A 115,343-nucleotide genomic window follows, 5' to 3' on the forward strand; every position below is an offset into this window, starting at 1 on the left:
CATACTTTGAAAGGATCTCTGCATATCTCGCTTTAAAAGCTTCTTCATTGAATCCTTCACGGTAATCTTCAACTACTTCATAGCAAATATTCTGTATGCAAACCAATTTGTATTCTCCTTCCTTTTACTCCCATAAATATGTAACTAATATTTTGGCATACTAATTTTACAATGATTATTAAAAGGTGGTATTTAATATGCGTAAATATTTAGTTTGTTTATTAACCTTATTTTTGCTAACAGGATGTTCATTCGGTCCAAGTCATTCGCGACAGTACAATTATAAGGACGTAACATATAAAAATGAACATCAAACAAATCCAACACCTAAACAATTAAATACAAAGCCGATGGATTTAGGCGATGTAAATGCTAAAATGTCAAATAACTCTTACAAAGATTATGGCTTTTCTAGACTACAAAAGCAAGATGTTTTAGGTAAAGATGGTGATTATACATTAACTATTGATAAACAAGAAGTGTCAAAATTCATTTCTTATTTAGTTGTAAAGCTTCCTGATATAGATGATGCTGCTACACTAGTTACAGATCAAGAGGTATTGATTGCTTATAAGACAGATGGTGATAAATCATTAGCTAGAAAACAGGTTGAAAAAACTGCTCAATCTGCACTTCCTACTTATTATCATATCTTTACTTCAAATTCCTTACAAAATATAAATAATATTGAAGAGCTAAATAAATATGGCCAGCTTAATGATGGACAATTAGAGCAAAAAATAAAAGATTTATCTCAAGGTTTTGATGTAGATAAACAAAGCATGCATTTTGATATGATTTCAAAATAATCATCAAAATAAAAGCACTAGCATAGGCTAGTGCTTTTTATTACGCTTGTTTAGCAGCTTCTACTTGTTCGTCAGCATGATATGATGAACGAACTAGAGGACCAGCCTCACAGTGCGAGAAACCTTTCCCTAAAGCAATTTCTTTTAGGGCTGCAAACTCGTCAGGAGTATAGTATTTTTTAACAGATAAATGAGTTTTCGTTGGTTGTAAATATTGACCTAATGTAATGATATTTACACCTGCAGAACGCAAATCATCCATTGCTTCGTAAATTTGTTCATTTGTTTCACCTAATCCAAGCATGATGCTTGATTTTGTAGGGATGCTAGGGTTTATTTCTTTTGCTCTACGTAAAAATTCAAGTGATCTTTCATACGTAGCTCTTGCACGAACACGTGGAGTTAACTCTCTAACTGTTTCAATATTATGGTTCATAATATCTGGTTTTGCATCCATTAACATTTTTAGGTTCTCAAATTTTCCACCCATATCAGATGGTAAAACTTCAATTGTAGTAAATGGATTTGCTTTTCTTACTTCTCTAACAGTTTCTGCAAATACAGCTGCTCCACCGTCTCTTAAATCATCACGAGCAACCGCTGTAATTACTACGTGTTTTAAGTTCATTTGTGTTACAGATTCAGCAACTCGCACTGGTTCTTGTAGATCAAGTTCAGTTGGTAAACCTGTTTTAACTGCACAAAAACGACATGCACGAGTACAAACCGCGCCTAGGATCATAAATGTAGCTGTTTTTCTAACTGCCCAACATTCATGGATATTTGGACAACGAGCTTCTTCACAAACAGTATGAAGATTTTTTGATCGCATCATTTTCTTTAATTCTGTGTAAGATTCATTTGTGTTTAATTTTATTTTTAGCCACTCGGGCTTTCTTAAATATTCTTCTTTTTTTGATGCCATTTGAAATTCCTCCAACGTTATTCGTTTACGACTTATTTCATTTTCTCTTCCAATAGTATATATATTACTACATTTTTCGCGGATATGAAAAACTTTCGTTTGATTATCCCTATTATCCCTATAATTTCCATCTATGAAAGTCGCTCCTTTAACCAAACTATAGATGTAAATCAATTTAAAGGATGATGGATTTGAAAAAAATAATTGTACTTTTTTGTATGGTGGTTATCTTCATAATGCCATCATTTACAAATGCAGAAGAAATTGATCAAGCACAGCTTAACGAAGAACGAATGGCCTTATATAAAAAAGGGGAAACGCTAACATTTATCCCTTGGTATTACTTTGCAGCTATAGATACTTATGAACGAAATGTACGGAGTGTAAGAAACGATATTCCAAAACGCGAAAATGGCGTCCTCTCGATCTATATTAAACCAGAGGATTGGAGTGGCCTATCAAATCCGGTTAAGAAAGACACATACGCTCCTACTATCCATTTATTTAGCGGCATTGGTTTAGATGGAAATAATGATGGTAAGGCTTCATTAGAAGATGATGAGGATATTCTGTACACTTTCATTCATCGATTACATTTCTATGGCCCATCCAGGCAATATATACGAATGATGCTATGGGATTACTACCAAAGAGCAATAACTGTTGATATTATCGATGAATATGCAAGTATGTATCAATATTACGGAAAATTAAATATAGAAGGTAATGCCTTCCCATTACCAATTCGCAGTACACATAGTTATCGTAGTACATGGGGTGCACCTCGAAGCTTTGGTGGACGAAGAGTTCATGAAGGGACTGATATTTTTGCGAATTATGGGACTCCTGTAAGGTCTACATGCTATGGAGTTATTGAGACAAAGGGCTGGAATCGAATTGGAGGATGGAGAATCGGAATTCGAGACTTGTATAATAATTATCATTACTACGCTCATCTAGGTGGCTTTAACAAAGACCTTCAAAGAGGGCAAGTAGTAGAGCCAGGAACACTGATTGGCTATGTTGGAAGTACTGGATATGGACCTCCAGGGACATCTGGAAAATTCCCTCCACATTTGCACTATGGTATTTACAAAGACAATGGTTATTCTGAGTGGTCTTTTGATCCTTATCCAAAATTACGTCTTTGGGAGCGTCAGGATAGCAGCAAACAAAGAAGGTGAATTGAAACGATTAATGAGAAAAAGGCAGACTAACTGATCCTAATGTACTAAGTTAGTCTGCTCTATTTTAAATTTATTTTTTTCCTTTTGTTGCTGATGGAATTTGTTGAGTATTTGGAGTAAATGGAATATAACTTGGAACTTCCCCATCGATAATTTCAGTAGCAATTGGGACTTCTACTTTCACCTTTGTTGATTTTGTACTAAACGGGATAATTACATTCATATTTACTTCTACATTCATAATAATTTCTACTACAGAATTATCAAATCCAAATGGCTTAACTTCTTGAGTAACATTAGCCACTGCATCACCGACTACAGAAAAGCGAACTGGTATAGTAGGTCCAAGTTTTCCTAAAAGTACTGTATTTGTAACGACCCCAATCGGAACTTTTAAATAAAGCCCCTCTTTATCCGCCTCCATTTTCTTCATTTCTGCTTTTGATAAAGATAAAAATGATAAATCCCCATTTTCAACTCTACGGATATTTTCTTCAACATGCTGGGTAGTAGAACCAATTATTTTATTGATTAAATATGTATTCGTACTTATTATCGCCTTACCATTCTCATCAACATCCCGAATGATTATATCCTGCCCTTGCAGTTCCTTAGATGCCGATTCATACGCTTCATTAATAACTAAAGAAGCTATTCGTCTTGTTTGTTTCTCAGAATATTTTAAGATCGTTGGAGTGAAAATTTTATCAATTTCCCAAAAAGCATATAAGGAAAAAAATAATAGAACAATACAAATCACTACATATTTTTTTGGAAAGATATTACGAATTTTTTGTGTTATTTGAGTTGAATTAGTTTTAAATCCACCAAAAGATTTTCTTTTTGAAACAAAAAATTTATTTTTTGGAACACGTCTGTACTTAAATCTCTTCATCGTATCCATGCCCCCTTACTAATGGGTATGCATGTCAATGCCTGTTCATTCTTAAAGGACTTGAACAATTAAATAATCGCTTTTTTTAAAATTTGATCACACTCGATAATCTCTAATTTCAACTCATTATATAAATTCACTTCATAAGGATTGCTTAATTTTATTTCATTTTCTTCAATTATCAGTACAACTGGACGATCTGTAGAAGCATCATTTTGACTTATAACGATTCCTTGTCTACCATCGCTCAATTTTACGTGTAATCCCGTTGGATAAACTGTTAGTAGATCGCTAAATATACTGATTAATTTAGCATCATATAATTTATCAATTCCATTCATTAATAATGTTAATCCTTCATTTGGGAGCATTGCTTGTCGATAGACTCGATTTGAAGTAACAGCATCAAAAAAATCGGCAATCCCAATTATCTTTGAGAAAAGATGCATTTCTTCACCAAATAAACCTTTTGGATAGCCGCTCCCATTGATCTTTTCATGATGCTGCAATGCACAGTCCGCAACAATTGGATGAATAGAAGGTACTTGTCGTATTATTTCGTATCCAGCAATTGTATGTTGTTTCATAAACTCATATTCATCTTCAGTTAAACGGTCCCGTTTGTTTAAAATCTTTTTTGGTATGAACATCTTCCCAACATCATGTAAAAGTGCACCTAATCCAAGTAAATTAAGCTGGTTTTTACTTAAATCTAATGCTGTCCCAATTCCTAAAGAATACATAGCTACATGTAGAGAATGAGTAAAGAGATCCTCATCATATTGTAATACGTCAATCAATAAAGATAAAACATCCTTCTGTTGCCACAATTCTTTTTGCAGTGATTTTATAATTTCTTTAAGTCTAGATGAGTTTTTTTCTAAAGATAGCCCTCTTAAATAAACATCTTCGCTAATTAGTTTAACAAAAGCATCTTCTATTGTTTTTGTGATCTCAGTGCGAAGTTCGTTTGAAATAATTGTCTTTTCCATTAATTGTTCTGATGATTGAACATGTACTAAAACAAAATGAATAGCTAATTTATGTATTCGATTAATCATCTCTTCTGTTAAAGGAATATTTGCACTAACGATCATTTTTCCATGTTCATTATAAAGCGGTTTTCTTAAGATCGTACCTGGGACAAGTGTTGATGCTTCAACAACTCTCATTGTTTTCTCCTTGAACAATTTTTTTTATTAAATATATGGCTCATCAGAGCAGTTAATACGTTGTAATAATCAAATTTTTTGTACCTTGTTTACACAAGAAGCCACTAAAAAAATTTTAGTGGCTTCTTTTATATCATCTTTAATAATGCGTCTCTTCCAATCATTCCTTTTTGAATACCTAACTTTTCTGCTTCAACAGTAATGGATTCTAAAGGCGCATTTAATAATTCTTCTATTGTTTTTACACCAACTGCTCGACCTGCGATAATTTGACGATCGCGCAATCTTTCATTTAATAAAGCTACATCTAATGCTCCGCACATAATATAACCGTTATCATTCATAACGACCAATAATGTAGTTTTTGGAAGTAAAACTGTTACAGCATTAAATGTATGATTATCTATTTTAATTGGGCTTAAATTGATCAAGTTCAACGCTCCTTTCTCATTCTAAAATATGAGAAAAAAACAAAAGTGTAACCTGTCTAATCCTGATAAATTTTATACATCTTTTAAAGCCGTAAATAACACATCACGAATAAATTCAGGCATAAAAAATCTTTTATGACTAGCATCTCGAATTGTAGGAATTAAATGACCAAACGTAAATAAATCCAAAGTTCCAATCGCATACATTTGATTTAAATCTAACATTTCACCATTAATAAATAGATCCTCTTTTTTCAAATGCTTTTTCTTATCTTTATTAGCAAAAGTAATTCCGTCGTAAACCATTTTTCCAATTACTTTCCCTCTAAATCCAAAACCTTTCATCTTTAAATGAGTCAGTTCTTTATCTTCACAACGATTTAAAACATTTAATAATTCCTTACCAGACAAATTAACGACACAAGGATTAATAGGATGTGGGCAAATCCGATGAATATCACCCTTAGTAACAAGGCCCTTACTTAAACCATCAAGTAAAATACCGGAATTTAGTATACTGATATCTGATTTAGTCCATTGGCGAAGTGCATTTGCTAATATTTTCAGCAATGGACTATCTTTAAACCAATTTACACCCAGGTTACTCGGTAATTGTGTCACTGGTTCATTTAACATTTCTTTACTTAATCTCATTAAATTAGCCAACATCATTTTCGTCATTTCATCTTGGTAATATGTTGGGACTGTATGTACTTCAGTAACTGAAGCTTCAGTATTTATAATACTTTTCGTCTCTTTATTTACAGTAATTAAAACCTCGCCTAAATAGTTACCGTGTTTGCCTGTTCCACAAAGTAAAGTTTCACCAGCATACTCTCCATTTGGAAATAAATGATGAGTATGTGCGCCTAAGATTATATCGACTCCTGAAAATTGTTCAGCGATTCTCTGATCGTCTCTCATACCTAAATGAGAAAGTATAATGACAATGTCTGATTGCGCTTTGACAATTGGCAATATGTTATTTAACGTTTCAAACGGATCTTTTATACTCCATCCTAATGTTTCATAAAACACTGGATAAGCGACTGTTAAACCAATTACTCCTAACTTTACTCCATTTTTTTCATATATTTCATAAGGCTTGCTGAAACTCTCGGTACCTTCATCTGAAATGTTTAAATTACTAACTAATACATCAAACTTTGCATCTTCATAAAGGTTTAACAATTCACCTTTTGATAAGGTGATTCCTTCATTATTTCCTATTGTAATTGCATCAAACTTTGCATCATTTAAAAGTTCCACATTGCCTTTTCCTAAAGTGGCCTCTGAAATTGGATGAAATCGATCAACGAAATCCCCAATATCAATAGTAAGTGTGGCCTCACCTTTTCCTTTAGCTAACTCTCTTTTAGACTTCAGCAAACCGACGATTGTTGGCCAAGTTTCAAAGTGGCTATGAATGTCATTTGTATGGAACAACCGAATATTTATAGTTTGATTTGTTCCCATTGTTCCACCATCCCTTTTTAGATATTTTCTATAATTAATTTTATGCCATAAAATAACACAACTAACCTTAAAATTAATGCGATTGTTTCAGTTTTTAATTTTTGATTAATATATGCTCCAATTTTCCCACCAAACCATGCACCAGGAATAAGTAGAAGAATGTAATAGAAATTTACTTCTCCTAATGTTATGTATGAAATCGAGCTTCCAAGAGTCGTAAACATAACGACAAACATTGAAGTCGCAACAGCTAACTGTGGTGGAAAACCAAATAAAAACGCCATCATTGGTACTAACAATATTCCTCCACCAATTCCAAATAATCCAGAGATGATTCCGACACAAATAGACAAAGAAATCGCTAATGGAAGACTATAGCTATATGTATATGCCTCGCCTTCCTCATTTGTATATGTTCGTATAATCCCGTTATGTACTTCCTTTGGTTTTTTATTTAATTTTGAAGAAACAAATAGAAAGACTGAAATACAGATTAAAAATATACCAAAAAATAAAGTAAACCGCTCTGTATTTAAAAGCGAATTGATGTATGTACCTAGTAAGCTACCAGGAACACTACCTATCAAAAATAAAATACCACTCTTATAATCGATTCGTTTTTGCTTATGGTACGAAAGTGTGGATGAGAGCGATGAAAACACAATTGTAATTAGTGAAGTTCCAACTGCAACATGAATTGGTACAGTCGAAAAAGCGGATAAAAAGTGATCAATATTAAGTAGCATTGGAACAATAATAATTCCTCCGCCTAAGCCAATCAATGATCCGACTGTTCCTGCAGCAAGTCCTATACTGATGAGTATAAGAATTTGTAGAATGATATCCAACCTAAATTTCTCTCCTTTTTTAAATACACTAGAAATCTATTTTCTCTATTTGAATTTAAATAATAGTTTAACATAAAAAAACTCGGAATTCCCCGAGTATGAATAATCCTTTATCTTATTTCACTTTAGTGCTAATAAAATATTGCTTACTCTATAATGCCCGCTTTCTGTGGGTTAAACGCCTAGCTATTACTTTAATATACTTAAATTTGCAATCCAAGGTCCTACGTCAGTTTTGTATCTTTTTGCCATCACTCTTGTAATTTGAGTTATATGGGTTAGATCATGTGCAACAAAAGTGGATAATAATTCTCTTAATTTAACGGAACCAAAATCGGGATGAATCCCTTCTAGTTCCAGATGGAGATTTGGGTCTACTAATAATTGTAATTTCTTAAGATTTTCAGTTCTTAAATTCTTGAATTCAAGCAGTCGTTCTTCTATTGATTTCTCATATTTTTCATTTAAATGCGAAAAACGATCGAATGGCGGGAAATGGTTGTTTCCATCATTGTTAAGTATGCAGTTCAACCTTGGAATCCAATTTGTTTTTTCACACTCAATTAGATGGTCGATTACTTCAGAAGCATTCCAAGTTCCTTCACCTTCATTACAATTTAACCAAGATTCAGATAATCCCGATAAAAGAGACTCTAATGATTTGGGTGTTCTTTCTAAAACTTCAATTGCTTCTTTAAGGTTAAAATTCATAAAAAATCCTCCCCACACCTTGATAAAAAACACTATGACAAGTTTTCATAAAACTTCAAGTTAAATTTTACCATAAATATGATTACTAAATTAATTAAACAGCTTTTTTTATCTCAACAAAAAAATAAAATTTAGCCATCTATCAAATTGTTAAACTGTAGGAACCTGACATCATTTTAATAAGTTTTACATTTTTCCCTTTGGAAGCGGTAAAAGAAAGCGTTTACGTACTACAAATAAAAAATTATATTGGGAATGTAACATTAAGTAATGATCTAAATTTTTCGATTAGGAGGAAGTTATTATGAAAAAGAAATTAGCAGCTATTACTCATAATACAGCAAATTATACAATATCTACCCAAGATGGTGGAACTGCAACGGGTTATTCTCCTAAGAAGACTTCGAACGGAAAAGCTGACGGGCTATTTGCCCTAGTGATCAGGTAGAAGAAGTGACTATTAATGAAAAGTCAAAAAAATTTTCACTTCTATTTCTTATTTTTATATTAGTAAGCTGTGATAATAGTAATTCAGACAAAAATAAAAAAATAATAATAAACAAAGAACAAAGAAATGGCGATTTAACAGATGATACTATTTATAATTATTTAAGACAGAACCTATTTACCAATAAAAATTATAATAAGATTATAGATTCATTTTATCTTTATGGTATGAATTCTAAAAATATCTATGTTTTTTTATCATTATGTTTTACTTGGTAAGCAAAATAAAGTAATTGAAGAAAAATATTTTCCAGTCGTCATAAAAGTAACTTGTAATAAAAAAATTACTGAACAAATAACACCTAAAAAATGGTGAAGATACTAAATATTTTTTAAGAAAGAATTTCCCTGAAAGTTTATGGGACGATGCAGAAAATATAAAAGATGAACTTATTTTTACTCACTCACAAATTCACGAATAGAGTGAATAAAAAATTCTCTGTAAGATTAGTAGCGAATCAAGATCACCCGATTACAAGGATTAAATAAAAAAATAAACCCTGTCGCCTAATAAAATGTACCCTATAGAATAGACACTTAAAAAAGTCTACTCTATAGGGTACTTTTGTTTATAATTAGAAAAAACGGGATTGGGGAAATTTTAGATCAGTAATAAAATATTTACTGATAAAGAAATTAATCTACTTTACAAAAATCAATATGTAAAGTCAGTTAGTTCAAAAGGAATCACATACACTGATGAGTTTAAGCGTATTTTTATTTCGGAAAACGTAAAAGGAAAATTAGCGAGAGAAATATTTGAAGAAATTAGATAAGCAGTTAAATTTATTAGAACATTTTAAATTTAAGCTACTACAGTTACGTATTTAGATATTACAGAAAAACTTGAAGAAGACGAACTTCAAAAGTTCGCCTCCACTAAAAACTCTATTAACCAATTGAACCTTCCATCTCGAATTTAATCAGACGGTTCATTTCAACTGCGTATTCCATTGGTAATTCTTTTGTAAATGGCTCAATGAAGCCCATTACGATCATTTCTGTAGCTTCTTGTTCAGAAATACCACGGCTCATTAAGTAGAATAATTGCTCTTCAGACACTTTTGAAACTTTCGCTTCGTGCTCAAGAGAAATATTGTCGTTTAAGATTTCGTTGTATGGAATTGTATCAGAAGTTGATGCATTATCCATAATTAACGTATCACACTCGATATTTGAACGTGATCCAGCTGCTTTACGACCAAAGTGTACGATACCACGGTACGTTACTTTACCACCATGTTTAGAAATAGATTTCGAAACAATTGTAGAAGAAGTATTTGGAGCTAAGTGAATCATTTTAGCACCAGCATCTTGGTGTTGTCCTTTACCAGCAATTGCAATTGAAAGTGTAAGACCACGAGCACCTTCACCTTTAAGGATAACTGCTGGGTATTTCATTGTTAATTTTGAACCAATGTTTCCATCGATCCATTCCATTGTTGCGTTCGCTTCACAAACAGCACGTTTCGTAACTAGGTTGAATACGTTATTCGCCCAGTTCTGAATTGTTGTATATCGGCAGTATGCATCCTTCTTAATGATGATTTCTACTACTGCAGAGTGAAGTGAGTTTGTTGTATAAACAGGAGCAGTACATCCTTCAACGTAATGTACATGCGCACCTTCGTCAGCAATGATTAATGTACGTTCAAATTGACCCATATTTTCAGAGTTAATACGGAAATACGCTTGAAGTGGCGTATCAACTTTAACACCTTTTGGTACGTAGATGAATGATCCACCAGACCAAACAGCTGAGTTTAATGCAGCAAATTTGTTATCTGTAGGTGGAATTACTTTTCCAAAGTGCTCTTTGAAAATTTCTTCATGCTCACGTAAAGCTGTGTCTGTATCAGTAAATAAGATACCAAGATCAGTTAAGTCTTGTTTCATGCTGTGGTAAACTACCTCAGACTCATACTGTGCAGATACACCAGCTAAATACTTTTGTTCTGCTTCAGGGATACCTAATTTATCGAAAGTGTTTTTGATTTCTTCAGGTACTTCATCCCAAGACTTTTCAGTTTTCTCTGATGGTTTTACATAGTAAGTAATTTCATCAAAGCGTAAATCTGCTAAGTCTCCACCCCATTGAGGCATTGGCATATCATAGAAATGTTGTAAAGATTTTAAACGGAAATCTAACATCCATTGTGGTTCATTTTTCATACGTGAAATTTCTTCAACGATATCCTTTGTTAAACCACGCTCTGAACGGAAGATTGATACGTCACGGTCATGAAAACCATATTTATAATCACTAATATCTGGCAAATTAGTAGACATTATTCATACTCCCTTCTTATAGAAGAGGAGGATTAAAGCTCAGAGGATTATTCCTCTGATTTTAAGCCCTTCTCCATTGCTTTCCATGCAAGTGTTGCACATTTAATTCGTGCTGGAAACTTCGAAACACCTTGAAGTGCTTCAATATCATCTAAATCAATTGATTCATCGTATTCTTTTCCAAGCATCATATCTGAAAATATTTGAGCAAGCTGTAGAGCTTCCTCGATTTTTTTACCTTTAATTGCGTGAGTCATCATTGAAGCTGAAGCCATTGAAATTGAGCATCCTTCACCGTCAAAACGAGCATCTGTTACAATTCCATCATCAACCTTTAAGCGAAGTTCAATGCGATCACCACAAGTAGGGTTATTCATGTTTATTGTTACATCGTTTTCTGATATTGCCCCTACCCCTTTATTGCGAGGGTTTTTATAATGGTCCATTATCACGCGACGATATAATGCATCTAGATCAATGTTTCGATTAATAGACATCGCTGAAATACTCCTTCGTTTTAACTAATCCTCTTACAAAAGCATCTACATCTTCTTTTGTATTATACAGATAAAAACTTGCACGAGCAGTAGCAGATACCTTTAACCATCTCATTAATGGCTGAGCACAATGATGGCCAGCTCGAACAGCAATTCCTTCTACATCTAATACAGTTGCAACATCATGTGGATGCACATCTTCCACATTAAACGTTACTAAACCTGCACGATGCTTCGGACCATAGATTGTTATTCCTTTTACAGTAGATAACTGTTCAAGTGCATAATCCGCAATCTCATGTTCATGCTTTTCGATCTTATCCATACCAATTTCAGTTAAGAAATCAATAGCAGCGCCTAAACCAACTGCACCAGCAATGATTGGAGTTCCACCTTCAAATTTCCATGGTAGTTCTTTCCAAGTAGAATCTTGTAAGTCAACGAAATCAATCATTTCCCCACCAAATTCAATAGGTTCCATGTTTTCAAGAAGATGTTTTTTACCATAAAGTACACCAATACCCGTAGGAGCACACATTTTATGACCAGAAAATGCGTAGAAGTCGCAATCTAAGTCTTGAACGTCAACCTTCATATGTGGAGTACTTTGTGCACCATCAACAAGCATGATTGCTCCATTTTGATGAGCAATTGCTGCAATCTCTTTAACAGGGTTAATTGAACCAAGTACATTTGAAACGTACATAATCGCAACTATTTTTGTATTTGAGTTAATTGTAGCTTTTGCTTGCTCAACGCTGATTGAACCATCTTCTTCTAATGGTATATATTTTAATGTTGCGCCAGTAGCTTTAGCAACCTGTTGCCAAGGAATGATGTTACTGTGATGTTCCATATAAGAAATCACAATTTCATCTCCAGCTTTTAAGTTCGTTCTTCCGTAGCTAGCAGCAACTGTATTAATTGCAGTAGTTGTACCTCTAGTAAAAATAATCTCTTCAATTGATGATGCATTAATAAATTTACGTACTTTATCACGAGCTCCCTCGTATGCATCAGTAGCTTTTGTTCCTAGAGTGTGTACACCTCTATGAACGTTAGAATTATATTCTTTATAGTAGTTAGCAACAGCTTCTATTACTTGAACAGGTTTTTGTGAAGTTGCAGCACTATCCAGATATACTAAAGGATGCCCATTTACTTCTTGATTTAATATCGGAAAGGCTTCACGGATTGCTTTAACATCCATTACTTAACCTTCCTCTCAATTACATCTACAAGCATTTTTTTAACTTCATCAATTGGTAGTTCCGAAACTACAGGTGCTAAGAATCCGTGAATAACTAAGCGCTCTGCTTCTTTCTTCGGAATACCACGACTCATTAAGTAGTACAGTTGAGTTGGATCTACTTTACCAACAGAAGCAGCATGACCTGCCATAACATCATTTTCATCAATTAATAGAATCGGGTTCGCATCTCCACGAGCTTTTTCACTAAGCATTAATACACGTGAAGTTTGTTGTGCATTAGACTTAGAAGCGCCGTGTTCTATTTTACCAATACCATTAAAGATTGAAGTAGCAGAATCTATTGATACACCATGTTTTAAGATCCAACCTTCAGATCCTTTACCAAAGTGAATAATGCTTGTTGTAAAGTTTTGAGTTTGCTCACCTCGGCCTACAGTAACCATTTTCATGTCACCGAAAGATCCGTCTCCAACTAGGTTTGTAACATTTTCGAAAACTGAGTTTCCGTCGTTCATAAGTCCAAGTGCCCACTCAATTTTGCTATCACGACCAGCGTGACCACGACGAACAACATAAGCAGTAACACCTTTTGCTAAAGTATCAACAGCACCATAACGCACTTTTGCATTATCTAATGTAATTACTTCTGTAACCACATTTACAACAGCCGCATCTAAATCAGCTGATGTAGAAACATAGTTTTCAACATAAGTAACTTCACTGTTTACATCTGCAACAACTAAAACGTGGTTATATGCAGGTACGTTTTCCCCATCTACAACAAAAATAGATTGGATTGGTTTTTCTAATACAACATTTTTAGGAATGTATAAGAAAGCTCCACCATTTACTAATGCTGCATGTAAAGCGATTAATTTATTTTCATCGACTTTTACAGCCTCTGTCATAAAATATTTTTTCACAAGATCTTCGTGATCTTTAATCGCTGTGTGTAAATCTACGAATACTACACCTTTTTCTTTTGCTTCAGAAGAAAGAGAGTGATATACAGCAGAACCATTATATTGTACATAAACTGATTGATCAGCGTCTTCATTCATTAAAGATGTTACTGACTCTGGTAATTGATCTTTTGTAGGAACATTTCCAGCTGTAACATTAAATTCTTTTCCAAAGAAATCCCATTTAGAGATATTTGTTTTATCTGGCTTTGGAAGAGAAAGTGATTCAGCTTTTGCTAGTGCATTTAAACGGAACTCTGTAAAATATGCAGGTTCATTTAGCAGTGCAGAAAGCTGCTTAACTGTTTCTTGACTAAATGGAATTGTAGTACCAGTTGTCATGAGAATCCCTCCTATCCGATTAAGCTTCTTGCCCAACAGTCTCGTCTTCGATACCTAACTCTTGTTTAATCCAGTCATATCCTTCAGCTTCTAAACGTGCAGCTAATTCAGGACCACCTGATTTTACAATACGACCTTGCATCATAACGTGAACGAAGTCAGGAGTAATGTAGTTTAATAAACGTTGGTAGTGAGTGATGATTAAGCAACCAAACTCTTCTCCACGCATTTCGTTTACACCTTTAGAAACTACTTTTAATGCATCGATATCTAAACCTGAGTCAATTTCGTCAAGAATAGCAATTTTAGGTTGGATCATCATCATTTGAAGAATCTCATTACGTTTTTTCTCTCCACCTGAGAAACCTTCATTTAAGTAACGTTGAGCCATTTCAGGATCCATTTCTAAGAATTCCATGTTTTTATCTAATGTACGGATAAATTTCATTAATGAAATTTCATCGCCTTCTTCACGACGTGCATTCATTGCAGAACGTAAGAAATCCGCGTTTGTTACACCGCTAATTTCACTTGGGTATTGCATAGCAAGGAAAAGACCAGCTTGAGCGCGCTCATCAACTTCCATTTCTAAAACATCGTTGCCATCAAGCTCGATGCTACCACCGATTACTTCATATTTAGGATGACCCATAATAGCAGAAGATAAAGTTGATTTACCTGTACCATTCGGTCCCATGATTGCGTGAATTTCTCCACCTTTTACTTCAAGGTTTACACCTTTTAAAATTTGCTTTCCTTCAATTGCAACTTGAAGGTCTTTTATTTTTAATGTAGAAGCTCCCATTTTACACCCTCCATAATATTACATAAAAATTCTATAAAATAGAAAATGGCTATTTTAAGTTCATTCTCATTTTATTCTCATTCTAATCTTAAAGCAATTAAAAAGTATTTTCAAGCTGTGCACTATTTTACCAAAAAAGTTTTATTACGTGTAACTTCTTTTTACAAAAAAAGAATAAATAGAGATACTATATGTATATAGGAAATAAAAAATTCTAATATCATAATTAAAAAAGAGGGGAATTTAATGTCTAAAACAACTAAGCTTTCATCAGATCAACTAAAATTTGCGATTAATCAACTACAAACGTATTTCTTACAAGAAAGAGACGAAGAATTAAGTGAATTAAGTTTAATGTTGCTAGTAGACTTTATATCACAAAAACTTGGACCTATGTTTTATAATAAGGGAGTTGAAGACTCACAAAGATTTATGTCCGAACGAGTTGAAGATCTTTATGCTTTATTATTAAAAGAACGGATTGAAGATTAAGTTGTTTTAGTTAACTTCTTTGCTTTTAGTTTTTAATGACCTTAGCACACACTTTATTAATCGTACATACTCAATTTTAGACTATTCAATATTTATATAGTTGTTCAACTTATTCTTATAATATTAAAACAAATAAATGTTTTCATGCAGACTCTACCATTATTTACGAAAAGGTATAATTTCATTAATCAAATTTATTAAATAAATAAGAAAAGAACCTTTTATATAATGAAGGTTCTTTTCATGCTGTTGAAAAACATCCTCGTCAATTAACTTACCAAATTTCTTAAAGGGAAGTAGAGTAATGTTAAAACATTTTATCATTTAAAATCGTTAGCAAATATAAATAATGAATTTTAACATCAATAATAGTCCACTATATAGTTTTAAATCGTTTTATATTTCAACACTCTGTAGAAAAAAGGCTTTGATCAATTAAATAAATTTACTTCCTTAACTAGTTCAAAAGCAATTAATTCATCTTGCGTTCGTATCTATTTTCAAATACGAAATTAAAACATAAGAAAAACGAATTTATTATTGATAAACCTGTACAGGTATAAAGACTTCAGGCATGCCTGCTGCGTATGCGGCTACTTCATATTCTTTAAAGATTAATTTAATTCCTGCGTGGTCAAATGCCCATAATCGATTTTTGTCACTTAAGTCAATTTCGTTAGGGGATTTTATTAATACATATCCTTTATATTTCTTTTGTAATTGCTGATAAGCATATTCTTGTGTGGATTTTGTATGTTCGTTTAATAACTTAGATAGTGGTACTACATCACCTGTTTTTACGTCAAAGTTAAATGTAGTACCCATTGTCATCCCGTGTGCCCCACCGGTATATGAATACTCATTATAAATAACACTCAATTTATCAAGATTATTGTATAGTACTTTATAAGTAAAAACATATTCATAAGGTCTCCAAGTCCCTTGGCTAGCATCCCATTTTGCCTTAGCTTCTTTCTCGTCTTCTAGTAGTTTTAAACGATTACTATTCGCTAAATCAGCACCTTGTTTTAAGATACTATTGACCTTTTGTTGTGCAGTTGAATTAGATGCTCCACTTATTTGTGGATACTTAATCGGGGCATCATTTAGTTTTTGTTCAATAATTTTAATATGTCTCGTTAATGAGTTTTCATTAAACCCGGCTTTCGTTTCCGCATTAACAAATTTAATAGTGCTCAAATTAATACTGCAAGTCATTATAATTAATATGAAATAATATAGAAACTTTTTCACTAGACTCCTCCTATTTTCTTTATCAAAAATAGTATGAGTATCTTTTAAACTATTTATGAACTATTTTATAAGAGTCTAGATTCTTATAATCAAACATCAAACAGCTAACTGTTCTCAACTCATTTTGTTAACTAGTTTAAATAAGTTCATTGCGATCTTAAAAATGTTTGGTTTCATCTTTTGACTATTCGAAAACACAATTACATATGTTTTCGAAACTGGATCGAATACATTCATACAATTAATTCCTGGAACTACCCCATGATTGTATAAATACTTTCCTTTATGATAAATTCCAAATGCATAATGATTTTGATACGGCTTAATAAATTGAGTAAAACTTTTACCCAAAATAAGTTTATTCGAAATAAGTGCTTCGTCCATTTTTTGTATTCCTGAAACCGTTGAATAAATATCTCCACAGCCTAATAAATAGTTAAAATTGGGGATTCGTAATTGCTTCGGATCATTTTTAGATTGAATTACTAAATAACCTAGTGCATGATTCCCTTTTTTATAAAAATCTTTACCTTGTCCAATTCCAGTTATTTTCGCTTTATCAAAAATATGTGTTTTTATATATTCTCCATAAGGAATTCCAGTTACTTTTTCAATAACGTAAGCAAGTAAAATATAATTTGTGTCATTGTAATCCCATTTGTTCAGCGGTTTAAAGTGAGCATTTGATTTAACTATTTCCTTTATTAAATTAGTAGATGAAATTGGATTAAATAACTCTTTTTGCTTCTTAATCCCTGAAGTATGTGAAATTAAATGAAATAATGATAATTTTGACCCATTTGGAAAATCCGGTATATATTTTGAAATCGGATCATTAAAAGAGATTTTGCCTTCTTCTTTTAATTGCATTAACATCGTTGATACAAAAAATTTAGAAATTGAGCCAACTGGATAATACGTATTTGGTGTGTTCTGTAACTGATTTTCGATATCCCGATAACCGTATCCCTTATTTAGGATATTTTCTCCATTCTTCCTAACAAGAACAACTCCGTTAAAATGAATTTGCTGTAAGTAGCGATCAATCTCTCCAGTATTTTTATTTTGACCCTTAGTAAAAGCAACTTTTTTCATAGTAGGGTAATGCGAAACTGTCACTTTTGAAGAGTTTTTATTCCAAATAAAACTACAAAATGGAGACATCATTAAAACAGTTAAGAAACTAGGAATCAAGAACAAATAAAATTTTTTCATCATTTACCGTCTCCCATTGAGCAGGGCTGAGAGGATTTTCCTATCTTCCCTGTTCCCCATTATTTTTGCAGTACCCCTATTTTTACTGTTCATTAGATAAAATCCAATCACCTTCTATTATAAGAATTAGCAAAAAAGTTCATTTCATTTACTTTATCCTAATTGTATTAACAATCTTGTCCATTAATCTTTAGATTTTGATTAGAAAAAATTTACTTAACCCTTAATAATTTATTATCTGCATTTAATTTTAAAAGGTGTTTGGTTAATTTTTCATCTTTTTTTCGGTGTTATAATACGTCTAGCTAAAAATTAAGAAAGGTGAAAACAAATGGGTAAAATCCATATTTTCCGTTCAAAGACTTTAAGATTTATATTTTATACTGCGTTTTATTTATCAATTTTACTTGCACTACTCTACTTATATGGATTTAAAGATTCATTTACAGGGACCTTTATATATAACGATTTTTAGGACGTGAACTGATGAAATCAATTATTGAACAAATAGATTATTGGGCAATTAACACCCCAGACACTATCGCTTTTCAAAATAGTGATTATTCGTTAACATATAAAACTTTAAAGCAACAATCAGATGCGATTGCTAGCTGGATGATTAAAAATAATTTTACAAATAAGCCTATTATTGTGTATGGACATATGCAGGCAGGAATGATTTCCATTTTCTTAGGAAGTGTAAAAGCAGGTTGTGCTTATATTCCGGTTGATGAGTCTATTCCTTTTGAAAGACTCAAAAAAATGATTACGAATTCTGGTGCATCTTTATTAATTACACCAAAAGATATTACTTTAGAGTTTGAATCCATTAATACCATAAATTATGGTGAACTACAGAAGATTATTGATTCTACAAACCTAGTCAAATCTTTAACTGATTTCAATGTTAAAGACGATGAAACATTTTATATTATCTATACTTCTGGCAGTACTGGAGATCCAAAAGGCGTACAAATTACTGAAAGAAACTTACGTAGTTTTACCAGTTGGATATTGAAGGATTTTAATATACACAATGGACAACGCTTTTTGAACCAAGCTCCTTTCTCTTTTGATTTATCAGTAATGGATTTATATCCATCATTATTATCCGGTGGCACACTCATTGCTGTTGAAAAATCTTTGGTTGAGCGACCAAAATCACTATTCGATTATTTAATGGCAAGTGATATTGAGGTTTGGACTTCTACACCTTCATTTATAGAGATGTGTATGATGAATCCAAATTTCAGCGAATTGTTACTACCTAACTTAAAGACTTTTCTTTTCTGTGGTGAAGTACTATCGAATAATACTGCTAAACAGCTTTTATCTAGATTTCCTAAAGCAGAAATTTATAATACTTACGGTCCAACAGAAGCGACAGTTGCTGTAACATTCGTACAGATTACTGAGGAAGTCATAAATCAATACGCCCCATTACCGATTGGTAGGCCGAAAGACGATACAATCATTTACATTATGGATGAATTGGGGAACCCACTTCCAGATGGTGAAACAGGGGAAATTATTATAGCTGGTCCAAGCGTTAGTAAAGGGTATCTTAATAATCAGTTAAAAACTGATGCAGCCTACTATCAAATAAGTGGCATGCAGGCCTATAAAACAGGTGATTCTGGTTACTTTGATCACGGACTATTGTTCTATAAAGGTAGGATCGATTTCCAAGTAAAGCTACATGGATATCGAATTGAAATTGAGGACATTGAAAATAACATTAGAAGATTACCATTAGTTCATTCTGCAGTTATTTTACCAGAGATGAAGGATGGTAAGTGTATAGATCTACATTGCTTAGTAGTCGTTAAAGAACATGATTTCGAAAAGGAATATCATTTAACACGATTTTTAAAACAAGAATTAAATAAATATATGCCGACTTATATGATTCCAAGAAAATTTAGTTATTTACAAACTTTACCAATGACAACGAACGGTAAAGTGGATCGAAAAAAATTATTGGAGCAAACTTACCAATGATTCCATACAGTAGTTTTACGTTTTTCGGTATTTTATTTGTTCTGCTAATCCCAGCAGTCATATTAGGGTTTTTAGGAAGAAGATCAACTACCTACACAACATTTCTTTCGTTTGTGTTTTTATTAGTAGTCTTTTCCTCTTCTAAAATACAAACCTTTTATTTAGTTGCTTATATAATTTGGGTAGTTAGTTTAATAAAAGGTTATAGTGTTTATCGGAAGAATGCAAACCATTCAACTGTTTATTATGTAAGTGTTTTTCTATCAATTTTACCTTTATTGATTGTAAAGGTTTCACCGATTTATGAAAGTACTACACTTGTAGGCTTTTTAGGAATTTCCTATTTAACATTTAAAACAACACAAGTCATTATTGAACTTCGCGACAACAGTATAAAGGAAATAAAGATCGGTGATTTCTTGAAATTTTTATTATTCTTTCCGACGATCTCTTCTGGACCAATTGACCGTTTTAGGAGATTTCAACAAGATTGTCAAAAAAAGCTAACAGTTATTGAATACAGGGAGTATTTTCAAATTGGTTTTCATAAAATTTTTATTGGTTTTCTCTATAAATATATAATTGGTTATTTAATTAACGTTCATATTCTTGAAACACAGTTTGCATTAGGGCATACATTTGTCTCAAATCTAACGTATATGTATGCATATAGTCTGTACTTATTTTTTGATTTTGCTGGTTATAGTGCATTTGCAATCGGCGTTAGTTATTTAGTAGGGATTAAAACACCTGAAAACTTTAATATGCCATTCATTAGTCGGAATATAAAAGACTTTTGGAATCGCTGGCATATGAGCTTATCATTTTGGTTCCGTGACTATGTATATATGAGAATGGTATTCTTACTGACTAAGAAAAAAATGATTAAAAATAGAAGAAATATTTCTTATATCAGTTACACTACTTTATTTTTACTAATGGGTGCATGGCATGGGATTCAAATTAATTACCTACTTTACGGTATATACCAAGCCATTTTGATGTGTAGTTTTGATTGGTTTGAACAATTCAATAAGAAAAAAAAGATTTGGAAAAATACTAAACTAACACATGTATTAGCGGTTATTATTACATTCCATTTTATTTGTTTCGGATTTTTAATATTTTCAGGACATCTAGTTAACTAAAGGAGAATTAGTATAATGGAAAATTTAAGAGCAGCAGTTTTAAAAATTTTAGCAGATTTATGTAATACAGATGAAGTGGTTGAAAACCCAGATATTCTGATTTTTGAAGAAGGATTATTAGATTCATTCGGCACAGTTAGCTTATTAGTTGAAATCGAAGAACAAATCGGTATCAACGTGACGATTTCTGACTTTGATCGCGAGGAGTGGTCAACACCAAATAAAATCATTTCGATTTTAGAGGCTAGAAAATGAAAAGGGTTCAATTTATTGGGATGATAACAGCTATTTTCATTTTTTTACTAGCTTTGTATCTTCCAAATTCTTTTTACGAACTATTTATTACAAAAGAACGATTAAATAATACAGCAGCATCTTTAAACCCTAAAACATTTCAAGGGACCCTGCTTCAAGAGAAAATGTTAAAAGACCCAAAATTCCTACCTATTTTTGGGTCTTCAGAACTTGCTAGAAGAGACCCCTTCCATCCTTCTAGATTTTTTATGGGAGAAAAAGATGAATTTACTCCTTATTTAATTGGTCGAGGGGGATCACAAAGTCTCGTTCATTTTCTTGACTTAGCATCTTTAGGTGATGGAATAAAAAATAGAAAAATTGTATTTGTTTTATCTCCACAGTGGTTTATTCCACATGGCATTGACGATACTCATTTTTCACCTAATTATTCTGCACTTCAAACTTATTCATTCGTTTTTAATAATACAATTGATAATTCTGTAAAAAGACAAATTGCAAAGAGACTTTTAACGCTATCAATTATCAAAAAAGACTCTTTATTAGTAACCCAACTAAATGCTTTTATTTCAAATAGCAAAAAAGTTCAGTTCAAGGCTATGGCTGAAAAACCGTTAGCTTACACATATTTAAAAATACTTGAAAAGAAAGATCTTTTTGAGACCGTTATAATGGATCCAGATAAAAACTTCCGATTAAAAAAATCAAAATATGAAGATTTATCCTGGGATCGAGTAGCTCAAGTGGCCGATAAAATTGGAAAACGTGAGTCAACTTCTAACCATTTCGGTATAATTAATAAATACTATATAAAGCACATTCAAAAACGTCTTCCAGCTTTAAAAAATTATAAACGAAATAGCAACTATGGTGTATCGCCAGAATATGATGACCTTCAAATGGTTTTAGCATTATTAAAAAAAGAGCATACAAAAGCGTTGTTTATTTCCGTTCCAGTTAATGGACCATGGTATGATTACGCTGGATTCCCTAAAGAAGGTAGAGAAGTTTATTACAAAAAAGTAAGAAAACAAATTGAAGATGCTGGATTCCAAGTAGCTGATTTTTCTTCACATGAATACGATGAGTTTTTCCTAAAAGATACAATTCACTTAGGCTGGAAGGGCTGGGTATATGTAGATCAATCTTTAGATAAGTTTTATTTAGTAAACCGTACTCCCCCTACCGCAAGTTTAAATCATAGATATCAATGAAAAAGCAGACTGGTGTCTGCTTTTTTATGTTGCTACAGAAATTAAAAGTAAATATAATCTTAAAACTACCAAATACTAAAATAAACAAAAAATTAAAACTTCATTTATAATAAAAACGTAAAACAATCAATTATTTAACTGTTGAAAGAAGGTTTCTAATTTGGCACATATCTTGGTAGCTGGAAAAATCCCAGAAAAGGCTGAGCAATTATTGAAAGATCATCATGTTATTGTTTATGAAAATGAGCAATTAATTACAGAAGATGAAATGTGTGAACTTGTTGATGGGGTAGATGCAATTTTAAGTTTACTATCCACACCAATCACAAAAAGAGTAATTGATGCAGCTAAAAATGTAAAAATTATTGCTAATTACGGAGCAGGATTTAATAATATCGATGTAGATTATGCAACTAGTAAGGGGATCCATGTAACAAATACTCCACTTGTTTCTACAGACGCAACTGCTGAGCTAACATTAGGAATTCTCTTAGCTGTTTCGAGAAGAATAGTCGAAGGAGACGAACTTTGCCGTACAAAAGGTTTTGAAGGATGGGCTCCATTATTCTTTAGAGGAACAGAAGTATCAGGAAAAACTTTAGGTATTTTTGGTTTTGGAAATATCGGACAAGCAGTAGCTAAACGAGCTAAGGCGTTTAATATGAATATTATTTATCATCAGCCAAGAAGATTAAGTAATGAACTTGAACAAGAATTAAATGCCACATACGTATCAATGGATGAATTATTACAGACTTCTGACTATATTACCCTTCATTGCCCTTACAAACATGAGCTACACCATTTATTTGGAAAAGAAGAGTTTTACAAGATGAAAGATACTGCGTTTTTTATCAATGCAGCTAGAGGTCCTTTAGCGAACGAACAGGAATTAGTAGACGCATTAAAGGATGGTGCTATTGCGGGTGCAGCTCTAGATGTATTTGAATTCGAACCAAAAATAACAGAAGAACTAAAATCACTTACAAATGTTGTATTAACACCTCATATCGGTAATGCAACATATGAAACTCGTGATGCTATGTCTGAAATAGCAGCTAAAAATATTATTGAGGTTATGGCTAAACGGCTACCAATCTCACCTGTAAATCAAATCCTTGTGAAGAATTAAAAATAAAAAGGGCTGTTTCATAAGTTAGCTTGACCGGCTTATGTGCAACCCTTTTTTTATTATTGATTTACGCGTACTTTGGTACGGGAGATATTTTCGTTCAATTGTTGATTTGTAATCGATCTTTTAATTTATAATTAGCAGATTCGATTTAGAAAGAACTGAACTTATTTGGTAAACTTCCACTTAAAAGTCTCTATAATTTGTACAATTTTAAGGTCGTAATACCTTTACTATTTATAGGTAATTTTCTATTTTACATTGGATTAAATTGCAAATTCCCAAACTTTATTTACGATTAATTTGCAATTACTAGTTTTTCAAATAAAAAAGAGGGTTCCCATCAAAAGTTACAGTTGGGATACCCTCTCTTTTCTTATTATTGACTTACAGGTACTACAGCACCTTTATATTTTTTAATGATGAAATCTTGAATTTCTTTAGAGTGTAATACTTTTACAAGCTCTTTGATTTCTTTTTTATCTTTGTCACCTTTACGAACAGCGATAATGTTTACATATGGAGATTCTTTACCTTCTAATGCAATAGCATCCTTCATTGGGTTTAATCCAGCATCAATCGCGTAGTTTGTGTTAATTAACACTGCATCGCCTTCATTGTTTTGATAAACTTTTGGAAGCATTCCAGCGTCTACATCAGCTTGGAATTTTAAGTGTTTTGGATTCTCAGCAATGTCTTTAATTTGAGCTGTAGTTGGATCAATTCCAGCTTTAAGTTTAATTAAACCTTCTTGTTGTAACAAGCTTAACATACGACCATGATCAGCTACTGAGCTACTCATGATAATTTTAGCTCCATCTGGTAGATCATCTAAGCTCTTATATTTTTTAGAGTAGACTCCGATTGGCTCGATGTGGATCCCACCAGCGTTTTCAAATTTATAACCATTTTCTTTCATTTGAGATTCTAAATATGGAATGTGTTGGAAATAGTTTGCATCTAATTCTTTCGAAGCTAGTGCTTTATTTGGTAATACATAATCTTGGAATTTAACAATTTTTAAGTTAATTCCTTCTTTTTTAAGGATAGGTTTAGCTTGTTCTAAAATAACTGCGTGAGGTACATTTGATGCACCAACCACTAATTCTTTATTTTTATCTTCTCCACCTTTATTACATGCTGCTAAAGATAATGCTAAAACACCTGCTCCTAAAATTCCTACGATTTTTTTGAAATTCATTGTCAGTTCCTCCCTTATATGATTAAGCTCTTTTATCTATTTTTGTTGTTACTAAATCACCAATAAATTGAAGAATGAATACGATTAATAAAATAATTACTGTCGCAACAAGCGTTACTTGGTTATTAGAGCGTTGGTATCCTTCCATAAATGCTAAGTTACCAAGTCCACCACCACCTACTACACCAGCCATTGCTGTATAACCAACAATTGCAATTGTAGTAACAGTTAAACCTGAAATAATTGCTGGTAATGCTTCTGGAATTAATACTTTTACGATGATTGTAAATGTGCTAGCTCCCATTGCTCTTGCAGCTTCGATAACACCTTTATCAATTTCACGTAATCCGATTTCGACCATCCTTGCATAGAATGGTGCAGCACCAATAATTAATGCAGGTAATGCTGCTTTTGCTCCAAGCATAGAGCCAAGTATAAAGATCGTAAATGGAATTAATAAAATAATTAAAATGATAAACGGTATTGAACGAAAAATATTTACAAACGCTGCTAGGATTGTATTAAAAAATTTATTTTCAAGAAGCTGATCTTTACTAGTTAAAAATAAGAATAAACCTATTATTAGTCCAAAAATGAACGTTGCAAGAGCAGCGATTACTGTCATGAATAATGTTTCATGAGTAGCTAAAAGCATTGCATCCCAATCAACATTCGGAAAAAGTTGTGTCATCTTATGCTACCTCCACTTCAACTTGTTTTGATTCTAAGTAAGCAATTGCCTCTTTGATGTTATTTATGTCTCCAACAAGTTGAATCTTCATTGTCCCATAAGAGCCTTCAGCAGTTTGAACAATTTTTCCTTGCAAAATGTTAATTTCTATATCAAAGTGCTTAACAACCTCAGAAATATGAGGTTGATCTGCTTGACCATTTTTAAAGGTTAGCTTATAAGTATTATCCTTCCCATCACCTTCAGAAATTACTTCACTGTCTAATTCTTCATCATTGCCTTTGATTTGCGTCACAAATTTCTTTGTAATTGCTTGTTTAGGACGAGTAAATACATCAACAACATGGCCCTCTTCTACTACATTTCCGTTTTCCATTACAGCTACTCGTTGGCATATCTTTTGAATTACATGCATTTCATGAGTAATTAGGATAATTGTAATACCAAGCTGCTTATTAATATTTGTCAGTAAAGCTAATATTGAATCTGTTGTTTCAGGATCTAATGCAGAAGTTGCTTCATCGCATAAAAGAACATCTGGGTTATTAGCAAGTGCTCTTGCAATTCCGACACGTTGCTTTTGACCTCCACTAAGTTCAGAAGGATAAGCATTTTCTCTTCCTTCAAGACCTACAAGTTTAATTAATTCTTTTGCACGATTAATGCTTTCCTTTCTTGAAACTTTAGCAATTTCAAGTGGGAAAAGTATATTTTCTAATACTGTTCTCGACCACAATAAATTAAAATGTTGAAAAATCATCCCTATTTTCTGTCTTGCTTTTCTTAACTGACTTGATGAGCATTTAGAAATCGATTGACCATTAATAATCACTTCACCCGATGTAGGTGACTCAAGTCCATTTAGCATTCGTAATAGCGTACTTTTCCCTGCGCCGCTATATCCGATCATGCCAAAAATTTCACCCGCTTCGATCGTTAACGAAACATTTTGTACTGCGGTAACTGTGCCCTTTTTACCTTTGTATGTTTTACTTACATTATTTATTTGAATCATACACTTGATCTCCTTTCAAAACATTCTAACAACTTATCTTTCAATTTTTTGTAAGTAAGTACTTTTTTAGTCGCATAAAACAAAAAAACCTTTCAACTCACATGAGCAGAAAGGTTTAACATACAAAAAGTATTCCTTTCTCTCATCTCTCAAAGCATATGCTTTGCAGGAATTAGCACCATTTCAATGACAATCATTGACGGTTGCTGGGTTTCACAGGGCACAGTCCCTCCACCTCTCTCGATAAGAGTTAACTTACGATCTATTAAGTTGTTTAACGCAATTTCTTTAACGTAAGTCCAATTCTACAAAGTTAGACACTAGTTGTCAACAATTTTCTAAAAGTTTTTTTTCGTTATTAACACTCGTATATTGAAAAATTGTTTCCATTAGTAGTAATAATCGATAGTTCCCTTCAAAAGAAGCATCACTTAGTTTTATTAAGAGTCCTAACCTTTGCGAACCTGAATTTAGATATTCCCATCCATCTTTTGAAAAATTAACTCTAAGTTGCGGAATCGAACGATCAATTATCTCGATAAAAGGAGCCTTTTTACTTAACTTTATATACACTTTTTCATTTAGACAGTTAAATTCTACAATCCTTTCTTCGATTGGCAAAATAATTTGCAAATATTCTTTTTTTATAAATAAGTTTCTAGCTTGTCCAATCCACTCCTTGATTTCCATAATAAACACCTCTTCCGGATTCTTTAATCTTATTTTCTCATAGATAAGAGGTGTATTCTTTATAATTCGCTCGACATTTACCTTGATAATAATCTATATTTTAATTTTATTTCTACAGCATTCAACTCATTTCCCGAGAAATATGTCTAATATCTGGAAATATTTTAAGCCAAATAAAAAGAGTGCAAATAGTATGCACTCATCGTTTAATATATAAATTATATTTTTTTAACAATTCATGTAAATATGGTACAGACTGGAAAGCGTAAATTTTTTGTTTCATTTCCCCATTTTCAAAAATAAGTAAACAAGGTACACTTTCAACCTTCCAGCTTTGAGCTTCTTCCACTATTTCATTAATATTCACCTTACTTAGAGGTAAATTTGGCAGAATCTCATTTACAATTTCTAGCATTTTAGAAGCGACTTGGCATGTACCACACATTGCGGTATAAATATAAATAACTGTCGTCTCTTTTGATTGAATTCTTTGCATTATTTCATTCTTTGTCCATTGCTGCATAATCTTTATTCCTCTTTAATTTGTACGTAAATAATCTGTAAATACTAAAATATCTGCCCCTAATAATACACTAGCTAAATGTTGACTCGGAGCTGTTGCCACTTCACGATAACTTCTATCAATGTACAGATGCTCTGCCTGTGGAAATTCTCTTTTCAAGAGTCTTCTAAGCTTTTCACCAGCCTCATCTGCATCTACTAACACATAGATTTCTCTTAGATCTAACATTTCAGCAAGCTCATCTAGCTTTGAAGTACCAACTGTACCATTCGTACAGATAATATCTACAGGCTCCTTTATAATCGTCTGTATTTTTCTTTTATCAGTAGTACCTTCGACAATGATAACTTTTCTTTGATCTTCAATATTCACTGGGCATCACCTAATGTATAGGACTCAAAAACTTTTGACTAAAAATCTTTTGTATATAGTATATTCGATTTTCCTTTTGTTGTTTCCTTTTTTTCCCTAAATGAAAATGTCCCTTTAAATTATGTTTTATGTAAATAAGTTAAGCTTTATTACTTTTATTATACACATAAAATAAAAAAGCGCCCAAAAAGGACGCTTTTTTAGATAATTAATCTTGATTGATCATTTCTTCGTATTGACCAGCAGTCATTAACTCCTCAAGTTCAGAAGCATTTGTAGCTTCAACAACTACCATCCATGCTTTTTCGTAAGGAGATTCGTTTACGAATTCAGGATTTTCATCTAGATCAGAGTTTACTTCAATTACTTTACCACTGATTGGAGCATATAGTTCAGATACTGTTTTTACAGACTCAACGCTACCAAATGGCTCATTTATAGTTAGTTCATCGCCTACTTCTGGTAGCTCAACAAATACGATATCTCCAAGCTCTGATTGAGCGAAATGAGTAATACCGATATAGTATTTATTACCTTCAACTTTTACCCACTCATGTTCTTCTGAATAACGTAGTTCATTTGGAATTGACATTGTGAAAATCCTCCTCTGATTAATTACCTTAAATTATATAGTTATTTTATAACCAAACTTTTTCAAAAACTTCTTCATTAAAACCAACTGTCGCTTGATCTCCATTAAAAAGTAGAGGTCTTTTAATTAATTTACCATCCGAACTTAGTAGTTCTAGTAGCTCGTCCTCTGATTTCGTTGGAATAACATCCTTCAATCCAAGCTCGCGATATTTAACACCACTTGTATTAAACAATTTATTTATTGAAATTCCGCTTGCTTTATAAATATCAGCAAGTAACTCCTTTGAAGGTGGATTTAATGTAATATCAATTGCTTCAACTGGAATATTATGTTCTTTTAGCCACGAAGCAGCTTTTCGACAAGTTCCACATTTTGGATATGTATAAAAAATGATACTCATTTTAGCAACTCCTCCCAAAGTCTATTTTATCACAGGGGATATACGAGTTAAAATAGTTCCGTTCGAAAATTCTGTAATAAATTGTCGCACAACAACATTATAGCAATATTAATTACACTAAACTAGTAGAATGTTCGTGTTTTTCTGTATTTCCCACTAAAATATTTGGTTAATTTAAATATTCTAAAGTAATTCCCTAAAACTTTTCGACTAATCACTCAAATATAATTCAACTTATACTAGTATGGCACAAGTCATGGGAAAATTATCCTTTTAAAACTTATGAAATTAAGATAAAAACTGCCAATCATAAAATTGGCAGTTTTTTGTAAGATTAAACAGTATAACGATCTTCAGCTAAAACATTAGCTGCAATTTCACGCTTCTTCGCAATTACATTAATTGGCGTATGACGTGTAAATTTACGAAGAGCTGAAGTCATCATTCTTAAAGTGTCACCTGACTCAACAGCAACAAGTGTTTCTTTCGCATGAGCTTCAATCTCATTGAATGCTTCCTGGCAGAATACTTGAGTATAAAGTAATTTTTGGTTTGATTTGTCTAAACCTACTTTATTGATCGCTTTTTCAGTACGTAAAACTGTTGATTCCATTGCATAAATATTACTTACGATATCTGCAATATTTACTAGAATTTCTTGTTCAGTACTTAATCCTTTACCAAATTTTTGAACTGCTAATCCAGCAATCATGATTGCGATTTTTTTCGCATTACGAACTAAATATTTTTCTTGCTCTAATGGAGCGTCTCCCACTTCTTCAGGCATTAACATCATTAGCTCTTCTTGAATTTGTTGCGCTTGTTGAAGTAATGGAAGTTCTCCGCTCATTGCTTTTCGAAGGTAAGTGCTTGGTACAATTAAACGATTAATTTCGTTTGTTCCTTCAAAAATTCGGTTAATACGAGAATCACGGTAAATACGCTCAATTTCATATTCAGCCATGAAGCCATATCCACCGTGGATTTGTACTCCTTCGTCAGCTACATAGTCTAATACTTCTGAACAGAAGAATTTATTTAATGAACATTCAATCGCATACTCTGCTACAGCAGCTGCTACTGCTTTTGGATCTTTTGCTTGCTCTTCAGTTAATTGACTAAAGCGATCTTCAAAAAGTCCTACAGTACGATATGCTGAACTTTCACTTGCATAAATTTTTGTAGCCATACTTGCCAATTTTTCTTGAATTAAACTAAATTTAGCAATTGGTGTTTTAAATTGTTGCCGTTGGTTAGCATACGTTGCAGATAATTCTAAAGCACGTTTTGATCCACCAACTGTACCTACTGCTAATTTATAACGACCAATATTTAAAATGTTAAACGCAATAACGTGACCTTTTCCAATATCCCCTAAAAGGTTTTCTACAGGAACTTTTACATCCTCTAAAATCAATGTACGAGTTGAAGATGATTTTATCCCCATTTTCTTCTCTTCTGGACCAGTCGAAACACCTTCATAATCTCTCTCAACGATAAATGCTGTGAAATGCTCTCCATCAATTTTTGCATATACAACAAATACATCAGCAAACGCAGAGTTTGTAATCCATTGTTTTTCACCATTTAAAATGTAGTGAGTTCCTTCAGCATTTAATTTAGCAACAGTTTTTGCTCCTAAAGCATCTGATCCAGAACCTGGCTCAGTTAATGCATAAGCCGCAAATTTTTCACCTGATGCTAAACCAGGTAAATAACGTTGCTTTTGATCATGATTTCCAAATAAAACAATTGGAAGTGTACCGATCCCTACGTGTGCTCCTTGAGAAAGTGAGAATCCACCACCACGTGAAATTTTTTCAGTAATTAATGCTGAGCTAATTTTATCTAGTGCGATTCCACCATATTCTTCTGGCACATCTGCAGCTAATAATCCAAGCTCTCCAGCTTGTTTTAATAATCTAACAGTGCGGTCAAATTCGTGTTGCTCTAAATATTCTAATTCTGGTAAAACTTCATTAACTACAAAATCTTCAGTTGTTTTTGCAATTAATTTATGTTCATCTGTAAAATCCTCTGGTGTAAAAACTTTATCAAAAGTCACTTCTGTTGTTAAAAAGCTTCCGCCTTTAAGTAAGTTACCGATTGTTTTTTCCATCGAAAATTCCTCCTATTTTCTATTTACTAGTTTGAACATTTTCTATAACAAAGACATAATTCTAACAATCTATCTTTCGAACATCTATTAAACTAATTCAAATACTCCAGCTGCGCCCATTCCACCGCCTACGCACATTGTTACAATACCGAACTGTTCTCCACGACGCTTCATCTCATGTAATAGAGATAAAGTTAGTTTAGTACCAGTACAACCAAGTGGATGCCCTAATGCAATCGCCCCACCGTTTACATTTACACGGTCTTCATCAAGGCCTAAGTGACGAATAATTTGAATTGATTGAGAAGCAAATGCTTCATTTAATTCAAATATCCCTATATCAGATAAGCTTAATCCTGCTAGTTTAAGAGCTTTTGGAATTGCTTCAACAGGACCAATTCCCATAACTTCAGGAGCTACACCAGCTACTGCAAAAGAACGGAATTTTAATAATGGACTTAGTCCTTCAGCTTCTGCTTTTTCACGATCCATTACTAATACTGCTGCGGCCCCGTCACTTGTTTGCGAAGAGTTCCCAGCCGTTACTGAACCTCTCACATTAAATGCAGGTCTTAATTTAGCTAATACATCAGAAGACGTACCTTCACGAACACCTTCATCTTGAGAGAAGGTAAAATTCTTTTCTTCTAATTTATTGTTTGCGTTAACTGAACGTAGCGTTACATCAACTGGAACGATTTCGTCTACAAAACGTCCTTCTTTAATAGCAGCTGCTGCGCGCTGATGACTACGTACCGCAAATGCATCTTGATCTTCTCTTGAAATACCATAACGATTGGCAACTTGTTCAGCAGTATGCCCCATGCCCATATAATACTCTGGTGCATTTTCTACTAATCTACTATTTAAACGAGCAACATGCCCTCCCATTGGAAGTAAACTCATCGATTCTGCTCCACCAGCAATAATAGCTTCAGAATGACCTAACATAATTCGTTCACTTGCATAAGCAATACTTTGTAGACCTGAAGAACAATAACGGTTCACTGTAATTCCTGGAACTGAATGCGGTAATCCAGCTAGTGCTCCAATATTACGCGCCATGTTGAATCCTTGCTCAGCTTCCGGCGATGAGCAGCCAAAAATAATATCATCGATTGGACCATCGTAATTTCCCGCACGCTTTAATGTTTCTTTTACAACTAATGCCCCTAAATCATCTGGACGAACTGTTGCTAGTGAACCTTTTTTCGCTTTACCTACAGGTGTTCTCGCACCCGCTACAATAACAGCTTCTCTCATGTTCTTCCCTCCATCTTTAGATTAATTACGTAACGGTTTTCCTTTTACAAGCATGTGTTGCATGCGTGCTTGAGATTTCATTTCAGAAATTAAACTTAAAAATGCTTCACGTTCAATGTTTAATAAATACTCTTCGTCTACTAACGTTCCGAATGGTACTTTTCCACCAGCGATGACATATGCTAATTTCTTAGCAATTGTTAAATCATGTTCGCTAATATAGCCAGAATAGTACATTGAGTTTGCACCAGCTAATAAAGTTGCATAACCTGACTCACCAACTACTGGTACTTTTTCACGAATTGGAGCACTATAACCTGCTTCATACAACTCAAGTACTCGTTGTTTTGCTTCATAAATTAAGTGGTCTGCATTAAATACTTTGCGATCATCATGATTTAAGAATCCATTTTCAAATGCTTCTTGAGCAGAAGTCGAAACTTTTGCCATTGCAACTGTCTCAAATACACGATTTGCAAGACCTTGGAGGTCAAACTCAACACCTTCCGGGAACTGCTTTAATTGCTTAATATAAAGCTCTTTACTACCGCCCCCGCCTGGGATTAAGCCTACTCCAACTTCAACTAAGCCCATATAAGTTTCAGAAGAAGCAACTACGCTAGCAGCTGGTAAACAAATTTCAGTACCGCCACCTAGTGTCATACCGTAAGGAGCTACAACCACCGGCTTATCTGAGTACTTAATTTTCATCATTGCTTGTTGGAACCCTTTAACAACCATTTCAATTTCAAAATAGTTGTCATCTTGCGCTTCCATTAAAATCATTGCTAAATTAGCACCAACGCAGAAGTTTTTAGCTTGGTTACCAATAACTAAGCCTTTATAATTTTTTGAAACCTCATCAACTGCGAAGTTAATCATTTGTGTAATATCCATACCAATTGCATTGCTCTTTGTATGGAATTCTAAACATGCAACTCCATCTCCAAGATCAATTAAACTTGCACCTGAATTTTGTTTAATAATTCGACCTTGTTCTTTTAAAACACTTAATTTAACTTCTTTATCATTTCTTACTAGCTCTTCATATTCGCCATTATGATAGAAGCTAGTAACTCCATTGTCTTGCTTATAAAATGTTTCATTACCACTATCGATCATATTCTTAACCCAATTCGGTACAGTTAATCCTTCGCTTTCCATTCGTACGACTGATTTAGATACACCAATTGCATCCCAAATTTCAAATGGTCCTAAATCCCAGCCAAATCCCCACTTCATTGCTTGGTCAATTCCGACGATGTTATCAGAAATTTCACCAGACAATTCAGCTGAATAGACTAATACCGGGCTAATAATGCTCCATAAGAAATTACCTGCCCGATCATCAGCATATACAAGCGCTTTCAACTTATTCGCTAAACCTTTAACTTGTTTGATGCCTTCAGTTGAAGCTGTTTTTAAGCTTTTTCTTTCTCCATATTCAAATGTGCTTGGATCTAATTCTAAGATTTCTTTACCTTGCTTTAAGAAAAATCCTTGCCCAGACTTACTTCCAAGCCAATTACGATTAGCCATTTCCTTCATAAATTCTGGAACTTTAAATACTTCTTTCTCTTCGCCTTCTACTAGCTCATACACATTGTTTGCAACATGGATAAATGTATCTAATCCAACTACGTCCAATGTACGGAATGTAGCACTAGAAGGGCGCCCAATCATTGGACCAGTAATTGAATCGACTTCTCCAACACTGTATCCGCCTTTTAGCATTTCTTGTACAGTTACAAGTAATCCGTATGTTCCGATACGGTTTCCAATAAAGTTTGGAGTATCTTTTGCTAATACAACGCCTTTACCTAAAACGTCTTCACCAAAACTTTTCATAAATGTAAGTACTTCTTCAGATGTATGTTTAGTAGGAATAACTTCTAATAATTTTAAGTAACGTGGTGGGTTAAAAAAGTGAGTGCCTAAGAAATGTTTCTTGAAGTCATCTGAACAGTCTTCAGACATTGCTTCAATTGAAATACCAGATGTATTTGAGCTCACGATTGAGCCTGGTTTGCGGTATGCATCAACACTAGCTAATACTTGTTTTTTAATTGCTAAATTTTCAACAACTACTTCAATAATCCAGTCAACTTCGTTTAAACGACTCATGTCATCTTCAAAGTTACCTGCTTGAATTAACGTTAAGTTTTTCTTAGATGCAAGAGGAGCTGGCTTTTGTTTCAATAATTTCTGAATAGCCGTTTGACTGAATCGATTACGAAATTCTTTGGAGTCAGTAGAAAGACCTTTTGCAGCATCTTCCTCAGTTAGTTCTCTTGGGACAATATCAAGTAGTAATGTTGGAATACCTATGTTTGCCAAGTGTGCAGCGATTCCAGATCCCATCACACCAGAGCCGAGTACAGCGGCTTTTTTAATTTTTTGGATCATATGCATTTCTCCTCCTCATATCTTGAATGAATACTCATTCACTTTCTGGATAAACCAATCCATTATCAATGAGCCCTCTTCTTCCACTATATGATAAATTCTCATTTTTCGCAATAAACAAAAAGTTCAAATTAATAAAATTTTATTTATGATCTAATTTCCTTCCTCTGCTTTTTTTATTACACTCCATTTTTTACTAATAAGTTTATTTAAATAGGTTAGTCTAAGAAATGGAGGTGATAAGATATGAAACGTGAAAGAAATCCATCAAAGGGTGGAGTTAGTGCAGCAAGTGTTCAAGGTAATGCAAGTCATGGAGATCAAAGAGAAGAAAAAGGTAGACAAAGTAACAATCAGCAGTACGGCAAAAAAAACATGGGTCAGTAAGCCTTTTTCACTCGTATTTGATAGCAAAACTAGGACCTTGCTGACTATAGCAATGATATGAATAATGTTGTTTTACTACTAACTACTTATCACAAAAAAAATCCTGTATAAAGAGAAAAAGGCTGACTAAAAAGGATCCTCACTCAATCCTTTTTAGTTAGCCTTTAATTTTAAAATTATTTACTGAACATACCTTTTAATACGAAAGCAACGTTTGCAGGACGTTCTGCAAGACGACGCATGAAGTATCCGTACCAGTCAGTACCATAAGGAACATAAACTCGCATATTATAGCCTTCTTTAACAAGCTCTAATTGACGCTCTGTACGAATTCCGTATAACATTTGGAACTCAAATTGATCATTTGGAATATTATGTTCTTTTACTAATTGTTTTGTATACTCAATCATTGCCTCATCATGTGAAGCGATTGCTGTAAAGTTACCGTTTAATAAGTGCATTTTAATGATTTTTTTGAAGTTTTCATCCACATCTTTTTTCTCTGGGAATGCTACTTCAGCAGGCTCTTTATAAGCACCTTTTACTAAACGTAAATTTGGTTTTAAGCTGTTTAAATCTGTAATATCGTTTTCAGTTCTGTATAAATAAGCTTGGATAACTGTTCCGATATTATCGTACTCAGATTTTAACTGCTTAAAGATACGAATTGTTTTTTCACAACGAGTGAAATCTTCCATATCAATTGTAACGAAAACACCATTCTTTTTAGCTGCCTCTAAAATACGACGCATGTTTGATAAAACTAACTCGTCAGAAATATCAAGACCCATCGAAGTCATTTTTAGAGAACATTGTGAATTTAATTTTTCTTTGCCAATCGCTTCAATTGCTTCGATACAGTGATCAGCCATTTCATTTGCCTCTTCAACGGTGTCAACGAATTCTCCAAGATAATCAATTGTTACTTTTAAATTCTTTTTATTTAAGTCCTTAATAACTTTTGTAGCTAAATCGATTGTTTCGCCTGCAACAAAACGTCCTGCACCAAATCTTAGGCCATATTTTTTAGCCATTTTAGTCAAAAACTTATTTTTAGACATAAATAAAAAAGCATTCTTCATAACTTGTTCCATTACTCTACCCCCAAAATTAAACTTTACTTTTCTCTATATATATTACTAATGTATCATCTATTGAAATTTGTTAAAACAATTATTTAATAATTTGTCGAATTTTGTTTTTTTAAAAATGTATGCCCTTACTTAATATTATATTATCATAATTTATATGTATCGTCATCTTTGAAAATTATGGATAAATATTATTGCTTATTTTTGTTAGCCATAGCTTCTCTATGCTGGTCATTTAACGTTTTAATCTCTTTAATTAAATTAACAACTTCATCTTTAGCTTGAGGATATGTATCATTCCAATGTTTTACTAATGCGGGCATTGATTTTGATATGTATGTATACATAACCCACTTTTCCACTTTTGCTTGTTTTTCCTCTGACCAATCTCCTAATAACAATTCCGTATATTTTTTTAGTAACGCATCAAATTTTGCTTCAAATTCATTTTCCAAACGAAATCACCTCTCCATATTATTAATTAGTTTTCAAAATCAAATTTGAATCTTTCCTTTTTTTATCTAAACCTGTTTACTATGAAATTATATTATATCTTCAACCAGTTTTAAGGTGATTATTTAAAAATGTAAAGTAAAAATAATAAATAGTATCTAACCTGTTCAATTTCATAATTTGTTCACAATTTCACAAACTTATCGTCATTTTTTATTTGTATACTATGTATGTGATTAATACCGAATAAGGAGTGAAACCATTTGGAACGAGATAGTATCCAATATTGTATTGATTTAGCTCTTAAAAAAAAGAAAATATTAGACCAAAGCTTAATTAAATATTTAACTCGTGCTGCCTTGGCTTCTATTTATATAAGCTTTATTCTCATTGTCTGTTTAAAATTAGCTGAATTATTTAGATTGCAAAATTCACCATTTTCATCTGTAGCTTATCCACTTGTTTTCTCTACAGCATTAATTATGATTATTTATGGTGGTGGAGAATTATTTACTAGTAATACGATGTATTTTACGTTTTCAACTTTAGCTAAAAAAACTACAAAATTAGATTTAGTAAAAAACTGGATTGCATGTTACTCAGGTAATATTATTGGCGCATTTATTTTTGCGTTTATTTATTTTTTAACAGGTTTGGCAAAAGATTTTCCTGCCGATCATTTTTTAACAGGTGTAGTTGACCATAAAATTCACGCATCATTTTCTCACTTGTTTTTTAAAGGTATTTTATGTAATTGGCTTGTCTGTCTTGCTTGTTTTTTACCAACTAGATTTAAAGATGATTTAGCAAAAATGTTGCTGATCTTTTTATTAGTCTTTGCTTTCTTCTTCTCTGGTTATGAACACAGTATCGCAAATATTGCTGTCTTTACATTATCTTATATTATGCCACATGAAGTAGCCTTTTCATTTAGTGATGTATTGCATAATTTAATTCCAGTTACACTCGGAAATATTATTGGTGGTTCAGTTGGTGTCGGAATGGCATATTACTTCTTGAATAATGAACAAAAATTAGAAGTAAAAGAATTAAAACGTGCTTCATAAAACGAATCTACCTGTCTTCTTTTTTTTGAGGACAGGTTTTTTCGTGCAAATCTAATTTTATTATGGTAATAATGATTTTATAATGAAAATTTTTCCTTATTTGGTGGTGTAAAATTTGAAATACAATCATTTTGTTCGTTTGATCATGTTCATCTCATTACTTTGTTTTCTTTTATTATCATATGGCTTCGTGAAAGGGGCTTATTCAGTTTTAAATCCTCAAAAAAGCAAACTAATCGTGAATCATAATGCACAGAAAAATAATCAAAATGACAGTGTTCACAAAAACAATAAACTGAAGATTGTTGCATTAGGAGACTCACTTACGCGTGGTGTCGGTGATGATGAGGGAACAGGTTATGTAGGAAGATTAAAAACCATTCTACAAAAAGAGTATAAACAACCAACAACGATCACTAATTTAGCTGTTAGTGGCGCAAAAACATCAAATTTACTTAACGATTTAAAGAAAAAAAATATACAAGAAACGATCGGCACTGCGGACATAATTGTTCTTTCCATTGGAAGTAATGATTTATTTCCTGGCGCTAATCAATTAAACGAACAATTTTTAAAGACATATCGACCAGATGAAAAAACGTTTAAAAATAATCTACAATCAATTTTTAAACTAATACGTCAAAAAAATACTAGAGCATCTATTTATGCGTTTGGTTATTATAATCCATTTCATAATGTTCAAGGTTTGGATGCATCGTCAAGCTTTGTTTCTAGATGGAACAATCTACTTGAATTATCGGTACTTCAAACAAATAATGCATACGTCATTCCAACATTCGATTTATTTTTTAACGAAGAAAAGAAATATTTATACACTGACCATTTTCATCCGAACAATGACGGTTATATTGAAATGGCCAATCGCTTAACTAGTAAAATAGGAAGTCAGCTTCGAGGTGAATCAAATGAATAAAGTTCTTAAATTAGAAGGTGTTACAAAGAGTATTAAAGGAAAAGTACTAGTCGATAAAGTTTCATTTGAAGTTTATGAAGGTGAAGTATTTGGCTTTCTAGGTCCAAATGGAGCTGGTAAAACAACAACTATTCGAATGTTAGTTGGATTAATCAAACCAACAAAAGGAACAATTGAAATCGCTGGTTATCCGGTTAAAACTCATTTCAAAGAAGCGATGCGACAAATTGGATGTATTGTAGAGAATCCAGAATTATACGGTTATTTAACTGGATGGGAAAATCTAAATCAATTTGCGAGAATGTTAGGAATGAAAGATGATAAAAAAATAAGTGAAGTAGTAAATCTAGTAAAATTAACCGATCGAATTCATGAAAAAGTAAAGACGTATTCACTCGGAATGAAGCAAAGATTAGGGATTGCTCAAGCATTACTTGGAGGCCCTAAACTTCTAATTTTAGATGAACCTACTAATGGATTAGACCCAGCAGGTATTCGTGAATTGCGTGAATTTATTCATATGCTAGTTAAAGAGCAAAATATAAGTGTTTTTATTTCAAGTCATTTATTAAGTGAAATCGAATTGATTTGTGATCGCGTAGGAATTATAAATAAAGGGAAAATGGTTAGAGTTTCAACAGTAAAAGAATTAGTAAAGGAAGCTGCTGAAAGAGTTGAATGGCGAGTTTCTCCAATACAAAAAGCGATCGATTTATTAGAAAATGATTCTACCATACAAGATGTCTTGGTAAAGGATGAGCTTATACTATGCCGAATGTCTCCTCTCAAAATAAATGAGGTCATTCAACAATTCGTAGCAGAAGATGTGCAAGTGAATGGCGTTAAAACAATGTCTGAAACATTGGAAGATTTATTCATGGAAATGACTGGAGGCGAAGTTCGTGGCTGAACTAATCAGACTCGTCTTTAACGAAATTGAAAAGATGGTAAGGAAAAAAAGGATACTTGTTATATTTTTCATTTTAGCAGTGTTAATCCCTATTTTTGTTTATGCTCAACTGCAGCAAACTGAAGAAACAATTAAAAGACTTGGTACTGATAATTGGAAAGTAGCACTTCAACAAAAAATAGTCGACCAGCAAAATAGATTAAATTCATCAGGAATACCTGAAGAATGGAAAAGTTGGTTAAAAGTTCAAATTGATCAAGAGCAATATTATTTGGATAACGACATAAATCCTACAACACCTGGTGCACCTACATTTATACGAAAATTAATTGAACAAAGTATTGGTTGGCTACTTCTACCTTTATTGGTCATGGTCATCACAATCGATATTATATCTGGTGAGCGAAGCGATGGTACGATAAAAATACTACTAACCCGTCCCATCAAAAGATGGAAGGTCTTACTTAGTAAATACATATCCATTTGTTTATTAATCTCTTTTCTTCTCGTTTTATACGGCGTATTGGCATATGTCGTTTCAGGATTTGTTTTCAGCTTTAAAGGCTGGACCGTACCTGTGTTAACAGGATTTGGCATTAAAAATAATCAGCTACTAACTGATTCGGTTCAACTAATTCCCCAATGGCAATACATCATAATGGCCTTTGGACTTGCATGGTTTGTTTGTATAATAATTGGAACTCTTTCATTTATGGTATCCGTATTAGTTCGAACTACACCCGCTGCAATGGGCATTATGCTAGCCGCTTTAATAACAGGAAGCGTTCTAAGCGGACTAGCTACATCATGGTCAGGAGCAAAATACTTCTTTAGTGTAAATCTTGGCTTAACTGACTACTTAGCCGGTCAACTCCCTTCCATTGAGGGATTAAACATGCACTTCTCTCTTATGAATTTATCAATATGGGGAATATCAGCATTACTAATCTCTTTTATCGTATTTATTAAGCAAGATATGAATTAAATAGGCGGGGATTGAAAAAGTTTACATTCTTTTCAATCCCCTTTCCTGTTTTATCGACTTTAATCCTTTCCTGCTCTCCCTGATCTTAATGGCTCAACATGAATGTGTGTATATTGAATTCCATGTTGTTCACGTAAGATTTTTTCAATTTGGTCTGTGATGCCGTGACTTTTACTTACATCTATTCCGCCGTCTACTTCAATGACTACATCTGCGATTGTTGTATTCCCGTACATTCTTGCTCTTAAATCCACAACTTTATGTACGCCTGGTACTTTGTCAATCGTTTCAGTAAAGAGATTCATTTCTTCTGGATCGAATCCATCCGTTAATAGAAGGGTTGCATCATAAAAAATCTCCCATGCTGTTTTACAAATAATCGCACCTACTAAAATGGCCGCGATTGGATCGATAATAGGAAAACCGATTGAAGCACCTAGAACACCAATCGTCGTTCCAAAGCTAACTAATGCATCGGAAAAATTATCTTTTGCTGAAGCCTCAAGCCCCTTACTCTTTGTTCTCTTAGCAACTTTATTATTATAAAAATAAATGCCAAACATAAAAATTCCAGAAGCAAATGCCACTACAGCTGCTAGTCTATTCGGTGTCTCATAATCTCCAACGAAAAGTGATCGAATATTTTCAATAATAACCTGTAATCCAACCGACATCATAATAAAAGACGCAATTAAAGTAGCGATTTGCTCTGCTCTTGAATGTCCATACGGATGGTCTAAATCTCTCGGTTTTCTTGCGATTCTTATTCCGATAAACACAGCCAAAGTTGCACCAATATCAGTCACATTGTTAAGTCCATCAGCTAAAAGAGCACTAGAATTTGTATAAAAACTAACAAGTACTTTTACACTCGCAAGAACTAAGTAGGAAATAACACTTAAAAAAGCAGCAAAATCTAATTGCTTTTGAAGATTTTTCTCCATGAACTCACCCCGCTCTGATAAAAATCATATGGGCTTATCATACCCATAATGCAATTTTTCCATTTTAAGTAAAAAAAACAGATCCGAATAATCGAATCTGTATTTCCCTATCAACCTTTTTAATTAAAGTGGCTTTGGATTATAGCTTGATCCAGTTAAATCTGTTAAGTCACAAACCGTTTGCCATAATTCAGGATAAAATTCAAATCGTACAGCACGTTCTAAAGCTTCTGCTGGTACTCCTTTTAAGCTCTTTGTATTCATACCAATCATGCGACGAACAAGTTGAATATGCTGTCTGCGGAATGATTGGAATCTTTCATCGAAGCAAGTTAATTCTTGCATTAATTGGAATAACTCAAAGTTTTTAGCTGCATCTTGATGTAATTGAACAGGTGTAAGTAAATTTTCATCTAATAAATCTTTAAATGGCTGCCAAAGTGTTGGACCTAATTTTAAAATTTCATTAAATCCCGGAGAATCTTGACCGCTACCTCTTCCTAAAGCTAAACGAATAATATGATAGTCACTTGGACTTACTAGTTTTACCATATCAAAAACTGCTGGTAAATGTATTAGGTGATTATTAATGCGTTGTAAGTGATGTGTTGCTTTCGTAACCTCTTTTGCACGCATATGTTTATCTGCAAAATGAATAGATTGGATGATTAGTTTAAAATGTAACTCAGCAATTTGGTGAACCGTTTGAAACGTTAATTCATCTGGACAAAATAATTCTTCGTCAGGTTTTTGTAAACTTAATAATTCTTCTGTTCGAATATACTTCTCGTAATCTGTCAGTTTTTTTTGCTCTTGTGTCATTTCCCTTTTCCCCCTAAATTAATTTACGTAAAACTGCTCGTACAGGACTACCATCTGCATCTGTTAATGGTAGCGGTAATGCAATAAGCTCATACTCACCTGGAGTTACATTTCTTAAATCAATCGATTCGAGAATATGAATACCAGCATGATGAAGGGCATGATGTGCTTCTAGTTCCTTACTATCAAGTGGGTCAACTGAAGGTACATCTACTCCAACTAATTTAACGCCTTTTTCATGTAAAAACTCTGCTGCATCCTTTTCAATATGTGGAATTCTCTCTGGGAAAACGCTATCATTTTTCCATGAATTTGTTTTAATTAGCAAACGTTCTACACCATCGAATTGAAAAGCTTCTAAATCCGACTTTTTAATACGATCTACTTCAATCAACTCGATTACTTTTGCAATCCCTACATATAGATTAGGATCTAAATCGATGACTCTCTTACCATTTTCATCAAAATGAAATGGCGCATCAATATGCGTTCCTGTATGGGTACTTAAAGTTAACTTCCCAACATTAACAGAGCCACTTTCCTCTTTTGTCCAACTCAATTGGAATGAAAAATTCGTATCACCTGGCCATACAGGCATACCATCTTGAAGTCTTCTTGATATATCAATTAATGTCATTTCATACAACTCCTAAGCGATGATTTCTCGTTCATTCTTAAACTGTTCATATTGTTTCTCAACCATGATTTTCTTTAAGATTTGTACACTATTCCAAACATCTACATAGGAAGTATAAAATGCGATTGGTGCTAATCTGATTACATTAGGTGCTCTAAAGTCTGGAACAATCCCATTTAATTTTAATGCTTTACAAATCCTTGCAGCATCATCGTGTTCAAGACAAACATGTCCACCTCGATTTGAATCTTCGAGTGGATTACCAATTGTAAATCCAAAGTTACTTAATTCTTCATTGATTAAGCTCATTAAATAAGCCGTACTGTGCAAAGACTTTTCGCGAATTCGCTCAATTGTAGCTTCTTTGTACATTTCAAGTGAGCCAACAAGCGGTGCCATGCTTAAAATATGTGGGGTACCGATTTGATAAGCACCAACAGTATCAGACGGAACAAATTCATGATTCATATCGAACTGCTTTTCTTTATTTGAACCAAACCAACCAGCTAATCCAGGCATAGTACCAAAATGCTTTTGGTGAACGAATAAGCTTCCCACTCCACCTGGTCCACTATTTAAATACTTATAATTACACCAATAAGCGAAGTCCACGTCCCATTCATGGAACTGATGAGGGATTGCGCCAACAGAATGACATCCATCAAAACCGATAATGATTCCACGCTCATGTGCAGCTTTTGTTAATCTCTCTATATCGAATAATTGTCCGCTTCGGTATAAAACAGTTGGAAGTATAATTAAGGCAATTTCATCAGTCATTGCTTCAATGATATCTTCTTCACTTATTGTTCGACCATCACGGCTTTTAACTTGAATTAAGTGAGTTGCTGGATCAAAGCCCTTTAATTTTAGTTGACTTTGAATAGCATAAATATCTGACGGAAAGTTTAATTCATCCGCTAATATTTTCGTTTTTTGACCATTTGGGTGATAAAAAGATGCAATTAATTGATGAAGATTTGTAGTTGTTGAACCAGTTACAATCACTTCATTCTCTTTTGCCCCGACTAATGGTGCACTTAATGCGCCCAATTTTTCTGCAAAATAATACCATGGATGATCGCCCTGCATCCATCCATCGATTGCAAGTGTCTTCCATGAATCTAATAAATCTAATAAACTTTGTTCTGCTCTTTTTGAAAGAAGTCCTAGCGAATTTCCATCTAAATAAATAGTATTGGGTTGTAAGTAGAACTCATCTCGGTAATTTGATAATGAGTCTTTTTGATCTAGAAATTCTGCATATTCTTTTGTTGGTTGAAACATCCCCTTGTTTTACCCCCTTGCAAGAAATAACCTACTATATTAAAGGTATTGCGATTAATAATATATGTCAATATTTTCTGAATATAATATTTAATAAAAAAAGTGTCAACAAATCCAAAATATTCCTATCTTAGATTTTGACACAATAGATTCTACTATTTAATTGCTTTTCCCTACAAATGTAAGTCCCGTTTCTTAAACGAAACATATGTGATAATCGTTAATATAATGATTAATCCGATCGAAATAGTTGTATAAATACTGTCAAATCCTCGACCATACATAATATCTTTCGCTTCAAAGTACTTAAAAGGTGTAAAATATTTCAAGCCTTCAATGCGATCATTCAAATCAATTGCGATTGATAAAATAAATGTAATTAATAGAATACCAGTTGCATAAGAGGCAGCCTTTTTAGAATTTTTACAAACTGCAGCTATAGCCGAACCAATTACTAAAAATAATAGCTGTAAAATAAACATCCCAGCCATTACCACTGCTATATCACCATTTACATTCTCACCTTTACTATACTTTCCTACTATTAGTATACTGGATATCCACGTAATACCGTTAAAAATAAGGATGTTTACTAGAGCACTCATTAATTTATAAGTTATAATCTTAATTCTAGAAATAGGTTTCACAAATAAAAACTCTGCTGTTTTATCGCGCTCTTCTTTAGCAATAATATTAGCGCCTATCATTGCCGCGTGAATCGTTGCCATTAAATATAAATATAAAACTAAGATGCCAAAATAGCCGCTTGCCTTTGATAAATCTAGTGCTCCAGAGCCCATTATAGCTTGAAGAGATTTCGGCATTTGATTAAAAAGGTCGGTTATTTGGCCGTTGGAAGCTGTAGCTTTATATTTCGCCATTCCACTACCTACTAAAAAAACAATTCCGATACACCAAAAAATAATCGATTTACGATATGTCTTCATTTCTCTTAAAAATAGATTCATTTCCACCCTACCTTTCCTATAAGTTATACCCCGTGAATATCTCTATTCTTATAAATCATGTAACTTGCAAAGATTGAAACGATGATTATCCCAATCGACATAATCAAAAATTGTGATTCAAATTTTGATTGAGCAATAATATATTTCGGTTCAAAATATTTAAACGGTGATAGAAAACGCTTTGCATTGCTTTCATCTGTAGCAACTACCATACCAACTACAAAAAATCCGAAAACAATCGCAAGTGAGATTGATAGAACAGCTTTGATCTTTGGAAATAAAACTGAAATGAAAATACCAATTCCGAAAAATAGTAACTGCGTAATAAACAAAGAAGCAGAGAGTAATATAATTGACTTACTACTATAATCCGCTGTTTTTACATACTGAGCCATCATAATAGTTGCGACTAAATAGAATACATTTGTAATCGCTAAAGAAACAACACCTGCACAAATCTTTGAAGTCATAACTTTTGTTCTAGTTACTGGTTTTGTTAGAAGAAAATCGGCTGTTTTTTCACGTACTTCTTTTGAAATAATTGAAGTACCTAAAACCATGGCTTGAATCGCTCCACATAGAGAAATATAAATGAATACATAGGAATAAAATCCTAAAACATTCCCAAAACTCTCAATTTCAAGTCCAAGTGCTTTTCTTACCCCTTCAGGATAACCCTCCAACACTTTTGAGAATTCTACATAGTCCTTTGCAATAGCTGGAAATAAAGATAAGAAAAAAACGGCGATTACCATTAAAGAAGCTGTCCAAATAAAGGTGGATTTCCGATAAGCTTTTAATTCATGTAAAAAAATATTCATTGCTTATTAGGCCTCCTTTTCATAATAATGTAAGAAAATTTCCTCCAGGTCAGGCTCTTCAATCCATATATTTTCAATTTCGATTTCCGCTATTTTCTTTAAAACTATATTAATATTACCTTTATAAATAAAGCTAATCGTTTTACCTTTGGTTACAATATTGTTTACACCTGGCATATTGAAAAAATTTGGATCTACACCGTTTTGACGATCAATTTTAAAACGTTTGTAATTATTTTCTTGCAATGTACTTATTTTTTCCACTGTCACAATCTTACCTTCTTTAATAATTGCAACTCGATCACATAAACGCTGAACTTCACTTAAGATGTGAGATGAAAATAAAATCGTTGCTCCTTTTTTGTTTTCCTCCTCTAATAAGTCAAAAAATCTTTGTTGCATTAAAGGATCAAGACCACTTGTCGGTTCATCCAATATGATTAACTTCGGTTCATGAAGTAATCCTTGGACAATCCCTACCTTCTTTTTATTCCCTAAAGATAAATCATCAATTTTCTTCGTTAAATCAAGGTCCATTACTTCAGCTAATTCTTTTATTCGTTTCGTGCAATCTTTTTTATAAAAACTAGCTGAGTATTTTAATAAATCCATTACTTTCATATTGTCATAGTAAAAAACTTCAGATGGCAAATAACCAATTTCTTTTTTTATTTCTGGAGCAAATTGTACACAGTCCTTTCCAAATATTTTTGCACTACCACTCGTAGGATAAATTAAGGAAAGTAAAGTTCGAATTGTAGTTGATTTACCTGCACCATTTGGACCAATGAAGCCGAATATTTCTCCCTCTTCTATATTGAAGCTTATATCTGTGATTCCCCTTGAATTGCCATAGGTCTTCGTTAAATTATTAATTTCAATCGCGTACATAAATGAACCTCCCGCTTCGTTTTGAAATATTCTGTTGTGATTATTACAAAACTAGTATATACCTCAATACTAAAAAAGAGAATATGTTTTGAAATAATTTTAATAAAATATTTCAAAACATGATATACTATTGTATAGATAATCACGGAGGTATCGATATTATTGGACGGATATAAAAAACGAACTCTGCAGAAGATGGAGAGCATTGAAAAAAGTACAACTAAATTATTGTCATTGCCATTAAATGATATAAAAATAGCAGATATTGCAAAGTTAGCGAATGTATCACAAGTATCAATTTACAATTATTATGGTAGTAAAGAAGCCTTACTAAAAGCTACAATTATTCGATTAATGGATCATCAATACGAAGAAACAAAACAAATGCTTTCAAGTGATATTTCTTTTAAAGAAAAAATTAAAGAATTATTTATTCGTAAGAAAAAGGGTCTTGATATAATTAATCTTGAAATGTTTACAGCGTTAATGAAAAAAGACCCTGAACTACAAGAATTAGTTTTAGATTTTACAATGAACAAATCATTCAAATTGCTGGTTTCCCTAATCGATGAAGGACGTTCACTAGGTTTAGTTCGAAATGAGGTTCAAAACAAAACATTATTAATCTATATCCAAGTCTTGAGCCAAGCTTTTTTAAATATGGACCAAACAACCTCACAATATATCCAACAAAAAGAAGTAGTAGATGAAATGATGAATATATTCTTATATGGATTACTGAAACAAGAGGACTAAAATAGAATAGTTATAGAAAAGGCATCTTTGCTAGGGCAAGGATGCCTTTTCTATTTGGAATATTCTTCTAGGTAAACTTATCCACAGATTTGTATTATCTTACTCTTTTTGTTCATACAATGAATTACTTATCTATATTTTTAACTCTTGGAGGAGTATATGCACAAAACTATTCTATGGCTTAAAGAAAATTGCGATGAAATTAAACGAGGCCTAATTGGTGGATTTACTATTTTTAGTCTAGCTGTTATTTTTTTCTCAACAGATTCATCTGTAGAATACAACCAAAACGCATGTCTAAAATGGGAGTATAACAAATCTGTACAAGTCAACGTTTGCTCGATTTACAAAACATCTACTACTAATACCATTCCATACGGATCAATGCTGAAGGAGAGATAAGAATACAAAAAGGATAAGGCATGTACCTTATCCTTTCTTCTATTGCCCAGCAACGTCCCTCTTCTTAAAGAGTTCACCAGCAGTAATAAGAAATAACAAAATATAAATAACCAATACTGCTATAGAAAATTCAATTCTCATGCCGTTTTCTATATTAATCCCCTTAGTGTAAACCGTTAAATCAGTGTGCATAAATGGTAAAAACTTAGACCAGCTTTTTGTTCTTAATAATGTTGCGATCACATCTGAAGTAGCTAGTAGGATTATGCTTATTAACAAAGAGATACTGCTTGTTTTTAAAACAGTTGATAAGAAATAAGCAACGGCAACAAAGAACAAGTATGGTAGTAGATCAATTAAGTAGTCGTTTAGTAAACTTGGTAATATACCTTGCTCTACTACATGGTTGTTTACATATTGTAATACCGGTTGAGCACTAAAATCTAAGCCGTTTAATGCACTACCTATAATAAATGAGTAGATGATGATTGCAAAAGAAAAGATGAAATATAAGATCACCAAACTTAAAAATTTTGCGTAATAGATCATTCGTCTTGTTGATGGTTTAACGAGCAAGAAATTAATCGTTTTCCATTGATGCTCTTTTGACATCATATTACTTGCAAAATAAATAAGAAGGATTCCTATAAAGTTTGTTACGACCGCACCTTTTTTTATAAAGTCCAACACAGTGTGTTGTTGAATTGGTGAAATATTATGTGCAAGTCGATACTTATTGAGTTCATATGTCTCTTTTTGTTCTTTAGCAATTGCCGGTAAGTCTGAAGAGCTTTGCCCTGCTAATACTTCTTCTATCTTTTTATTTTGTATTTTTAATTCTGTTCTCCAGTTTTCAGCTTTTGCTGCTCCACTTTCCTTTTCTATATAATCCCATCTACCTAAAACAATAATCGGGACTAATAGTAAAATTAACGTTATGATAAATGATTTTTGAACAAATATTTTACGCAACTCGTTCTCAATTAATCGAATAAAATTACTCAATGACATTTCCTCCTGTCAATTGAATAAACAAATCTTCTAACCTTTCTTTTTTGCGAATTACATAATAAATCTCTATTCCTCCCAGTACCAACTCTTTCATTAATGAAGGAATCTCTTCTTCATCAATTTCAAAAATAATTGAGCGATCATTAATAATGTCAAATTTGTACTTGATATCTCTATTTGTAAAACTACTTTCAAAAGCTTTCGTACTTTTTACAACTATTTCAATAAATAACTTTTCACCACTTTTATCATTCAGATCAATTGATTCAACAAATTGACCATTTTGAATAATAATTGAACGATCACAAATCAATTCGATTTCAGATAATAGATGACTAGAAAGTAGAATTGCTGTTTGTTCGACCTCAGCAATACGTTTCAAGTAATCACGGATTTCTCTTACTCCAGCCGGATCTAATCCATTTGTTGGCTCATCTAAAATTAAAATTGACGGATTATGTAATAACGCTTGTGCAATTCCTAATCTTTGCTTCATCCCTAAGGAATAGGTTGAAAACTTTTTATGTATGGCATTCGAAAGTCCAAGTATATCAATAACCTCAAGAACTCTCTCCTTTGAGACACCTTCTAACATTCGAGCAAAATACATTAGATTTTTATACCCACTATAAAAAGGATAAAATGCAGGAGTTTCAATCATTGCTCCGATATGTTTGATCGATTCTTTAAAGTTTTCCTTAATCGAATTGCCTTGAATATATATCTCACCATTCGTGATACTCATAAGTCCTACAATCATTCGCATTGTCGTCGTTTTTCCTGAACCATTAGGCCCAAGTAACCCTAAAACTTCACCTTTATATAATTCAAAACTAATATCTTTAATGATCTTTTGATTACTAATCGTCTTATTTACGCTTTTTAGCTCAAGAACAATATCTCGATTCATCTTGAGGCCTCCTATTTGTGCAATAAACTCTTACTAACTTTAATGTTTTCCCCTTCCTTTTCTCAATAATTAATGCTATTCTCATGGAAGGAATTGAAAGGAGAACTTTATGAAAAGAATACCATATTACTTAGTATTTGGCTCATTTATCCCATATTTATTAATCTTTGCTTTACCTTTTTTACCTGTTTCTGGGAGCTTTAAGGCTGGTCTGATTGCTCTATTAGTTATTCTTGGAGAAGGAATGTTTTGGATTGGTGGAGTATTTGTAGGTAAAGATGTTATGACGAACTATCGTAAAAAATTGAGCCCAGCAAAATGGTTTAAAAATAGAAGAAAGCAAGAAAATTGATGAATAAAGGGATGCTCTCATATAGAGCCCTTTTTTTATGCAAAATATTGGTTGTGGATAGTATGCAACATAATGTTAACTTTGTTGATAAAGTTGTGAACAATGTTTATAAAGTAGTTATTTTTTATTCATGAAGTCATAGGATTCAAATTCAGGTGGATTTTGTGTGTTGATAACTAATAAAACAGGCTGAAAAGTTCGAACTTATACGAAAAATTGTTGATAAAGTTGTGAGCTTAGTTTCTCTAGAAATCTGCAAAAATTTTATTAAAACTCATAATAAAACGCAAAAAACCCACAAAATTGTGGGTAGACAAAGTACAAAAGAACTTATTTGCCTTCTAATTGCTTCCATTTATTTTGTATAACTGGTGGCTCATAGTTTTGCATTAGTTTTAATAGGTCGTCTGCATTTTCTGCAACAACAAATAATGAAAGTGTATTCTCGTTCATAAATCCTTCTTTTACAGCATGTTTAAGTAAATCTAACACAGGGCTAAAGAAGTTATCAACATTTAATAAACCGATTGGCTTATTGTGAATTCCAATTTGTGCCCAACAAATAATTTCAAATAATTCATCGAAAGTACCAATTCCGCCCGGCAGTGCAATAAACCCATCGGACATCTCGTTCATTAAAGCTTTACGCTCATGCATTGATTCAGTCTCAATGAATTGCGTTAGCCCTTTATGGGCAACCTCTCCACGAAATAATCCACCAGGCATAATACCAATGACATTTCCACCTTGTTTTAATACTTCATTTGCGACTTCTGCCATAATCCCCAGTCTTGATCCACCATATATTAAATCAATATTATTACTAGCAAATAAGGCACCTAGTTTTTTTGCTTGAAGACTAAATGACTCTCTATTCCCAAGATTTGAACCAGCATAAACACAAATTTTCTTCATAAAATGTCACTTCCTTCGATGTATTTTACTTTATTTTAACATATCTTTCGATTAGGATTGTAAAGATAAAGTTAACTAATTAATTTTTAGGAGTTGAAAAAATGAATTTAGGTACCATTGGAACAAGCTGGATTACAGAAAGTTTTATCGAAGCTTCAAAGGATAGTAAATTGCTCAATTTAACTGCGATTTATTCTAGAAATGAAGATACTGCGAGAGCATTTGCTACAAAGCACAACGCTCCTAAGTTTTTTACAAATATTGAACAATTAGCAAAAAGTCCTGATATTGACGTAGTCTACATAGCATCACCGAACTCATTACACTATGAACAAAGCATTTTATTATTAAAGAATAAAAAACATGTTATTTGTGAAAAACCAATTTTCTCAACAATAAAAGAGTTAGATCATGCCTTTAAAGTTGCAGAAGAAAATGGAGTTTATTTATTTGAAGCAATTCGTAACTTCCACTCACCAAACTTTACAGCTTTAAAACAAGGTCTAGAAAAAATCGGCCAAATTAGAAGTGCTAATCTGCATTATTTACAATATTCTTCTAAATACGATGCATTTCTTAGAGGTGAGAATCCAAATGTTTTCTCTCCCGAATTTTCTGGTGGGGCATTAGTAGATTTAGGTGTTTATCCAATTTATGTAGTGATTGGTTTATTTGGAAAACCAGCCTCAGTAAATTATACACCTGTTAAATTGCGTACCGGTATTGATGGTAGTGGAACATTAGTGTTAAATTATGAAAACTTCACTTGTAGCATCCAGTGCTCTAAAGTTTCTCAATCTTATATTGAAAGTGAAATTACAGGTGAAATTGGAACTTTAGTACTTGATAAACCATCTCCAATTTCAAAAATTACTTTGATTAACCATAAATCTAAGGAACGAGAGTCATTGGAAGTTAGCCAAGTACCAAATGATATGCTATATGAAATCCAAAATATTACTAGCATTATAAAAGAATCAAATATAACTGAATATGAAAAATTAAAAGAGCTTAGCAAGCTTGTATTAACAATAACTGAATCTGCAAGAAAGCAAGGCGGAATTGTCTTTGGAGTTGAACAAAATTAATAAAAATACCAGTTATCCGATCAATTGGATACTGGTATTTTTTCTTATTACTTATAAAGCATTAGGTTATCAATAAAATAGGCGAGGTATAGATTAGTTATGTAGAAGCTGATTAAAAAGATTAATCAGCTTTATTATTTTTTAGTATACAACAACCCATCCAACCCCTGGCACAAAGTACCATCTTCTACCATTTAGGATATAATAACCTCCATGCCAATAACCTCCTGGTCCAGGGAATCCATGTCCATGTCCATATCCTGGCCCATATCCTTGGCCGTATCCTGGTCCATGTCCTTGGCCGTATCCTGGCCCATGTCCTTGGCCGTATCCTGGCCCATGTCCTTGGCCGTATCCTGGTCCATGTCCTTGGCCGTATCCTGGTCCTTGGCCTTGGCCGTATCCTGGTCCATGTCCTTGGCCGTATCCTGGTCCATGTCCTTGGCCGTATCCTGGTCCTTGGCCTTGGCCGTATCCTGGCACTTGGCCTTGGCCTTGACCTGGTCCATGTCCTGGTTGAGCATACCCTGGTCCAGGATCTCGATTATATAGTTCATCAAAAATCATGTACTCACCACCTAAGTAGAATCATATCCTTATAACTTATTAATTCAGATAATGATATGAGCAAGTACGAAGACATTTAACTCACTTATTTTTTTAATTGATGTTTTTGCCTATAAGTTTAAATCAATCTTATATAAAATACTTACCATAATTTATTATTCAATACATTCTTCAAGTTCTTTATATAAAGCAATACTTTTTAAGTCTAATTCTTCAAGTTCTCGCTGATAATTCTGTAAAATGGTTAGATCATTTTCAAGCAACATTTGTTTATTGATCTCATTGACTGCTTCTTCTAAAGAATAGATTTCATTTTCAATGTCTTCTATCGTTCGCATTTTTGTTTTTATTTTAATCGGTTTCGAATACGAATTTATTTTAATTACTTTTTCTTTTTCTCTATTATTTCGATAGATCGACATTTTTTCTTTTGCAATTTGGTATTCATCAATAAATTCAAAAAGGCCTCCATTGTCTAGCCAATAAATTTTTGAAAATAGCTTATTGATGAAATAACGGTCATGCGAGACAGAAAGAATCGTTCCTTTGAATTTTTCAAGAGCGTCTTCTAATACTTCTCGAGATTCAATATCTAAATGGTTAGTAGGCTCATCTACGATTAATAAATTAATATCTTGATACATAAGTTGAGCCAATCTTAATCTCATTCTCTCTCCACCACTAAGTTGACTTACTTTGCGATAGACCATATAGCCATAAAATAAAAAGCCAGCTAATATATTACGCGCTTCACCTTCTGTAACATGTACTTCTTCTCTAAATTCCTGAAGTACGGTGTGATCCGAATGGACTGGTTCGTAATGTTGTGATAAATAACCAATCTTAACGTTACTACCCAGTTTAATTTTTCCTTCCTCGATTGATGACTGACCTAAAATCATCTTCAATAAAGTTGATTTACCTGTCCCGTTATCTCCTACAATAACCGCTCTTTCGCCATAGTATAATGAAAAGTTAAGCTGGTGAAATAAAACTTTATCCCCAAAAGATTTTGAAAGATTTTCTGCAACAATTACATCTTTTCCACTACGACCAAAATCCTCTAACTGAAATGCCATTTTCTTTTTTTGTAAGACCGGGCGTTTTAATCTCTCAATTCGTTCTAGCGCTTTTTCCATACTTCTAGCTCTTCTGTGCAAACCAGCATTCGGTGGATTTGCTTGATTAGCCCATTCTCTTAAACGCTTAATCGTTTCTTTCATTTTCTGTATTTTCTTTTGCTGCTCTTCATAAGCCTGGAATTCTTTTAGTAATCTTTCTTCTTTTTGAATAACATATTGTGAATAATTCGTATGGTAGACGTTAATTTCTCCATCTTCTAATTCTAAAATATGATTGACTACCTCATCTAAAAAAAAGCGATCATGCGAGATGACAATAATCGTTCCTTCATATTCCTTTAAGTATGAACCTAACCACTCAATAGCAGATAAATCTAAGTGATTAGTTGGTTCATCAAGTAATAGTAAATCAGGTTGCTGTAAAAGAACGATCCCTAATCCAATTTTTGTTTTTTCTCCACCACTTAAAGAAGCAAATTGTTTAGTAAGTAAATCAGTTATTCCTAATCCATTAGCAATTTTCGCAAGTGAAGCTTCCATCTCATAACCACCGTTATTAGTAAACTTCTCTTGTAATGATCCATAACTGACTAGCAATTGTTCTAAAGTACGTTCATCTACTGTATTAGACATTTTTATTTCTAATTGCTTCATTTCATTTTCTATTTTTCGTAATTCTTCAAAAACCGTTAATAAAACATCCCTACTAGTCATGTCATCTGGAAAAACAGGAATTTGGGCTAAGTATCCAGTTTTTAATCCTTTTTTAAAATGAATCGAACCAGTATCAGGTGCTTCTAAACCTGTTAAAAGTTTAAAAATACTAGTTTTACCACTTCCATTTGCTCCAACTAAACCTACACGGCTACCTTGATGTATTTGAAATGATAAATCCGTAAAAAGTGAATTTCCACCAAACATTTTTGAAATTTTATCTATACTACATGCAATCATAATCATTCTCCTTCTATTTCCGTACCAATCCATAGAAAAAAGCCATAGACTAATGAACCCATCCATGGCTTTACATAATGATTTAAATAGAAGCGTGTAATCACACGATTATTTTATCAATTGAAGTCGTAGGAAAGAGTACGTTTTCGTTTTATTTGAGTTGTTAATTTGTTAAAAATGGACAGACCTATCCCGTTAACAGCTAAAAACGCAAATTTTGCACGACAATAATATAAAAATTCTATCATTTGTGCGCAAACCATCTGAAAACGTAACATCTTTTCTACACCTCCTTTTTCGAACTTAAATTTAACTAAATTATAAAATAATTTAACTTTTAGCACAATACCTATTCTATTTGGCTATACTTAAAACTGTGAGTTATTGTTCGCAATTCAAACATAAATATTCAAAAGAAAGAGGAGATAAAAATGAAAAAGATTTTACCTCATATCTACGTTGAAAACTGTAAACAAGAACTTGAGTACTACAAACAAATCTTTGGTGGAGAAATTAAAAACACACAAACCGGCGATGGTATAGAAATGTTCAAAGGGCACGAAGGAAAATACATACATGCAGAATTACATATTAATGAAAACTGTGTAATTTATTTTGCAGATGCTTTTAGACCATTAATAAAAGGTGACAATGTTTGGACAACGCTAGACATGAGTTCTGAAGATGAAATTAATTCAATTTATGAAAAGTTATCAAAAGACGGAGAAATTCATATGGAACTTCAAGATACATTTTGGAATTCTAGGTTTGCTGTTGTAAAAGATAAAAATGGATTTACTTGGGAGTTAAATTATTCTAAGCAAATGTAACTTGAAAAATAAAAGCGAAGAACTTAAATTCTTCGCTTTTCTTATTTCTTAAATCTGAGTTAAGATGATTGGCTCGCCTTTTGTTACAACAATTGTATGTTCACATTGGGCAACTAAACTCTTATCCGGCGTCACAAATGTCCAGCCATCTCCTGACTCGATAATGTGGTCTGCATTTGCAGAGATAAATGGCTCTACTGCTAATACAAGTCCGTCTTTTAATAAAGCTTTATCCATTGGATCGAAATAACTTAAAATATGTTGTGGGCTTTCGTGAAGACTTTTTCCAATTCCGTGGCCTGTTAAATTTTCAATTACATTTAAACCATTTTTAATTGCTTCATTATATACTGCTCTTCCAATTTGGTTTTGCTTTGAACCTGCTTTTGTTTTTTTCATTGCAGCCCAAAATGCATCTTCTGCAACTTTACAAAGCTTTTCTTTTAGTAAGTCACCTTTCCCAACTACGAAAGAGATTCCAGTGTCTGCATAGTATCCATCTAATGCTGCTGACACATCGACATTAACTAAATCGCCATCTTGAAGTACTCGGTCTCCTGGAATACCGTGAGCTACTTCTTCATTAACACTAATACATGTTGTGCCAGGGAAATCATACTCTTTTTGCGGTGCTGAAGTTGCACCATGCTCTTCTAAAACTTTTCTACCGATTTCATCTAATTCTTTTGTTGTCATTCCAACGACAGCTCTTGCCTTCATTTCTTCTCTCGCTAATGCTACGATACGGCCTATCTTTTTTAAAGCTTCTAATTCTTGTTCATTATTGATAATCATTTTACTGCTCCTGATTCTATTTAATAATTTGAATTTCTTTTATTATGCCATAATATTACTATGTTATAGTCTTTTAAGCACTTATACAAGTCAAAAAAGGCAGGATTAAACGCGAAGGTATAGAGACAAGAACGATTTTAAAAGACTAAGGCACTTAAAGATCTCCCCTAGTCTCTATTTAAATTATCTAATTTACTTACCCTTGAAATGTATAATGAACAGATGACTCTAATAATTTTTCGATTCTTACCTTATGATAGGGCATTAATTGATTTACCATTTGAAGATCCATCCATTTATGGCGGACGCGTAAAAGCAGATAAAGTTCAGACACAGAATGAAAATATAACATAGAGATATATTAAAATTTTTCAAACAATACAAAAAGCGTTCTTATAATAAAAAACGCTTTTTGTATTTTTAAATAAAAGACTGAACAATCACACCTTTTCCATCATTTACGTCTACTTCTGCAAATGCTCCATTAATTAGTGTAATTTGAGGTGGCAAATGCCCGCAATCGATATCGTAGATTATTGGGATTGCTAATTCTTCATTTAACTCATTATATACATCTTCTATTGAATAGTTATCTACTGTTTGATTTGCCACACTACGTCCAAATAAAATCCCAGAGCAATTTTCAAACCATCCTGCAAGTTTCATTTGTACTAAAGATCTTCGTAAATCTGTTGTATTCAATTCACAATTCTCGAAATACCAAATGATTGGTTCCTCTTCAATGTATTTACTTCTGAATAATTGAACATCTCCATAAGGGGTTCCGACAAGATGTCTAATCACATCAATACAGCCACCTAGCAATCTCCCTTTGATTTTCTCATCTTTATTCAATGTAGTTTTCCACTTTGTTTTTTCGGACAAATGAAATACATATGGTGTTGGATTTTCATGCTGCCATCTTGCTTGGAACAATTCGGATGAAGTTTGAGTGATGGAGTCACCGGATTTAGTTGCTAACACCTTCTGCCACATAGAAGTTGTTTCATCGGAATATTCTCCTCTTAAATCGATTAAATTCGTTCCATGTGCAGTGGCAATCCCTGTTGTTAAAGTAAATGCTAGTAAAATAATACTCGTATCAGAATATCCTAAAATCCATTTTTCTTTGTAGCTTTCGAATGCCAATTGATCAAGAATCTCGATTGCAAGCTCTCCACCCCACGGCGGAAAAATGAAATCTATTTTCTCATCATTCATCATTAAATTTAATTCATTTGCACGTTTGTTAGCATTCGCAGATTTTGCTTTGTCCTGCGTCCAAACGACCTCTCCACACTCCACTTTGTATCCGTCTCTTTCCATGCGGTTAATGGACTGCTTCATCAATTCGTGGAACTGCTCTTTTAAGCCTGATGATGGAGCGGTCACCCCTATCGTTGCACCACTTTTTAACACTGGATACTTAATCATTTTATCACCCATTTTCTTTTTGTTGATTCTAATAGTCTACGATTGGATATACAACAATAATATCTAAATTATGGATTTTACTAAATTACATACCATTTTCATTTTACTTTCATAAAACTTGTTTACATTATATTTAAATCCAGTAAGGAGGATTATGAAATGGAAATGATGAAACAAAAACAAATAAATAAAACAATAAACTCACCTATAGAAAATATGTTAAAAAAAGTTCCAGAGGTAACAATATTTTTTTGGATAACTAAATTATTAACGACTGGTATGGGTGAAGTATTTTCCGATTATATCGTAAAAACGTTAACGCCAGTAATAGGTGTTGCAGTAGCATTAATTGTCCTAATTCTGTCTTTAATTTTACAGTTTAAAGTCCGTAAATATATACCTAGTATTTATTGGTTAGTTGTTGTAATGATTAGTGTATTTGGTACCGTAGCCGCTGACGTTGTACACGTTGGTCTTGGGGTTCCATATGTGATCTCAACAGTATTTTTTGCAGTCTCGTTGGCAATTATTTTTATGATTTGGTATAAGATGGAGAAAACTCTTTCCATACACAGCATTTACACACGACGACGTGAAGTCTTATATTGGTCAGTTGTTATGGGAACTTTCGCTTTAGGAACTGCTGCTGGTGACATGACTGCATCAACAATGCATTTAGGCTATTTTTCATCAGGTATACTGTTCACAGTTTTATTAGCAATACCCGTTATCGGAAGAAAGTTCTTCAAGCTAAATGAAATTTTCTCTTTTTGGTTTGCTTACATTATGACGAGACCAGTTGGAGCATCATTTTCTGATTGGAGCTCTGTTTCTCAAAAGCACGGTGGACTTGGATTCGGTGGTGGACCGGTTACCCTAGTATTGTCGATTATCATCATTATTCTAGTTGGATATCTTTCTTTTTCAAAGAAGGATGTAAACAATGAACAAGAGGATATCTCCCAATCTACAATCGCATAGTAACTAAAAAAGAAAAGAGCTGATGTTGACTTACTGTCGCCAACAGCTCTTTTCTTTTATCTAAAATTAAACAAGATTGTGTATCGCAATCAATACCAATATAATTCCACTAATAATAGAACTAAATTGTCCAAGCGACCATCCCCCAATTTTCACATTGGCGACTTTTTTTCCTAAAAGGACGCCTAACCAGATTGCCAAAAAACTAAAAATACTGGCCGCTATCGATATTGCAAATGGTGAAAGACCAATTAATCCAACACCTAAACCGTTCGTAAGTGCATTCATTGAAACTGCAGTCCCTAGTATGATTGCTTCAAAACTACTTATATCTCCTGAATGGTCAACATCGGCTTTCTCCGGTGAACTTAAATAATTTGTAACGATATTTGAAACTGATTCGTCATCATTATTTATTATGTTCTGTTTATCTTTTCTAGGAAAAGTAAGTAGAACAATTCTAAGTCCAATTACCAGTAAAAAAAATGCACCGATGACATTCGAAAGTGTTCCTGGAAACACTTTTGAAATATATTGACCTGAAACAATACCTGCTTCACTGAAAATAAACGCTATAATTGAAATAATTAAATTCGCTACTAAACCAACCTTTATACCTCGAATTCCATAAGTTATTCCTACTCCAAAGTTATCAATACTAGATGAAAAGGCAAGAAATAAAACAGTGATCCAAATTGAATAATGCATAGTTTTTGCTCCTTACTTCATCCTTTTTCCGACAAAAGTTATTTGCCTAGCTTTTTATAACCTATGAAGAATTTATGAATAGTCAACTTGTTCAAAGTTTAAAAATTTACTAATAAAAAGATTATGAGAGTATAGACTTTTTAATAAACCTTATAAATATGCTTTGAAACAAAAAGAGGTAAATGAGCTTTTACTCATTTACCTCTTTTTTTCTATATACCGATTTAGATGTTAATATACTTAGTTCATATAATAATATTAATGGAATCGAGACTGAAATATGTGAAATAAAGTCTGGTGGTGAAATACAACATGCCACGATTACTAAGATAAAATATGCATATTTTCTCACTTTCTGTAAATAACTAGGCTTCACAATGCCGATTTTTGTTAAGAACATAATCACGACTGGCATATCAAAAAATGCAGCAAATGGAACGACTAGATTAAAAAGAAAAGAGAAATACTTATCAACAGTGTAGTTTTGTTCAAGCATACCTTGTCCCATTATAGTTAGGAATCTAAGGATATTAGGAAAAACAAAATAATAGCCAATAACTAATCCAAAAACAAACAGAAAAAATAACGCAGGTATATAAAATCCTATCCCTTTTTGTTCAGAAGGATGTAAACCTGGTTTAACAAATAGCCAAGTTTGCCAAGTTGCAACCGGTATCGTAAAAACAGCCGCAAAAACTGCAGATATCGAAAAATAGACCCATAATACATCCCCAGGACTTAGCACGACTAGTTTATCTGTTAAATCCTTAGTTAAGAATTTATAAATTGGTTCTACATAAACGAGCCCAATTATAAATAGAACAATAAAAGTAACTGCTGTAATGATAATTTTTTTACGCAGTTCCTCAAGATGATCGACTACTTCCATTTCTTGATTCATATGAATTCTCCGCTTTGTCATTTACTAGAACAATTGTATTAAATACTTTTTATCCCACTATGATTATTTCAAACAAATACAATTAGTTCAAATTAAAATTTCTTAATACAAAGCATGATATAAAATAGTTGAACTAATGACAGTCAAATGATTTTTAAATACGAATAAATTAGCTATAAAAATTAGCTTAACAATAAATCACAAGTTAACTCTCTTTACCTAATGGAACAACTAGTGGAGTATTAGCAATTGGATCATCTATTATCATGCACTTTAATCCGAAGACTTCTTTAACTAGTTTTGCAGTGATAATCTCCCGAGGCTCTCCTTGTGCAATCACTTGGCCATCCCTCATAGCGATAATATTATCTGCATATCTCGCAGCATGATTCAAATCATGTAAAACAGCAACTAATGTACTCCCTTGTTGATTTAGATCTTTAAATAACTCTAACAAATCAATTTGATGAGCAATATCAAGATATGTCGTTGGTTCATCAAGTAGGAGCATTGGTGTTTGTTGGGCAAGTACCATCGCGACCCAAACTCTTTGTCTTTGTCCTCCAGATAGCTCGTCTACGTATCGATGTGACAAATCGCTCGTATTTGTAAGCTCCATCGCAGACATTACTGCTGCTTCATCTTCATCAGTCCATTGTCTTATAAGACTCTGATATGGATATCGGCCATGTGCAATCAAATTCGCTACCGTTATTCCATCTGGAGCAGTTGAAGATTGAGGTAATAGACCTAGTTTACGAGCTACTTCTTTTGACTTATAAGATGTAATAGCTTTTCCATCTAATAAAATTTGCCCTTCAGATGGCTTTAACAAATTTGAAAGTGTTCGAAGTAAGGTTGATTTCCCACATCCATTTGGACCAACAATTACTGTAAATGATCCTTCTGGAATTTGTACTGAAAGGTTTCTGGATATTACCCGATTATCGTATTTGATTGTAATGTTTTCTGTCCAAAGCCTAGACTCTGTTTTTATGTCCTTTTGACTTTGAATTTCTGCCGCTGTTAACTTCATAATTCATTTTCAACTTCTTTCAATCAGAATATCGTAATACTTGAAACCCCTTGCGAGAAAGGTCCTACCAAACCGGTACTTTTTTGTTTCGTTTAAGCTGCTGATCGGGCTTGACGAAATAATAGCCAAACTAAGTATATTCCACCCAATGATAAAGTTACTACACCTACGGGAAAAATTGTTCCTGGAATTACTCTTTGCGCGAGAACATCCGCTCCAAGTAAAAGAAACGCTCCCATCATTGCTGCTGGTAAAATACTCTCCTCTGATTTGGTGATACGTTTAGCGATTTGTGGTGCAACAAGTGCCACAAAACTAACTGGCCCAATAACCGCAGTTGGAGCAGCCGTCAATGCAACTGCAATAAGAATCAGTAATAGTTGGGATCGTTCAATTCGAACACCATGAGATTTCGCAGCATCCATGCCGAACTCCATTTCACGCAATGGTCTGTTCATGATGCCAGCGCAAATAATGAGAATAATAACAGCAATTGCTGGAGGAACTACTTGTTTCCAATCAATCCCATTTAATGATCCAACTCCCCAAGCTGCTGCAGTTAACGCAACCTCTGCATCACTTTTAATAAGAAGCATCGAATTGATACTTCCTAAGATCGCCGAAACGGCTATTCCGACGATAATAAGGCGAAAGTTCTGCGTTCCTTTTCGAAAAGCAAGCAAATAAATAAGGAGAGCAGTTGCAAATCCACCAATCAAAGCCCCGCCAGCTATAGTAATATTAGCAGTCGACTTAGAGACAAGAAGCACAATAAGTGCGCCAGTATAAGAGCCTGAGGTAAAACCAATGATATCAGGAGACCCTAATGGATTGCGAGTGATTGATTGAAAAATCATGCCACTTATTGCTAAACCTGCTCCAAAAACAATCGCAGCCACCACTCGTGGTAAGCGCCATTCGACTACAACAGTTCTCGTCATCCCTGTCGCTTGGCCAATTAAAGCAGAAAAAACTTCATGAACACTCAACTTCAGTGTGCCTACCATTAATGCAAACATTGCAATGGCAATCGTGGCTATAAGAAGGATTGCTGTAACAATCATGCTCCTCACATCAATTCGTGCCTTTACAGGCCATTTCAGTTGTAGATAGTGCCTGCCATAATTAATGGGACGCATAATATTCACTCCTTCTTACATTCAAACCTTTGCCACAAACCATTTTCATTTTATAATCCACTCGCTTTACGTCTACGAACAAGAATCAGTAAAATCGGTGCACCAACTAGTCCCGTGATGATTCCTACTGGAACTTCTGAAGGTAACAATACAACTCTACCAATAATATCTGAAAGGATGAGTATGATCGGTGCTGCTACTATTGAGTATAGAAAAATCCAAAATTGGTCTGGACCGACGAACCAACGTACACAATGTGGCACCATTAAACCGATAAAACCAATTGGTCCAGCTATCGCAGTCGCCCCGCCAGCTAATAGTGTAATTGCAATCAAACCTATTGCACGAGTCACAGCAACATTTACGCCTAAAGATGATGCACGATCATCTCCGAAGGCAATTGCGTTTAAGGCAGGAGTGATGACAAAAGCTAATAATGCACCAACGATTAAAATGGGTAGAACAAGCCAAAGATCATCGAGACTTCTCCTAGCTAATGTCCCTACACTCCAGTTCAACATTCGTGCAAATGCCTTACTATTAATTAATGTTAATGATGTCGTAATCCCACTTAAAGTGGCACCAAGTGCTACCCCAGCAAGTGTAATTTGTAAAGGTGTAGGAGCCTTTTTACCAGCTCCTCCACTTATAACATACACAGCTATTGTCGCAATTAATGCACCAGCAAGTGCAAACCACATATAAGCAGACATCGATGTAACAGAAAATACACCTACTCCGATCGCAACTGCGAAGGCTGCCCCAGCATTTACGCCAAGAATACCGGGGTCTGCTAGTGGATTTCTAGTCAGTACCTGGATTAATGCTCCAGCTAGACCAAATGCAGGACCAACGATTAGAGCAATAAGTGTTCTTGGTATCCTAGTATTATGAATGATTGTGTGGTCATAGCTATTGTTTGGTGAAAACAACGCATCCCATACTACTCGAAAAGGTATGGATTTAGCACCGATCATTAAACTTAAGAATACTATGGCTACCAAAAGTAAAAGTGCTACGATGAAGCCCAAAAATCGTTGCAACCGCATTGAAGTAATTGTCTTTTTATTTTCCCCAACTACTTGAGTCGTTTTGTTTTTTGGTTGCTTCATCGCTGTCACTGTTTTACTCCCCACCTTCTACTGCTTTTTTAAACTGTTGTGGTAAATTATCAATTGCCCATAATAATGCAGGCACCGTTCCTGCAGAGAATGCGTTTGTTGAATTTGTATCAAGTATAATTGATCTACCATCTGCTACAGAAGGAATCTTCTGATAAAGTTTATTATTTGTTATCTCTTTTGGATCAACAAAAATAGGTAAAATAATCGTAAGATCAGCATTTAATAAGTCTAACTTTTCGTCAGCAACTTTTATAAAGAAATTACCTTTAGCTAATTTTTCAATCTCTTCCTTGTTTTTGAATCCAAGTCGCGTTACAAAATCAACACGAGAATCGCCTTTTACGTATGCACCAAAACCTGAAGAATCGTAAGCACCAACTGCAACCGTTTTACCTGCAAATTCAGGATTTGCCTTAGCCGCTTTATCAAATGCCACATCTACATCCTTAAGTAGTTGTTCACCTTTCTCTACTTTACCTAGGGCTTGTGCAATCATTCGAACCTGGTCTGTAGTTGTCGTTAAATAATTATCTCCACCCTTAGGAACCCCAACCGTTGGAGCGATCTCTGAAAGGCGTTTGTATCGTTCTTCATCACCTGAAGATTTTACATCAAGAATTAAATCTGGTTTAAGAGAAGCAATTTTCTCATAATCAAGTTCCATTGTTCCAAGAATAGTTGGTGATTTTTTATATGCACCTTTTAACCAAGGTCCCACACCGTCACCACCAAAAGCAAGCCAGTCACTTGCACCAATTGGTTCAACTCCAAGACTTAGTGCCGTCTCTGCATCTCCCCAACCTAGAGCAACAACACGTTTCGGATGCCCTTTAATCTCCACTTTGCCGAATTTAGTATCAACTGTGACAGCAGATTCATTTGAAGACTTCTTATCAGACTTTTTACTTGAATCTGACGAACAGCCAACTAGACCAATCAATAAAAATAAAGACATGACAATCCCAAACAATTTGGGCATTTTGATATTGTTAATCATTTCGTTCTCTCCTTAATTAACATTGAAGTTGATAATCATTTTCAACCATTAATTATACTAAAGCAACTTTTATTGTCAATCTTTTTCCGACATTGTTACAGAACTTTCAGAATTATTTACTTATCAACTTTAATCATTTAATTAAGTGACACTATTCTTATCTTCTATTTTTTTACAACGTTATGTACTTTAGCATTAACTTTTTATTTTATATCATTATATCATAATAACATTTTTAAAAATAAAAGAATTAAAATTTGCTAAAAAGGCTCCTGATAATCTATAGAAGAGAATTACATAATTCAGTATTATGTAAAAACAAAAGTCAGTAGCTTGTCGGCCACTGACTTTTAAAAACTATCGAACCCTTAATATCGTTACTTTCCTTGCTTAAGTTTAATGAAGTTTTCTTGTAGCTGCTCTAAACGCAACCTACCTTGTTCACGTTGAATTTTATTTTCTTCTTCAATTGCTTTCGTTTCTTGCATACCCTTCATAATGATATTCCAAGTTTCTTCCATCGTCTCAATCTTAATGCTAGGAGATCCTGATAATCTAGCAATATCCACACTTTGCTGTGAAATTGTATTGGCATTACGTAATAATAATTCGTTTGTTCTCTTGTCTAATTCATTCATTGATTGAGCTACTAAATTTTGTCTCTTAGCTGCTATTGCATTAATTAACGCAGTTTTAAAAATTGGAATTGTAGTTACAAATGCTGAGTTAATTTTACCAATCAGTTTAGTATTACCACGTTGTAATAAACGAATTTGCGGAGCTGATTGATAAGCAACTTGTTTTGCCATTTCTAAATCGTAAGTACGTTGTTCAAGTAACTCGATCGCATTTTTTAAAGAATCTAACTCCATCATAGCAAGCTGATTTCCTGATCCAGCTCGTTCAGTTAAAGCAGGAAGCTGTGTTTTTAACTCATCTGCTTTCATTTCTGCAGCTACAATATATTTTTCTAACTCCATATAATATGCGACGTTTTGCTCATAAAGTTGTTCTAATGTATTTGTGGATGTTTTCATTTCGTGTTCATACTTTGTAATTTCTATATAGACTTTATCAATTTCAGTACCCATTGATTGATATTTATCAAATAATTTATCAATTAACTTTTGACCACGATTAAAAATTTTTGAAAGAAACCCTTTTTCTTCTGCAAAATCTTTCGCATCAAAGCGGTCCATAATTTTCCCTAATTGTTTTAATAGAACGCTAGATTCTTCCATACTTGAAGCCTTAATTGTATTTAATATTTTACCTGAGAAGGTTGAAATTTCAGTTGCTGGTTCCTTACCGTACTCCAATAAAGCGATTTGGTTTTTATGGTCAATTGAACTTGCTAGACGGTGTACTTCCGGTTCATTTCTTAATTGCAATTTCATATCATTTGCATTCGCTTGTAAAATTTCATCTTGCTTTTCTAAACTAGTAAGTGTATTTATAGACATTTTAAGTTCCCCTTTTATTTAACTATTTTTCTAAATAGATTTTTAATTAGTGACTGTCCTGATGCTCGCAACACTTGAAATTCAGTATCAAAAGTAACTTCATCTAGCCAATGGGAATCGAATAATTTGTCATCTATGAATAATTCGATATCATTCTGACCCGTCGGATTAAGTAAAACTAGATCCACTCCAAACTCATTTAATAATAGCAGTAGTGCTGCGTCGTTTCTATTTAGTTCACCATCTCTTTCTGTATTGTAAATAATCAATTTTGGAACTTGTTGTGTATAATCAAACTGTTGTAGTAATCTTAATATTTCATTTGGTATATTCATAGATTGGCTAAATAAAAATAGTTGAGTCTGAGCCTTTGTTTCATTTGATAGCGACTTAATATTTGCTCGGTCAACATATCTAGATATAGCAGAAGCTAGACCAAACTGTAATCCGCTTGGAAGTTCTTTATATCTCCACCAGTTACTAGCCAACATCTTATCGGGGTCAAGCAGCCCATCACGCCCTAAAGCATTTTGATAATGATATTGTTGGTTTCCTTTAACTAATTGGGTAAATGGAAATTTATCTATTTTAAGTGTTAAATTGCTTTCAGTTAGTTGGCCAATCTTTTCCCAATATTCACGGTGGTTTTTCGTCACACCTAAAATCTTCATAAAGAAAACCGGTATTTCAACACTATTTTCTTTTACTTGAAAATTAGGACGTAACATTGCTCTTTCTTTATGTAAAATGAATAGTTCATCAAAGGTTGTTTTTAACGTAATTGATCTTGGAGCATAATTCCTAAATTGCCATGGTTTAAATAATAGTGAATCCTCTGTATGCAATAATTTCTCAATTTCCTTTGTTGCTCTATGGGCAACTGTACTCTTCCTAACTGGCTTTTCTAGTGGAAAAGGCACTAAAGATGTCGTTGAAGGTAGTATTTTAATTCCGTCGCTTTTGGTACCTAATAAATGAGATAATGAATCTTTTCCTTCAGGATGAAATATAGCAACATCAAAACCTAAAAGGATTAGCAAGTAAAGGAAATAACATTCACTTAGCGTTGTGTCACCATACCATAAGATAAGTGGAGAACTATTAGGAAAACAATCAATCCATCTATTCACATGGTTATGTAACCATTTCACTAGATCAACAATGATCCTTCTAAAATTGCTATCAAGGAATCCATTTTTATGTGAATCTTTAAAGATAGATAATACGGATTTAATTTGCTCTCGAATATGTCTATGTATGTTCTGATTTTCGTGCTTCGGAATTAATCGCTCACCTTCAAGGAATGCAATTAGTCTGTTCACTGACAATCCATTTTCAGCAGTGTTTATTGTTACTATTCTTTGAACCGCTTGTAACATATCATTTGAAATTGTCTTGTTTAAATCTTCGCTTAACAAAATGACATTTAAAGACTCATCATGTACTAGTTCATATAAATTTTCAAAATACTCATCTTCATCAATGTTTGTGCCTAAAATTCTCCATGCAATTTGATTAAACTGTATGGTTTCTCCTACTACTTGATAAGATTTTCTCAATTTAGAAGGTTGTTTCAAGATACTCAACCATTCTTGTTGATTAATATCCATGGCTTTTGGGTTGATCGCAGACATAAAGATACTCCTTTCCGATGTCATTATTTCATTTTTGGTTGTCCGAAAACTGCTAACATACCTTCACGAGTTACTACCCAAGACGAACCAAATTTACGTATCGTACCATCTGGAAAATCATTTATTCGTTTCCGTAATGTTGAGTCATTGATCCCCCATTCTTGACACGCTTGACGCGAACTAAGTAAACTTGGATCATTTAAATTTATCGTATTACTTTGTTTATTCAAAATCCCACCCCGAACTTCCAAATAATGCAACATTACATATGGAAAACATTTTAAACTTACATTACAATCTAGTACATCTTTAGAAATCATTTTCTAAAGATGTACTAAACGATAAGAAAGAAGTTTTTTGATTATGTCCATATAAAAAGGGGAAATACACACACTTTCCCCTTTTAACTATTAACCTACTTTATTTGTTAGGTAAACTTAAGCGTCTAAGCCGTAATCTCTAACAAGTGAAATTAAACCGCCTTGGTAGCCGCTACCGATTGCATTAAATTTCCATTCGCCGTTATGACGATATAATTCACCAACTACTACTGAAGTTTCAATTGAGAAATCTTCACCTAGATCATAACGAATTAATTCTTCACCATTCGTTTCATTTAAAATACGAACATAAGAGTTGCTTACTTGTCCAAAATTTTGGTTACGTGCTTCAGCATCATGAATCGTAATAGCAAATGCGATTCTTTCTACAGTAGCAGGAACGTTTGTTAGATTAACTGTAACTTGCTCATCGTCACCATCACCAGCGCCAGTTCTGTTATCTCCGTGGTGTTCAACTGATCCATTTCCACCTACTGTATTGTTGTAAAATACGAAATCTTTTTCAGTAGCACATTTACTAGCTCCATTTAATAAAAATACTGATGAGTCTAAGTCAAAGTCATTACCACCACTGTACTTATTAGTGTCCCAGCCTAATCCAACAACAATATTCGTTAAACCAGGATTTGTTTTTGTTAAATCTACCTTTTGTCCTTTTAATAAATTTACTGTCATTTTAAATGCACTCCTTTTCAATTATGTTTTTTATTTATTGAAAACGTTGAACAATTTTATCTAATGCTATATCTTTTGTTCCCTCTCCAACTGCAGAGAACTTCCACTCACCATTATGGCGATAAATCTCACCAGGGTATAACGCAGTTAATCCTGAATAATTATCAGTGATATTGTAGTTTACTAACTCAGCGTTTGCTGATTTGTCTACTACTCGAATAAATGCGTTTTTAATCATACCGAAATCTTGCTTACGTTGAACACAAGCATAGATATTTACAACAAATACAAGTTTATGTACATAAGATGGAACCTTATTTAAATTAACAAATACTTGCTCATCGTCACCGTTGCCATCACCTGTTAAATTATCACCAGAATGTATTACGCTGCCGCATAAGCTTTTTTTGTTTCCAAAATAGATTACATCACTTGCACTTCTTAGCTTGTCATTTTCATCTAACATTAAAACAGAAGCGTCACAGTCAATGTTTTCTTGTTTACCAAATCCGAAGAAACCACCACTTTTTTTCACTGGATCCCAACCTAAACCTACAATTAAAGAGGAAAGTCCCGCTCTTCCTTTTGTAAGGTCGACTTTTTGACCTTTTTGTAAAGAAATTGCCATATGCTATTAACACTCCTTTTCATGTATTAATCACGCTTGCGTGATTTATAGTTTCATATTATCATATAAACTTTGAAAATACTATCAACAACTTGGTGAATTGTGGAATATGGTTACATTTCTTGTCACAAAAATCATTTGGTGAGCTTTTCTTGAGTAGCCTCGTAGATTGTTTATTTAGCTTAATGGGATGCAAGATCAAATGAGAATACCTCCAAAGATCTTACCTACTTTTGCAATTAAAAGGGGGCCGCCCTTATGTCAGTTATCCTGACTTATGAGACAGCCCCAATCTATTCCAGTACATTTTACCGATGAGTATTATCTTTTTTTACCAAAATTCAACTTTCCTTTTAAAAGTGTAGATATAAAATCCCATTTTTAAACTTTATTGAATTTGACAACAGTTATAGTAGTCATAGGACTCACATTTCCACTCTTATCCGTGGATGTGATTGTTAATATTGTTTCAGCCTTTAAGTGAGAATTAATTGTAATAGTAAATTTACCACTACTACTAGCAGTTACTTCCCCTAATTTAGTAGAACCACTCTTAACAACCACCTCGGATCCTGGTTCAGCTGTTCCTGTTATAACATCAGCTTTATTCGTTACCGTATTAACTATTGGTGCTGTTGGAGGTGTTTTGTCTATTACTGTTACTTCAACTTTTTCACTACTATTTCCTCCTGAATCAGTAGAAACAATTGTTAATACTGTTCCAGCTAATTGTTTTGTAATTAATACGTCAAAACTTCCATTGCTATTTGTTTTTGCTGAACCAATCGTTTTATTTCCTACAGAAGCGAAAATTGTCGATCCTGCTTCGGCCGTCCCAGTGAAATGTGTGTCAGAATCACCTACTACATTAACAACTGGTTTCATAGGAGCTGTTTTATCTACTACAATTACTTCAGTTATTGAACTATTATTACCTGCATTGTCTGTTGAAAAAACTGATAATTTTGTTCCTGCACTTTGTTTTGAAGATAATAAAACAGTGAAGTCACCATCTTGATTTGTCACTGCTTGAGCTAGAATGACAATCCCTTTTGTAACTGTAATTGTTGTTCCCGGCTCTGCTTTTCCTGTTACATAAGTACTATTGTCTTGTACTTCATTTACGACAGGAGCATTCGGAGCTGTTTTATCTACTACAATTACTTCAGTTATTGAACTATTATTACCTGCATTGTCTGTTGAAAAAACTGATAATTTTGTTCCTGCACTTTGGTTTGTATCTAATAAAACACTGAAGTTACCATCTTGATTTGTCACTGCATGACCTAGAATTACGATGCCCTTTGAAACTGTGATTGTTGATCCCGGCTCTGCTTTTCCTGTTACATACGTACTATTATCTTGTACTTCATTTACAACAGGTGCGTTTGGCGCAGTCTGATCACTTACAATCACTTCTACTCCGTCACTTTCATTATTTGCTGAGTTAACTGCTGTTACTATAATTTTAGTACCAGCTGCTTGTTTTGTAATTTTCATTTCAAAGTTTCCAGTTTGATCCCCTATTGCATTAGCAATTTCATTACCATTTACTTTTGCAATTACTTTCGTTCCCGCTTCAGTTGTACCGGTAATCTTCTCATCTTGGTCAGAAATAGCATTCACTACAGGAGCTTTTGGAACAGCAGTATGAGTTCCAATTAATTCTTTCGTATCTCTTACTCGTATACGATTTCCTTCTGAGAATTTACCTGCTAGACCTGTTGCTTCTAATGTATCCCCAATATTTAGATTTGGTACAGGTCCGCTTTGGTTCATAACATATCCATCTGTAAATACTAATGTTGATCCTGAACCATCATCAATTATATAAGAGTTATCGTCATACTTAGAAACAACTTTACCAGTTACTTTAATTAATTGACCTTGATTCTCTTCATTATTTGAATCCTTTGTACTAACAGCCTTCGCTTCGATTGGCGTTCCTTTACCTAGTTTTACAACACTCTCTGTAAAACTACCAAACTCTAATTCGAAGTTATTTTCAAATATTTTTATATGACCATATATGCGTACCTTATCGCCAACTTGTAAACTTCCTGCTGGTACATCATTAAAGGCCATTATTCCACCAGTATCATCTTGAATGTAAGCAGCATCAAAGAATGAAGTAGCTGTTACAGTACCCTCAACAACAGCGTTCGTTCCTTCTGCAAGCTTACGGGCATCACCAATCGACTTTACTTTAGGATCAAGATGAGACAACCAGTTTACAACGTTTACTGCAAACGGGTCATTCCCTTTTGGATTATATGTTTGATCCATTTGTTTATCATTAAAGATATTCATACCTGAAACGAATACTCTACCATTTCCAACTTGTTCAGAAGCAATGACCGGAATGCTAGAGCCACCAGTGACTTGCTCTAATGCTGGACCATTTTTTCCATTCGAAGTTTGAACATTGTATTTTACAGTATCCGATTTAATACTAGTTGTATCTTGGAATGTAGACTCATTTCCTTGAACTAAAACTTTTACAGTATCACTGTCTGTTAAAGGAACTTTATTCCCTGAACCATCATTTTTAGCAAGACTAGATCCACTATAAAACTCAATCGGTTGAATGAAATCCATTAACGTTGTTTTTTGATTCGGCGTTGGGTGTAATCTAACCGCATAATTAGCAGTCAGTGGTGTTCCCCAGAAGTTACCATCATGTGTTTCATCAAAAATCCCATCATTGTTCACTAAAATACTTGAACCTACACCTGATAAAATACTATTTATGTTTTGATTTGAAGCACCAAAATTACTCTTTTCTGTCAGTAATAAAGAACCGCCATTTTTCACGAAATTATTAATCTCAGAAATTTCACTAGCAGAATATGCTGTAGCCGGGTGTGTAACGACTAATACACTAACATTCTTTAATACTTGTTCTGTAAGTGGTGAAGAATTTTCTGCAACAGTGTAACCTTGTTGCTTCATTAAGGTTGTAAATAATTTAAAATTATCTTTATATGTGCCAGTGTCTTGTTTTGAATTCTCATTGTTGTGAGACCCATCAATCATAACCACTTTGTTTAATGGAGCTTTAATTGTAAATGATTGCTCGTATTTATTATTACCGAGATCATGTCCATCAGCTGCTGATAAAACAACAATGATATTATGTGTACCTGGAACTGGATCCGTCCATGTAACGCTAGCACTTGCTGATGAATTAGATGGAAGCGAATCGATGGAAGCATCCGCAATAAAATGGTTTGCATCAATACTGTCATAATAGAAATGAGCAGTCACTTGTTTAACATCTAAACTTCCTTGGTTACTTATTCCCGCTGTTAAATTAGCTGAAAGTCCACCAATTATCGCTCCATCCTTCGTCGTAACATCACTTACTTTTACCGCTAAGTCTTTCTGTTGTGACCAAATTGGTGCTGAGTAAATTTGATCTCCGTCTTTTTGTGTTACTTTTACAACAAACCATTGTTGCCCGCCTACAACGGTAAAGCTAGGCTTCCAATTAAATGAAGTTGAATCATCTGTTGGAACATACTTGTCAACCACTGTTCCGTGATTTGTAATTAATTCTACCTTTGCGATTGCATCGTTAGAAGCAGTTTTTATATAGCTATAATCTGGATCACTAGCTTGCTCTAAAACAGGATCCTTACCAGAAATATTAAAATCTAATGTATCGGTATCCACTGTGGATCCCATATAAAAGCCACTTGCAGATACATCTAATGAAAAGTTAGGATCCTCTGACATATAAACACGTCTATTTTTCATTGCATCAAGTAGAGCATCTTGACTTAAATCTTTTGCTACGATTACAGTACGCTTCTTCGTTTGACCCCATGTTGCATCATGATTATCTTCACCATATGTTGGAGCAACATGCCAGCCAATATCAAGAGCACTATAATATTTATCTTCTGCGTTTGCATAAGAATACTTTCCTGATCCATTCCCTACCTCAAGCATTGTAAATAGCTTGTCTAAATTTTTGTTATAAGGGATAAAGTTATCGAATGCATTTGCAGACATTTTTGGATGGTTGAATTGCGCTACGATATTGTCATATGTTAATACCCAACCATAATACTTTTGTAAATTTTGGTAAGCACCACCATCTACAACGCGATCAATGAAATTTTCAGTTCCGAATACATTTGAGTGACCCCATGTAGTTGATGTCATTTCAAACGCAGGGAAAACTACGAATTGACCATCTTTCGTATATTGTTTTGCTAAATCTTTTGTTAACTGCCAATCAGTCCCACCTGTTCTCTCTTTAAAACCTTTATGATCAACAGTATCTTTATTTACAAGATCTGCATCGATATCGTGAGAGTGATCCGAGAATGCAAAGAAATCATAATGATACTTTTCAGCAGCTTTTAATGCTTCTTCAGGACTACCCGCAGCATCATGTGAAATATTCGTATGGTTATGTGTCGTTCCACGATAATGATTTCCACCAGTAAATCTTTCTGTAACTGTGAATTTCCATGTAAAGGTAGAAGGATTATTTAATTTATCCTTTGCAGATACCGTTATGATATGGTCACCTTCAGTTAATTCATTTGCGGTTGTAAGATTTACTTTAATTTCCGTGTCATTAATTGTTGCGATCGAAGTTTTATCTTGACCATCAATTGAAATAGCTGTTGATGAAAGATTGATTCCACTTGGATCATCCATTTTTACAACGATTTCTGGATGTCTTGAATCAGTTTTATCCCCATTTGCAGGTAACTCATTAAAAAATTTAGGACCGTCTTGATCGTCTACTACATTCACTTCTAAAGGCTTTGAAGAACTACCTACAGCTTGTTTACCTTCTGCATTTTCCGCTTCAATATAATAGTAGAATTTTAATTTTGGAACATCTGCTTCTAAAATTTTCCCATTGTAATTAATATGGTCTGCAGTGTCCATAATTACTGAACGATAAGTAGTGTCACTTTCTCCTTTATAATAAAGCGTAACTGAATCTGCATTCTTTGCAACGGCATTAAAAGCAGTATCCATTCCCGTATAAGCTTTTGTAATTGGAGTATGATTTAAAACTAATTGACCTTTTACATCACTTGCATTTCTTGGTAATAGTAGATATCCACTCGTAAAAGGTGCAGCTTTTTTATATTGGTTAACAATACCTGTAAAGGTATATGTCTGACCTTGTTCAATATTACCTAAAGATCCTTGAATACGGACGATTGCTAACTTTTCACCAGATTCATCACTTACTGTAATATCATAATTTGGACCTTCTGTAGGAACATTTGTTACTTTTCCTGTAAATGAAACTAATTTACCTTCAGTTGCCTCATTTAGCTCACCGATCGTAATATTTGAAGCCGCCTGTAAATGATCATTTCCAACGAAGCGAATCGCCGTTGGAATAAACTGAGTCATCCCCGCTGTAAATACTACTCGTCCATCAATGCTATATTTATTTCCTGCTTGAATCGTAGTAGCAGGATTCATATGATTGATAACATTGATTGCACCTGCCTGATCTTGAATAAAGAAATTTGTACTTACATCGCCAATTGGCTGATTATCCGTAGTTGCTACACCTTCAATTGTAGTAGAGTAACCAGTGTTGATTGGAAATCCTATTTCATCATTTTTTCTTAATTCACTGATTGATGTAACTGATTTATCCTTACCAGCAACATCTACTCTCGCGTAGTAACTTTCCTTTGGAGTAGGTTGAGTGAAATCAGTTTCCGTTAAGTAGATAGATGTCTGATCACTAGAATCTGTAAAACTTAATGTAAAAGAACCGTCAGCGTCTGCAGTTACTTGTTGCCCGTTAGTTAATTTACCTTCACTCTCAAAATAGGCTTTTACAGTAGATGTAGCAGGTACTGATCCAGCTTGCCCTGTAACGGTAGATGTACCATTAGATTTTGTATAAGTTATTTTTGAACCATCTGGAGAAAGCATAAATTTTGAGTTATGTACGATCATTTCTTCAGAATAATTCGCACTTGATGGTTTATTCAGGACGAAATCTTTTGAAGGATTTTTTGTAAACCAGCCATTTCCAAGTCCATATGCTGAACGTGGGTCTGTGCCGATATTTGTTTTACGTTGAATTGTCCCCCCACCAATTGTAGAGTCTGAAATTGGACTTCCCCAATATAAAGGGTTTTTATAAACAGCTGTACCATTTGTATACGCTAGTAAATCAATTGCGTCTGGGTCATCTACTCCTGTAACAGCTGTCGTTTTCTTCGCAAGTACTAATGCGCCACCAGTTGAACCACTTGGGTTTAAAGTAGTCGTACAATCCGGAATCACAGGAAGTGCTTGTCCTGTCGTACCTGTACTACCTGCTACTAAGAAGTAACTATGCGCTTTAATTATGCCTGATAAAGCTTGCCCTGCTCCAAAGTTCATTGTTGATGCTGAAGTATAAGCAATAGACCAGCCTGTTAAATTAATATCTTTATCTGTATTATTGTAAAGTTCAAAAAACTTTGTTTTGTAGAATGCTCCCCCATTACCACCATTTACATAGATTTGGCTAAATACTACGTCACCTGGTGAAATTACTTTTGGGTTATCAGTTGGACCAGTATAGTTTACAGCAGTTCGATCACTAGGAGTCTTTTCTGCTTCTTGAGCAACTAGATTAATCACTGATTTCGAACCAGGATTTGCAAACGTTACGTTAAATGAACCATCTGCTGCTGCTGTTGTAGTTGCTACGATTGTATTGTCATCGAAATATAGATTTACGATTGCATTACCAGCAACTGCTCCTGCAGTACCTGATACATTTGTATACGAATTAAAAGTAATTTTTGTAGCTATTGGAGCGGCTGTTTTCTGAACGACAGAACCTGAGAAATTTACTGAAACCTTATCACTTTCAGCTTTTCCATTTTCTTGTGCAGTAACATATACAACCGATTGTGAATTGGTAACTGTAGCGGTAAATGCACCATCCGCCGAAGCCGTAGTCGTACCAGCTAGTTTATTATTATCATTGTAAACCTTTACAATGGAATTACTAGCGACTGCTCCAGCATTTCCAGTTACTGTTGAATTTGTAGAATAATTGATTTTTGTTGCGTCTGGTGTAGCGGTTTTTTCTAAAGTTGGAGATCCATTTGCCTCACCATTTATAACAATATCAGCAATACGACTTGTACCAGTTGTCGTATTAAAATTAGTACCGTCATTTTTTGCAGCTAGTGGCGAATTGACAATCCATCTTAAATAAACTAAATTCTTGTCATTTACCTCACTTGGCAACGCTATATTATTTAATTGTCCCCCACTTGACCATGTAGCACTTCCCGTAGATACAGAACCACCAGGTACATCAACCCATGAATTTTCATCCAAACTATATTGAAGTTTGAAATCTTTTGGCCCCGTTGAAGAACTATATTGTTTAGAAGAAAGAGTTATATTTTCATAGTTTTTTGTTGATAATGAAACTTCCCAATAAGAACTATTATTTGACCATGTATTTGCGTTAATAACTGTATTCCCAGAAGGGCCGGCATTATATCCAGTAACCTTAGAACCAGTAGTTGTTATATTTCTATTCATATTTTCTGGTATTCCAACAGATGGTGTTGTTACTTGTCCATTACTAAAATCCCATTTTGCTAAAGTAGTTGACGTGACTGCTTTAGCCATTTGTGGACTAATTGTTGAAAATAGCAATAGTATCGTTGCAAAAAGACCAAAATACCTTTTGTACTTATGCATTATTTTGTGCATGAAAATTTCCCCACTTTAATTTATTATTTCTAATTAACCAAAACCTTCTTTCAAAAACACAAGACTATTTTACCATTGGGTTATTTCTAAATAACCAAAACCTTTTTCCGAAAACACAGGACTATTTTACTATCGGGAAATAATTACAAAATTAGCTCCTCTCCTCACTTGAATTTAGTTAACGCCAGTTAACTATATAATGTATATCACAGAAAATTCTACAATACTAGTCTAAATTTACGAACTCTTTACAATTCAAAAACAATTCTGTAACATCTAATTTGTACGATAACTATGTCTTTCTTACTTTTTATTTCCCGGAGGAAACAAATGAATAATAGTATTTTTTACTTACCAAAAAATAGATTCAATCGTGCTTTTCCCCTAGTTTTCTGCTTTCTCATTTTTTTTAGTACATCTTTTCGAACTGCAGAAGCTCATTCATTAAGTGCTAGTTACACTACACTAAATCTCTTAAAATCAAAAACTACAATGAACTTTGCTTTAGATGAAGTTTCTGTTATGGAATTAACAGGCGGGGATGTTAATAAGAATGGAATGTTAGATCCAGGTGAATTTGAGGCAATAAAGAAGAAAATAGAATTCACAATCCAGAATAATCTTATTCTGAAAGTAAATGGAGAAAAACAAAATTGGACAAAGGTAAGTAAGTTGGAGCTTAACCGCAAAGGTGATGCTACCCAGCTCATCATTGAGGTTGATTACCCTGCAATCCAACCTTCTCAATCTATTAGTCTTGCTGATCATTTGTATGAAAAAGATACAAGTACAAGTACTACCTATGTTGATTTGTTGAAAGTGAACTACGGACATGAAAGTAGTACTGCCGCTCTTTCAGATCAAGGCCGTATATGGTCTATGATTCTTAGTGACAGTGCATATGAGGGATTAAGCAATAATCAGGACACAATCCAACCTGCAAAACAACAGCAAAAGGTCGTAATAAAAAAAGAATCCCACTCAGACTCTACTACAAATACATCATCTAAAGGATGGGTTACGTTTTTAAAGCTTGGTATGAACCATATACTTACCGGTTATGATCATTTGCTATTTTTACTTTCACTACTGATTGCAAGACAAAGCTTTAAGCAGTTTGCTAAAGTAATTACTGCTTTTACAGTCGCACATAGTTTGACTTTGACACTAACTGTTTTAGGATTCATTTCAATTCCTTCTTATATCGTCGAACCTGCAATAGCGATTAGTATATGTTATGTAGCGATTGAAAATATCTTCCGTAAAAACATAGGTCATCGTTGGGTATTGACTTTTATTTTTGGATTAATTCATGGAATGGGTTTTGCAGATTTATTAACAACAATGCATCTTTCAAAAAGTGAATTAGCAGCCGATTTAGTTAGCTTTAACCTTGGAATTGAAATCGTTCAGCTATCGATTGTACTTTTATTACTACCACTATTAACACAATTACATCGCTCGAAGTATTCGAGGAATGCAATTATTTCTACCTCTACAATTGCCTTTATATTAGGCGGAATTTGGTTATTTGAACGTATCATATCTTAAACAGAAAGAGTGAAACCTTTGCGAAGTATTGCTACCGAGAAAAGATCGCCAGTCAATCCAAATCGACATTTTCTAATCATTATTTGCTTACTATTAGTATTTTTATTATATATTTCATCTACAACTGGACTAAGTTCAGCTTTTTCGATTGCTAAACTACAAGTCTTTAAGATGATCTTTATTAGTATTATTATCGAAGCTTTGCCTTTTATTTTAATCGGCGTATTCGTTTCAGCGATCCTTCAGGTTTTCGTTACAGATCAAATGGTCAGGCGGTTTATACCAAAAAATCCATTATTGGGTATAATCGCAGCAAGTGTTTTAGGCATCATCTTTCCAATTTGTGAATGTGGAATGGTACCTGCTATTCGTAAACTGATAAAAAAAGGAATGCCATTATATGTCGCTGTCACTTTTATTTTAGTTGGACCAATTTTAAATCCAATTGTCTTTTTATCAACAATAACAGCTTTTCGTAATCAACCAACTGTTGCATATTATCGGATGGGACTTGCTTTTGTAGTTGCACTAATTGTGGGACTGATTGTTTTTCAATTTGTTAAGTCAAATCAATTACGAGAACAAGCCGTTCAAACAAATGAAGATCATCATCATCACGATCATAAACACAATTCTGCTTCTCGTAATAAGTTCATTGAGATCATAGGCCATGCAGTAAATGAATTTTTTGATATGGGGAAATACTTAGTTTTCGGTTCAATCATTGTTGCTCTACTTCAAATTATCATTTCTCAAAATAATTTAATAGAATTAGGAAAAAGTGGTCCATCGGCAAACTTCCTTATGATGGGATTAGGCTTTATTTTATCTCTTTGTTCAACATCAGACGCCTTTGTCGCTCAATCACTTCAAACGATTTTTACAAAAAGCTCTTTAATTGGTTTCATGGTTTTCGGACCAATGATCAATATTAAAGGGATCTTGATGATGCTTGCTGTTTTCCGATCTCGATTTGTTTTATTACTTAGTACACTAGTTTTCATTTTTGTTTTCATTGGAACGCTTGTTTTACAGTCTATTAATTTATAAAGGCAGTGATCTACTTTGAAAAATAAAATCAACTCCAATTCGATTCATCATTTTATAAAAGCTGCTATTCTCTTAGGACTTGCTGTTTATATTTTTCAATTGACACTTACAGACGAAATCCTGCAATTTATCGTGCCAGAGCTTGTCATTTATGTGAAAATTGCAACTGCTATTCTTTTAAGTGTAGCAATCGTTCAAATCTATATAGCCGTTCTTTCATTAAAAAGACATATCATTATTTGTGATTGTGGTCATGATCATAGTCACGACCAAGTTTTTAGTCATGATCATCATCTTTTAAAAAAATCAGTCGTAAAAGATGTTTTTATTTACAGCTTATTTTTATTCCCTCTATTGCTCGGGTATATTTTGCCAAACCATGCGAGTTCTAGTTCTCTTGCTAATAACAAAGAAATGAATTTTAAAGGACTAGCCGTTCAAGCTTCTTCGAATGGACAGGCTGTTGAAGTGGAAGGTCATGAGGACCCTGCTTTAAAAAAATTGTTCAAAACAAATGTGTATGATCAAGATTACGCTAAGCTTGGAATGCTACTGTACAAACAGAGCACAATCGAGATGAAGGACAAGTGGTTTATTGAAAAGCTACAATCAATGAATACGTTTGTCGACAATTTCCAAAATAAACAAATTAAAATAAAGGGGTTTATCTATAGAGACCCTAAGTTATCAGGTAATCAATTTATTATTGCACGAATGGGTATGACTCATTGTATCGCCGATATTTCACCATTTGGTATGATTGCAGAATCAACCAATTCACAGCAATTTACAAATGATTCTTGGGTAACAATTACAGGAACAATCGGAAAAACAAGCTTTAATGGTCAAACAGTCATTAAAATAAACGTTCAAAAATCAGAGCCAGCTAAAGCTCCAAGTGTTCAATACGTGTATCCAGATTGGAACTTTGGATCAAAGCTGTAGCTTTAAAACGAATTTAGAGGTGTTTATATGGTATTGAAGTATGGAAGTCTTTTCTTAGTACTCCTCCTTACGTGTTATAGCTTTAATCATTTTTATCGAAATAAAGAGAGATTTCCTAGTACTTTAAAATCAATGATCTCTTTATTGGTCGGTGTATCCTCGGCTACAATTAGTTTCTTAATCATGTTAACTACAAATTATAATGTATTATTAGCTTTCATTTTGAACCTTTTGTTAGTCATTTTAATTTTTGTTCTTTCGAAGAAACTAATTGATAAAAGCGTTACAGAAACGTTAGCATCTCTACTCGGATCGTTTATCGGGTTTGTCATTGGTTATATGACATTCATTTCAAGTAAAACAATTGTAATTGTGGATATTCTGTTTATTATTTTTATTTATCTATTATTATTTTTCGTTGATCGTAAGCTAGTTTCAAATTTAAATCAAAAAAATAAGAATAAGAGAAATCATGTCAAATCAACAAACAGTACTGTCGTATTAACATCAATCCTACTTATATTTGTCATCATATTTACCGTTAATATGAATAAAGTAAAAGTTGGTGTAATTGGGCAACCACAAAAGCAAGCTGCAAAACAAGATGATCAAAATGACCTTCAATACGCAACAATTCACGTAACACCATCAGGTTTTAATCCGAAAAATACCATTTTTAAACCTGCGACAATGACTAAAATTATTGTTGATGTGGATCCAGATGCCGGGGGCAATGCAAGATTGGCCTCTTCAGACTTAGGTATTAACATTCCATTGAAAACCGGAAAAAATATTCTCCTATTAAATAATCCATTAAAAGGAGAATATAACATCTCTTTTGAGCCATCTAAATCTGTTGGTAAGTTGACTGTTAAATAAATAATGAATGAAGAAAAATCCACAAGTAATTAGTTTTACTTGTGGATTCTTTTTTGTATAAAGAGTAATACACCGTTGAATAATCTTACTATCTAATCCTAATAAAATTTTATAATTTATCACATTTCTATCACAAATTTAATTTAGAATTTAGAAGTTGTTTTATTTTCAATTTACTCCAGTAGAGATGAGGTGATGTAAAAAAATGAAAATCCGAATTATGGGGTTTTCTTTCTTAATATTATTGATTGCTACCGCTTTTTTTCCGTCATTAGCTTTAGCACATGCCTATATCATCAAATCTACACCTAAAGAGAATGAAGTTTTTACAAAATCTCCTCAACGAATTCAAATACAATTTGATGAATCAGTGCAGTCTGCATTTCATTCTTTACAAGTCTTAGATGAGGTTGGGAAACGAGTTGATTTGCGAAATGACAATCTAAATAAGCAAAATCATTCAATTTTAGAAGGCAGCTTAAAACCTAATTTACCAGATGGAAATTATCATATTGTTTGGAAGGTAATTTCTAGTGATGGCCATTCAGTAAATGGTGTAATTCCATTCAGAGTAGGAAAAGTTGATAGTTCATCAACACTCTCGAATAAAGGAACCCAATCCATATCAAGCACAGAATTAATGGGAACCTACTGGATTGAATATATGAGTTTACTTTTATTTGTTGGACTTTTATTTTTTTGTTTATTTATATACAAAAGCGATCAGGAAAATAGAACGATTACTTTTAAAAATGCTAAAGTATTATTTTTAATCTTCTATTTTGGAACTTTATTTAGTGTTCTTTTAAGCCTTTTAGTTGAAACAAAAAACTATACAAATGGTTCATGGCAAAGTATTTTTCACAAAAATTTGCTATTGGAAACAATAAACAGTACAAAATTCGGAAGTGTATGGGTAATCCAGCTTCTAGTACTGATCGTTCTAGCTAATTCACTGTATATAGCTTGGAAAAGTGAACAAAAAAGTTCTTTCTATTGGTGGTTAAGTGCTTTATTAATTGGCATTTTCTTACTAATCTCAAAAGCTTTTATTGGGCATGCATCAATGGAAAATGAATTTTTACCTATTTTCTTTGATAGTATTCATTTACTCGCTGTTTCAATTTGGCTAGGAGGATTAATAGGCATAAGCTATATACTCCCAAAAACGCATCAGAAACATGAAGCGAATGGGGATTACTGGAAAATGATCCAACGATATTCTAGTTGGGCAACATTATCAGTCGTTTTACTAATGGCAACTGGTATTTATGCAAGTTTAAAGTATATACCTAACTTTTACTCTTTATTACATACAACCTATGGTAAGGTTTTATGCGGAAAAGTTATCTTATTTCTAGTCATGCTACTTTTAGGATTGAATCATTTTATCAAAGGTAAACGCAGAAAAAATAAATTAGGAAAGTCTGTTTTCTTTGAAATATGTATAGGAGTAATCGTACTAATCCTAACATCCTTATTAACAAACCTACCAACTGCAATGGAATCACCTGGTCCTTTTAGTAACACAAAGCAAAATAAAGGTTATTCAGTTACATTAAACACTACCCCAAACATAGTCGGTAAAAACAAATTTAAAATTAATATACGAGATAAAAATAATAAGCCCGTGACTACTATTCAACAAGTTACGCTTACCTTTAAAAACACTGACATGAATATGGGAAATAACACTACTCAAGTTAAGAAAACTTCGGCAGGTGTTTATGAAACACAAGGATTTTATACTGATATGGCAGGGCATTGGGATTTAAAAGTCCACATTTTAACGAATTCCCTCGATTCTGTAGATGTAGATTTTAACTATATTGTAGGTAGTAAATGATTTATCACATATAAAGGAGACCAACTAAAATGAGAAAATTCTTTTCAAAAACGACTAAAATAATCGCTTCAGCATTCGCGATGACAATGTTCTTTACTGGGATTGCGAGCGCGCATGTTGTAGTTAATCCTAAAATTTCAACTCCTGGTGCTTGGGAAACATACACAATGAAAGTACCATCTGAAAAAGAAATACCAACAACAAAAGTTACACTTAAAATTCCTTCAAAATTTGAATTTGTTTCATATCAACCTGTCCTAGGATGGAAATTTAGCGAAACAAAAGATGCAAACGGTGTTGTTACATCTGTTACTTGGAGTGCAGAAAATGAGGGGATTCAAGCCGGACAATTTCAACAATTCGTATTTATGGCCAAAAACCCAGACGCTGAAGTAAACGGAGCTTGGGATGCATATCAATATTATAAAGATGGCAGTATTGTTGAGTGGACTGGTGACGAAAAATCAGAAGCTCCTCACTCGATTACGAATATCGTAAAAGACATAACCGTAAAAGAAGTACCTGCTAAAACAACAAAAGATACAACTGTTAAGGAAGATACTGAGAAATCAACTTCAAGTAATACATCTTTGGTGATGTCAATTGGGGCAGCTGTCCTTTCGGTAATCGCTTTACTGATCGCTATTCTTAAGAAGAAATAAGAATAAGTTATATAGACTAAATCATAAATAGAGGTTGCCTTAAAAGTCTTACTGGCACCCTCTTTTTTTATTATGAAGTGAGATTTGAAAGACTAAACGAAAAATCTCATCTGCAAATAAGTCTTATAGAATGGCAAATAATGAATCTCTCAATGCAAATAAATTTAGCAAAACTGCAATTAAAATTCCAAAGAATCGCAAATATAATTACCCATACATGACTTAAAAATTGTACAATAAAAGATCATTTCAAATTATAAACAAGAAAATATGCTCTATAGATTAAAAACTTGATATAAATCTGCTTATTATCTATAAAACAGAGAAATTTTATTAAAATTAAAAAATAAGACAAGAATAGATTGAATCATATTCTTGTCTTTAAATATTTTTAAGGGAAAGTTTTTAATTGAAAAAAGATGCTCTTATCATTTTACTTTTCCAAAAAGGGTGATTAATCATAAGCACCCTTTTTGGTTGAGAGTAATTTGTACCGCTTGTTATTTCACTTTTTATAGTTTGATAGACATTACGCTTGTCCACTCACCTGAATTTTTTGTGTTCCAACAATTTTGTAAGAACGGATTTTTTAATAATAAGTTTTGCCTTTACTTAATCCTTTGTTCATGTAATTAGTTGTTGTCACGCTAGTTAGGTGAGAATATGATCTTGTTTTTGATGTTGATTTAACAATTTCATATCTAGTTGCACCTGATACTTTTGACCAAGTTTTTTCCAGCTTTCGTTAATTTAGCATTTGATGTTTTAGCAGGAATTGCTACCCATTTCGCGTAAATTGTTGTGTTTGATTCAGCTGAACCTTGTTTACACTTCTTTACTTTTTAGATGAAACTTTGACTGTTGTAATAGCACCTTGGTTTCCAGCTGCATCTATAGCATATGCAGATAACACTGTATTTGCTTTTAGTTGTTTAATCTTCAGACTAAATAATCCTTTAGAATCAGCTTGTCCTGTTGCAATTACATCACTACCGACTTTTATCGTGATCTTTGCATTTGCTAACGTCGTTCCTGTAATCTTTGTATCATTTTCATCTATTGGATTAATAACTGGTCCATTTAGTAACCATTTTGCATAAAGTGTTACATTACTTGTCACTTTATCAGTTGCAAAATTCCATGCCACTTGACCTGCAGCATCTTTATACCAACCAATAAATGTATAACCAGTTTTTGTTGGGAAAGATGGCATTGCAATTGTAGTGTTATAGTTTGCTGTAAGTTCAGCTACTGTACTTCCACCTTGGCTATCAAATTTAACTGAGTACTTATTTATGCTCCATTTCGCATATAAAACTGTATCTTCTGTTACTTTATCAGTTGCAAAATTCCAAGCAGTTTGTCCTGCTGCATCTTTATACCAGCCAACAAATGTATAACCAGTTCTTGTTGGAGCTGTTGGTGATGAAATTGTTGTTTTATATTCTGCCGTCTTGCTTTGTACTAAGCTACCATCTTGTTTATCGAAAATAACGTTAAACTTATGAAGTGACCATTTTCCATAAAGTGTTTTTTCTGAATAGATTGAGCTTGTGAAATCCCAAGGAATTGTACGTGCTTCATCTGCGAACCAAGTTAAATCATAACCATATACAGTTGGTGCTGTTATTCTGCGTGCTACAATCTGATCTTTTGTTCCATCTTTTACTTCAGTTGGTGCATCACCTGGAAGGACGAAATGCACATTATATCCATTTCCTACTTTTTGAACTACTGTCACATCAGCATAGTCAGTAGCATTTATCGTAATCGTATAATCCCTCGTTCTTGTGAACAAGCTCTTATCTAGGGTAATCGTACGGTTAACTTTATCTACATTGTATTTCGATCCATCTACCGCACTACCGTTTAGTTTAATGCCTGTAATCACAGTTGCCCATTCATTATCACTGAACTCTAACACCATATCGTTCCCTAGTACATTATCCGTTGTATCTGCTGTCACAACAGAACCAACTAATGCATATTTCGCATAAAGTGTGATTGGTTTTGTTACAATCGTATCAAAATCATATGGCATTGTTAAATTTTGATCTGTATACCAACCATAGAACTTGTAGCCAACTTTTGTTGGATCAACTGGTTTTATCGCATTTCTGTCTACGATTTGAGCTGGAACTGGATCTCCACCATTTGATACAAAAGTTACCGTATAACCGACAACTTGATCAGTCACTGTAACATCTTTATACCCTTCTGAAACAATCGTTACATTGAACTTTTGTCCAACTGCGAACAGATTTGCTTTAAGTGTAATATTATTATTTGAGATTGTGTAATCCTTATTTAGATCTAATGTTTTAGCGCCGATTTGTACAGCTTTAATATTATTTTTCCATGTGCCATCATCAGTAAATGGTAATGTTATATCACTGCCTACAGTATTTCCAGCAACATCTTTATTTACCGTTGGTGGTACTTTCATCCAACATAAATAGAAAGTAGAATTATCTGTTAGCACTTTACCATTTGTCGTAATATCTGACTTCTTATCAATTGAATTAGCTGCATCCAAATATAGGTCTGGGCTGATCGTTAAATTTCCATTTGTTACACGTGTTGAAGCTGCATTCATATTTAGCGCATTTGTTTTTGCATTGATTAAACTATCGGCAAAATATGTGTCAGTTGCATTCTTTAATGTACCACCGTTTAAATCAATATGACGTCTATATCCAAGTTGTATACTTGGTATTGTGACAATTTCGCCTGTTGTCGATGTTACAGTTAAATTATACCCTTTGATCGCACCAGCATTTCCAAGCGTTGGCATTTCACTGAATGCAAACTTTTCACCTAAATTGTTTTGACCTGCTTTAACAGCTTGATCATGTGTAGCTGTTGTAAAGGATAGAACTCCATTACTTCCGTTAGACGACAAGCTATAAGTACTTGGGTCTAATGTATACTGTGTTGGTGTCGTTTCAGTTGAACCATCGCTCTTCATCTGATAGAATTTCGCTTCAATTTTTGCAATTTTATCTTTACTAGTTAACCAAGAAACATTCGTTAAATAGTCTGGAATATTGATTTTTAAATCGCCTTCTCCAAGCACCCATCCTATTCCACTTACAGCACCGTTACTTCCGTCAAATTTTAATCCATTCGGGTTCGCTTTATCAACTGGTGAATAACTTTGAGTCGTATTCATTTGCCATTTTGCATAAACGGTTGTGTCCTGGGTTAAAACAGTTTCTGTATTCCACTGTGTTATACCTTCTGGCTCATTATACCAACCAAGGAATTTATAACCAGGTTTAGTTGGTGCAGGAGTGTTGTATGAGATTAAATTACTATCCGGACCATTTGATCTACTTGCATTCGCTCTGTATCCCACTGTCATCGGGTTTATCGTTGACCCGCCTTGGCTGTTAAACGTAATACTGTAGCCTACTGGTTGTTGAGCAGTGTAAGTTGGATCAAAACCTCCGATGACATCTGGATAATTCGTACCATCTGCACCTATTGAGCCAATTGTCAATCTGTATAGTTGTGGCAAATAATTTTTTCCACCAGGGTTGACAGTCGCTGCACCATAGGTTGAAGTATTTTTCGGATCGAGAGTCGAATCTGTCATAAATGTTTTCGCATTGAACGTAATTTGACCTGGTTTACTAATGTCATAATATTTTTGATTTGTATCTGGATTGATTAAATTACTAATATCCATGCTCTTACCATTGCCAGTTGTTACAATCACCTTATTGATTCCATTTCTCCAGTTCGCATCTTCTTTGAAAGTTAATGTTAAGTCCTTCCCGATATGCGCTAACGTTGGGTCTGTGATAATTGGAATTGATGGCGTCGGAATTGGTACTGCTGATACTGTAAGAGGTTTAGTAACATCTTGGTATCCTGTCGCCTTCACTGTAATTGTGTAATTCGTTGCCGTCGGGAATAAAGAACCTGGGAACGTAATTTTTGATGGCATAGTTTGCTGTACACCATTTGCATCATAATACAGATATGCTGGGTTAATTGTTACTAAATTCGTTACATCCGTTGAACCTAGCATAATTTTTGTAATTGATTTTCTCCATACTACATCATCAACAATCACCGTGCTTGTAGGTGACATCGAGATTGTTGCCCCATTTTGCAAGTCTTGTAACTTTGGTGTTGATGAAATTGTTTGTGCTGGAGCTGTAAAATTAAGCTTTTGAATGACTTGCTGTACCGTATCACCTGCATTTAAAGTGATTGAGCCTGCATAGTCTGTTGTAAATGTTTTATCTTGATCTACAGTTAATTGTGCAGTTGGAACAGTTAAACCTGCATCAATTGCACTTTGATTTTGCTTACCAAAGTTTTTAAAGATAAAATAGAAGTCGTTGTAATCAATACCGTAACCAAATCCTGTTGGCTTAATCCAATAAATATCTTCATCACGGTTCGTGTTTAAGAATGCCGTTTTGTTTGCTGCATTATTTGCCGGATTATTAAAATTATTTAGGTTTTTATATTGATAATATACATCGATTTCCTTCATCAAATCTTTCATGTCGATTACGTTGTCACCATTAACATCTCCACCTAAAAGGATCGGGAATAGACCTCGAAGATCTTTTACAGTACCTGATTGATAACCAAATTTGTTTTCACCAATTACAGGTGTTTTTTCATATCCTTTAAAGTGTCCTGGTACACTTGCTTCGACAGAATACGGCTTGTCACTAACATCCATTGTCAGAGCATAATAAGGGTTTATAAATGTATAAGCCATTGTATTATTAAATGATGTTGGTTGGTCCGTTGTAAATTTTTTACCTTTATCATCAGTTGCAGTTACCTTCGCACCAGAATCAACCGTGAATTGAGGATATTGGTTATTTACATTATTTCTTGCGAAAGATTCCGCTGCCACTTGACCTCTAAGTACAGAGATATTCTGTCTTACATAAGGTACATTTGTTGGGAACCAAGGGACTCTTGTATCTTCACCTGACAAAGTTAAATTCGCTTGTAGTAATTGATATTCGAATTGCCCTGTTATTGGATCAGGACTGTTATAGGTCACATCTGCTTCTATAATCGGCATATCATGATCAAGTGCACCCACTGTACCTATATTTGAAATCGTCAAATCTGTTGTTAAGCCAATTCCATAAGTTGGATGTTTATAAGGTTGACCTACCGTAAGAACTTTAGTCGGATCAATACCTTTACTGATTAAGTAATTTTTATACTCATCCGTAAGGCGAATATTACTGAATTCATAGACATTGTTACTATTCAGCAAAAATTTACCGCCGGTCATTCCTACTCCATACTTTGTTGTCATTGTCATTTTGAATGGTTTATTATTATCAACGACTACTTTATCTTCGTTACCTGGTCCTGCGTCTACTCCATTAGATGAAGTTAACGTGACATACGGATTTCCCTTTTTAATGAAAAAATAAGTCTGTCCGTTTACAGTTCCATCACTTTCACCTGAATAATCCTGAGGCTCAATATAAAATTCACTACCCATTTTATTTGCTACATCCTCAGCAGTCACCCCAAAATGGAAGCGACCTTTCGCATCAGTATCAAAGTAAACTGTTGGGAACGAACTATCTTGATAACCTATAACACTGTTCAAAGCTTGATCAACTGGAACTGGCGTTACGCCATCCTTAGGGCTTGGCACAGACGTTTCTCCATTATTTTTCATTACGTCTATATTTGAGTCATAAACTGTACCACGGAATCCTTTGATTTCTTGTCCAGGCAAGTATCCTGTCGGGTCAATTTCATAAATTCCACCATTGGAGTCTTGATCCATCTTCATTGTTGGTGGTGTACCGTCAACATAGACCGTATCTTCCGCTGTGTAACGTTTTCCATCTTTACCAGTTGCGATCAACTCCAGTGAGTAAGCACCTTCTTTTAGAACTTGCACTGAGTTTGAGATACCAGACTGATCATACGTTCCATCGTATGCCTTTGTAAATGGAAGATACAATCCATTAAAAAGTGTAATAAGTGGGCCATATTGAACACCCGGGATCAAATTACTACCGTTTGATAACCTATTGGCTAAACCTATATATTTTCCGTCCTTGTCTTTTATGGCAACATAGTAGCTTTCCATTTCGTTATTTACCGATAAATAATAAGCTGAAAGATTTCCTTCTGACGCCGCTTTTATCGCTACTTGGAATTTATTAATTCCTTTTTCCGCAACTGTAATCGTAAACGGAACACGATAAGTCTCGGATGGATCAGCAGCGTTTACTAGATTAATATACCCCTCGTAAGTGCCATCTAATGAATTTGACGGAACTGTAATTTTTGCCGTTGCTTTAACAGTGCTTCCTCCGCCTACATTAATAGCGTTCACGTTTTTCCCATCGACAGAAAAATCGATTTTCACATCATTTCCTGTGCCAGGACCCACTTTATTTGATCCAGCAAATTTTGATGAAATAAATGCAGTACTTACATTAAATGTTTTACTGCCAGTTCCTAGATTGGAAACATTAAAATCTTTTGAAGAAACCACATCATCTGAACCGTTCGTTGCACCTTCTCCTCTACCTTTAAAACCAAAGAACATGCTCCCAGTCAGGTTATCAACTTCATGAGCTGTTGATCCATCTGAAAGATTATCAAACGTAACTGCTTTATCTAAAACTTGAATTTTAACATCTGCAGCGATTGCACGAGCCGGATCAACACGTCCCGCACCTACTTGATATACGCTATAAGTCTTTGAATCTGTGTTAATACTCTTTGCTGTATTCATTAATGCCGTTTTAACATCTGCAGGTGTATAATCTGGATGTGCAGCTAAGACTAAAGCTGAGATCCCAGCAACATGTGGTGTTGCCATTGAAGTACCAGACATAATCTGATACGCAAGTTTATAATCATGAGTTTTATCGTTTTGTGGCTCCCAAATATCGTATGGAGCTGTTGAAGAAATATCAACACCAGGAGCTACAACATCAGGCTTAATTGTCCAATCTTTAACTGGACCTGTTGAGCTAAAGCTTGCCAACTCATCTCCACTCTTACTAATTGGTGTATCGAGTGTAGAAGGGAATGTAATGTTAGCTGATTTTGGATCTTTTTTAATCGCATCTGATAGAGCTTGTCCTTGTGATTGTGTCAATGAAACTGAGTAAACATTATCCATACTGACACCTAAGAAGTTAGGTATATATCCTTGGCTATCTGGATCATCCGTATTATCCCAGATAATCATACCTGCAGCTCCGGCATTTTTAGCATTTGCCATTTTTGTCTGTAAGTATTCTCCGCCACGTTTTACTAGAACAAGTTTACCTTTCACATCAATTCCACTATAATCTGCCGCACTTCCTAAACCTACATCAACGATTGGTAGTGTTTGCCCTTTATAAGCATCGTCTGATTGTGAAAAGTCTTTACCGAATAAACGTGTTTTATAAGAAACTGAACCATTCTTAATTGTCATTGTTGCAATTTGTTCAGGTATCGTACTTGCGCCAACAGTAATTGCTAATGCTGAAGTTCCTGGTGCACCAACTGTAGCTTGCCCAGGACCAGCATTACCTGCTGCAACATCACACACAACACCTGCTAAAGTAGCATTATTAATGGCGATACTAGTTGGATAATATGGGTCATTAATATTTGCACCAAGAGAAAGATTAATCACATCCATGTGATCTTTTACTGCTTGGTCAATACCATTTATTACAGAATCTGACGTACCATGTCCACCCGGTCCTAGTACACGATAGCTATAAAGGTCTACATCTGGAGCTACCCCATTTGCCGAATATACATCATTATTATTCGTCGTATTCGCTGCAATCGTTCCTGCAACGTGAGTTCCATGAGATGTAATATATGGCTTATAATCTGCAGGAGGTGTCCCAGAGATTACATCAGGATCCGCCCGATCGGCTACCCAATCCTCATAAGTTGTTTCCATTGGATCATGGTCGTCTACGTATTTAACGTTACCATTTGCATCTAATCCTTCATTATTAACTAAGTCATGTCCACCTTTATAAACACCCTTCAAATCTGGGTGGTTGTAATCAATACCAGTGTCTAATACACCAACCTTAACCTTTTGTCCTGCACGTGGACCTGATTTAATGATCCCTGTATTACCTTCAGCTTGCAGTTTATCAATCCCTAAATAAGAAAGCCCCGTTGTTGGCTTCCCAGCAGATCGACTTGTCGCGACAGCTTGTGAAGCGTTATCTTCTGGAACAGAATATTCTACTTGAGACCAAATAGATGCAACATCTGGATTTTCAGCAAGTTTTTCTACTTGATTTGCAGGTAGTGATAATGCTACTCCATTAAATGCATCTGTGTATTCACGCGTAATCCCCATCGAAGTATTAACAGATTTTCCGCCAATGATTTGCGTCTTAGGCTGTCCATTCACAAAGCTTTTAAATTTAGCATGAGAATCTGACACCTTTTTTTGTGCATCAGAATATTCACTTGCAAATGCTTGACTATTTGCAGTTGCTCTTCCTTTTGCTAGTGATTGCTTTATGATTTGAATCTTTGCTGGATCTTCTTTAAATTGAACAATTACATTAATCTTTTTTGAACCAGTTAAATCCTTTTTGTCCACATGAATTTTCTGAGCATTATCTGCCCCAGTAAGCTTATTAATATTTACTTTTTGCTCTGGTGTCAATCCAGCCAATATGTGGTTCACTTCATCTGCTGTAAATTTCCCATCAGACGAGCCACTTTTCTGATTGGCATTTGACTCAGCATGTGCAAGAATTGCACTTTGTGGTAATGTGACATTTAGTAACATGGCACTACTTAAAGCAACAGCAGATAACGTTCGTTTCTTTTGTCTCTTTTTCATGTTTTTCCCCCCACCATTAGATGTTTATCGATTAACTATTAAAAATATTTAGAAAATAGATTAATCTACAGTGCAATAATACATTACTAAAAACTTCTTCGTATTGGGGAATTTGCAACTTTGTGTCAGTGATTGTCGAAGAAAACTACCTATTTTTAATGCCTAAAACATGCTGGTTTTTATATGAAGAATAGCTACTTAATAATTTCTTGCCAAAATATGTCGTTTCTTCAATTACTTTCTGTTCTAAATACCTTAAACATTAAATAATTTTGTAGATTCTTAATCCTAAGACTAAACTTGTTAAAATTGGGGAATTTTTATTATATTTTTTGAAAATTTCATAAACTTATATAAAATTCCCAAATATTTCTTTTACAGAATCTTTACATATGAGATGGTGAAGATTACATACTGCCTTTTGATTTGATTAGAAATGCACATTGGTATAGGCTAAAGAATATTTGATAAACCGTGACAAGAATCTACTATTCAGTTTCAAGGCTAGAAACCTTAGGATGTACAGCAAATTTAATAGAAGTTCTTCCAATCTATTAAATCAAAGACAATAAACGATAAAGATAACGTTATTGATATTTTAGATGCATTAATTTTACAAACTTATTGGGGTACGAGCCAATTAGGTCTGATTTGAACTCCGATGGTCGTGGACAAAATGGATATGGATTACGTTGTTAACAACTTTAGTTTACAAAATAGTTTTGTGGGGTTTTTTATGAGGCTAACCAAAAATCCAAATGTGGAGTAGAATTTGACAAATAGAAAACCTTTTCACCAACTCTCCCTCTTTTTGCTACATAAAAAAACTGGGTAAAATACACCAGTTCTAATATGACACATTATGAATTTTTTAACCAAAACCTTCTTTACAACTTTCTTCGTTAAATTTATTGTTATTGACGTGTCAAATGACATTATTTCTGTTCAGTTACTTACGATTATTTATTAAATATATTTTTTAAAATGTTCTATAAAATCTTCAAGAAACTCATTAGACAAATTCGATAAACCTTTTGATTCTAAATATATTATCCAAAAATCCAGTTCAATTAATTTCTCATCATCCATCAATGGAATAATTTTCAAATCTCCACTCAATACCATTGGAAAATTCTTAAGTGTAAAATCGTGAACATATAAAATTGCATCACTCTGTTTTACTATTTTAAGAAGAATATTAGACCTAGATGAACTCATGATCACTTGCTCAGGATTAATCTTAGTAAACTTCAATAACTGGTTTTTATCAGCAGTTTCTAAAAGTACAAATTTACTATTTTTTATATCTTTTAGGGTTACAAAGTCACGTGAATAAAAAGGCGAGTTCTTCCCTACAGCAATGCATATATGACCTCTATAAATATGTTTAAATGAAATATTTTGTACTTTTTTTAAATCCTCAAGGGCTGCAGGAATGAGAGCAAAATCATAATTTTCCTTATTGAAATTCTCAAGAATCTTAAAAGGATTTTTTTCTACTAATTCAAAAGTTAGATCTTTTTTTTCTAAGTGAAACTTTACCATAATTTCTTGAAGTGGATAAAAAAAGGTGGGCGCTATGTATATTTTCAAATGTAATTCGTTATCATTTTTATAATAGCTCAGTTTATTATTCATTTCGTTTATATTTTTAAGAATAGTACTTGCGGTTGATATAACTATTTCTCCTTCAAACGTTGGAGTAATATTCTTTTTTGAACGATTAAAAATTTTAATTCCAAGTTCCATTTCTAACTGTGTAATAGATTGACTTAGTCCTGATGTAGAAATATATAATTTATCTGCTGCTTTTGTAATCGACTTTTCATTTGCGACAGTGACTATATGCTCCATTTGATCAAAATTCATATTTTTTCCTCCGCAAATAATTTTAAGAAATGATAAGAATATCAAAAATAAATTTTTAAAACAAATAAAAAGAAGTTAACACTCAATTAATATTATCTTTTCTCTTAACAACGTTATCTAAATACTCTAAAAAATTTTCAATTAAATCTTCGGCTAAATTAGACAAACCTTTATTTTCAAAATAAATAAGCCAATAATCTATATTGAAAAATTGATTATTTTCTTTAATTGGTATCAATTTTATATCTCCATTTTTTACTACATCAAAATTTATAAACACAATCTCCGGCGCAAAAAAAATTGCATCACTCTCTTTTGCCATCTCTAAAAGTAAACTTACATTATTTGCATTAATAAACATTTGATCTGGCGTTAGGTTAAACGCATTTGAAACTAAATTAAAATTTGAGCTTTTATACCATAATATTTTAGCATTTTTCAGGTCAGATGGATTTATATACTCAAGTGAATAAAAAGGCGATTTTTTCCCAACACCAACACATAAAGGAGATCTATGTATATGTTTATAGCCTATATTTTTCAGATTAATTAAGCTTTCTAAAGAAGTATATAAAAATGCAAAGTCATAATTATTTTCTAAAAAATTTTTAATTATTTCTTTAACGTCCTTCTTAGTGATGTCAAAATAAATGTTTTTATTTTTTAATTTATAGTTTATGATTGTTTCCTCAAGTAGATAATCTAAACCAGTAGTAGTAGTAAGGATTTTCAAATTATTCACATTTTTACTTTTGTATATATCAATCTCATTATTCATATCTTTTATAGTATTTATTATTAAAGTAGCTGTTGAAATAACTTTTTCACCATCAAAGGTTGGAGTAATTATCTTTTTTGAACGATTAAAAATTTCAATACCTAGTTCATTTTCTAATTTAGTAATAGATTGACTAAGGCCAGAAGTAGAAATATGCAGCTTTTCTGCTGCTTTTGTAATCGATCTTTCATCTGCGACAATTACAATATGTTCCATTTGTTCAAAATTCATATTCCCTCATCCCCGGAATTTATTTTAGTCGTAACAAGAAAACTAAAAATTTTAGTTAACTTCCTTTTATTCTTTGTATTCTTTTCCTTGTTTACTTCCTATATATTGATCTTTATACTCTAAAAAATCATTAATAAATTCTGTAGCTACTTTCGTTAACCCTTTTGTTTTGAAATAGATAAGCCAAAAATTCAGTTCAAAAAATTTATCATTTTCCTTAATTGGAATGATTTTAATCTCTTCATTTATTACCAAATCAAAATGCAAGGCTGCTATATTTGGAATTATTAAAATTGCATCACTTTCTTTTACCAGCTCTAATAGTAATCCCCTTCTATTAGTACGTATTATCTTTTTACTCGGATTATTAATGTTTAGCATTTTTGTAGTTACTTTATAATCCTTAAGGTTATACCATAAAATAGTCTCATCTTTTATATCGTTCGGCGTTACATAATCATAAGAATATAATGGTGATTTTACTCCAACACCAATACAAAAATGAGCTGTATAAATATGTTGATAGGCAATATTTTTTAGCTTTTTTAGCGTATCAATCGAAGCTGATAAAATTGCAAAGTCGTAATCTTCCTTCATGAAACTATTTAAAATATCTGATACATCTTGTTCAACTAAGTTAAAAGAAATATCTTTATTTAATAAATTATATTTCAGAATTATCTCTTGAAGTATGTAAAATAAACCAATAGTTGTAGTAATTTTTAAATGCTTTTCTTTCTTATTTTGGTTAATCTCTTTATTCATTTCATTTATGGCATTTATGATAGTATTTGCAGCCGAAATAACTATTTTACCTTCAAAAGTTGGCGTAATGCTTTTTTTTGATCGGTTAAAAATTTTAATATCAAGCTTATTTTCCAGTTGAGTAATAGATTGACTCAATCCTGATGTTGATATAAATAGTTTGTCAGCAGCCTTAGTAATAGACATTTCATTTGCGACAGTGACAATATGCTCCATTTGTTCAAAATTCATATTTTACCTCCGCAAATAATTTTATTTTTAAATAAAAAGTTCAATAAATACTTCTTCTTCATATTGTCTCTATTTTTAAATTTTCTAATTAAAATTAATTTCTCCCCAAAGGTTCCTTATTCATTTTTTTCCGCATTTAATTAAATTCATTCTAAGCATTACTTCCTAAAACTCTAAGTTATTCTAAATGTTAATATTTTGTTAAATACTATAAAATTAATATAGTGATATGACAGAAAATAATGAGTACTAATCATATTAATTGAATACTGGTACTAATAGATAAAGGAGAATAAATTATGTATGAAGGGAAAATTATTAAGTTTTACCGTGAAAAATACAATATAACCCAAGATCAGTTAGGCCATGAAATATGCTCTAGAGCACAAATTTGTAGAATCGAAAACAACCAAGCAAATCATTCTATTGAAATAATAAAAAAATTAACCGAACGATTAGGTGTAGATTTAGAATTAGAAGTTACTAAATTAAATAAATTAAAAACATCCTTAGACCAATTACATGATGCCATCATCATGCAAGTATTTGACGATATCAATACAGCAAAAGAAGAGCTTGAGAAGTTTGAATTAATAACAATTTCACCTTATAAATATTTTTATCAATTACTACAAATTAGAATCCTATTACTAAATAATAATTTAGAAGAGGCAACTAATATCATCAAAAAAATTCAAAAAATAGAGCACAAATTATCTCCTTATGAAGTTAATATGTTAAAGCATATTTTAGGAATTCAATCTTTAACAAATAAAGATTATCCGAATGCAATTCAATTATTAACATCAATTCAAAATGATGTTTATAAAAATCCCGAATATTTTTATCACTTAGCAGTTGCTTATAATGAAATCGACTCTAATATTTTAGCCTATTATTATGCTGAAAAAGCACAACAATACTTTCAACAAATGAACAACTACCCAAGAGCAATTGATGCTGAATTATTAATGATCATTCAAGTCAAAGATGCTGTTGGTGATGAGATTATTAACCGCTATAAAAATTTAATTAATAGTTGTAATTTATGTAATTCACCAGACAGAAAATCAAAAATATATTATTATCTTGCTTATGAATACTTCTGTAGAAAAAATTACGAACAAGCAAAAAAATATTATTCAGAGTCAATGATACTCAATGAAGCGAATCCACAGTCTCTCCAATACATCTTGTCATTAGAAGGCTACGTACGAAGTTCATTCGATAGTGATTTGGTTTTAAATTTATAAACAAATAAATTTAAATTTTGTTAGAAAAAGATTATATCAAAAAAAATAAAACCACTCGTATTATTGTAATGTACCTAAATTGTAAGACACAACTAACAATTGGAGGTGCATTACTCATTTACGAACGGTTTTTTTATTTAATTTAAGGGAAAGTTTCTATTTTAAAAAAGGTTAATCTAATTTTTTACAAAAAGGGTGTTTAATCAATTGCCTCTGATTAGCACCCTTTTTGATTTTACTTAAAATAATTTGTACTAATTTTATTTAAACATTTATAGTTTAATCGCTGTAATTCTCGACCAGTCGCTATAGATTTTTTTCGATCCAACAATTTTGAAAGAACGAACTTTGTAATAGTAAGTTTTACCTTTACTTAATCCATTATTTGTGTAAGATGTCGTTTTTACGTCGCTTAGGTGAGAATATGAACCTGTTTTTGATGTTGATTTTCCCATTTCGCGTAAATCGTCGTGTTTGCTTCAGCTATACCTTTATTTGAACTTCTTTATTTTTTAGATAAAACTTATAATCTATGATGCTTTCTTATCTAAAATTTTTACTGTTGTAATAGCACTTTGATTACCAGCTGCATCTATAGCAAATGCTGATAACTCTGTATTTGCTTTTAGATGTTTAATCTTCAGACTAAATAATCCTTTAGAATCAGCTTGTCCAGTTGCAATTACATCACTACCGATTTTTATAGTGATCGTCGCATTTGCTAACGTAGTTCCTGAAACCTTTGTATCATTTTCATCTATTGGATTAATAACTGGTCCATTTAGTAACCATTTTGCGTAAAGCGTTACATTACTTGTCACTTTATCAGTTTCAAAATTCCATACCACTTGGCCTGCAGCATCTTTATACCAACCAATAAATGTATAACCAGTTTTTGTTGGGAAAGATGGTTTTGCAATTGTAGTGTTATAGTTTGCTGTAATCTCATCTACTGTACTACCACCTTGGCTATCAAATTTAACAGAGTACTTATTTATGCTCCATTTCGCATATAAAACAGTATCTTCTGTTACTTTATCAGTTGCAAAATTCCAAGCAGTTTGTCCTGCTGAATCTTTATACCAGCCAACAAATGTATAACCAGTTCTTGTTGGAGTTGTTGGTGCTGTAATTGTTGTTTTATATTCTGCCGCCTTGCTTTCAACTAAGCTACCATCTTGTTTATCAAAAATAACGTTAAACTTATGAAGTGACCATGTTCCGTAAATTGTTTTTGCAGAGTAAATTGAATTTGTGAAATCCCAAGGGATTGTGCAATCTTCATCTGCGAACCATTTTAAATCGTATCCGTGTACGGTTGGTTCTGTAATACGACGTACGACAATTTGGTCATTTACTTCAAATGGAGCTGTTTCACCTTTTAGCACAAAGTGAATGTTAATTCCGTTTGCGATTTTTTGCGTCACTGTCACATCTGCATATTCTTTTGCGCTAATGTTGATGATAAAGTCACCTGTTTTTTTGAATACACTTTGATCAATTGTCAGTGTGCCATGTATTGCATCGATTTTGTATTTTGTTGCATCAATAACTGAGCCAGCTACTTTGATACTCGTAATCGCATTTGCCCAATCTCTGTCGCTAAATTCGAGTGTGATCTCATTTCCTAACGCATTATCAGTTGTATCAGCTGATACAATCGATGTTTCTAAGGCATATTTTGCATACAATTTAATAGGTTTTGTGACAACGCTTGTGAAATCAAAAGGTGTCGTTAACGCTTCGTCACTGTACCATCCCATAAATTTGTATCCAACTTTTGTTGGTTCCGTTGGCATTGCAACACGTGATTCGACGATTTGCGGTTCGATTGCATCGCCTCCGTTTGTTTCAAATGTGACTGTGTAACCAATGACTTGGTCTGTAACAATCGCATCCAAGTACCCTTCTGACGAAATGTTTACATTGATTTTTTGTCCTGCTGTAAATAATGATTTATCAAGTGTAATTGAACCTTTATGTGTGACTGTATCATACGTTATTTTATAATCAGTACCCGCATTTAGTACTTTTGAACCAATACTTACTTTCTTGATATTATTTCGCCAAGTTCCGTCATCTGTAAAGGCAATCGTAATATCACTTCCAACAATATTTCCTACGACATCTTTTGTGACTTGAGGCGGTGTTTTCATCCAAGCGATATAGTATGTTTCGTTGTTTTTCAATACTTTACCAGTTCCTGTTGAAATTGGTACATCTTGTCCGCTTGTTCCGGCAGCATCATAATAAAGGGTTGGCATCATTGAAAGAGTGCCATTTTTTACTTTTGTTGCTGCTACCAACATGTCAATACCCAATGCTTTTCCGTTGACTAGTTTGTCACCGAAGAATGTATCACCTGGTGAATTTAATGTGCCTCCATTTAAATCAATGTGTCGGCGATAACCAAGCTTCACACTTGGAATTTGTACGGTTTCCCCAGTTGTTGACGTTAGTGTCAATTGGTAACCAGTTGAACTTGGTGCTTGACTAAATGCAAACTTTTCACTCGGGTGGCCAGTTGCATATGTTTCTGTCGCTGTTTTAAACGTTAACGTACCACTACCGTCACCATTATCGACTAAGTTATACGTACTTGGATCTAACGTATACGTACTGTCTGTTGTTTCAAACGTACCATCTGCTTTCATTTTTCTGTACGTTGCGTCAATTTTTGCGATATCATTCTTTGTCTTTAACCATGGTGTATTCGTTGTATAGTCTGGGATTTTAATCGTAACTGGACCTTCACCAAGTACTGTACCACCTAAATTTTCACCATCTGGTTTCGATAAATCAACAGGTGAATAGTTTTGCGTGTAATTCACTTGCCATTTTGCAGCAACTTTTATATCTGACTTATAGTTATTATATTCAACCCAAGGTGTTGTTAATGCACCCGTCACTGGATCAACATTATACCAACCAACAAAATTATAGCCAGGTTTGACAGAAAGTGGCGTACTTCGATTTGCGGAGGTACTATTGAAAATAAACTGTCCTCCATTATATCGAGAGTTGCTTGGTTTAAAGCCGAATGAAATTGGATTTATCCCGCTTCCACCTTTTGAGTCAAACGTAATGCCATATCCAATTGGTTGAGCCGCACTCGTGCCATCTGCACCAATCGTTACTGTCGGATAAATGGTTCCATCTAAACCAGTTGAATTGATCTCGAATTTATACAATTGAGGTAAATAGTTCGTTCCACCCGGATTAATCGCTGCATTATACGACGTATTGACATTCGGATCAATTGTTGCATTTGTTTTAAATAAATCGGCTTTAAATGTAATTTTACCTGGTTGTGAAATGTCGAAATAGGTATCCCCATTTCCATCTTTTAGATTCGTAATATCTAAGCCTGTTGTAAAATTTGCTGTTTTTACAACGATTTTATTGATGCCATTTCGCCAATTTGTGTCATCAGCAAATGTATAGTTAAACGTGATATCGTTTCCGATATGCGCTTTTGCTGGATCAGTGACCATTGGAATGGTAGGCGTTGGAATTGGCACTGATGCAATTGTAAAGCTATTCGTGACTGGTTGATAGCCAGTAGCCGTGATACGAACCGTGTACGTACCAGTCGTATTAAATAATGAACCATGTAATGCTAGTGTAGCTGGTACATATACGATCCCTTGTATCGGGTCATTCTTGACGTATCCGGGTGTAATCGATGCAGCTGGAACGGTTGTATTTGGTACAACTGCATTCGTTACGTCAGTGAAATTACCGCCTTGTCCTAATTCAACCTTTGTAATCGCTTTTCGCCATACAACATCATCTAACATGACATTGCTCGTTGGAATCAACGAAACTGATGAACCATTTTTCAAGTCTTGGAAAGTTGGTAATTGCGTTACGGATGTTTTTTGAGTTGGACCTGCAAAATTTAGCATTGCCATGACTTCTTTTAGACCATTACCAGCAGATAAGTTATAGGTTTTAACTTTCGAATCATAAGAAGAAGCAGTATATGTTCCTCTATTTGATGAAATCGATAGATTGTCTGTCAAAGTAAGTTGTGGTTCTGGGACGACCTTACCTGCATCAATCGCACTTTGATTTTTCTGACCAAAGTTTTTCAAGATATAGTAAAAATCATTGTAATCAATATTACTGAAAGAGTAACTGCCTAATCCATTTAGTCCTGAGAAAGCATAGCTAATGTCATTATTTCGATGAGCAGTAGAATTTGTAAAGAATTCCGCTTTTTCCTTAGAAGGCGCTGATACACCTTTTAGAAAATCGAAATCAGCATATGCTTGAATTTCTGAAACTAAATCCTTCATATCAATGACATTATCGCCATTTACATCTCCACCTAGTAAAAGTGGTGTGTTCATCGATGCAAAATCAAAGTATGAGCCTGATTGATATCCGAATTTGTCGGATCCAATGACTGGCGTTGTTTGATATCCTTTAAAATGACCTGGCATATTCGTTTCAATTGAATACGGCTTGTCGCTTGCTTTTATAGTAATGGAATACGAACCTGACGTTTGATTTCCGATTTGAACGGTGTTTGCGTTGCTTGTGTTATCCGTTACATACGTATTACCATCGGCATCTTTTGCCGTAACAGTCGCACCTGAATCCTTCGTAATATTCGTAAAACTTCCGCTTAAATTGTTTGCTTTGAAGCTTTCCGCAAACAGACCGCCCGTCACTTGTGAGATCGGTTGTTTGACAAGTGGCATATTCGTTAAGAAAGCCGGAACGACTGTCTCATTTCCATCCAATGTAAAGCTCGATTTTTCGACAGCGAAACTTTCGTCAATTGGGCCAACAAATGCACTTGTATCTGTGTAAGTCAAATTTGCTTCTAAAATCTTCATGTCTTGAATGTCTTTCGTCAGCGCACCTGCTTCAGAAACGCCAGAAATGGTTACATCGATTGAATTTCTGCCTGTGCGTTTATCTAAATAAGGTTGACCAACTGTTAGTGTAGGTGTAATACCTTTACTTCTTAAATAGTTACTATATTCGTCTGAAAGCTTAATGTTTGAAAAGTCAAGTATATGGTCAGCTTCTAGTGTAAAGGTACCGCCAGTCATTCCAAGTCCATTTTTCGTCGCTAGTGATACTTTAAATGGTTTATTCGGTTCAACGACCACATTCCCTTTGCTTTCTAGTGCTGGGTCTACGCCTCCAGAAGTTGTGACGGTTACATACGGCGAACCTTTTTTGATGAAGCAATACTTTTTCTTCGTTGTATACCAATCACCTGCTCCAGAATAGTCTGAAGGATAGATCACATACTTCATTCCACTTGCTTTAATGTCGTCAGGCTCTAAGCCGAAACTAAAACGACCATTTCCATCCGTTTTAAAAATTTGTGTGACAAATGGACCATCTTGATAACCATACACTTTGTTCTGTCCTTGATTAACAGGTGCAGGGTTACCCGTATCAAAATCTCTTAAAGTTGTTTCGCCATTGTTTTTCATGACATCGATATTCGAGTCATAAACGGTCCCATAAATCTTCTTCACTTCTTGTCCTGGATTGTATCCTGTTGGGTCGATTTCATAAATACCCGGCTGCGAATCACTATCCATCGTTAAGTTAGGTGCTTTGTAGTCTACATAAAGAGTGTCTTCTTTTGTGAATTTTTTCCCATACTTGTCAGTTGCGATCATCTCAACTGTATAGGTACCTTCTTTTAGCACTGCCGGCGTTTTCCCGATTCCAGCTTGATCAAGTGAGCCATTATATGGTTTTGTAAATGGTAAATAGAGTCCATTAACAAGCATTTGTATAGGACCATAAATCACTCCTGGAACAGCCCCACTGATATTGCTAAGATTATTTACGACTCCGATATAGTTTCCATCTTTATCTTTCAATAGAACATAGGCAGTATCCATTGAACTATTAACAGAAAACTTATATCCTGAACCAGGTTGTGAACCATTTGGGTTATAGTTTCCTGTATAACGTTCTGACATTGTCATCGCTTTGATGTCTACATTAAATGCAAGTCCTTTTTCAGCAACGGTGATTGTAAACGGAATGCGGTATGATTCGTTGGCATCATTTGCATCCACAACATTTACATACCCTTCATAAGTACCGTCTAATGCATTTGCTGGCACAGTAATCGTCGCTTTTGCTTTTACAGAGCTGCTTCCGTCCACACTTAAAGACGTTACATTTGTATCACCAGTTGAAAAGTCGATTTTCACATTATTTCCGGTACCTTGTCCAACTTGATTTGAACCCGCAAATTTTGTTGTGATGAACTTTGAACTTAGTTTGAACGTTTTACTTGTTGAACCTTGGTTTGTAATCGTGAAGTCTTTTGATTTGACAACATCATCAGAGCCAAGTTTCGCTCCTTCTCCGCGTCCATTAAAACCAAACGAGAAACTACCTGTCGTGTTATCGATTGGCGTATACTGATCTTGACCGTCAATATTTGTAACACTTGTTGCTTTATCTATTACTTGGATTTTGATGTTCGATTGAATTGCACGAACTGGATCAACACGTCCTGCACCAACTTGGTAAACGCTGTATGTTTTTGAATCCGTGTTCACATCTTTTGATGTATTCATTAATGCAGTTTTGACATCGGCTGGTGTGTAATCCGGATGTGCAGCTAATACAAGCGCTGAAATCCCTGTTACATGAGGTGCAGCCATTGATGTACCTGACATCGATTCATATGAATATTTATATTCTTTATTGCTATTTAATTCCCATGCATCGTATGGAACGGTTGAGAAAATATCAACACCTGGTGCAATGACGTCTGGTTTGATGCTCCAATCTTTTACGGGTCCTGTTGAACTGAACGACGCCAATTGATCAGCCGGTTTGTTTAGTGGGGCATCAAGTGTCAATGGAAACGTAATTCTGGCGTTTTGAGGATTGTCTTTGATTGCGTTCACAAGTGCTTCACCTTGTGCTTGTGTAATAGAAATAGCATATATATTGTCACTGCTAATCCCTAAGAAGTTTGGAATATAACCTTGTGATTCTTCATCAGCCTGGTTATCCCAAATAATCATCCCTTTTGCCCCAGATTCTTTTGCATAGGCCATTTTTTGAGTTAAAAAATCGACTCCGCGTTTCACAAGGGCGATTTTTCCACTCATGTCTCTTCCTGCATAATCATCTTTGCTTCCTAGACCAACATCGATGATTGGAATCGACAATCCTTTTAACGCATCATCAGCGTCTGCAAAATGTTTTCCGAATAAACGTGCTTGATAAGGCGTATTACCGAATTTTACGGTTTGCACAGGAATTTGTTCTGGAACGGTACTTGCGCCTACCGTAATGGCAAGTGGTGAAGCCCCTGGTGACCCAAGGGTCGCAACACCTGGTCCTGAATTTCCTGCAGAGACTGAACAAACAACACCTTGTAAGGTTGCATTGTTGATCGCGATACTCGTTGGATAAAATGGGTCATTAATATTTGCACCTAATGACAGATTCACAACATCCATTTTATCTTTCACTGCTTGGTCAATTCCACTTAGTATTGAGTAAGTAGATCCATGTCCACCCGGGCCGAGTACTCGGTAGCCGTGAAGTTCAACATCTGGTGCAACACCATTCGCTGAAAATACGTCATTATTATTTGTCGTATTAGCTGCAATCGTACCTGATACGTGTGTACCGTGCTTCGTAATATAATCTTTGTAATTAGAAGATACACTTTCAGGCGAATTTTCTCTTGCGGCTTCCCAATCCGGATAGATGGTTTCCATCGGGTCATGATCATCTACTTGGATCTCGTTTCCATCTGCATCAACTTTCGTGTTAATAAAGTCGTGCCCTTCATATAAATGACCATCCGCATCGTGTGTTACTTTATATAAATCAGGATGGTTGTAATCAATTCCTGTGTCAAGAACTCCAACTTTAACACGTTGACCTTTACGAGGGCCTGATTGAAATTTTCCTGTATGGCCTTCTGCTTGTAGTTTATCGACTCCCATTAATGAAAGTCCTGCAGTTGGTTTTCCAATCGCAGTCGTTGTTTCTCCTGCTGAAGGTGTTCCTTCTTCTGCTTCGTATTGGACCACTGACCATACAGAAGCGACATCAGCCTGGCTGGCAATCGTTTCAACCATACCTGGTGGAACCGATAATGCAACCCCGTTAAATGAATCCGTGAATTCTCTTGTGATATGGATATCCGCTGAAACTTCTTTTCCACCAGTGATTTGCTTACCCGGTTGAGTCTTGACAAACGCTTTAAATTTCGCATGTGCATCTTCAACCTTTTGTTTTGCTTCTGTGTAATCAGCAGCAAATGTCTGTGCACTTGCGCTTCCTTTTTCAAGTGATTGCTTTATCATTTTAATCTTTGCTGGATCTACTTTAAATTGTACGATTATGTCAATATTTTTCCCGCTTTTTAAGTCCTTCTGATCTACGTGTATTTTTTGTGTGTTATCCGCACCGGTCAGCTTATTGATGCTTACTTTTTGCTCAGGTGTTAATCCAGCCAAAATGCGATTCACTTCATCTGCTGTAAATTTTCCATCAGATGGATTTTTCTGATCAACATTCGACTCTGCGTGCGCAAGAATGGCACTTTGTGGTAAGACCATATTTAGCAGCATTACGCTACTTAACGCAAAAGCCGAAATTGTTCGTTTCTTTTGTCTTTTTTTCATGCTACTCCCCCCATTTTAGCAGTATCTAATTAAGTATTTAAAATATTCAAATACTATTCTTCAATTCAATAATACTTCACTAAAAATGACTGCGTATTGGGGAATTTGCAACTTTGTGTCGGAGTTTGACGAAGAAAATCTATTGGATTTGATATAAAATACAGACTATTTATTAATTTTCCTGCCATAAAATGTCGTTTTTTTTATTGTTTTCTGTTCTATTTACCTAAACCTTCAGTTAAATAGAGATTTCTTTATCCGAGGACTAAACTTGTGAAAATTGGGGAATTCTATCGAAGTTTTCAAAAAATTTCACACGCCTTTTTAAAAATTCCATATCTTACTTTTTAGCATTCTTTGCAATCAACAATAGTATTAAAAACTCCTTCTCCATTTCGTCCCGATTCATTCTTTGCCAAACAGAATAGATTTTTCTAGGATTAAAATGAGTCAGTAAAAATAGGCGAGCAACCATGGTATGTGAGGTTCGCTTTTGTCGTTCGTTCAGAAACAAAAAATTAGTAAGGTATTTTTAACCAAAAATAACATTTATTTCAAGGTAAGGAAATCGAATTCAACGGGAAATGTAAGGTTAACTTGAAGAAAGGAGAGTCTCTTCATGAAAATCGAACCACTTCTAGATGCAAATGAAAAAAACCTTCGAGACATGTTGCGTCATACATCCGATTTTAAAACAAGTGATGTTCGTGTTGGGGAAGAATGGTACCGTCTTTTCTACTTAGATACGATGATTGACTCAACTGTCGTGCAAGAACACATCATCCGCCCGTTACTTCATACCCAGTACACGAGTGTTCGTGAAGCGGTTAACATCCTTAATTATCAAGAAACTGAAATGTTAGTTGACGTATCAAGAGCACTAGTTGCAGGAAAAACGGTGGTTCAAAAAAATGGAGAACCAATCTGTTATCTATTAGACACTGAACTAACAAATGAACGTACCGTTACCATTCCAATGAATGAACGTGTTTTACGTGGTTCTCATAAAGCACTAAATGAAAATATCGATACAAATGTAAACATGTTACGCAAATTAGCAGAAACACCAGATCTGATCGTAAAAAGTTACACAGTTGGGCGTCGTTCAAATACAAAAGTGGCCGTTTTATACTTGCATTCATTAGCAAACGAAGTCGTTTTAATGGAATTAGAGAAAAAAATCGCCAGTATCAATATCGATTATGTCGAGTCACCTGGTTTTGTAGAGGAATTAATAAGTGATGATAAATTTTCTCTATTTCCGAAATTTCTCATCTCTGAACGGACAGACCGAATCCGATCGTATCTAATGGATGGGAAAATGGTTGTTTTAACAGATGGGTCGCCTGAAAGTGTGATACTTCCGGTTTCATTTTGGTCTTTTTTTCAAACACCAGATGATTATCAGGTTGGTTGGATCGTCGGAAGTACGTTTCGTTTCCTTCGGATTGCTTGTTTCATCTTTGCCGTTTCATTACCAGGATTGTATGTTGCGCTCGTAACATTCGATCCACGGATCATTCCTTTTGAAATTGCCTTGTCACTTAAAAGTTCAATGCAATTGGTTGCTTTACCTCCGATTTTAGAAGCTTTAATCATGCTTGTTACGCTTGAAATCTTACGTGAATCAGCCGTTCGACTACCAAGTCCAATTGGTCAAACAATTGGTGTGGTTGGTGGAATTGTCATTGGTACAGTCGTTGTTCAAACGAATCTGATTTCAAATATGATGGTAGTCGTTACTGCGCTCACAGGTGTATCTTCCTTTATTATTCCTTCATACGAAATGAGTAATGCCGCGCGAATCATAACGTATCCATTCTTAGTGATGTCGTCTATTTTTGGATTGATCGGGTTAGAGATTAGTTTCTTTTTGTTATTAACACATTTAGCCCGGATTCACACGATAGGTATTCCTTATTTTTATGCGTGGTTTACAAAAGATGCGTTAAAAGATACCCTGTTTCGAGCACCAATCAAACGCCTTAAAAAACGACCAATCGAAAGTTTCGCAAAAGATATGACAAGACTAAATGATCCAAAGGGGTAGTTGACGATGATTCATCTCAAAAAGATATCAATTAACCAACTGATTTGCCTAGTGATTACAACGCAAATTGGCGCACATGTCTTGTCTATACCGTATGCCGAATCACGCCATACAGGACATGATGCATGGATGTCTGTTTTGGTTGGAGGTGTGTTCGCACAAGTAGTGATACTAGTGGTTTATCGACTTGGTAAGCGTTATCCTACATTCACATTTCAACAGTATGTCTATCAGATTGTTGGAAGACCAATCGGCGTCATTGTAAACCTTTTGTTTGCTTTATATTGTGCAGAGTCTAGTGTCATGGTTGCGGTTTCTTATGCAGATATCCTTCATCGGTGGGTGTTATATGAAACTCCTTGGATTGTACTTGTCGGCTTTTCGTTTCTGATGGCAGCCTATACCGCATCATCTTCTTTAAGAAGTATGTCGACCGTCTCACAATCCGTCCTCACATTGTTCGTTATTTGCGCAGCGATCATCTTGATAAGCGGAATGGGAAAAGGGAGTTGGCTAAACATTTTACCGATTGGTTCGCATGGAATCATAGCAGTCTTGAAAGATTCGATCCCATCATTTTGGGCATATGCTGGTTACGAGTTACTTTTGTATGTTTTTCCGTTTGTCCAATGTAAAAAAAAGATCGAGATTTTATTTGCAATGTCTTTTGCAAACGGCATTACAACATTCTTTTATGTGTTGACAACCCTCATCGTCACCTATAATTTTAGCGAAACCCAAATGAATACCATTACAGAACCAATAGTGTTCATTTTACGTAAATTTAGGTGGCCTGTCGTGCAAAGTTTAGATATCGTCTTTATGACGATTTGGTTATCTGTCACAACGGCAACCGTCTTTCTATACTTATTTTTGTCAGCACGTTATGTCGCGAACTTACGAAAAAAAGAAATAGACCGCCACTCTTTATTAGTTTGGTTAATTGCCATTATCTGTTTTGCCATTAGTTGCTTTGGTGCTGATAGACAACGAATTTTTCGTTATGCAGATGTTCACAATATTATTTCTGTTATCATGATTGTCATGCTACCGACAGTTTTTTTATTTGGTTCAATCCTTCGTGAAAAGGTGGCGAAAGGATGAGAAAAGTTGTCATTTTACTTTTATTGTTACCACTTTTAACAGGTTGTTGGGATCGCTTATCGTTAAGAAAATTGCAATTTGTCAATATAGCAGGACTCGATTGGAATGAAATGAATCGTGAAGTCGAATTAAATTATGTCATCACCAACATAAAAAGTACTGGTCCAGGTTCTGGTGAACCAGTTTCTGAGACGGTTGCATTAAAAGGACCGAATGTTGTTGAAGCAATTAGTCAAGGGGAGTATATCGATCAAGCGCCTTTTTTAGGGATCAGCACAGGGATTTATTTGATGAGTGAATCGTTTGTGAAAAACGATCCCATTTCCCAACTTAATTTTTTACTACATACACCGTATTCATCGATTAACACACCGGTTGTGCTATTCAAAGGTGACTTAGCAACATTTTTAAAGACAATTCCAAAACAGAACGCAAATTTCGCTGATAATTTTTATAGCTTTAACATGGCGTTAGATAAGAATAGTATCATGCCTAGTGTGACGATGATGCAATTATTGGAATCAAAAGAAGACGAATTAGCAAATCTTGCGATACCTGTTATGAAGCAAAAAGACAAAGAAGGAGGTACAGAATTAGATGGTGCGCTACTATTTAGCCATGGAAAAAATACAGATGTAGAACTCAATAAAGAACAATTGCGTATGACGATGTTACTAAATGGGAAAGAAAAAGGAAGACAACGATATAGTGGTAAATTAGAGAAAGTTAGCGAGGAAAAGAACGCTTATCGTAGTTACAGCTTTTCATTAAGAAAAGGAACTTCAACTGTACGTGTGATACCACAATCAAAAAGACCACCAAAAGTGAATTTCAATGTTAACATCGACATCAATGTATTCGATTTAGGAAAAGCATATCACCAACTTGATGCAAAGTATGTGAATAAAATCGAAAAAGAACTAGGTAATCAATTAGACAAAAAAGCATTAGAGACCATTCAAACCATGCAAAAAGCGAATTGTGATTTAATCAGGATTGGCGAACGAATCAAGGCCTATCATCCGAAAATATGGCAATCAATGGACTGGAAAGCAGACTATCCGCATATGAATATCGAACCACATTTTAAAGTGCATATCTTAAATGTCGATCGAATGTAGGTGATGCATATTTCTCAACGGTTCGATGTAATGGTTGATTTGAATGCGCCTTATTAGGTGATGAAGTCATTAAAAAAGGGTTTGCCGATATAGACAAACCCCTTTCTTATTCACATACATTTCGATTCATGGGGAATCAACTGGATTACATGTTGCGACACAAGATTGGAAAGAACGTCATTTGAAGAACTGTATAGTGATGGTTAAATGAAGGGGCCGATTCAAGGATATACAGAAAGTACACGAACGAATATGAATTTGCTCAGAAATATGCTTCGAACAATTGTACTTACGATTGAAAGTGGCTCATATGGTAAAAATCAAAAACGTCTATCAAAAACCGTATTGAAAATAGTAAAAGGGAATTATTAATTTAACCAAATATTTACAACACTTCATACATATGTAAATTAGACAAAAAATAAAAAGCTGTCGAATTTTGAGTACAGTTGAGATGAGCAACTTCGATTACAGATTAAAATAAGAAAAACCAGGTATAAACACGAGCTACAGGTTTTCTTGAATCATTTATAGAGAATAATATAAAATTGTATATTAAGTAGATGGTAAACAAAAAATAAAAAGATACAAAAAAAGAAAAACAGAATTTTAAATCCTTTTTAAAGATAGCCAGTGCATTCGTAGAATAGTATTGCACCGTTTATGTTGGCTCAAACTTTTTGCGGAGGTAAAAAATGAATTTTGAACAAATGTTGCATATAGTCACTGTCTCAAATGAAATGTCTATTACAAAAGCTGCAGAAAAACTATTTATATCTACTTCAGGGTTGAGCCAATCAATTACTCAATTAGAAAATGAGCTAGGAATTAAAATTTTTAATCGAACAAAAAAAAAGTATTACGCCTACTTTTGAAGGTAAAATAGTTATTTCAGAAGCTAATAATATATTGAAATCCATAAATAGTATGAATAATAAGATTAATATTTATAAAAATAAAAATGAAAAGCATTTAGATATTGTCTTTACTACTGGTATAAGTAATCTACTTTTAGATACACTTCATAATTATAAGTCGAAAAATAAAGACATTTCATTTGATATGATTGAGAAGGATTTTACAGAAGTAATTGAATTTTTTATAAATGAAAATTATGACTTTGCAATTACATACTCTCCTTTAGAAAGTTTTAATAAGCTAAAAAATATAGGCTACAAACTTTTAATTAGATCTTCTTTTTGTGTTGGTGCAGGAAAAAAATCACCTTTTTATTCTCTTGAATATATAACTCCATCTGAACTAAACAATACCAAAATATTATGGGATAAACGTTCACATTTTAATTTATTATCAAAATTGTTTAACCTAACTTCAGATCAAATGTTTTTACACGCATATTCGGAAAGATTTCTTATCCAGATGGCAAAAGAGAGTGATGCAATTTTTATTATGCCGGAAATTGCATTAATTAATTATGAGATGGTATTAGAAGGAGATATAAAATTTATTCCAATTAAAGAAAATAATCAAATGATCGGGCTAGATTTTTGGCTTATTTATTTTGAGACAAGGGGTTTGTCTAATTTAGCTACAGAAATTATTAAAAATTTATACGAGTATATAGATAACGTTGTTAAGAAAAATGAGAATTTAAAAGGAGTTGAATTGTTCCCTATAAAGTGGGACACAGATTAAATGGTCCGGTATTTAACTGGAATCATTTTATTTAGTCCATTGTGGACAGTCGTGATCCAGGTTAGAAATCTAGTATCAATTGATATTCCTTTATTAATGATTAATGAAATAATAATTACAAAAATGAAAATCAATAAAAAATTTTTAATTCTACTAAATAAATATCCCCTTTTTATAGTTCACAACTTAATGAATAATGTACATATCTTGTTCGTATTTTTCCAAAGCAAAAAACCTGCTCCCGATAAAATATCAGGAACAGGTTTTAAAAATTAAGTATTAAAAAATCTTCCGCTGTTGTCGATCCTCTTTCAGAATTTCTACAGCTTCTCTAAATCTCTGCGAATGTATAATCTCTCGTTCTCTTAAAAATCTTAAGCTATCATTTAAATCAGGGTCATCAGAAAGATCAATGATCCATTGATACGTTGCTCTAGCTTTTTCTTCAGCTGCAATATCTTCATATAAGTCCGCGATTGGATCGCCTTTCGCTTGAATATATGCTGCGGTAAATGGAACACCGTCTGCGTTATGATAGAACAGTGCACTATCATGAGATGCATAATGGGTATCTAATCCGGCAGCTTTCATTTGGTCTGGGGTTGCGTCTTTTGTTAGCTTATAAATCATCGTAGCAATCATTTCTAAATGAGCAAATTCCTCAGTTCCAATATCTGTTAAAAGTCCTATAACTTTATCTGGAATGGTATATCGCTGATTTAAGTATCTTAACGCAGCTGCTAACTCACCGTCTGCTCCACCGTATTGTTCAACTAAAAATTTGGCAAGCATAGGGTTACAGGTACTTACTTTAACTGGATATTGTAATTTTTTTTCATAAATCCACATTTATACTCCCTCCTTTTATACCTGCCATGGCCAAGGGCCTTTATGCCAGTTCCAGTTTTGATCTGAATAACTGTTACCATATTGAAATAATGGACCATATTTTGATTCGAAATTAGCTTCGATTTGTTTTTTATATTGAACATATTGGTTAAATTGGTTAATTGCATTTTGATCACCTGGATGAGTATCTAAATATAAAGTTAATTCTACAAGTACGAAATCAACAGCTTGCAGTTCCTCTAAATCTTGATAATACTCTGGAGGAAGTTGCTCAGTCATTTTTAATCCCTCCTAGCTTTATATGGATTTTCGTAATAGTCATAAAAAACTTTCCATAACGTACCTTTTTTTAATGCCTCTTTGTAAGAAAATTGCTCTAGTCCTGGTGGCTGAAATCCTAAATATAAGTGTGGGGGTGTAGAGTAATATTTTGTACCAATTGGTGGACACGGATCATTCGGGCCATGAAAAACATTCCATGATTTTACAGGGGTAAATTGAAGTCCTTGATTATTTTCGTTCAAACTGATCACTCCCTTAAATAAAAAGACATCCACTATTTTCACTATATTCAACGGAAATATAAAAAATGAATTTTTATCGTTCAACGAAAGTTCTGCTATTTACTTCAAAAGCTGACCGAATGCCAGATTCAATTGCACCTTCAATCCATGCAGGCGCAGAAGAAGTATGTTCACCAGCAAAATGAACTCTCCCCTCAGGAGTGGAAATATAAGGTGTCAGCTCTCTATTTTGTTCTGGTTTGAACATAGAAAACGCCCCTCCAGAATATGGATAAAGAGCCCAACTATGAGTGTAACCTGTAATAAATTCTGTATATACTTGATTACCATGTATAGTTGCTAAATCTCTTAAAGCATTCATTATTCGATCGTTTTCAGACATACTATCCCAAATCAATGCATCATCTTCCCATGTGTAACTAGCTAAAACAATTCCCGATCCATTTTTACCATTATGATTACTTGGATAATATGCAAATCGTATTGGTAAATCTGTGGTTAATTTCCCACCTAATGTCCCATCTTTCTCCCAAAATCTACTTTTAAATTGAAGTCCAATTTTAGTAGACGGAACATAGTGTAATTCGCGTATTGCCTTCCATTTATCATAAGAAAATGAATTTCTTGGAACCACTTCTATGAAGTTTAATAATGAAAAGGGGATAGTAATAATGGCATAGTCAGCAGAAGTTTGATATGGCAGATGGCTTGTATAATGATCTGAGTGAATCGTTACTTGATTATTGTCCTGCACGATTTTATTCATTTTTTGTCCAAAGAATAGATTATCCTTTAATTGTG

98 protein-coding genes, 1 pseudogene and 1 riboswitch (2 of these 100 running past the window's edge) are annotated in these 115,343 nt (G+C 33.7%); of the genes and pseudogenes, 35 read left to right on the forward strand and 64 right to left on the reverse strand.

Annotation, left to right across the window (positions count from 1 at the left end; translation table 11 throughout):
• Window positions 1–106, reverse strand: the 5' end (the start) of a protein-coding gene (locus MY490_RS19420; protein ID WP_056468720.1) for a YutD family protein. 170 nt of this gene lie to the left of the window's left edge; the window shows 106 of its 276 coding nt (coding positions 1–106); the start codon lies at window positions 104–106; its stop codon lies off the left edge, out of view.
• 91 nt (window positions 107–197) lie between these two features.
• Here MY490_RS19420 and MY490_RS19425 point away from each other — a divergent pair, with 91 nt between their 5' ends.
• Window positions 198–809, forward strand: coding sequence for a YhcN/YlaJ family sporulation lipoprotein (locus MY490_RS19425; protein WP_248267126.1), 612 nt, complete (start codon window positions 198–200; stop codon window positions 807–809).
• 40 nt (window positions 810–849) lie between these two features.
• Here the strand turns inward: MY490_RS19425 and lipA are convergent, their stop codons facing one another.
• Complete coding sequence (gene lipA / locus MY490_RS19430; RefSeq protein WP_248267127.1) at window positions 850–1,734, reverse strand: lipoyl synthase; 885 nt, start codon at window positions 1,732–1,734, stop codon at window positions 850–852.
• Window positions 1,735–1,919: 185 nt separating this feature from the next.
• Here lipA and MY490_RS19435 point away from each other — a divergent pair, with 185 nt between their 5' ends.
• Window positions 1,920–2,918 (forward strand): M23 family metallopeptidase, encoded by a 999-nt coding sequence (locus MY490_RS19435; RefSeq protein ID WP_282439816.1) that lies wholly within the window; start codon window positions 1,920–1,922, stop codon window positions 2,916–2,918.
• A gap of 73 nt (window positions 2,919–2,991) precedes the next feature.
• Here MY490_RS19435 and yunB read toward each other — a convergent pair whose 3' ends face one another.
• From yunB to MY490_RS19465, 6 genes are all read right to left on the reverse strand, one after another.
• Window positions 2,992–3,816, reverse strand: a complete 825-nt coding sequence (gene yunB / locus MY490_RS19440) for a sporulation protein YunB (protein ID WP_248267128.1) — start codon at window positions 3,814–3,816, stop codon at window positions 2,992–2,994.
• A 68-nt stretch (window positions 3,817–3,884) separates the two neighbouring features.
• Window positions 3,885–4,988, reverse strand: a complete 1,104-nt coding sequence (locus MY490_RS19445) for an HD-GYP domain-containing protein (RefSeq protein WP_248267129.1) — start codon at window positions 4,986–4,988, stop codon at window positions 3,885–3,887.
• A 128-nt stretch (window positions 4,989–5,116) separates the two neighbouring features.
• On the reverse strand, window positions 5,117–5,419 hold the full coding sequence (locus MY490_RS19450) for a YunC family protein (RefSeq protein ID WP_069034827.1): 303 nt from the start codon (window positions 5,417–5,419) through the stop codon (window positions 5,117–5,119).
• A gap of 72 nt (window positions 5,420–5,491) precedes the next feature.
• On the reverse strand, window positions 5,492–6,895 hold the full coding sequence (locus tag MY490_RS19455) for a bifunctional metallophosphatase/5'-nucleotidase (RefSeq protein WP_248267130.1): 1,404 nt from the start codon (window positions 6,893–6,895) through the stop codon (window positions 5,492–5,494).
• A gap of 17 nt (window positions 6,896–6,912) precedes the next feature.
• The gene (locus tag MY490_RS19460; RefSeq protein ID WP_248269433.1) at window positions 6,913–7,734 is read right to left on the reverse strand and encodes a sulfite exporter TauE/SafE family protein; all 822 of its coding nucleotides are present in this window, start codon (window positions 7,732–7,734) and stop codon (window positions 6,913–6,915) included.
• 198 nt (window positions 7,735–7,932) lie between these two features.
• On the reverse strand, window positions 7,933–8,454 hold the full coding sequence (locus MY490_RS19465) for a DinB family protein (protein ID WP_248267131.1): 522 nt from the start codon (window positions 8,452–8,454) through the stop codon (window positions 7,933–7,935).
• Window positions 8,455–8,758: 304 nt separating this feature from the next.
• Between MY490_RS19465 and MY490_RS19470 the strand changes: the two genes are divergently transcribed.
• Window positions 8,759–8,902 carry a hypothetical protein gene (locus MY490_RS19470; RefSeq protein ID WP_248267132.1) on the forward strand — a complete coding sequence of 48 codons (144 nt, stop codon included), beginning with the start codon at window positions 8,759–8,761 and terminating at the stop codon, window positions 8,900–8,902.
• A gap of 664 nt (window positions 8,903–9,566) precedes the next feature.
• Window positions 9,567–9,728: pseudogene (locus MY490_RS19475) on the forward strand (HTH domain-containing protein); the annotation flags it as partial.
• A 124-nt stretch (window positions 9,729–9,852) separates the two neighbouring features.
• Here MY490_RS19475 and sufB read toward each other — a convergent pair.
• Genes sufB through sufC form a run of 5 tightly spaced genes read right to left on the reverse strand, consistent with a single transcriptional unit; the run spans window position 9,853 to window position 15,069 of the window.
• Window positions 9,853–11,250, reverse strand: a complete 1,398-nt coding sequence (gene sufB / locus MY490_RS19480) for a Fe-S cluster assembly protein SufB (RefSeq protein WP_025671514.1) — start codon at window positions 11,248–11,250, stop codon at window positions 9,853–9,855.
• A gap of 47 nt (window positions 11,251–11,297) precedes the next feature.
• Window positions 11,298–11,747 carry a Fe-S cluster assembly sulfur transfer protein SufU gene (gene sufU / locus MY490_RS19485; protein ID WP_248267133.1) on the reverse strand — a complete coding sequence of 150 codons (450 nt, stop codon included), beginning with the start codon at window positions 11,745–11,747 and terminating at the stop codon, window positions 11,298–11,300.
• Window positions 11,737–12,957 carry a cysteine desulfurase gene (locus MY490_RS19490; protein ID WP_248267134.1) on the reverse strand — a complete coding sequence of 407 codons (1,221 nt, stop codon included), beginning with the start codon at window positions 12,955–12,957 and terminating at the stop codon, window positions 11,737–11,739. Before MY490_RS19490 ends, sufU begins: the two co-directional genes overlap by 11 nt.
• A complete protein-coding gene (gene sufD / locus MY490_RS19495) occupies window positions 12,957–14,264 on the reverse strand; it encodes a Fe-S cluster assembly protein SufD (RefSeq protein ID WP_248267135.1) in 1,308 nt (435 codons plus the stop codon). Before sufD ends, MY490_RS19490 begins: the two co-directional genes overlap by 1 nt.
• Before the next feature lie 19 nt (window positions 14,265–14,283).
• Entirely contained in the window at window positions 14,284–15,069 is a 786-nt protein-coding gene (gene sufC / locus MY490_RS19500) for a Fe-S cluster assembly ATPase SufC (protein WP_056468759.1), read from the reverse strand.
• A gap of 246 nt (window positions 15,070–15,315) precedes the next feature.
• Between sufC and MY490_RS19505 the strand changes: the two genes are divergently transcribed.
• Window positions 15,316–15,561 carry a DUF2164 family protein gene (locus tag MY490_RS19505; protein WP_248267136.1) on the forward strand — a complete coding sequence of 82 codons (246 nt, stop codon included), beginning with the start codon at window positions 15,316–15,318 and terminating at the stop codon, window positions 15,559–15,561.
• Between the two features lie 537 nt (window positions 15,562–16,098).
• Here the strand turns inward: MY490_RS19505 and MY490_RS19510 are convergent.
• Together MY490_RS19510 and MY490_RS19515 are read right to left on the reverse strand one after the other, a co-directional pair.
• The gene (locus tag MY490_RS19510; RefSeq protein WP_248267137.1) at window positions 16,099–16,815 is read right to left on the reverse strand and encodes a DUF3298 and DUF4163 domain-containing protein; all 717 of its coding nucleotides are present in this window, start codon (window positions 16,813–16,815) and stop codon (window positions 16,099–16,101) included.
• Window positions 16,816–16,929: 114 nt separating this feature from the next.
• Window positions 16,930–18,033 (reverse strand): serine hydrolase domain-containing protein, encoded by a 1,104-nt coding sequence (locus MY490_RS19515; protein WP_248267138.1) that lies wholly within the window; start codon window positions 18,031–18,033, stop codon window positions 16,930–16,932.
• Window positions 18,034–18,361: 328 nt separating this feature from the next.
• On the opposite strand from MY490_RS19515, the gene dltX reads away from it, so the two are divergent.
• The 6 genes from dltX (at window position 18,362) to MY490_RS19545 (ending at window position 23,780) form a co-directional block, all read left to right on the forward strand.
• Window positions 18,362–18,505, forward strand: coding sequence for a teichoic acid D-Ala incorporation-associated protein DltX (gene dltX / locus MY490_RS19520; protein WP_248267139.1), 144 nt, complete (start codon window positions 18,362–18,364; stop codon window positions 18,503–18,505).
• 11 nt (window positions 18,506–18,516) lie between these two features.
• Complete coding sequence (gene dltA / locus MY490_RS19525; RefSeq protein WP_248267140.1) at window positions 18,517–20,031, forward strand: D-alanine--poly(phosphoribitol) ligase subunit DltA; 1,515 nt, start codon at window positions 18,517–18,519, stop codon at window positions 20,029–20,031.
• Window positions 20,028–21,179, forward strand: a complete 1,152-nt coding sequence (dltB, locus tag MY490_RS19530) for a D-alanyl-lipoteichoic acid biosynthesis protein DltB (RefSeq protein WP_248267141.1) — start codon at window positions 20,028–20,030, stop codon at window positions 21,177–21,179. Before dltA ends, dltB begins: the two co-directional genes overlap by 4 nt.
• Before the next feature lie 15 nt (window positions 21,180–21,194).
• Window positions 21,195–21,434, forward strand: a complete 240-nt coding sequence (gene dltC / locus MY490_RS19535; protein WP_248267142.1) for a D-alanine--poly(phosphoribitol) ligase subunit 2 — start codon at window positions 21,195–21,197, stop codon at window positions 21,432–21,434.
• A complete protein-coding gene (gene dltD, locus MY490_RS19540) occupies window positions 21,431–22,648 on the forward strand; it encodes a D-alanyl-lipoteichoic acid biosynthesis protein DltD (protein ID WP_248267143.1) in 1,218 nt (405 codons plus the stop codon). The genes dltC and dltD overlap by 4 nt, the downstream gene beginning before the upstream one ends.
• Window positions 22,649–22,808: 160 nt before the next feature.
• On the forward strand, window positions 22,809–23,780 hold the full coding sequence (locus MY490_RS19545) for a 2-hydroxyacid dehydrogenase family protein (protein WP_248267144.1): 972 nt from the start codon (window positions 22,809–22,811) through the stop codon (window positions 23,778–23,780).
• 379 nt (window positions 23,781–24,159) lie between these two features.
• On the opposite strand, the gene metQ is transcribed toward MY490_RS19545, so the two are convergent.
• From metQ to MY490_RS19600, 11 genes are all read right to left on the reverse strand, one after another.
• Entirely contained in the window at window positions 24,160–24,981 is an 822-nt protein-coding gene (gene metQ, locus MY490_RS19550; protein ID WP_248267145.1) for a MetQ/NlpA family ABC transporter substrate-binding protein, read from the reverse strand.
• Between the two features lie 22 nt (window positions 24,982–25,003).
• On the reverse strand, window positions 25,004–25,672 hold the full coding sequence (locus MY490_RS19555) for a methionine ABC transporter permease (RefSeq protein ID WP_248267146.1): 669 nt from the start codon (window positions 25,670–25,672) through the stop codon (window positions 25,004–25,006).
• A gap of 1 nt (window position 25,673) precedes the next feature.
• Window positions 25,674–26,687: a methionine ABC transporter ATP-binding protein gene (locus MY490_RS19560; RefSeq protein WP_248267147.1), complete on the reverse strand. Its 1,014-nt coding sequence runs from the start codon at window positions 26,685–26,687 to the stop codon at window positions 25,674–25,676.
• 139 nt (window positions 26,688–26,826) lie between these two features.
• Window positions 26,827–26,937, reverse strand: a riboswitch (SAM riboswitch).
• Between the two features lie 77 nt (window positions 26,938–27,014).
• On the reverse strand, window positions 27,015–27,377 hold the full coding sequence (locus MY490_RS19565; RefSeq protein ID WP_248267148.1) for a hypothetical protein: 363 nt from the start codon (window positions 27,375–27,377) through the stop codon (window positions 27,015–27,017).
• A gap of 199 nt (window positions 27,378–27,576) precedes the next feature.
• Window positions 27,577–27,900, reverse strand: a complete 324-nt coding sequence (locus tag MY490_RS19570; protein WP_248267149.1) for a thioredoxin family protein — start codon at window positions 27,898–27,900, stop codon at window positions 27,577–27,579.
• 15 nt (window positions 27,901–27,915) lie between these two features.
• On the reverse strand, window positions 27,916–28,266 hold the full coding sequence (locus tag MY490_RS19575; protein ID WP_088014517.1) for a ribonuclease M5: 351 nt from the start codon (window positions 28,264–28,266) through the stop codon (window positions 27,916–27,918).
• Between the two features lie 214 nt (window positions 28,267–28,480).
• On the reverse strand, window positions 28,481–28,864 hold the full coding sequence (gcvH, locus tag MY490_RS19580; RefSeq protein ID WP_248267150.1) for a glycine cleavage system protein GcvH: 384 nt from the start codon (window positions 28,862–28,864) through the stop codon (window positions 28,481–28,483).
• Window positions 28,865–28,910: 46 nt separating this feature from the next.
• Window positions 28,911–29,267, reverse strand: a complete 357-nt coding sequence (locus tag MY490_RS19585) for an arsenate reductase family protein (RefSeq protein WP_248267151.1) — start codon at window positions 29,265–29,267, stop codon at window positions 28,911–28,913.
• Window positions 29,268–29,601: 334 nt separating this feature from the next.
• Window positions 29,602–31,386 (reverse strand): acyl-CoA dehydrogenase family protein, encoded by a 1,785-nt coding sequence (locus MY490_RS19590; protein ID WP_248267152.1) that lies wholly within the window; start codon window positions 31,384–31,386, stop codon window positions 29,602–29,604.
• 87 nt (window positions 31,387–31,473) lie between these two features.
• On the reverse strand, window positions 31,474–32,649 hold the full coding sequence (locus MY490_RS19595; protein WP_248267153.1) for an acetyl-CoA C-acetyltransferase: 1,176 nt from the start codon (window positions 32,647–32,649) through the stop codon (window positions 31,474–31,476).
• A 21-nt stretch (window positions 32,650–32,670) separates the two neighbouring features.
• Window positions 32,671–35,052: a 3-hydroxyacyl-CoA dehydrogenase/enoyl-CoA hydratase family protein gene (locus MY490_RS19600; protein WP_248269434.1), complete on the reverse strand. Its 2,382-nt coding sequence runs from the start codon at window positions 35,050–35,052 to the stop codon at window positions 32,671–32,673.
• Between the two features lie 249 nt (window positions 35,053–35,301).
• Between MY490_RS19600 and MY490_RS19605 the strand changes: the two genes are divergently transcribed.
• A complete protein-coding gene (locus tag MY490_RS19605) occupies window positions 35,302–35,442 on the forward strand; it encodes a YuzL family protein (RefSeq protein WP_098232476.1) in 141 nt (46 codons plus the stop codon).
• Between the two features lie 176 nt (window positions 35,443–35,618).
• Here MY490_RS19605 and MY490_RS19610 read toward each other — a convergent pair whose 3' ends face one another.
• Window positions 35,619–36,536 (reverse strand): proline dehydrogenase family protein, encoded by a 918-nt coding sequence (locus tag MY490_RS19610; protein ID WP_248267154.1) that lies wholly within the window; start codon window positions 36,534–36,536, stop codon window positions 35,619–35,621.
• 188 nt (window positions 36,537–36,724) lie between these two features.
• Window positions 36,725–36,988: a DUF2573 family protein gene (locus MY490_RS19615; RefSeq protein WP_097976287.1), complete on the reverse strand. Its 264-nt coding sequence runs from the start codon at window positions 36,986–36,988 to the stop codon at window positions 36,725–36,727.
• A 261-nt stretch (window positions 36,989–37,249) separates the two neighbouring features.
• On the opposite strand from MY490_RS19615, the gene MY490_RS19620 reads away from it, so the two are divergent.
• The 4 genes from MY490_RS19620 to MY490_RS19635 all read left to right on the forward strand — a co-directional run bounded on the left by MY490_RS19620 (window position 37,250) and on the right by MY490_RS19635 (window position 40,882).
• The gene (locus MY490_RS19620; protein ID WP_248267155.1) at window positions 37,250–38,053 is read left to right on the forward strand and encodes a formate/nitrite transporter family protein; all 804 of its coding nucleotides are present in this window, start codon (window positions 37,250–37,252) and stop codon (window positions 38,051–38,053) included.
• 115 nt (window positions 38,054–38,168) lie between these two features.
• Window positions 38,169–38,987: a GDSL-type esterase/lipase family protein gene (locus MY490_RS19625; RefSeq protein ID WP_248267156.1), complete on the forward strand. Its 819-nt coding sequence runs from the start codon at window positions 38,169–38,171 to the stop codon at window positions 38,985–38,987.
• Window positions 38,980–39,897 carry an ABC transporter ATP-binding protein gene (locus MY490_RS19630; RefSeq protein ID WP_248267157.1) on the forward strand — a complete coding sequence of 306 codons (918 nt, stop codon included), beginning with the start codon at window positions 38,980–38,982 and terminating at the stop codon, window positions 39,895–39,897. The genes MY490_RS19625 and MY490_RS19630 overlap by 8 nt, the downstream gene beginning before the upstream one ends.
• A gap of 34 nt (window positions 39,898–39,931) precedes the next feature.
• Window positions 39,932–40,882 carry an ABC transporter permease gene (locus tag MY490_RS19635; RefSeq protein ID WP_248269435.1) on the forward strand — a complete coding sequence of 317 codons (951 nt, stop codon included), beginning with the start codon at window positions 39,932–39,934 and terminating at the stop codon, window positions 40,880–40,882.
• A gap of 59 nt (window positions 40,883–40,941) precedes the next feature.
• Here MY490_RS19635 and MY490_RS19640 read toward each other — a convergent pair whose 3' ends face one another.
• The 7 genes from MY490_RS19640 to MY490_RS19670 all read right to left on the reverse strand — a co-directional run bounded on the left by MY490_RS19640 (window position 40,942) and on the right by MY490_RS19670 (window position 47,252).
• Window positions 40,942–41,826: a cation diffusion facilitator family transporter gene (locus MY490_RS19640; RefSeq protein WP_248267158.1), complete on the reverse strand. Its 885-nt coding sequence runs from the start codon at window positions 41,824–41,826 to the stop codon at window positions 40,942–40,944.
• Between the two features lie 123 nt (window positions 41,827–41,949).
• Window positions 41,950–42,648 (reverse strand): tryptophan 2,3-dioxygenase family protein, encoded by a 699-nt coding sequence (locus MY490_RS19645; protein ID WP_248267159.1) that lies wholly within the window; start codon window positions 42,646–42,648, stop codon window positions 41,950–41,952.
• A gap of 13 nt (window positions 42,649–42,661) precedes the next feature.
• The gene (gene kynB / locus MY490_RS19650) at window positions 42,662–43,294 is read right to left on the reverse strand and encodes an arylformamidase (RefSeq protein ID WP_432707022.1); all 633 of its coding nucleotides are present in this window, start codon (window positions 43,292–43,294) and stop codon (window positions 42,662–42,664) included.
• Window positions 43,295–43,297: 3 nt separating this feature from the next.
• A complete protein-coding gene (kynU, locus tag MY490_RS19655) occupies window positions 43,298–44,572 on the reverse strand; it encodes a kynureninase (RefSeq protein ID WP_248267161.1) in 1,275 nt (424 codons plus the stop codon).
• 173 nt (window positions 44,573–44,745) lie between these two features.
• Window positions 44,746–45,540, reverse strand: coding sequence for an ABC transporter permease subunit (locus MY490_RS19660; RefSeq protein WP_248267162.1), 795 nt, complete (start codon window positions 45,538–45,540; stop codon window positions 44,746–44,748).
• A 23-nt stretch (window positions 45,541–45,563) separates the two neighbouring features.
• Complete coding sequence (locus MY490_RS19665; RefSeq protein ID WP_248267163.1) at window positions 45,564–46,361, reverse strand: ABC transporter permease subunit; 798 nt, start codon at window positions 46,359–46,361, stop codon at window positions 45,564–45,566.
• Between the two features lie 6 nt (window positions 46,362–46,367).
• Window positions 46,368–47,252, reverse strand: coding sequence for an ABC transporter ATP-binding protein (locus MY490_RS19670; protein ID WP_248267164.1), 885 nt, complete (start codon window positions 47,250–47,252; stop codon window positions 46,368–46,370).
• Window positions 47,253–47,414: 162 nt separating this feature from the next.
• On the opposite strand from MY490_RS19670, the gene MY490_RS19675 reads away from it, so the two are divergent.
• Both MY490_RS19675 and MY490_RS19680 read left to right on the forward strand, forming a co-directional pair.
• A complete protein-coding gene (locus MY490_RS19675; RefSeq protein WP_248267165.1) occupies window positions 47,415–48,008 on the forward strand; it encodes a TetR/AcrR family transcriptional regulator in 594 nt (197 codons plus the stop codon).
• Between the two features lie 159 nt (window positions 48,009–48,167).
• Window positions 48,168–48,410: a hypothetical protein gene (locus tag MY490_RS19680; protein ID WP_248267166.1), complete on the forward strand. Its 243-nt coding sequence runs from the start codon at window positions 48,168–48,170 to the stop codon at window positions 48,408–48,410.
• Window positions 48,411–48,449: 39 nt separating this feature from the next.
• On the opposite strand, the gene MY490_RS19685 is transcribed toward MY490_RS19680, so the two are convergent.
• Window positions 48,450–49,415, reverse strand: a complete 966-nt coding sequence (locus tag MY490_RS19685) for an ABC transporter permease (RefSeq protein WP_248267167.1) — start codon at window positions 49,413–49,415, stop codon at window positions 48,450–48,452.
• Window positions 49,408–50,331 carry an ABC transporter ATP-binding protein gene (locus MY490_RS19690; RefSeq protein WP_248267168.1) on the reverse strand — a complete coding sequence of 308 codons (924 nt, stop codon included), beginning with the start codon at window positions 50,329–50,331 and terminating at the stop codon, window positions 49,408–49,410. The genes MY490_RS19685 and MY490_RS19690 overlap by 8 nt, the downstream gene beginning before the upstream one ends.
• 109 nt (window positions 50,332–50,440) lie before the next feature.
• Between MY490_RS19690 and MY490_RS19695 the strand changes: the two genes are divergently transcribed.
• Entirely contained in the window at window positions 50,441–50,683 is a 243-nt protein-coding gene (locus MY490_RS19695) for a transporter suffix domain-containing protein (protein ID WP_025671225.1), read from the forward strand.
• Between the two features lie 330 nt (window positions 50,684–51,013).
• Here the strand turns inward: MY490_RS19695 and MY490_RS19700 are convergent, their stop codons facing one another.
• Window positions 51,014–51,598 (reverse strand): LOG family protein, encoded by a 585-nt coding sequence (locus MY490_RS19700; RefSeq protein WP_248267169.1) that lies wholly within the window; start codon window positions 51,596–51,598, stop codon window positions 51,014–51,016.
• Between the two features lie 101 nt (window positions 51,599–51,699).
• Here MY490_RS19700 and MY490_RS19705 point away from each other — a divergent pair, with 101 nt between their 5' ends.
• Complete coding sequence (locus MY490_RS19705) at window positions 51,700–52,686, forward strand: Gfo/Idh/MocA family protein (protein ID WP_248267170.1); 987 nt, start codon at window positions 51,700–51,702, stop codon at window positions 52,684–52,686.
• A 141-nt stretch (window positions 52,687–52,827) separates the two neighbouring features.
• Here MY490_RS19705 and MY490_RS19710 read toward each other — a convergent pair whose 3' ends face one another.
• From MY490_RS19710 to MY490_RS22260, 3 genes are all read right to left on the reverse strand, one after another.
• Window positions 52,828–53,253, reverse strand: coding sequence for a hypothetical protein (locus MY490_RS19710; RefSeq protein ID WP_248267171.1), 426 nt, complete (start codon window positions 53,251–53,253; stop codon window positions 52,828–52,830).
• Window positions 53,254–53,408: 155 nt separating this feature from the next.
• Window positions 53,409–55,289: a ribosomal protection-like ABC-F family protein gene (gene abc-f / locus MY490_RS19715; RefSeq protein ID WP_248267172.1), complete on the reverse strand. Its 1,881-nt coding sequence runs from the start codon at window positions 55,287–55,289 to the stop codon at window positions 53,409–53,411.
• A 116-nt stretch (window positions 55,290–55,405) separates the two neighbouring features.
• Complete coding sequence (locus MY490_RS22260; RefSeq protein ID WP_348983775.1) at window positions 55,406–55,567, reverse strand: RAxF-45 family protein; 162 nt, start codon at window positions 55,565–55,567, stop codon at window positions 55,406–55,408.
• Between the two features lie 153 nt (window positions 55,568–55,720).
• Here MY490_RS22260 and MY490_RS19720 point away from each other — a divergent pair, with 153 nt between their 5' ends.
• Window positions 55,721–56,119 carry a VOC family protein gene (locus tag MY490_RS19720; protein ID WP_248267173.1) on the forward strand — a complete coding sequence of 133 codons (399 nt, stop codon included), beginning with the start codon at window positions 55,721–55,723 and terminating at the stop codon, window positions 56,117–56,119.
• A gap of 48 nt (window positions 56,120–56,167) precedes the next feature.
• On the opposite strand, the gene map is transcribed toward MY490_RS19720, so the two are convergent.
• Both map and MY490_RS19730 read right to left on the reverse strand, forming a co-directional pair.
• On the reverse strand, window positions 56,168–56,914 hold the full coding sequence (map, locus tag MY490_RS19725) for a type I methionyl aminopeptidase (RefSeq protein ID WP_248267174.1): 747 nt from the start codon (window positions 56,912–56,914) through the stop codon (window positions 56,168–56,170).
• A gap of 420 nt (window positions 56,915–57,334) precedes the next feature.
• Window positions 57,335–58,348, reverse strand: coding sequence for a S66 family peptidase (locus tag MY490_RS19730; RefSeq protein WP_248267175.1), 1,014 nt, complete (start codon window positions 58,346–58,348; stop codon window positions 57,335–57,337).
• Window positions 58,349–58,507: 159 nt separating this feature from the next.
• On the opposite strand from MY490_RS19730, the gene MY490_RS19735 reads away from it, so the two are divergent.
• Complete coding sequence (locus tag MY490_RS19735; RefSeq protein ID WP_248267176.1) at window positions 58,508–59,329, forward strand: COG4705 family protein; 822 nt, start codon at window positions 58,508–58,510, stop codon at window positions 59,327–59,329.
• 66 nt (window positions 59,330–59,395) lie between these two features.
• On the opposite strand, the gene ytaF is transcribed toward MY490_RS19735, so the two are convergent.
• From ytaF to MY490_RS19795, 12 genes are all read right to left on the reverse strand, one after another.
• Entirely contained in the window at window positions 59,396–60,037 is a 642-nt protein-coding gene (gene ytaF, locus MY490_RS19740; RefSeq protein WP_248267177.1) for a sporulation membrane protein YtaF, read from the reverse strand.
• A 190-nt stretch (window positions 60,038–60,227) separates the two neighbouring features.
• Window positions 60,228–60,938 carry a twin-arginine translocase subunit TatC gene (tatC, locus tag MY490_RS19745; protein WP_248267178.1) on the reverse strand — a complete coding sequence of 237 codons (711 nt, stop codon included), beginning with the start codon at window positions 60,936–60,938 and terminating at the stop codon, window positions 60,228–60,230.
• A gap of 205 nt (window positions 60,939–61,143) precedes the next feature.
• Window positions 61,144–61,974: an ABC transporter ATP-binding protein gene (locus MY490_RS19750; protein ID WP_248267179.1), complete on the reverse strand. Its 831-nt coding sequence runs from the start codon at window positions 61,972–61,974 to the stop codon at window positions 61,144–61,146.
• 92 nt (window positions 61,975–62,066) lie between these two features.
• Window positions 62,067–63,113 carry a FecCD family ABC transporter permease gene (locus tag MY490_RS19755; RefSeq protein ID WP_248267180.1) on the reverse strand — a complete coding sequence of 349 codons (1,047 nt, stop codon included), beginning with the start codon at window positions 63,111–63,113 and terminating at the stop codon, window positions 62,067–62,069.
• A gap of 50 nt (window positions 63,114–63,163) precedes the next feature.
• Window positions 63,164–64,225, reverse strand: coding sequence for a FecCD family ABC transporter permease (locus MY490_RS19760; RefSeq protein WP_248269436.1), 1,062 nt, complete (start codon window positions 64,223–64,225; stop codon window positions 63,164–63,166).
• Between the two features lie 13 nt (window positions 64,226–64,238).
• Window positions 64,239–65,234 (reverse strand): iron-siderophore ABC transporter substrate-binding protein, encoded by a 996-nt coding sequence (locus tag MY490_RS19765; protein WP_248267181.1) that lies wholly within the window; start codon window positions 65,232–65,234, stop codon window positions 64,239–64,241.
• A gap of 377 nt (window positions 65,235–65,611) precedes the next feature.
• Window positions 65,612–66,697, reverse strand: coding sequence for a toxic anion resistance protein (locus MY490_RS19770; RefSeq protein ID WP_248267182.1), 1,086 nt, complete (start codon window positions 66,695–66,697; stop codon window positions 65,612–65,614).
• Window positions 66,698–66,711: 14 nt separating this feature from the next.
• On the reverse strand, window positions 66,712–68,331 hold the full coding sequence (locus MY490_RS19775; RefSeq protein ID WP_248267183.1) for a YceG family protein: 1,620 nt from the start codon (window positions 68,329–68,331) through the stop codon (window positions 66,712–66,714).
• A 23-nt stretch (window positions 68,332–68,354) separates the two neighbouring features.
• On the reverse strand, window positions 68,355–68,561 hold the full coding sequence (locus MY490_RS19780) for a helix-turn-helix domain-containing protein (protein WP_025671239.1): 207 nt from the start codon (window positions 68,559–68,561) through the stop codon (window positions 68,355–68,357).
• A 207-nt stretch (window positions 68,562–68,768) separates the two neighbouring features.
• Window positions 68,769–69,347: a TerD family protein gene (locus MY490_RS19785; RefSeq protein WP_248267184.1), complete on the reverse strand. Its 579-nt coding sequence runs from the start codon at window positions 69,345–69,347 to the stop codon at window positions 68,769–68,771.
• A 34-nt stretch (window positions 69,348–69,381) separates the two neighbouring features.
• The gene (locus MY490_RS19790; RefSeq protein ID WP_098428579.1) at window positions 69,382–69,975 is read right to left on the reverse strand and encodes a TerD family protein; all 594 of its coding nucleotides are present in this window, start codon (window positions 69,973–69,975) and stop codon (window positions 69,382–69,384) included.
• A gap of 381 nt (window positions 69,976–70,356) precedes the next feature.
• Window positions 70,357–77,697, reverse strand: a complete 7,341-nt coding sequence (locus MY490_RS19795; RefSeq protein WP_248267185.1) for an Ig-like domain-containing protein — start codon at window positions 77,695–77,697, stop codon at window positions 70,357–70,359.
• A 330-nt stretch (window positions 77,698–78,027) separates the two neighbouring features.
• Here MY490_RS19795 and MY490_RS19800 point away from each other — a divergent pair, with 330 nt between their 5' ends.
• From MY490_RS19800 to MY490_RS19825, 6 genes are all read left to right on the forward strand, one after another.
• Complete coding sequence (locus tag MY490_RS19800) at window positions 78,028–79,248, forward strand: HupE/UreJ family protein (RefSeq protein WP_248267186.1); 1,221 nt, start codon at window positions 78,028–78,030, stop codon at window positions 79,246–79,248.
• An 18-nt stretch (window positions 79,249–79,266) separates the two neighbouring features.
• Window positions 79,267–80,298, forward strand: a complete 1,032-nt coding sequence (locus tag MY490_RS19805) for a permease (RefSeq protein WP_248267187.1) — start codon at window positions 79,267–79,269, stop codon at window positions 80,296–80,298.
• 15 nt (window positions 80,299–80,313) lie between these two features.
• Window positions 80,314–81,243: a TIGR03943 family putative permease subunit gene (locus tag MY490_RS19810; RefSeq protein ID WP_248267188.1), complete on the forward strand. Its 930-nt coding sequence runs from the start codon at window positions 80,314–80,316 to the stop codon at window positions 81,241–81,243.
• Window positions 81,244–81,270: 27 nt separating this feature from the next.
• Window positions 81,271–82,122 carry a hypothetical protein gene (locus MY490_RS19815; protein ID WP_248267189.1) on the forward strand — a complete coding sequence of 284 codons (852 nt, stop codon included), beginning with the start codon at window positions 81,271–81,273 and terminating at the stop codon, window positions 82,120–82,122.
• Window positions 82,123–82,327: 205 nt separating this feature from the next.
• Complete coding sequence (locus MY490_RS19820; RefSeq protein WP_248267190.1) at window positions 82,328–83,968, forward strand: copper resistance protein CopC; 1,641 nt, start codon at window positions 82,328–82,330, stop codon at window positions 83,966–83,968.
• Between the two features lie 29 nt (window positions 83,969–83,997).
• A complete protein-coding gene (locus MY490_RS19825) occupies window positions 83,998–84,630 on the forward strand; it encodes a YcnI family copper-binding membrane protein (protein ID WP_248267191.1) in 633 nt (210 codons plus the stop codon).
• An 835-nt stretch (window positions 84,631–85,465) separates the two neighbouring features.
• Here MY490_RS19825 and MY490_RS22210 read toward each other — a convergent pair.
• From MY490_RS22210 to MY490_RS19855, 4 genes are all read right to left on the reverse strand, one after another.
• On the reverse strand, window positions 85,466–93,466 hold the full coding sequence (locus MY490_RS22210) for an InlB B-repeat-containing protein (RefSeq protein ID WP_282439819.1): 8,001 nt from the start codon (window positions 93,464–93,466) through the stop codon (window positions 85,466–85,468).
• Window positions 93,467–94,432: 966 nt separating this feature from the next.
• A complete protein-coding gene (locus MY490_RS19845; protein ID WP_248267192.1) occupies window positions 94,433–95,335 on the reverse strand; it encodes a LysR family transcriptional regulator in 903 nt (300 codons plus the stop codon).
• Window positions 95,336–95,417: 82 nt separating this feature from the next.
• Window positions 95,418–96,344: a LysR family transcriptional regulator gene (locus MY490_RS19850; protein ID WP_248267193.1), complete on the reverse strand. Its 927-nt coding sequence runs from the start codon at window positions 96,342–96,344 to the stop codon at window positions 95,418–95,420.
• 66 nt (window positions 96,345–96,410) lie between these two features.
• On the reverse strand, window positions 96,411–97,340 hold the full coding sequence (locus MY490_RS19855) for a LysR family transcriptional regulator (RefSeq protein ID WP_248267194.1): 930 nt from the start codon (window positions 97,338–97,340) through the stop codon (window positions 96,411–96,413).
• Window positions 97,341–97,639: 299 nt separating this feature from the next.
• Between MY490_RS19855 and MY490_RS19860 the strand changes: the two genes are divergently transcribed.
• A complete protein-coding gene (locus MY490_RS19860; protein WP_248267195.1) occupies window positions 97,640–98,593 on the forward strand; it encodes a helix-turn-helix domain-containing protein in 954 nt (317 codons plus the stop codon).
• Between the two features lie 530 nt (window positions 98,594–99,123).
• Here MY490_RS19860 and MY490_RS19865 read toward each other — a convergent pair.
• The gene (locus tag MY490_RS19865) at window positions 99,124–107,238 is read right to left on the reverse strand and encodes an InlB B-repeat-containing protein (RefSeq protein ID WP_282439820.1); all 8,115 of its coding nucleotides are present in this window, start codon (window positions 107,236–107,238) and stop codon (window positions 99,124–99,126) included.
• 619 nt (window positions 107,239–107,857) lie between these two features.
• On the opposite strand from MY490_RS19865, the gene MY490_RS19875 reads away from it, so the two are divergent.
• The 6 genes from MY490_RS19875 (at window position 107,858) to MY490_RS19900 (ending at window position 113,169) form a co-directional block, all read left to right on the forward strand.
• Window positions 107,858–109,288 carry a spore germination protein gene (locus MY490_RS19875; protein ID WP_248267196.1) on the forward strand — a complete coding sequence of 477 codons (1,431 nt, stop codon included), beginning with the start codon at window positions 107,858–107,860 and terminating at the stop codon, window positions 109,286–109,288.
• A 6-nt stretch (window positions 109,289–109,294) separates the two neighbouring features.
• Complete coding sequence (locus MY490_RS19880) at window positions 109,295–110,392, forward strand: GerAB/ArcD/ProY family transporter (protein ID WP_248267197.1); 1,098 nt, start codon at window positions 109,295–109,297, stop codon at window positions 110,390–110,392.
• Entirely contained in the window at window positions 110,389–111,513 is a 1,125-nt protein-coding gene (locus tag MY490_RS19885) for a Ger(x)C family spore germination protein (protein ID WP_248267198.1), read from the forward strand. The genes MY490_RS19880 and MY490_RS19885 overlap by 4 nt, the downstream gene beginning before the upstream one ends.
• Window positions 111,514–111,720: 207 nt before the next feature.
• The gene (locus MY490_RS19890; protein WP_248267199.1) at window positions 111,721–111,885 is read left to right on the forward strand and encodes a spore germination protein; all 165 of its coding nucleotides are present in this window, start codon (window positions 111,721–111,723) and stop codon (window positions 111,883–111,885) included.
• Between the two features lie 323 nt (window positions 111,886–112,208).
• Complete coding sequence (locus MY490_RS19895; RefSeq protein ID WP_248267200.1) at window positions 112,209–112,388, forward strand: helix-turn-helix domain-containing protein; 180 nt, start codon at window positions 112,209–112,211, stop codon at window positions 112,386–112,388.
• 52 nt (window positions 112,389–112,440) lie between these two features.
• Window positions 112,441–113,169, forward strand: coding sequence for a LysR family transcriptional regulator substrate-binding protein (locus MY490_RS19900; RefSeq protein WP_248267201.1), 729 nt, complete (start codon window positions 112,441–112,443; stop codon window positions 113,167–113,169).
• 279 nt (window positions 113,170–113,448) lie between these two features.
• Here the strand turns inward: MY490_RS19900 and MY490_RS19905 are convergent, their stop codons facing one another.
• From MY490_RS19905 to MY490_RS19920, 4 genes are all read right to left on the reverse strand, one after another.
• Window positions 113,449–114,018: a manganese catalase family protein gene (locus MY490_RS19905; RefSeq protein WP_129689941.1), complete on the reverse strand. Its 570-nt coding sequence runs from the start codon at window positions 114,016–114,018 to the stop codon at window positions 113,449–113,451.
• A 15-nt stretch (window positions 114,019–114,033) separates the two neighbouring features.
• Window positions 114,034–114,297, reverse strand: coding sequence for a spore coat protein CotJB (locus MY490_RS19910; RefSeq protein WP_248267202.1), 264 nt, complete (start codon window positions 114,295–114,297; stop codon window positions 114,034–114,036).
• Between the two features lie 2 nt (window positions 114,298–114,299).
• Entirely contained in the window at window positions 114,300–114,542 is a 243-nt protein-coding gene (locus MY490_RS19915; protein ID WP_248267203.1) for a spore coat associated protein CotJA, read from the reverse strand.
• A 73-nt stretch (window positions 114,543–114,615) separates the two neighbouring features.
• A protein-coding gene (locus MY490_RS19920; protein WP_248267204.1) for a flavin monoamine oxidase family protein crosses the window boundary here: on the reverse strand, window positions 114,616–115,343 show its end. It continues 754 nt past the right edge of the window; 728 of the gene's 1,482 nt are visible here — the last part of the coding sequence; its start codon lies beyond the right edge, outside the window — the gene reads right to left on this strand; its stop codon occupies window positions 114,616–114,618.

The organism is Gottfriedia acidiceleris (assembly GCF_023115465.1).
Classification (GTDB): domain Bacteria; phylum Bacillota; class Bacilli; order Bacillales; family Bacillaceae_G; genus Gottfriedia; species Gottfriedia acidiceleris_B.

What these genes read in the sequence shown, in the direction of transcription:
- MY490_RS19425 (WP_248267126.1), top strand. Translation starts at nt 198, where the DNA reads ATGCGTAAATATTTAGTTTGTTTATTAACCTTATTTTTGCTAACAGGA.
- lipA (WP_248267127.1), bottom strand. Translation starts at nt 1,734, where the DNA reads ATGGCATCAAAAAAAGAAGAATATTTAAGAAAGCCCGAGTGGCTAAAA.
- MY490_RS19435 (WP_282439816.1), top strand. Translation starts at nt 1,920, where the DNA reads ATGGATTTGAAAAAAATAATTGTACTTTTTTGTATGGTGGTTATCTTC.
- yunB (WP_248267128.1), bottom strand. Translation starts at nt 3,816, where the DNA reads ATGAAGAGATTTAAGTACAGACGTGTTCCAAAAAATAAATTTTTTGTT.
- MY490_RS19445 (WP_248267129.1), bottom strand. Translation starts at nt 4,988, where the DNA reads ATGAGAGTTGTTGAAGCATCAACACTTGTCCCAGGTACGATCTTAAGA.
- MY490_RS19455 (WP_248267130.1), bottom strand. Translation starts at nt 6,895, where the DNA reads ATGGGAACAAATCAAACTATAAATATTCGGTTGTTCCATACAAATGAC.
- MY490_RS19465 (WP_248267131.1), bottom strand. Translation starts at nt 8,454, where the DNA reads ATGAATTTTAACCTTAAAGAAGCAATTGAAGTTTTAGAAAGAACACCC.
- MY490_RS19470 (WP_248267132.1), top strand. Translation starts at nt 8,759, where the DNA reads ATGAAAAAGAAATTAGCAGCTATTACTCATAATACAGCAAATTATACA.
- sufB (WP_025671514.1), bottom strand. Translation starts at nt 11,250, where the DNA reads ATGTCTACTAATTTGCCAGATATTAGTGATTATAAATATGGTTTTCAT.
- sufU (WP_248267133.1), bottom strand. Translation starts at nt 11,747, where the DNA reads ATGTCTATTAATCGAAACATTGATCTAGATGCATTATATCGTCGCGTG.
- MY490_RS19490 (WP_248267134.1), bottom strand. Translation starts at nt 12,957, where the DNA reads ATGGATGTTAAAGCAATCCGTGAAGCCTTTCCGATATTAAATCAAGAA.
- sufD (WP_248267135.1), bottom strand. Translation starts at nt 14,264, where the DNA reads ATGACAACTGGTACTACAATTCCATTTAGTCAAGAAACAGTTAAGCAG.
- sufC (WP_056468759.1), bottom strand. Translation starts at nt 15,069, where the DNA reads ATGGGAGCTTCTACATTAAAAATAAAAGACCTTCAAGTTGCAATTGAA.
- MY490_RS19505 (WP_248267136.1), top strand. Translation starts at nt 15,316, where the DNA reads ATGTCTAAAACAACTAAGCTTTCATCAGATCAACTAAAATTTGCGATT.
- MY490_RS19515 (WP_248267138.1), bottom strand. Translation starts at nt 18,033, where the DNA reads ATGATGAAAAAATTTTATTTGTTCTTGATTCCTAGTTTCTTAACTGTT.
- dltX (WP_248267139.1), top strand. Translation starts at nt 18,362, where the DNA reads ATGGGTAAAATCCATATTTTCCGTTCAAAGACTTTAAGATTTATATTT.
- dltA (WP_248267140.1), top strand. Translation starts at nt 18,517, where the DNA reads ATGAAATCAATTATTGAACAAATAGATTATTGGGCAATTAACACCCCA.
- dltB (WP_248267141.1), top strand. Translation starts at nt 20,028, where the DNA reads ATGATTCCATACAGTAGTTTTACGTTTTTCGGTATTTTATTTGTTCTG.
- dltC (WP_248267142.1), top strand. Translation starts at nt 21,195, where the DNA reads ATGGAAAATTTAAGAGCAGCAGTTTTAAAAATTTTAGCAGATTTATGT.
- dltD (WP_248267143.1), top strand. Translation starts at nt 21,431, where the DNA reads ATGAAAAGGGTTCAATTTATTGGGATGATAACAGCTATTTTCATTTTT.
- metQ (WP_248267145.1), bottom strand. Translation starts at nt 24,981, where the DNA reads ATGAATTTCAAAAAAATCGTAGGAATTTTAGGAGCAGGTGTTTTAGCA.
- MY490_RS19555 (WP_248267146.1), bottom strand. Translation starts at nt 25,672, where the DNA reads ATGACACAACTTTTTCCGAATGTTGATTGGGATGCAATGCTTTTAGCT.
- MY490_RS19560 (WP_248267147.1), bottom strand. Translation starts at nt 26,687, where the DNA reads ATGATTCAAATAAATAATGTAAGTAAAACATACAAAGGTAAAAAGGGC.
- MY490_RS19565 (WP_248267148.1), bottom strand. Translation starts at nt 27,377, where the DNA reads ATGGAAATCAAGGAGTGGATTGGACAAGCTAGAAACTTATTTATAAAA.
- MY490_RS19570 (WP_248267149.1), bottom strand. Translation starts at nt 27,900, where the DNA reads ATGCAGCAATGGACAAAGAATGAAATAATGCAAAGAATTCAATCAAAA.
- gcvH (WP_248267150.1), bottom strand. Translation starts at nt 28,864, where the DNA reads ATGTCAATTCCAAATGAACTACGTTATTCAGAAGAACATGAGTGGGTA.
- MY490_RS19585 (WP_248267151.1), bottom strand. Translation starts at nt 29,267, where the DNA reads ATGAGTATCATTTTTTATACATATCCAAAATGTGGAACTTGTCGAAAA.
- MY490_RS19590 (WP_248267152.1), bottom strand. Translation starts at nt 31,386, where the DNA reads ATGGAAAAAACAATCGGTAACTTACTTAAAGGCGGAAGCTTTTTAACA.
- MY490_RS19595 (WP_248267153.1), bottom strand. Translation starts at nt 32,649, where the DNA reads ATGAGAGAAGCTGTTATTGTAGCGGGTGCGAGAACACCTGTAGGTAAA.
- MY490_RS19605 (WP_098232476.1), top strand. Translation starts at nt 35,302, where the DNA reads ATGAAACGTGAAAGAAATCCATCAAAGGGTGGAGTTAGTGCAGCAAGT.
- MY490_RS19610 (WP_248267154.1), bottom strand. Translation starts at nt 36,536, where the DNA reads ATGGAACAAGTTATGAAGAATGCTTTTTTATTTATGTCTAAAAATAAG.
- MY490_RS19630 (WP_248267157.1), top strand. Translation starts at nt 38,980, where the DNA reads ATGAATAAAGTTCTTAAATTAGAAGGTGTTACAAAGAGTATTAAAGGA.
- MY490_RS19635 (WP_248269435.1), top strand. Translation starts at nt 39,932, where the DNA reads ATGGTAAGGAAAAAAAGGATACTTGTTATATTTTTCATTTTAGCAGTG.
- MY490_RS19640 (WP_248267158.1), bottom strand. Translation starts at nt 41,826, where the DNA reads ATGGAGAAAAATCTTCAAAAGCAATTAGATTTTGCTGCTTTTTTAAGT.
- MY490_RS19645 (WP_248267159.1), bottom strand. Translation starts at nt 42,648, where the DNA reads ATGACACAAGAGCAAAAAAAACTGACAGATTACGAGAAGTATATTCGA.
- kynU (WP_248267161.1), bottom strand. Translation starts at nt 44,572, where the DNA reads ATGTTTCAACCAACAAAAGAATATGCAGAATTTCTAGATCAAAAAGAC.
- MY490_RS19660 (WP_248267162.1), bottom strand. Translation starts at nt 45,540, where the DNA reads ATGAATCTATTTTTAAGAGAAATGAAGACATATCGTAAATCGATTATT.
- MY490_RS19665 (WP_248267163.1), bottom strand. Translation starts at nt 46,361, where the DNA reads ATGAATATTTTTTTACATGAATTAAAAGCTTATCGGAAATCCACCTTT.
- MY490_RS19670 (WP_248267164.1), bottom strand. Translation starts at nt 47,252, where the DNA reads ATGTACGCGATTGAAATTAATAATTTAACGAAGACCTATGGCAATTCA.
- MY490_RS19680 (WP_248267166.1), top strand. Translation starts at nt 48,168, where the DNA reads ATGCACAAAACTATTCTATGGCTTAAAGAAAATTGCGATGAAATTAAA.
- MY490_RS19690 (WP_248267168.1), bottom strand. Translation starts at nt 50,331, where the DNA reads ATGAATCGAGATATTGTTCTTGAGCTAAAAAGCGTAAATAAGACGATT.
- MY490_RS19695 (WP_025671225.1), top strand. Translation starts at nt 50,441, where the DNA reads ATGAAAAGAATACCATATTACTTAGTATTTGGCTCATTTATCCCATAT.
- MY490_RS19700 (WP_248267169.1), bottom strand. Translation starts at nt 51,598, where the DNA reads ATGAAGAAAATTTGTGTTTATGCTGGTTCAAATCTTGGGAATAGAGAG.
- MY490_RS19705 (WP_248267170.1), top strand. Translation starts at nt 51,700, where the DNA reads ATGAATTTAGGTACCATTGGAACAAGCTGGATTACAGAAAGTTTTATC.
- MY490_RS19710 (WP_248267171.1), bottom strand. Translation starts at nt 53,253, where the DNA reads ATGATTTTTGATGAACTATATAATCGAGATCCTGGACCAGGGTATGCT.
- abc-f (WP_248267172.1), bottom strand. Translation starts at nt 55,289, where the DNA reads ATGATTGCATGTAGTATAGATAAAATTTCAAAAATGTTTGGTGGAAAT.
- MY490_RS22260 (WP_348983775.1), bottom strand. Translation starts at nt 55,567, where the DNA reads ATGTTACGTTTTCAGATGGTTTGCGCACAAATGATAGAATTTTTATAT.
- MY490_RS19720 (WP_248267173.1), top strand. Translation starts at nt 55,721, where the DNA reads ATGAAAAAGATTTTACCTCATATCTACGTTGAAAACTGTAAACAAGAA.
- map (WP_248267174.1), bottom strand. Translation starts at nt 56,914, where the DNA reads ATGATTATCAATAATGAACAAGAATTAGAAGCTTTAAAAAAGATAGGC.
- MY490_RS19730 (WP_248267175.1), bottom strand. Translation starts at nt 58,348, where the DNA reads ATGATTAAGTATCCAGTGTTAAAAAGTGGTGCAACGATAGGGGTGACC.
- MY490_RS19735 (WP_248267176.1), top strand. Translation starts at nt 58,508, where the DNA reads ATGGAAATGATGAAACAAAAACAAATAAATAAAACAATAAACTCACCT.
- ytaF (WP_248267177.1), bottom strand. Translation starts at nt 60,037, where the DNA reads ATGCATTATTCAATTTGGATCACTGTTTTATTTCTTGCCTTTTCATCT.
- tatC (WP_248267178.1), bottom strand. Translation starts at nt 60,938, where the DNA reads ATGAATCAAGAAATGGAAGTAGTCGATCATCTTGAGGAACTGCGTAAA.
- MY490_RS19750 (WP_248267179.1), bottom strand. Translation starts at nt 61,974, where the DNA reads ATGAAGTTAACAGCGGCAGAAATTCAAAGTCAAAAGGACATAAAAACA.
- MY490_RS19755 (WP_248267180.1), bottom strand. Translation starts at nt 63,113, where the DNA reads ATGCGTCCCATTAATTATGGCAGGCACTATCTACAACTGAAATGGCCT.
- MY490_RS19760 (WP_248269436.1), bottom strand. Translation starts at nt 64,225, where the DNA reads ATGAAGCAACCAAAAAACAAAACGACTCAAGTAGTTGGGGAAAATAAA.
- MY490_RS19765 (WP_248267181.1), bottom strand. Translation starts at nt 65,234, where the DNA reads ATGATTAACAATATCAAAATGCCCAAATTGTTTGGGATTGTCATGTCT.
- MY490_RS19770 (WP_248267182.1), bottom strand. Translation starts at nt 66,697, where the DNA reads ATGTCTATAAATACACTTACTAGTTTAGAAAAGCAAGATGAAATTTTA.
- MY490_RS19775 (WP_248267183.1), bottom strand. Translation starts at nt 68,331, where the DNA reads ATGTCTGCGATCAACCCAAAAGCCATGGATATTAATCAACAAGAATGG.
- MY490_RS19785 (WP_248267184.1), bottom strand. Translation starts at nt 69,347, where the DNA reads ATGACAGTAAATTTATTAAAAGGACAAAAGGTAGATTTAACAAAAACA.
- MY490_RS19790 (WP_098428579.1), bottom strand. Translation starts at nt 69,975, where the DNA reads ATGGCAATTTCTTTACAAAAAGGTCAAAAAGTCGACCTTACAAAAGGA.
- MY490_RS19795 (WP_248267185.1), bottom strand. Translation starts at nt 77,697, where the DNA reads ATGCACAAAATAATGCATAAGTACAAAAGGTATTTTGGTCTTTTTGCA.
- MY490_RS19800 (WP_248267186.1), top strand. Translation starts at nt 78,028, where the DNA reads ATGAATAATAGTATTTTTTACTTACCAAAAAATAGATTCAATCGTGCT.
- MY490_RS19815 (WP_248267189.1), top strand. Translation starts at nt 81,271, where the DNA reads ATGGTATTGAAGTATGGAAGTCTTTTCTTAGTACTCCTCCTTACGTGT.
- MY490_RS19820 (WP_248267190.1), top strand. Translation starts at nt 82,328, where the DNA reads ATGAAAATCCGAATTATGGGGTTTTCTTTCTTAATATTATTGATTGCT.
- MY490_RS19825 (WP_248267191.1), top strand. Translation starts at nt 83,998, where the DNA reads ATGAGAAAATTCTTTTCAAAAACGACTAAAATAATCGCTTCAGCATTC.
- MY490_RS22210 (WP_282439819.1), bottom strand. Translation starts at nt 93,466, where the DNA reads ATGAAAAAGAGACAAAAGAAACGAACGTTATCTGCTGTTGCTTTAAGT.
- MY490_RS19845 (WP_248267192.1), bottom strand. Translation starts at nt 95,335, where the DNA reads ATGAATTTTGATCAAATGGAGCATATAGTCACTGTCGCAAATGAAAAG.
- MY490_RS19850 (WP_248267193.1), bottom strand. Translation starts at nt 96,344, where the DNA reads ATGAATTTTGAACAAATGGAACATATTGTAATTGTCGCAGATGAAAGA.
- MY490_RS19855 (WP_248267194.1), bottom strand. Translation starts at nt 97,340, where the DNA reads ATGAATTTTGAACAAATGGAGCATATTGTCACTGTCGCAAATGAAATG.
- MY490_RS19860 (WP_248267195.1), top strand. Translation starts at nt 97,640, where the DNA reads ATGTATGAAGGGAAAATTATTAAGTTTTACCGTGAAAAATACAATATA.
- MY490_RS19865 (WP_282439820.1), bottom strand. Translation starts at nt 107,238, where the DNA reads ATGAAAAAAAGACAAAAGAAACGAACAATTTCGGCTTTTGCGTTAAGT.
- MY490_RS19875 (WP_248267196.1), top strand. Translation starts at nt 107,858, where the DNA reads ATGAAAATCGAACCACTTCTAGATGCAAATGAAAAAAACCTTCGAGAC.
- MY490_RS19880 (WP_248267197.1), top strand. Translation starts at nt 109,295, where the DNA reads ATGATTCATCTCAAAAAGATATCAATTAACCAACTGATTTGCCTAGTG.
- MY490_RS19885 (WP_248267198.1), top strand. Translation starts at nt 110,389, where the DNA reads ATGAGAAAAGTTGTCATTTTACTTTTATTGTTACCACTTTTAACAGGT.
- MY490_RS19890 (WP_248267199.1), top strand. Translation starts at nt 111,721, where the DNA reads ATGAAGGGGCCGATTCAAGGATATACAGAAAGTACACGAACGAATATG.
- MY490_RS19895 (WP_248267200.1), top strand. Translation starts at nt 112,209, where the DNA reads ATGAATTTTGAACAAATGTTGCATATAGTCACTGTCTCAAATGAAATG.
- MY490_RS19900 (WP_248267201.1), top strand. Translation starts at nt 112,441, where the DNA reads ATGAATAATAAGATTAATATTTATAAAAATAAAAATGAAAAGCATTTA.
- MY490_RS19905 (WP_129689941.1), bottom strand. Translation starts at nt 114,018, where the DNA reads ATGTGGATTTATGAAAAAAAATTACAATATCCAGTTAAAGTAAGTACC.
- MY490_RS19910 (WP_248267202.1), bottom strand. Translation starts at nt 114,297, where the DNA reads ATGACTGAGCAACTTCCTCCAGAGTATTATCAAGATTTAGAGGAACTG.